Genomic DNA, 113674 nt, shown 5'->3' with positions numbered 1-113674 from the left:
CGGTGCCGTACCTGCCGATCGATCCCGCCGACGTGGGACGCGACTACGACGCGGTCATTCGGGTGAACAGCCAGTCCGGCAAGGGCGGCATCGCGTATCTGCTGTCGGTGGACCACGGCCTCGAGCTGCCACGAAGGTTGCAGATCGACTTCGCCCGAGTGGTCCAGCACGACACCGACTCGACGGGCACCGAGATCAGCTCGAAGGAGATCTGGACTCTGTTCGAGGACAGCTACATTCGCACCGGCCGTCGCACACTGCTGTCGTGGTCCATCGATGCCGACTCGACCCTGTCGGTCACCCTCGCCGACGACGACGGCGAGCATCGTCACAGCGCCACCGGGACCGGGCCGGTCGACGCATTGGCGCAGATTCTCGGAGTCGAGGTGCTCGGCCTGTCTCAGCACTCCACCACCCACGGCTCGAACAGCGGAGCGGCGACGTACATCGAGGCTCGTCGGGGCGGGAAATCGGCATGGGGAGTGGGAATGGACGGATCCGTCGTCGCCTCCTCGCTGAATGCACTGGTGTCGGCAGCGAACAATCTCGTTTGACGCTGCCACGCGCCCCGGGACAGAGTGGACGCATGCACGCGCCCGAGAACTTGCTGGCCGATTGCGGCAGTTGTTTCGGACTCTGTTGCGTCGCTCTGCCCTTCGCGAAGTCCTCGGACTTCGCCGTCGACAAGGCCGCCGGTGAGCCGTGCCGCAATCTTCGGCAGGACTCGCGGTGCGGCATTCATTCGACGCTGCGGGAGAAGGGCTTTCCCGGGTGCACGGTGTACGACTGCTTCGGTGCGGGCCAGAAGGTGTCGCAGTCCACGTTCGCCGGACGGGACTGGCGGCAGCAGCCGTCGAACTCGTCGGAGATGTTCGCGGTGTTCCCGATCATGCGTGATCTGCACGAGTTGCTCTGGTACCTGGCGGATGCGCGTGACCGGGATTCGGCCGCGACACTGCACGATCGGCTGTCCGGCGAATACGCAGAACTGGACGCGCTGACTGAGTCGACACCCGAAGTTCTGCTGTCGGTCGATGTCTCCGCTCTGCGTTCACGGATCAACGAGTTGCTGCTCGAGGCAAGCGATCTGGTTCGAGCCGAAGTGAGGGGCAAGAAGCAGAACTACCGCGGCCGCGACATGATCGGCGCGCAACTGGCCGGCGCGGATCTGCGCGGCGCGAGCCTGCGCGGCACGTACTTCATCGGTGCCACCCTGCGTGGCGCCGACCTGCGCCTGGCGGATCTGATCGGCGCAGACCTCCGCGGTGCCGACCTGCGAGGTGCGGATCTACGCGGCAGCATCTTCGCGACGCAGTTCCAGATCGATGCAGCGAAAGGTGACGGGTCGACGCGACTCCCGCAATCGGTGACGCGTCCGAATCATTGGGTCTAGTTTCGGGCCGAACGAGGCTTCTGCGCTGCTCATGGGCAAAGTCCAAAACAGACCGGTAGCCTGGCGGCGTGCCCGAAACCAAGCAGAGACGCGTTGTCATCACCGGTGCGAACACCGGTATCGGCTACTACACCGCCTTGGAGTTGGCGAAGCGAGGCGACCACGTGACGCTCGCGTGCCGCAACAAGGACAAGGCCGACGCCGCCGCGGCCAAAATATCGGCGGAGGCACCCCGCGGAACCGTCGACACCGCCACCTTGAACCTCGCCGACCTGGCCTCGGTGCGTGAGTACGCTGCGTCAGCACCCGATTCGATCGACGTGCTCATCAACAACGCCGGCGTCATGATGCCCGCAATGCGGACCGAGACGGCGGACGGGTTCGAGCTCCAGCTCGGCACCAATCACCTCGGCCACTTCGCCCTGACCGGCCTGCTGTTCCCCAAGCTCGCTGCGGACGCCAAGATCACCACCATCGCTTCCGTCGCGCACCGGCAGGGCCCCAAGCTCGATTTCGACAATCTTCAGCTCGAGCGTGGGTACAACCCCCAGCGCGGGTACGCGAACTCCAAGCTTGCGAACATCCTGTTCGCGTTGGAACTGCAGCGCCGGATCGACAAGGCCGGACTGAAGGTCACCAGCAACGCCGCCCACCCCGGAATCTCGGCCACCGAGCTGTACTCGAGCCCCGACGGTCTGGGCAGCAACAAGATCCTGTCCACTCTCGCTCCGATCGGACTGAAGATCTTTTCGCAATCGGCCAGTGCCGGAGCTCGTCCCACGCTCTACGCAGTCGACGTTGCGGGTGGCGGCACGTACAGCGGCCCCAAGTCCCTGTTCGAGACGCGCGGTAAGCCGGGCAAAGCGAGCATGACCAAGACCGCACAGGACCCGGCTCTGGCCGCGCAGTTGTGGGACGCCAGCGAGAAGTTGACCGGAGTCGGCTACCCGTTCTGACCGGGGACCGTCACCTGGCGGGCGCGGGCAGTGGAAGTCCGCGCTCGCTCATGACGGCACGCAACCGGTCTGGGTAGTCGGTGATCAGGCCGTCGACGCCCAGATCCATCAGTGCACGCATCGTGTCGGGATCGTCGACGGTCCACGGGATCACTCGAATTCCGCGCTCGTGGGCGGAGTCCACCATGTCCTGGGTGACGAAGAGCTCGAAGTCGGGGTCGCCGATCTTGCCGTTCTGCGGGGTCCCCTGCACCGGCGAGTACGCCGACGCCCCGAACGAATCGATCGCGGCGATCGCGTCCCCTCCGAAGTCGTCGATATCGATTCCACCCAGCCACTTCGATGGTCGTTCCGCAGGCTCCACTCCTGGCGGCGATGCACCGTCCTGGCCGACTTGCAGGAAGTCACCGTTGGTCAGTGCCACCACCGGCACCTCCGGCTCGGCCTCGCGGACCAGTGTGAGAGCACCCCAGTCGAAACTCTGCACGGTAACCCGGTCCAGCATGTCCGCGTCGCGGATTGTCCCCAGAACCGTGTCGACGAACTGCTCGCGCGGGGCCGTCTCGGTAGGGCTGCCCGCCTCGACCTTGGTCTCGACGTTGAGTTTCACTCCCGGGGCGTCGGCCGACTTCACCAGGTCCAGCACCTCGGCGAGGGTCGGCATTCGAGCGCCGGGGACGCGTCGTTGCTCCGGGTAGTCCTCGAGCGGCAGGGCTCCGCAGTCGAGAGTGCGAATCTGCGCGAGTGTCAGTGTGTTCACGAATTTCCCGACGTACGGAAACTCGGGGTCTCCCGGTGTGACCGCACCGGTGTCGACGCACTTGCTGTCCGAGACCTTGCGGTCGTGGGTGACGATCGCGATGCCGTCCTCGGTGATCTGCGTGTCCAGTTCGAGGGTGCTCACCCCGAGTTGCAGTGCATTGGTGAACGATTCGATGGTGCTCTCGGTGACCAGACCGAGGCCGCCGCGATGCGCCTGCAGATCGAACGACTCTTCCGGCAACGCTGGGTCTGCTGCCGAGTCCGTTCCGCACCCCATCGACACCGCGAGAGGAATGCACACCAGGGGCAAGTACTTACCGAATCGCATGCTCGACGAGGCTACGGAAGGTCGGTGTCCACCGAGTTCCCCAGCGATGAACTCCCAGCACCCGCGAGGTAGACGGAGATCGGAAACCGCAGCGCTGCAACATCCTTCGACGAGCGGCGCCCGAACACGACGTCGGCCACCAGACCCTCGCACAGCGAGACGAGTCCGTCTCCGTGCGCGGGTTCGGCGAACAACGCCTGCGCCCGTTCGACCGAGAAGAACGATCGAGCCAGGACGTCTCGAACATTTTGCGCAACAGCAGGATCCAGCATCAATGCGTAGCGGGCCCGAAGCTCGATCGTGCGATGAGTGAGCGCATCGTGGAGATACCGCGCGATGACCGTGGCGACGTCACTCTCGGCACCGGCGATATCGAGGAACGTCGCGCGCGAAAGCTCGACGAGACGGGCGGCAACCGCCGCCGACAGATCGGACTTGGTGCGGAAGTAGTAGGACGTCGACCCGGCCGGGTAGTCGAGCGCGGAATCGATCGCCCGATGCGTCAGCGCGCGCAGGCCGTCGCGCGCGATGACTTCGAGGGCCGCATCTGCGATGGCTGTTCGACGATCCATGATCGTGACCCTACACACCCACTCTACAAAAGTAGAGGGCGTCGGCGTACGGTTCGATTCATGAGGCCGATCGCACCGCGACACACGTTCGACGCCGACTTCACCCTCGACGACGCCCAAGCATCGGCCGCCGACGCGCTCTCGACCCCCGGCACCGGGGGCGTCTACCTGTGGGGTCCGGTCGGCCGCGGCAAGACCTGGCTGCTCGACGCCTACTTCGCCGGTGCCGCGGCCACCGCGAAGAAGCGCGTCCACTTCCACGCCTTCTTCCGCGACCTGCACGCTGCGTACTTTCGGCACCGCTTCTCGATCGATGCGGCCATCGACGACATCCTCTCGACCGACGACACCGGACTGCAGGCTGAACTGCTGTGCTTCGACGAATTCCACGTCCACGACATCGGCGACGCCCGGCTCATCACGCGCATGCTCGACGCCCTCTTCGCCCGCGGGGTCGCTCTGGTCGTCACCTCCAATTACGCCCCCGACAATCTGCTGCCCAATCCGCTGTTCCACCCGACCTTCGTTCCGACGATCGAGAAGCTGAAGAAGAATCTCGAGGTGATCTGCGTCGACGGTCCCGTCGATTACCGTGCCGCCGGCACCAGCGGTTCGCAATTCGCGTCGGGGAGTTGGAGTCTCGAGCGCGCGTCGGATGGTCACTCGTTTGCCGATCTGTGCTGCGCCGCTCGTTCGACGGGCGACTACCTCCGGATGTTCGAGGAAGCAACGAGCCTGACCGTCAACGAGATCCCCGCACTCGCGAGTGTCGACGAGTTCGCCGCTCAGCGGTTCGCCAATCTCGTGGACGTCGCCTACGACCGCGATGTGCGGGTCGACTTCCACGCCCTCGTGCCGTTGGATGAATTCGCCGTCGGATGTGCGGGTCTCGACACCGATCGATTGGTCAGCAGGCTCAGCGAATTGGGCCCGTCTACATCGTCTCGAGCACCGTTCGATTTCCACCGTCCGACTTCGCTCGGTACATGAGGGAATCCGCCGCGCGCGTCGCGTCGTTGACCACATCCACCCCTGATGTCCATGCGTCCGAATCCGGAGCGATCACGACTGCGCCTGCGCTCACTGTGACCGGTATCGGATCCGAGCAATTCGTCAGAGTGCCGCTCACCTCGAGCACCAGTTCACACAACTGTTCCGTCTCGCCGACGAGGACGGCCACGAACTCCTCACCCCCGGTTCTCGCCACCACCCCCGACTTTCCGAGGTGGTCGCGGAGACGGTCGGCAACGAGGACGATGACGGCATCGCCCTGGTCGTGTCCGTAGCGGTCGTTGACGCTCTTGAACCGATCGATGTCGACCAGAACCAGAACGAATGCCAACTGCTCGCGGTGGGCGACCATCCGCAGATCTTCGATGGCATTCTGCAGTCCGCGTCTGTTCTTCATTCGGGTCAGCGGATCGATCTCGGACTGCCGTGCGTCCTCGCACACCAAGGACCAGGCGATCTGAGCGAAGATCGGGACACCCGACGTCGCGCCTCCGGCCACCAACACCGCGGCGATCGCATCCCACGGACCCCACAGACCCTGCACATATGCGGCCGCCCCGATGTAGACGATCACCAGATTGGCGAACACCAGGTGGGCGACAAGCAGTTTCGGTCCGAGGAAGAAGGTGCACATCGCACCGGTGAGTGCGAAGAGGAACGTGCCGATCAGTGCCGACGTGGGGACATCGAGAAGAATCACCGACGCAAGACCGACGTCGCCGAACGCCAGGAATGTGACCACCTGCCACTTACGGTCCGGCAGCGGTCCGAACAGCAGATAGACGATCGCGGCGAACTGCAGAACCAGGACGAAGAGGACGTAGGCAACAGGGCCCGTTCCGGTCGGACCGTTCGGCGACCCCAACATCAGAATCGACACCGCGGCGTACAGAGCTGTACAGCTCGCGAACACCACTCGGATCAATCGGTGCAGCGGACGAGTCGACTTGTGCACGAAAATCCAGTCGAAATCGTGCGGCGCATTGAACCAGTGGCGTAGTACCTGAGCCGCACTGGGCTCGGGTCCGAGCGGCGGAACGGTGATACTCGAGACCGACCTCGGCGGCGAGAGCGTGGTCGACCGTTTGCGGTGGCGACTGCGTGCCTCGCCGTGAGCCCGCGTCGACCGTGGTTGTGAGGACGCATTCGATCGCTCGCCGTGCCGCGACGCGGGCGATCGAAAGTCTTCGTGCATGAGGGCTCCCTTGTGAAACGAACTGCCCAGGTCCGAAAGCGTACCGATCACCGTTTCGGCTCGCCCGAAATCTCCTGATCCGGTCTCGAACGGCTGCCGGGCGGAGGAATCGGGAGTCGCGCCCCGGAGGCATCGGTCGCGATCGTGGACGCCCTCCCCGCACATACAAAGGGAGACACCCACTACTGACGGCGGTCGGGGGCGACAGCAGTAGCGGGTGTCTCATTGTGCATTCGCAGCCTCTCTCGAGGTGGATGGGTATCGGATGAGAAATTTTTCCCAGGTTTTTCTTCGACCCGAGGAATAGCCTGTGACCATGCCTTTCACAGCAGCGAATCACTACGACTTCACCGGCGACGACATCACCGGGACCGTCGATGCCCATCGATCCGCCGGCGTCTGGGCGGCGCAGCTCGTTCTGAGCGGACAGACGCTGGAGTCCACCGACGTCACCCGATCGGACCTGGGTTTCGAGGTTCGTACCGTCGTCGAGAATCTCTCGGACGGTAACCGGACCCACCTGCTGGTCGTGTTGCCACGCGTCACCATCGACTCCGACGACAGCCAGGTCTCGGGTCGTTCCGCAGGCTCCACTCCGCAGGTCTCGGGTCGTTCCGCAGGCTCCACTCCGGCTGTCACCTTCACCTCGTACGCGGTGCTGTACACGGTCCACGGTGGATCGACCGCGGTGCACGGCGCGGCCGAGTCCTACGACGTGCGGCAGCTCAGCGGAACCGCGTCACACGTATGACCATCGAAATACTCACCCCACGCGAGGTTCCCCTCGGCGGCCCCCGAGCACTGAAGGTTCGGCGCACGCTCCCGCAGCGGCAGCGGTCACTGATCGGCGCGTGGTGCTTCGCCGACCACTACGGGCCCGACACCTCGTCGATGGACGTGCCACCCCATCCGCACACCGGACTCCAGACCGTCAGCTGGCTGTTCTCCGGCGAGATCGAACACCGCGACAGCGTCGGATCACATGCCATGGTGCGGCCGGGCGAACTGAATCTGATGACGGCCGGCCACGGCATCAGTCATTCCGAGACCTCCACTCCGCAGACCGAGATTCTGCATGGCATGCAACTGTGGGTTGCCCTTCCGGCTCGATCTCGCTTCACGGCACCGACGTTCGAGCACCACGTGCCACAGACCCACACGAGCCAGGGGCTGACCGCACGAGTGTTCCTCGGCTCACTGCTCGGCGAGACCTCGCCGGTGTCCACGTTCACCCCTCTTCTCGGAGCCGAGATCGTGCTCGACGCCGGAGCCCGCGTCACCCTCGACGTCGACCCGACGTTCGAGCACGGCGTCATCGTCGATCAGGGTGCCGTGACGATGGACGAGACCGCCCTTTCCGCAGCCGATCTCGGCTACCGCGAACCGGGCGGTTCGACGCTCGATCTGCACAATCCGACCCGAGAGCCGGTGCGGATGCTCCTGCTCGGCGGACCGCCGTTCGGAGAGCAGATCGTCATGTGGTGGAACTTCGTCGGCCGCAGCCACGAGGACGTCGTCGAGTACCGGGCCGCCTACGAGCGGGGCAGCGAGCAGTTCGGCACCGTCGAGGGCTATCCGGGATCTCGACTGCACGCACCTCCGCTACCCAACAGCCGGATGCAACCGCGCGGCTGACTCCTTCTGCTATGCAGCAGGAGCCGTGGGCAGCACCCGCTTGATGACGTCGGTGAGCGTGACGATGCCCAGGAACCGTCCATCGGTCTCGACGACCGCGAGCTGAACGCTGCGGTTGCGCATCTGCCGTAGCAACTCGTACACCGGTGTCGAACCGTCGACCGTGTAGGCCTCCCGTGCGTAGTCGGCAGCCGGTTCACCGACGTCGGCCAGCAACGTGTCCCGCACGTGGACGACGCCGGGCGTCGCGCCGGAGCTGTCGGTGAGCAGTACCCGAAGGTGACCGGAGCGCAACGCCGCCGCCTGCACATCGGAGACAGTGGAACCGTGCGGCACCGACGTCGCCTTGGAGTCGGGCACCGTGATCTTCTCGACGGTCAGTGTCTCGAGTTCGATCACCCGGGTGATCTGGGTCTGCAGTTCCGGTTCCAGTACACCGACCTGCGACGAGTACTCGACGAGATTGCGGATGGTCTCGGCGTCGCGTCCGCCGACCGCAGCGCTCTCCACCGGCTCCACACCCGACCGTTCGACGAGCTTGTTGGCGATCTTGTTGACCCACACCAGGAACAGCCGGAAGGGGCGGATGAACGCCCGAGACGGCAGGCCGATGATGGTGGCGGCCAGTTCCGGATGCGCGATTGCCCAGGACTTCGGGGCCATCTCCCCGACCACCAGGTGCAGGAACGTCACGAGCAACAGCGACAGAGCGAACGCGGCGGTTCCGGCCAACCAGCCCGGCACACCCCAGGAGGTGAACACCGGACCCAGCCACGAATCGACGGCGGGCTTGGTGACGGCACCGAGCGCGAAGGTGCAGGCAGTGATGCCCAGCTGCGCGCCCGCCAGCATGATCGTCAACTCGTTCATTCCGCGCAGCGCCGCCCGCACGGATCGGCTCGTGCCTGCCTTCTCCTCCAGTCGATGCCTGCGGGCACCGAGCAGAGCGAACTCGATGACGACGAAGAACGCACTCAGCGCGATGAGCAATACCGTGACCGCGACGACGACCCACGCGTTCATCGGTCCGTCTCCTCGTCCGACTCCGGCGAATCCTCGCTGCCGTCCGGCGAATCCTCGTGAAGTCTGATTCTCAGCTCACTCGGCACGTGCCGGTCCACCTCGAGTACCTCGACTTCCAGCGACGGACGCGGCGGTACCTCTTCCATCAGGTCGGCCCCGAACACCGCGAGGTCGATACGCACCGTGTCTCCGACCTCGGGCAGATTCCCGCCCTCGGCGATGAGCAGGCCGGCGAGCGTCTCGTAATCGCCTCTCGGCAACAGCATGTCGCGACCGATGGTGCGTTCGACCTCGTCGACGTGGACGTCGCCGTCCATGAGCCACACTCCGTCTTCCTGATCCTCCACCCCGGCGATGTCCTCGTCGTGCTCGTCGGTGATCTCGCCGACCAGTTCCTCGGCGAGATCCTCGATGGTGAGTACGCCGGCGAATCCGCCGTATTCATCGATCACGCATGCCAATTCGTTCTTGGTACTCGACAACAACTCCAGGGCATCCTCGAGGGGCATCAACTCCGGCACGATCAGCGGCTCTCGCATGATCTCGGTGACCGAACGGCTGTCGTCGGGGGCAGCGGCCAATACCTCGGCCAGCTGCACCACACCGATCGGCTCCTCACGGTCGCCGATCACCGGGTAGCGAGTGTGCGCACGCACCATCCGCGCCCGCATCTCGCCGATGGCGGTGGCGGGGGTGACTGCGTCCACCCGACCACGCGGGATCATGGCGTGCTCGACGTCGCGTTCCGGAAAGTCCAATATGCGGTCGAGCAGCAACGACAGATCCTCGGTGAGATCCCCGCTGGCCCGGGAATCTTCGATGATGCTCTCGAGATCCTTGGCGGTGGCACTGCTGTCCACGTCGTGCACCGGTTCGACGCGCAGCAGACGCAGCATCGCGTTGGAGGACTTGTCGAAGAAAGTGATCAACCAACCGAACGCGGCCAGGTAGATCAGCGTCGACCGGGCGAGGCGTCGGGACAGCGGATCGGGGTTCGCGATGGCGAGATTCTTCGGATAGAGCTCGCCGAAGATCATCTGCACGACGGTCGCGAGCACGAGAGCGCCCACCGTGCCGATCGAAATACCCACCGCGATGGGAACTCCGGCACTGCTCAGCAGCTCGCCCAGCGATTCGCCGATGAACGGCTCGGCCACGTAGCCGACCATCAGACCGGTGACCGTGATGCCCAGCTGCGCGCCCGACAGCATGAACGAGGTGCGCTTGGTGACCTTCAGTGCCCGCTCGGCCGACGCGTCGCCCTTCTCGGCCCCGGTACGGAGCGTCGCCCGGTCGACGGACATGTAGGCGAATTCCTGGGCCACGAAGTATCCGTTGGCCGCGATGATCGCGGCGGTGAGTACGAAGCCGAGGAGCAAAGACAGTAGCGCGGTGATCACCATGCGATCACTCGAAAACGGACGGCCGGAGCAGCGCCCTCGGATGAAGCAGTGCCCTCGGATGAAGCAGCGGCCATGGGCGGCCGAGGGGGATCTATGGAGTGCACAGTGCGCTCGACGCCTCCGTTGTCAGAAAATCCGAATTGAGTGGAATGTCGTGATTCTAGCGACTGCGGATGCGCGATTCCCACGTCCAGACGGATGAGCGATCAGAACAGCGTCGGAACCGCGTCGTCGGACGTCGACGCCTCGCGCGCCTTCGTGGCCGGAGACGAAGGAGCGACATCCGCCGGGGCCGGTGTCGACTTTTCGGGTGCGGTCTTGGCCGGAGCTGTCAGACCGCCGGCGGCCATGGCGCGTGCGGCCTCCCCGGCCAAGGCGTCGGCCGCTTCGTTGAAGTGATTGCCGACGTGTCCGCGGACCCACCGGAACCGGACCGGACCTTCGCGTTCGGTGATGGCTCGCTCGATGCTCTGCACCAGCTCCAGGTTGCGCACCGGGGTACCGCCCGCCGTTTTCCAGCCCTTGCGCTTCCACCCTGCGAGCCACTCGGACGCGCACTTGATGGCGTACTGCGAATCGGATTCGATCAACAGCGGCTCGGGGCCGGGGTGCGCCAGCACCGCCTCCAGCAGGGCCCTGAGCTCGGCGACCTGGTTGGTGCCCGAGGGCTCACCGCCGGAGTTGCTCGGACCCGTGTGGTTGACCCACGCCCACCCGATTGCTCCGCCGGGGTTACGCAGACACGAGCCGTCCGTACTCACGATGATCACGGTCTCAGACCCTACTTCGGGGCACCGACAAACTCCGGGTGACTCGCGCACGAACTCCGAGGTACTTGGCAATCGACTGCGCGGCACCGCGAATCGACTCCATCGCACCGCCGACCGGGTCAGGCGTAGTGGGACGCCCTGGCCCTCCTGCCGTCGAGGGTGAGCAGCACGAACGCAACCGTCGCAAGCACTGCGATGAGCGCGGAGAACACCAGTCCCGCCGTCACCAATCCCCATGCGTTCGCCGCAGCCCCGGCCCCGATGACCGGCACCGAGATGGCGACGTACAGCACCACGAAGAATGTCGAGGTCACTTCGGCTCGACGTTCCGGCGGAAGCCCTGCGGCGATGGCCGCCATTCCGTTGCTGAACGTCACGCCCTGCCCGATTCCGCACAGCAGCGCCGCGATCAACAGGACCGGCAGCGACGTCAGTAGCAGCGACAGCGCCAGGACCACCAGCCCGACCGTCAGAACGACGCAACCCCAGCGCTGCGCGGACGTAGGATCGGTTCGGCGTAGAACGATCTGCGCGGTCGCGGATGCCGCGAAGACGACGAACACCACGGCCCCGGTGACCGCATGATTGTCGATCTGCAGCACCCCGGCGATGAAGCCCGGTGACACCGCGGTGAAGAGTCCGAGTACCGCGAACCCGGCGAAGCCACCGATCGAGGCGCGCAGAAACGTGCCGCGGACATCCGCGGGGACAGACAATCGCTGCATGTGCGGCCGGGCACCGCGCGCGACCCTGACGGTTTCGGGCGCGAGAAACACCGCCACGGCGGCCACCGCGAGCAGGGCGATGTCGACGAAGAAGGTCAGGCGTAGCGGGTGCGGGAAGTATTCGGCCAGCAACCCGGCCACCAACGGGCCCAGGCCGAGTCCGCCGATGTTGGCCGCCGTGGCGATTGCCGGAGCTCGATCCCGCCACGCGTCCGGTACCAGTTCGATCAGGGTCACCGTCGCGGTTCCGACGAAGATTCCCGCCGACAACCCGGACAGCACCCGCCCGATCACCAAGGCCGTGAGCGAATCCGCAGTCACGAACACCACGGCGCTGACCAGCCCGAAAACGATGGCGGCCAACAGCATCGGCCGACGCCCGAGTGAATCGGACCAGCGACCGAAGGCCAGCAGGGCACCGAGCACACCGACCGCGTACGCCGCGAACACCAAGGTGATGACGAAGACGGAGAAGCCGAACTCGATCTCGTACAGCGCATAGAGCGGCGTCGGCATGGTCGTTCCCATCATCGCCACGACGAACGCGTAGGCAACTCCGACAAACGCGGCTGCGCGCGATCGAGTCACGAAGATCCTCCTGATGGTGCCGACGGGACCGGCCGCCGCGAGGGAGGCTGTGCGGTAATCCTGCGCTGGGCGGGGCACTATGTATCTTGCCGTCGGTACTGCAATCGTGTCGATCGACGCCCTGCCGAGGACTCACTCGGTCCGCCTGGCCACGACCCTTCGGAGGTGACCGACCGATGCCCGACGATTCCGGTTCCGAAGGAGTGGTCCGACTCGTCACCTCCGAGCAGCGAATCGACGTTCGGATGTCGGTGGCTCCACTGCGCCGGGGCCGCGGCGATCCCACCTACGAGTCGACGCCGGACGGCGGGATCTGGCGCACGTCGCGGATGAGCTCTGGCCCGGTGACATACCGACTGACGCAGGTGTCGCCGACGAGCGCGCAGGTTCGAGTCTGGGGCCCCGGCGCACCCGAACTGCTGGACGCGGCACCCGACCTGCTGGGCCGCGGTGACGATGCCTCCTCGTTCGCTCCCGAGCACCCGATTCTCCAGGAGGCCCATCGGCAGCTGCCGCACCTGCGGCTGGGTAGAACCGGGCTGGTGCTCGAGGCCCTGATCCCGGCGATCATCGAGCAACGCGTACACGGAATTTCGGCCTTCGGATCGTGGCGCTACCTGGTGAGCAAGTTCGGCGAGAAGGCGCCGGGTCCGACGCCGAAGCCGATGTTCGTCTTCCCGACACCCGACGTGTGGCGGCGCATCCCGTCGTGGGAGTACCACCGCGCCAACGTCGATCCGGCCCGGTCCAAGACCATCGTCCGCGCCGCCTGCGCGGCCGGGCGCCTGGAGGAGGCGTCGGGAATGACACCCGAGGACGCGCAGCGCAGGCTGCGGGCAATACCGGGCGTCGGCATCTGGACGGCGGCCGAGACCGCGCAACGCGCCCTCGGGGATCCCGACGCATTGTCGGTGGGCGACTACCACCTGGCGTCGGTCGTGGGCTGGTCGCTGCTGGGTAGGTCGATCGACGACGCCGAGATGGTCGAGTATCTGCAGCCCCTGGCCCCGCATCGGCATCGCGCGATTCGGCTGCTGTACCTGAGTGGCAAGGCCACCAAGCCCAAGTTCGGTCCTCGTACCGCTTTGGTCGATCACACGTGGCACTGAGTTCGACCGTGCTGTCCGACGCCGTGGCGTAGAACACGAAAGTTGTAGTCAGCAACCGGGAACAGAACGAGTGCCCCGGTTGCTGAACTTCGGGTGGCCCAAGCACCGAACACGTCAGCAGCCGAGACAGCCGTACCCCAAGCACCGACAACGAGCGCGTCCCCCGAGCCGACATCGAAGGAACGCCTGCGGGTGATCCTGGTGCTCGGCGCACTCATCGCGCTCGGCCCCCTGACCATCGACATGTATCTGCCTGCTCTTCCGGCCATCGCCGACGACCTGAACACCCCGTCGTCGGCGGTGCAGCTCACCCTCGCAGGCACGTTGATCGGACTCGCCCTCGGCCAACTCGTCATCGGGCCGCTCTCGGACATCGTCGGCCGGCGACTACCGCTCATCGTCGGCACCGGAGTGCACATCCTGGCGTCCGTCGCGTGCATCGTGGCTCCCAACATTGCCGTTCTCGGTGGCCTACGCGTCGTGCAGGGTCTCGGCGCTGCCGCTGCTGCCGTGGTCGCGATGGCCATCGTGCGAGACCTGTTCAGCGGACGCGCGGCCGCAACCGTGCTGTCCCGGCTGATGCTCGTCATGGGCGTCGCACCGGTACTGGCTCCCTCGCTCGGCGGCGCCGTGCTGCTGGTCGGATCGTGGCGTCTCGTCTTCGCCGCGCTGGCGATCATGGGTGTCGCCCTGATGACACTGGCGATCGTGTCGCTACGCGAGACGCTGCCGCCGGAGCGTCGTCGTGCGAGCGGGGTCATGCCGGTGCTGCGCACCTACCGCTCTCTGCTGCGCGACGCCCAGTTCGTGGTGCTCGTTCTCGTCGCCGCACTCGCAATGTCCTCGTTGTTCGCGTACATCGCCGGGTCGTCGTTCGTGCTGCAGGAGGAGTTCGGCCTCGACGAGCAGCAGTTCGCGATCGTCTTCGCTGCCGGCGCGATCTCGCTCATCGGGGCTTCCCAGCTCAACGTCCTCCTGCTCGGACGCTTCGCTCCGGTGCAGATCGTGTTGGCTGCACTGTCGTTCGCCGTGTTCGCGGGTGGCGTCATGGCCGTGCTGGCGATCGCCGAGATCGGCGGGATGGCCGGCTTCGTGGTTCCGCTGTGGTTCGTGCTCGGTGCCGTCGGATTCGTGATGCCCAACGCGCCTGCTCTCGCGCTGTCCAGACACGGTGAGGCCGCAGGAGGTGCCGCTGCCCTCCTCGGAGCAGCTCAGTTCGGCCTCGGTGCCATCGTCGCGCCGATCGTCGGCGCACTCGGAAACGACGCGGTTGCCGTGTCCACCACGATGGTCGTGACCTCTGCCGCCGCACTGGCAGCGCTGGGTGTCATCACCGCGCGCTCGTCTTCGAAGGCTGTGAGCTCGGTGCGGTCCACCACACACTAGGGTTTCGGCCATGGCCGAACGCGAACGTGATGCGCACGGTAAACCCCTCAACGCCAGGCCTCGTGACGGTCTCGGGCGGCCCCTCGCGCGCGGCGGCGACGGAACACCACGGGTGCCCGACGACCTTCGGCTTCCGCCCACCGCTGCCCTCGTCGAAGCGCAGAGATTCCTCGACGCGAACATGCCCTTCCATGCGCACGAGGTACTGGAAGGCACGTGGAAGAGCTGCTCGCCCGACGAGCGTCCGTTGTGGCAGGGCCTCGCCCAACTCGCCGTCGGGTTGACCCATCTGATGCGCGGCAACCGCGTCGGTGCCGGTTCGCTGCTCCGGCAAGGACACGATCGGCTCATCGGCTTCGAGTGCAACCCGCCGCATCATCTCGACGTCACCGGCCTGCTGACCTGGTCGGAGGGCCTGCTCGGCGAGCTCGAGACCGGGACGTTGCCGGTCGCTCCCGGAATTCCGGCGCTGCGCACCACCGACTGAACCGATCCCGACGGGGGCGTCCTGGCATCCGATTCCGGCTCGAGCTAACCTGGGCAAGGTTAGGTAAGGCTAGGACAATCCGCATCGGAAGTGGGGTTCGTCGGCGTGACCGTGTTCGCACCGCTGAGACTCGTGCACCGCGAGACGATCAGCCCGGCCCAGCTCGGACGCACTCTCTGCACCGAGGTAGCCGAACAGGTTCCGTACTGGGTCGCCGTCCTGACCCCGGCGGAGCGACCGTTGCTCACCGAACAGTCCACCAAATTCGAGCAGACGTCGATGACGTTCGCGTTGCCCGACGGCCGACACCGCCGCCGCGTTCTGCTGCTCGCGGCCCTGGGCTCGGCCGTGTCCACGTGGCAGAGAAACAACCGTCGCGGCTCCTCGGCCGGCGTGCTGGTTGACCTCGATCTCGAGAACACCGGTGCAGTTCACCCGGTCCGGCTCCCTGCGCTCCACACCGACACTCTCACCGTCCCCTCGCACCGCGAGCACCTCGTCGCCGAGGTCTCGAGGCGACTGGGCTCGGTACCGAACGGCGGCCGCGATTATGCACTGACCCGCAACTATCCCGCGCTGGCCTCGCGCGCCGGAGCACAGATCATCGTGCGTGAGGATGGACGGGCGGAGACAAGCCGCGATCACGCCATCGACATCGGGATCACCACGACGGGTGCAGGTACCACGCAGGCGCGCATCACCTGGGCTGCGAATCTGCACGGCATCGACGAACTGATCCGACTGTGGTCGGCGGCCGTGCACGACCTCGCTCTCACCACTACAGGCTCTTCAGCAGCCTGACGTCGTCTTCGATCCCCTCGGGCGGAGTCTCGAGGATCACCGGCGCGTCGGCCGCCAGTGCGACGGCCGTCAGAATCTCGGCGTCGATCGTTCCGGTGCCGAGATTTGCGTGCCGGTCTCGCGCCGAGTCGAACTCGTCGCGCGAATTGTTCAGATGCACCAGATCGATTCGCCCGGTGATCGCCTTGATTCGGTCGACCACGTCGACCAGATCCTCGCCCCCGGCCCAAGCATGACAGGTGTCCAGGCAGAATCCGGCACCGAATTCACCGATCGCGTCCCACAACCGGGCGATGTCGTCGAAGTGGCGCGCCATCGCGGAGTCTCCGCCCGCGGTGTTCTCGACGAAAATCGGCACGGCGAAGCCGCCCTGCTCCGCTTGGCGCTCGAACAGCTTGCGCCAGTTGTCGATTCCCTTGGCAGTGTCCTCACCCTCACGGACGTGACCGCCGTGGACGACCAGCCCGATGGCCCCGATCTCGGCCGCAGCAGCAGCCTGCTCGACGACGGCCTTGCGCGAAGGAATGCGGATCCGATTGTTCAAGCTCGCGACGTTGAGGACGTAGGACGAGTGCACCACCACGTCGACATCGCCGGTCAGCAACGCCTCGCCCTGAGGGTGCGGGGTGAGCTTGTTCCACTTCTGCGGATCGGTGAGGAACATCTGGACGAGGTCGACGCCGAGCGCCTCGGCCGTACCGAGAGGGTCGCTGCTGTCGCGGACGTGGGCTCCGATGCGCATGACGCCCATCATAGGGGTGGTGTTCAGGGTCTCCCCTGATAGCGACCGGCGCGGAACGCTGCAACACTGGCACCCATGAGCGACATCGCCGCACGTGCGGTCAACGTATCGAAGGTCTACGGATCAGGGGACACCCAGGTCCACGCACTGTCCGGGGTGAGCGTCGAATTCGCTCGCGGAGAATTCACCGCCATCATGGGCCCGTCGGGTTCGGGCAAGTCCACGCTCATGCACTGCCTGGCCGGCCTGGACAATGCCTCCTCGGGAACGGTGACCATCGGCGACACCGAGTTGACGGCACTATCCGACAAGGAGATGACCGGATTACGCAGGGACCGAATCGGATTCGTGTTCCAGGCCTTCAATCTGGTGCCGACGCTCACCGCGCTGGAGAACATCACACTGCCTCTCGACATAGCCGGCCGCACACCGGACCAGGGATGGCTCGACACCGTGGTCGATCGACTCGGCCTGCGTGACCGCCTCGATCACCGCCCCAGCGAGCTCTCGGGCGGACAGCAGCAGCGAGTGGCGTGCGCCCGCGCACTGGCAGGCAGGCCGGACATCGTGTTCGGCGACGAGCCCACCGGCAACCTGGACTCCCGCTCGTCCGGCGAGGTGCTGTCGATTCTGCGCACTGCCGCAGACGAATTCGATCAGACCGTCGTCATCGTCACGCACGATCCACGCGCGGCCAGCTACGCCGACCGCGTCGTGTTCCTCGCCGACGGTGCCGTCATCGACCAGCTGAACTCTCCCACGGCCGACGCCGTACTCGAGCGGATGAAGAAGCTGGAGACGGTCCGATAATGGCGCACTCCGTTTCCAGCAAACCTCCTCGACAAAAGCCGTCGGGCAATCCCATGCGCAAGGTGTCGTTGAGAAACCTTGCTGCACACAAGGTTCGGCTGGCACTGACCGTGCTTTCCGTCGTACTCGGCACGGCATTCGTCGCGGGTTCGTTCGTGTTCACCGACACCCTCCAGCGCACCTTCTCCTCGCTGTTCGCCGATACCGCGCAGGGCGCGGACGTTCGGGTGAGCCCCGAGGACGCGCGTTCCTCCGGCGTGCCGAACGAGGACATCGCGGCGATCTCGGCGTTACCGAACGTGCGCGCCGTGTCGCCCTACGTCGGCGGGCAGTTGGTGCTGCTGGGGTCGGACGGTGCCGCCGTACAGTCCGGCGGCGCACCGACCATCGGTGAGTCGTACCTCCCCGACGACCAACGACTCGGCGATCCGACCACCTTCGTCGACGGTTCGGCTCCCACCGCTCCCGGTCAGGTCACGATCAACGCCGGTGGCGCCGAGCGCGCCGGACTGAAGGTGGGCGACGCCACCCAGGTCCTCGTGCCGTCCAAGGGCATCACCGACGTCACGATCAGCGGAATCTATTCCACAGCAACCGAATCCGGTGGCTACATCGGAATCCAGTTCGTCCAGAGCCAGGCGAACGAGCTGTTCACCGACGGTGCCCACGTGCAGTACATCGACGTCGCGGGCAACGATCTCGCCGCGCAAGGGTTGACTCAGAGCGATCTTCGCGACGAGATCGCCGCGGCGTTCCCCGATCTGAAGGTCCAGACCGCCGCGGACGTACAGGCCGAGACTCAGGCGGAGGTCGAGTCGGCACTGTCGTTCATCAACTACTTCCTGCTCGCCTTCGGTGGGATCGCTCTGCTGGTCGGCACCTTCATCATCTACAACACGTTCTCGATGATCGTCGCGCAACGCGTCCGCGAACTGGCACTGCTGCGCGCCATCGGAGCCAGCCGCGGGCAGGTCAGCCGATCGGTCGTCCTCGAAGCTCTCGTCGTAGGCGTCATCGGCAGCGTGCTCGGCTTCGTCGGCGGAGTAGGGCTTGCCTACGGGCTACGGGCACTGCTCAACGCGTTCGACCTGGGCCTACCGTCGGGACCGCTGGCGCTCGAGCCGCGCACGGTTGCCGTCGCCTTCGCCGTCGGCATCGTCGTCACCGTGCTGAGCGCGTACGCACCGGCCCGGCGAGCGGCCAAGATTCCGCCCGTCGCCGCGATGCGCGAGGAGTTCGCCTCTGCGGGCGACACCCTGCGCACCCGGACGTTCGTGGGCGTCGGCCTGGGAGTCGCAGGCGCGGCCGCACTGATCATCGGCGCGCAGTCGACCGGCGGGGCGGCCGCTGCCACGGTCGGCGCGGGAGCTGTCGCGCTGATCGTCGCCACCGCACTGGCCGCACCGTCGCTGTCACGGCCGGTGGTCGGCGCGCTGGGTGCAGTCATCACCCGCCCGTTCGGAGCGATCGGACGCTTGGCCAGGACCAACTCGGTTCGCAACCCGCGACGCACCGCGGCCACCGCCTTCGCCCTGATGCTCGGCCTCATGCTCGTCACCGTCATCGGCGTGCTCGGATCCACCGCCAAGGCCAGCGTCGACTCACTCGTCGACACCGGTGTCGAGGCCGACTACATCCTCTCCGGTCCGCAGTCGATCGGCGTTCCGACCGGAGCCACGACGGCTGCACAGCAGGTGACCGGCGTGGACCGCACAGCGGTGCTGCACCCGGTGTTCGTCACCATCGCCGGTCAGGAGGAGTACGGCGCCGCCATCGACGGCTCGCCCGAGGGACTGCTCGAGCTGTCGATGGTCCAGGGCACTGCAGACCTGGACAGCGACGGATTCTCGGTGTCGGAAACCGAAGCGGCCGCACGCGGATGGACGGTCGGAACCGAGGTCACCTTCGACACCGTGGACGGGGCGTCGGTCCCCGTGACCGTCACCGGCGTGTTCACCGACAATCCGCTCATCGGGAATTGGATCGTCTCGGGCGACATCTACCAGGAGGTGACGCCGTCCATCACCCGGTCCGACATCCTGGTTCTGGTCAAGGCCACGCCCGGTACCGACCTGGACACGCTGCGAACCGACCTCGAAGCCGCGACCAAGCCCTTCGTCGTCGTCCAGGTTCAGGACGTGGAGGAGTTCAAGGGTAGCCAGGGTCAACAGATCGACACCCTGCTCGCCGTGCTGTACGGATTGCTGGCATTGGCCGTCGTCATCGCCGTGCTCGGCATCGTCAACACGCTGGCCCTGTCGGTGGTGGAGAGGCGTCGGGAGATCGGCATGCTGCGCGCGATAGGCATGCAGCGGCCACAGGTCCGTCGCATCATCTATCTCGAGTCGCTGCTCATCGCACTGTTCGGCGCGATCGTGGGCGTCGTCCTCGGCATCGCGTTCGGGTGGGGCTTCGTGCAGACTCTGCGCGACGAGGGCCTGGGCACCATGACCGTGCCGTGGGGCCAGGTGGTGTCGATGCTGCTCGGATCGGCCGTCGTCGGTGTGTTGGCGGCGCTGTGGCCCGCGGTGCGAGCCGCGCGCACGAAGCCGCTGGAGGCCATCGCGGACCTGTAAGGACAAGCCCGAAAACCGACCGGACATTCCGCAACGTCACCCGATTGTTGCGGAATGTCCGGTTTTCCGCTTGCGTAAAAAGGTCATGCGCGTCTACCTTTGAGTCGGTAAAACAGTCTTCGAGCCGGTTTGTGGGTTGCAAACCGACTCCGTCATCACGGGTCGGGCTCGTGCAAGGAGAATCATGTCGATTCAGGACATCGATGCGCCGACCCGTCTTCCACTGGCCCCGCTGTGCCGGCCCGAACGTCGCGACACCCTGATGGCCCGCTACCGCGAGGTGGCTCACGCCCTGCCCCACGCCGTCGCGCTCGACGTCGACGGCACCTCGCTGACCTTCGACGAACTCCTCCACCGCGCCTATTCTCTGGCCCGCAAGATCGCCACCCTCTTTCCCGCCGATTCTCGGCCGCTCGCCGTGGACACCGACGCGACGACGAATTCGATCGTGCTGATGCTGGCCGTCGTCGCCGCAGGCCATCCCCTGGTGCCGCTCGACCCCATGCTTCCCGCCGAGCGCCGCGCCACGATCATCGACCAAGCAGCTGCGACGGCGATCGACTCCGCCACCGTCGCCGCCGCCGTGGACTCCTGTGTTCCGCTGCCGACGCTGTCGGGCGATCACACCGCGGTGATCAACTACACCTCGGGATCCACCGGCACGGCCAAGGGCGTGATCCTCAGCCACCGCATGTGTCTGACGAAGGCATACGAGGTTGCCAACGCGTTGGCACTGAGCCCTCACGACCGCGTCGGAAATTCGCTACCGGTCAGCTTCGGTGCCGGCTTGAACACGTTGTTCGCGGGATTGCTCAGCGGTGCCGCCGTGCACTGCCGCGACCCCAGGTCGGGTGTCCCCAGCAGCACCGTCGAGTGGGCAGCCGCGCATTCCCTGACCACGCTGCACTGCTCGTCGTCGCTGCTGCGCGCAGTCTCCGCGGCCGATCACGGGCCTACAGGTCGCAGCGGCGTACCTACGCTGCGGGTCGTCATCACATACGGGGAAGCCCTGCACTCCGACGATGCGGACGGCTTTCGGCGTCGATTCGACAGCCGCGCCACGGTGGTCAACTGGTACGCGACCACCGAAGCCGGTGCCGTCGCCTACGGCGAATATCCGCTCGAACGAGCGCTGCCCTCGGGCTTTCTCCCCGCAGGAAGACCCATTGCAGGCAAGCTCGTCGAAGTGGTCACCTCCGACGGGTCGCCGTGCGCACCCGACGTGATCGGCGAGGTACGGGTGACGTCGAACTGCTTGGCCGACGGCTACCTCGGCGGTGCCGGTCTGGACTCCCAGCGATTCGCCGCGCTCGGCGACGGTCTGTTCCGCTACCGCACCGGCGATCTGGGCCGACTCGACGAACACGGGACGCTGCACCTGGCCGGACGCATCGACGACGCCGTCAAGGTGCGCGGATACCTGGTGGAGCCGGCCGAGGTCGAGGCGGCGCTGCGCGCCATGCCGGAGATCGGCGACGCAGCGGTGATCGGCAGAACCTCCGGCACCGATACCGACCTGGTCGCTTACGTGTGTTCGGCCCGTTCCGGGCGACGACCGTCGGTGGCCGAGATCAGAGCGTCGCTGCGCCGGACGCTGCCGGAATGGATGGTGCCCACCCACATCGTCGCGCTCGACGCGATGCCACGGAACGAGCGCGGCAAGCTCGACCGAAGTGCATTGCCCGAGCCCGCTGATCGACGCGTCGAGCGCACTGCGGTCGGCCCGACCGAGTACATCGTGGCCGAGGCCGCACGCACCGCGATCGGGCTGGACACCATCGGCCGGGACGAGGACTTCCTGGCGCTGGGCGGCAATTCGCTGACCACAACGGCAATGCTGGCTCACCTTCGCGAGAGCCTGAAGATCGATCTGACGCCGGAGGACGTGTTCGCGGCGACCACTGTTCGAGCACTGGCCGTGACTGTCGATGCTCGCCTCGAGGACGCGGCAACTGCACGTCGGCGCACAACCGGCGAACACGATGTGCTCGTGCCGCTGCGCACCGAGGGCAGCAAGGCACCGATCTTCCTGATCGGCGGTGCAGGCGTCGGAGCGATGGCATTCCTCAATCTGGTCAAACACATCGACGAGGACCGCCCGGTGTATGCGCTGCAGGCACACGGCCGCGGCAAGCGCGGACGCCCGGACCGCACGATTCGGCGGACCGCGAAGCGCTACGTCGACGCTGTTCGCACGGTCCAGCCCGAGGGCCCGTTCCATCTGGTCGGCCACTCGCTCGGCGGCTGGATTGCCATCGCGATGGCGGAAGAGATCCGAGACTCCGGCCTCGGCTCCCCGCACCTGCTCCTTCTCGACACACGGCTGTTCCGGCATCTGCTGGACAAGTTGCCCGGCGGTACCGAGGTTCCGGCTGCTCCCCCTGCTCGGACGCGAGAAGAAGCGGGCTTCCACCTCGGCCGCATCGGCACCGCCGCCCTCTGGGTACGAATGCAGTTCGCCGGGTTGCTGCGCTACCCGACGACGATGGAATGGTTGGTCTTCGCGAGCATCGGGTACGTGGCGTTGAACAAGCACGTGCCGACACCGTGGTCGGGTTCGATGACCGTGGTTCGCACAGCAGAGAACGTGAAAGATCTCAGGTCGTGGCAGACGGTCGGCCGTGGTGAGCTGAGTTTCGTCGACATCTCGGGAGATCACATCGACATGTTGCGCGAACCGATGGCCGAGCACTTGGCCGAGACGATCGCGACCACCTTCGACGATGCGGGGCTCGCGCGCTGACCGAGGGTCTGTCGCAGTGTCGGCTCAGCTTGTACGTTTGTGCCAGCGGCTCGCCGAGCCACGCGACGATCCGGGAATCACACGACGAGGAGGTCGACCATGAGTTCATCGTACGAATTGCAGTCGGTAGAACTACACAAGGACGTCCTGCGATACGTGGACATGGGCGACGGCCCGCCCGTGATTCTGGTGCACGGCCTGCTCGGATCGCATCAGTCCTGGGGCACGCAGATAGAACGTCTGTCGCACAAGTATCGGGTCATCGCACCCGACCTGTTCGGCCACGGTGAATCCGACAAGCCGACCGGCGACTACTCGCTGAGTTCGCACTCGGCCACCATTCGCGATCTCATGGATCACCTGAACATCGACTCCGCCCCGATGGTCGGTCACTCGCTCGGCGGCGGCATCGTCATGCAGCTGACGTATCTCTTCCCCGAGCGGGTAGATCGCCTGGCGCTGGTCAGCAGCGGCGGCCTCGGCCCCGAAGTGAGCCTGCTCCTCAAGGCCGCGACGCTGCCCGGCAGCGAGCTGGTGCTCCCACTGCTCGCATCGGACTGGTTCCGCAGGAACACCGAGAGTGCGCTGGCGCAGTTGGGCAAATGGGGTCTGCCGGTGAAGCCGGGCCCCAGCATGGCCGAGACCTGGCGGTCGTTCCGGTCGGTGGCAGACCGCTCCACCCGCGGCGCGTTTCTGGCGTCGACGCGGGCAGTGGTGGGCCCGCGTGGTCAGACCGTCAGCGCGAAGCAACATTTCGAGAAGTTCGAGTCGATTCCGTCGCTGCTCGTCTGGGGCGGCAAGGACCGGATGATTCCCGCCAAGCACGCCGACAACATTCGACGCGAGGTTCCGAACAGTCGCGTCGAGATCTTTCCCGACGCCGGGCACTTTCCCCAGCTCGACGAGCCGGACTTCTTCTTCCGACTGCTCGACGAATTCCTGGACTCCAACCGGACCGAGAAGAGCGCGCCTGCGGCGATCACCCCGGCGGCTGTTCCGTTGCAGCACCCGTGAGCGTGACTCCGATGTTCCCGCTCGGCAGCGTGCTGCTTCCCGGCGAACGCCTTCCACTGCACATCTTCGAGCCGAGGTACCAAGCTCTGGTGCACGACTGCCTGAAGCAGGACGATCCGAGCTTCGGCGTGGTACTCATCGCGCGTGGGCACGAGGCCGGCGGCGGCGACGTTCGCCACGATGTGGCCACCACCGCACACATCATCGGCCACGAGTCCATCGGTGACGGCCGATATCTACTCGAATGCGTCGGCGGCGAACGGATCAGGATCGACGCCTGGCTGCCGGACGATCCGTACCCGCTGGCCGACGTTCGAGCGTGGCCGGACGAAGACACCGACTCGGTGATCGCCGACACCGAATTCGACGCCACCTGGGCGCGGGTCGAGGATCTCTACGAGCTGATCGGTCGACTCGAATCGACGGAAACCGTTGCCACACCGGGCGTTCCGGACTTCCTGGGCCTGCCGATCTCGGCCGCCGAGAAGATCTGGTCGCTGACAGCTCTGATTCCGATGGGTCAGTCCGATCGACTCGACATCCTGGCTGCGCCGGACGCCAGAGCACGCATGACCGCTCTGAACGACGCCATCGAGAATGTCACCGCCGTCGTGCAATTCAGACTGCAGCCCTGATAACCGAACACATCTGCAACACAGACGAGTCAGGCCCGACATCATCGATGTCGGGCCTGACTCGTGTAGTAGCGGGGACAGGATTTGAACCTGCGACCTCTGGGTTATGAGCCCAGCGAGCTACCGAGCTGCTCCACCCCGCGTCGGGTATTCACCACGCTACATGCCAGTTCGGCAGTCTCCCAATCGCCAGGTCAGCCGCACGCTCTACGGTTCCGAAGTATGCCCACCGCACTTTCTCCCGTCCTGACCTTTCCGCACGACGCCGTCGCGCAGATCACGCTGAGCAACCCGCCGGTCAATGCGCTGACCCGTCCGGCGACGCGGCGACTGCGCGCCGTCCTTCTCGAGCTGGCCGAAAGTGCCGCGGTTCGGGCGATCGTTCTCACCGGCGACCGGGTGTTCAGTGCCGGCTCGGACATATCCGAGATGCCCGAGATGCAGGACGGCGGTGACGTGCTCGCCCGCAAGAGCAATCTCGAGAACGCCACCCTCGAGTTGCTCGACGATCTGCCGCTGCCCACGGTGGCGGCAATCGACGGATTCGCGTTGGGCGGCGGCCTCGAGCTGGCGCTGTGCTGCGACCTCGTCGTCGCCGACGAAGGGGCTCGACTCGGACTCCCGGAAATCGACCTCGGGGTTATCCCCAGCAGTGGCGGGTCCATGCGTGCGTTGCGGCGGGTGGGTCAGGCACGCGCCGCCGAACTGGTGCTGCTCGGCGAGCCCGTCTCGGCCGAGACTGCTCTTCAGTGGGGCCTGATCAATCGGGTCGCTCCGCGCGGACAGTCGTTGTCGGTGGCACTGGGCTTGGCGCACGCGCTGGCTCGCAAGTCCCGCACGGCCGTGCATGCGAACAAGCGTGCCCTCGCGCTCACGTTCGGCGAGTCCCCCGGCCTACCGGCACGACGGGCATTGCCGGTGTTCGAGGAGGCGTTCGAGTCGGCGGACGGCCGGGAAGGCGTGCGCGCCTTTCTGGCCAAGGAGTCACCGGAGTTCGGCTGAGCGACGCTTCGCGAGAATCGTTGCACCGGTGACGATCTCCCATCCGATGATGGTGTAGACCGAGATGCGTTCGAATGTTCCGCCGCCGAGGATTCCGGTGTCGGCGAGAAACAGGGCCAGCCCCACCAGGCCGGCCACTCCTGCAGTCGCACTGCCCACGGTGTACCAACGCGGCGCGCCGACGCGGCCGCCGTATCGGCCTGCGGCCAGCAGCACCAGATTGCCGCCGACGATCGCCATACCCGCACCCACCGCATGAGGCGTCGAGGCTCCGTCGACCGAGGCGTGAGCGAGCCCGACGACGATGCTGCCGACACCGTGAACGACGGAGGTACCGGCCACGATCCACCGCGCGCGGCCGTCGAAGAGCACCGACAGTCCCAGCCCCGCCAGGACGAACAACGTGCCGTCGACGATGAAGCCGGTGTTCATCACCGCGTGCAGCGGTGAGATGTCCGGGATTCCGAGGTCGCTGATGTTGTTGCGGGCGTAGCTGTACGGCCGGTCCGTCCACCCGAGCGCGGCGACGGCCTCGGCGGCCAGATAGGTCACCCCGCCGACGAGAAAGGCTCCAGCTGCCAGGACGGTAGTTCTCTTCACAGCTGCATGACCCATCTCGGCTCGACCCCGATACACCCGGCGTGTACCGATTGGTACAGTACCGGCTCATGAGCGATCGCCACGACGTGGTGCCGGTACTCGCAGGGGTGTTCCGCGACCACGGATTCGACGGGTCGACCCTCGCGGTCATCAGCAAACAGACCGGCCTGGGGAAAGGCAGCCTCTACCACTACTTTCCGCGGGGCAAGCAGGAGATGGCCGAGGCCGTCCTCGACGACGTCGAGCAGTGGTTCCACCACAATGTGTTCGAGCCGTTGCGACACGGCACCGATGCCGCGTCGACCACCCACGAGATGTTCGAGCAGACCGCTCGATACTTCCGGTCCAACCGTCTGGTGTGCCTGTTCGGAGCCTTCACGCTCGGTCTCGAACGTGCGGCCTTCTCGGGCCGCGTCGCAGCGCATTTCACCCACTGGATCGACGCACTCACTCCGGTACTGCGCCGTCTGGGTCACGGCGAATCCGCAGCCGAACTGGCCGAGGAGATCGTGGCCGGAATTCAGGGCGCGTTGGTGCTCTCACGTGCCTCCGGCGATGCAACGCGGTTCGATCGACTGTTGGCGCGCCTGGAAGCCTCGGCTGCGCGCGTGCCTGCGGGGGTGCACGCATGACACCGAAGCCCCTGACGCCCAAGCCGGCACCCGAGCTGAAGACTTTCGGGGTACGAGAACTGCTGCGGCTCATCGTCATCGGGTCGGTGTTGGCGTACTTCCAATTCGTCGCAATCGGCCGTTGGGTTCGCGCGCCACGACGCGGGTGGCCGCTGCACGCCTCGGAGGCCGTCGTCGACGCCTTCTTCGTTCTCGGTCCCACCTTCGTCAAGGTCGGCCAGTTGATGGGGTCCTCACCAGGGCTGTTTCCCAAGGTCCTCGCCGACACCTGCCTGCGCTGCCTCGACGAGGTGCCACCGTTCCCCGGGTCGCAGGCGCGAGCGGTGATCGAGGCCGATCTGGGCCGCGGAATCGACGACCTGTTCTCCTCGTTCGACGACGTGCCGCTCTCGTCCGCCTCGGTCGCTCAGGTGCATCTGTGCGTGCGCCGCGACAACGGCCGTGAAGTGGTCATGAAGGTGCAGCGGCGAGGCATCTACCACCGCATGAAGATCGACCTGCGTATCGCGTACCTCATCGCTCGCGGACTCGAGAAGTTCATTCCGTTCTTCGCCACGGCCAACGCGTCGGCGATCATCGTCGACCTGCACGCTGCCACCTTCGCCGAACTCGACAGCGCCGTGGAAGCCAAGCGTCAGGACAGCTTTCGCGCGGCCATCGGCACGTTCGGCGACAACGCCCACGTCACCGCGCCCGAGGTGTTTCTCGACTACTGCGGCGGGCGCGTCATCTGTATGGAGCGCATGCACGGCTCCCCACTCGACCGCTACGAGCCGGGTGAGCAGTCCGAGCTGATCGTCCGCCGCGCCGCCAAGGTCTGGATGGAAGCGCTTGTGCTGCACGGCCTCTTCCACGGCGACGTGCATGCGGGCAACGTGTGGGTCCTCGACGACGGCAGGGTCGCGTTCCTCGACTTCGGAGTGATGGGCGAGGTGGACGAGCAGTGGCGCGCGCTGCTGCTCGATCTGTTCCACGCCACCGTGATCGACGGCGACTTCACCCGACTCGCTGGCACGGTCAAGCGTCTGGGAATCGTTGCCCCGCAGATGGGCTCGGACGCCGAGGTCGGCGCGATCCTACAGTCGGTGTTCGCTCCGATGCTCTCGGCAACCCTCGCGCACTTCAGCCTGGCGGACTTCATTCGAGCGCTGGTGGGCATGGGCAAGCAGTACAAGACGTCGAGCCCGGAGGAATTGATCCTGGTGGCCAAGCAGCTCGGCTACTTCGAGCGATACGCCATCGAGCTCGCACCGAACTGGGCGCTCGGGACCGATCCGTTCGTGTTCAAGAACGTCTTCCCAGCCGAGATCGCAGCCCTGGCCGAGGCGAGAGGCGTCGAGCTGCCGGAGTGAACCGGCAGCTCGACCGCAACTCAGCGCGTGAAGTCGAGCACCACTTTGCCTGCGGCAGTACGGTTCTCCAGTGAGGCAATGGCGGTGGCAGCGTCGGCGGCCGGGAACACCGACGGCTCCGGTGCGCTGAGCGATCCGTCGGCGAGGAGCGGTTCGATCTCGGCCCACTGGGTGGCGAGGTAGCCCGGGCGCGTCATCCACCACGCACCCCAGCCGACGCCGACGACGTCGACGTTGTTGAGCAGCAATCGGTTGACCTTGACCGTCGGAATCTCGCCACCGGTGAAGCCCAGCACCAGGATTCGGCCCGACGGCGCGAGCGAGCGGATGCTGTCGGTGAACCGGTCACCGCCCACCGGATCGACGACGACGTCGACGCCACGGCCGCCGGTCAGTTCCTTCACCGCGTCCTTCCACCCGTCGACGAGCACCACGTCGGTGGCTCCGGCGGAACGGGCGATGTCGGCCTTGGCCTCCGAGCTCACCACGGCGATGACGCGAGATGCGCCGAGTACCGGAGCCATTCGCAGCGCGGAGGTTCCGATACCCCCTGCTGCGCCGTGCACCAGGACAGTCTCGCCCGGTGCCAGACGACCGCGTTCCCGGAGGGCGAAGTGCACCGTCAGGTCGTTGAACAACAACCCTGCCCCTGCGGAGAGGGACACCGACTCGGGCAACGCGAACACCGTGTCCGGGGATACGACGGCGACCTCGGCCATTCCGTCGCTCAGTCCGGTGAGAGCGGCTACTCGATCACCTGCGGAGAAGCCGGACTCCGGCGGTGCCGACCGAACGATGCCGGCGATCTCGCTACCGGGGACGAACGGTAACTCGGGCTTGTACTGGTAGAGCCCGCGGGTGAGCAATGCGTCGGGAAAGGCGACGCCCGCGGCATGGACCTCGATGACCACCGACCCGTCGCGGGCAGCAGGCTCGTCGACGTCCACGACGGTCACCGAATCGGGTCCGTCGAGGGTGGAGATCTGTACCGCGCGCATGAGTTGTCCTCTCGGTCGGGATCGTTCCCTGCACGCCACCGTACAAAACTGCGGAACTCACCGTGGTTACCGGCATCCGGTACTGGTGATGTGCTCCAATCGAAGGATGGACACCACTCCCCTCACCGTCGTCCGTCCCGACGGTGACGCCCGCGGCGGCGTCATCGTCATCCAGGAGGCCTTCGGGGTCACCGATCACATCGTCGACGTCTGCAATCGCCTCGCAGCCGCAGGGTGGGTTGCGGTCGCACCGCACCTGTTCCACCGGCAGGACGGCGTCACCGTGCTCGACTACTCGGACATGGATTCGGCCATGGCGGCCATCGGGAAACTCGCTGCGGACGAGGTGGACTCCGACGTGGACGCCGCGGCAAGCGCACTCGCCGAGCTGGGATTCGAGCCCTCGTCCATCGCGATCGTCGGCTTCTGCATGGGCGGCACTGTCGCGTTCCAGACCGCTGTTCGACGCCCCCTCGGAGCGGCTGCGACGTTCTACGGTGGCGGAATCACAAAGAGCCGCTTCGGTTATCCCGCGATGGCCTCGATTGGCGACGCCCTCCGGACGCCATGGCACGGCTTCTTCGGAGACCTGGACGAGGGAATCCCGTTCCAGGACGTCGAGACGCTGCGCGAGATCACCGCGACGGCGCCGGTCGACTCCGAGATCACGCGCTACGAGAACGGCAAGCACGGATTCCACTGCGACGACCGGCCTGCCGTGTTCGACGCCGACGCGGCCGCTGATGCCTGGGGCAAGACACTCGAGTGGTTCGACGCCCATGTCGCACTCTGAGCAACCGCGCACCGACGACGAACTCGTCGAGGAGACGGAACGAATCGTCGCCTTCTGGACCGAGCTGTCGCTGCCCGGCCTGTTCGACGTCCACACGCACTTCATGCCGAAGAACGTGATGGACAAGGTATGGAGCTACTTCGACAGTGCAGGTCCGCTGACCGGCAGCGTCTGGCCCATCTCCTATCGGTTCGCCGAAGACGAACGGCTGCAGGTCATTCGGGGATTCGGAGTACGACAGTTCACGTCGATGATCTACCCGCACAAACCGTCGATGGCGGCCTGGCTCAACTCGTGGGGTGCCGACTTCGCGGCGCGAACCCCCGACTGCCTGCAGACCGCCACCTTCTACCCCGAGGACGGGGCCACCGAGTACGTCGAGCAGGCCTTGGCGAACGGTGCCCGAATCTTCAAGTCGCACATCCAGGTCGGCAACTATTCACCGAACGACCCCCTGCTCGACGGCGTCTGGAGCGCGATCTCGGACGCCGAGGTACCCGTGGTGATTCACTGCGGTTCCGGCCCGGCACCCGGCACTCACACCGGACCGGGGCCGATTGCCGAGCTGCTGCAACGGTTCCCGAAGCTTCCACTGATCATCGCGCACATGGGCATGCCCGAGTATGTCGAGTTCCTCGAACTGGCCGATCGCTACGAGAACGTTCGACTGGACACCACGATGGCGTTCACCGACTTCTCCGAGGCCGGTGCACCGTTCCCGAAGCACGAGCGACCGCGACTGCTCGACCTGCAGGATCGCATTCTGTTCGGCAGCGACTTCCCCAACATCCCGTACCCGTATCTGCACGCCCTGCAGGCAGTGAGCCGACTCGATCTGGGCGATCACTGGGTTCGCGCCGTCTGTTGGGGGAACGGCGCTGCACTGTTCGGCTAGGGGGTTCTCTGGACCCAGAACTCGGCGATGCGTTCCGCGATGGCATTGCCCTGTGCTCGTCCGGCCACGGCTGCAGCCGATCGGACCGCGATGTCGGTGGCATCGGGGCCGATGGCGGCCGCCGAATCGGCATCGGGGACAATCACTTCCACCTTGGATCCACCGGCGAGCAGCCGCTCTCGTTCGATCTCGAAGGGATCGTCCTCGAGATCGAGCGCGCCGACCTTGAGCACCAGTACCTTCTCGAAACCGACTGCCAGATCGGCATTTTCGCTTGCACGGATACCGCCGTCGACGTACCGATGATCACCGATCGTCACCGGTGGCCACATGCCGGGGATGGCGCAGCTCGCGGCCACCGCGTCGACCAGTTGAACGCCCGAGCCACGGTCGAGAACCCGATGACGGCCGGTCACCGCGTCGACGGTGACGATCCTCAGATCGCGGTTGGGCCACGAGTGCGTCGGCAACCGTCGTCCGACGATGGCGCGACGCTCGCGTTCGGTGATCGTCGATGCCGCCAGCGCCGCGGTGCCGATGCGTCGGCGGGTGTCCAGTGCACTGCCGTCGGAGTTCTGCGCCGCCCGAGCCAACATGGTGACCAGTTCGTCGATGGTCGCCTCGGCGTGCGGCTCGTCGTCCTGCTTCGCCTCGTCCGCTTGGCGGTCGAAGAACTCGGCCAGCGGAACTCCGCTGGAGATCTGAGCTGCCACAGAGGAGCCGGCCGACGTTCCCAGCAGCATCTCGGCGTCGGTGACGTCGGCTCCGGATTCTGCCAATCCCAGTAGGACACCCGTCTGCCACGCAATACCTGCGACTCCGCCGCCGCCCAATACGAGTGCTCGCCTGGTCATGGTCGTACCCCCTTCTTCGAAAAGATCCGTCAGGAACTTACAGCGCCGGTGTGTACACGTGGGCGCAGCCAGTCGACGAGGTCGTCGAGTACGCGCTCCTTCTCCGGTTCGTTGAACACCTCGTGGAACAGCCCGTCGTACGTTTTCAGGGTCAGGTCGTCCGATCCGGCGAGTTCGGCGATGAGTTCGCTGCCCGAGACATCGGCCAATCCGTCCGCAGTCCCGTGCTGGAGCAGCACCGGAATCTTCAGCGACGGCAACCGTGCCGGGAAGGTTTCACCCACGCCGAGCATGGCTGCGGCCAGGCCCGCCGGGACCGTGCCGTGGTAACCCAGCGGATCGGCGACGTAGGCGTCGACCACATCTCGATCGCGCGAGACGAGATCGGGGTCGAGCTTCAGCACGGGAATTGCCGGTAGGAAACGTCCGAGGACCTTGCCCACCGCCACCAGGGCTTTCGGCTGTCCCACGCTCGGTGCCACTGCGGGCCCGGACAGCATCAGACCGTCGAGGTCGCTCTGATGGTCGAGTGCGTACGACAGTGCGATGGCACCGCCCATGCTGTGGCCGAGCAGGAAGGTGCGCTGATTCGGATGCTCGGCGGCTGCGATGCCGAACAGCGTGTGCAGGTCGTCGGTGAAGTCGGACCACTTCTCCAGCGACACTCGTTTGCCACCGGATCGCCCGTGTCCGCGGTGGTCCGGCGCGTAGACGACAAGGCCGAGGGAGCCCAGCCGTTCGATGACGTGCCGGTACCGGCCTGCGTGCTCGGCCAGGCCGTGAGCCAGCACCACGATCCCGGTCGACGTGGTCTCGGGGGTCCAGACGTCGTAGACGATTCGGGTTCCGTGAACTCCGACGAACGCCGACTCGACATGCTTCATCCGGTCACCGTACAAGGGCAGCGGGGCGTCCGACGGCCCATCGGCGAACCCGCACATATTTGCTTGGGTAACTATCCTGGTGGGACCGGCGATGTAGTTGTGACACGCCACTACCGATTTGTCCTCGCACCTCGGGGCACGGCACCGACCAGGAGTGAAGTATCCAGAATGCGTGATGAGTCCGCCACGAGTACGTCGCCGCGGTGGCGCGACCCCAAACGCTACCTCTGGCCGCTGGGATTGATCATTCCCCTGAGCCCGTTCCTGGCCTGGGGGCTGGTATCGCTTCTCGGGCCCGGGGCGTTCTGGACCCTCGGCCTGATGATCATGGGCGTCGCCCTGCCGCTGGTGGACAAATTCGCCGGAGTGGACCGCAGCAATCCCCCGGACGAGGCGATCGCCGCGCTGGAGAACGACAAGTACTACCGCTGGTGCGTCTACCTGTTCCTGCCGCTGCAGTATGCGGGGCTCGTCGCCGCCTGTTATCTGTGGGCGCACGGGCCGTTGGGAGTCCCCGAGCGAATCGGCCTCGCGATCACCGTGGGCATCGTCGGTGGCGTCGGCATCAATGCCGCCCACGAACTCGGCCACAAGCGCGAACTCCGCGAGCGTTGGCTCTCCAAGGTGACGCTGGCGCAGACGCTCTACGGCCACTTCTACGTCGAGCACAATCACGGCCATCACCTGCGCGTGGCGACCCCGGAGGACCCGGCGTCGGCCAAATTCGGCGAGTCGTTCTGGAAGTTTCTGCCGCGCACGATCGTGCACGGTCTGCGCTCGGCCTGGGAGCTGGAGTCCCGACGCCTCGCGCGGCAGGGCATGTCGAGGTGGACCCACAAGAATCACCTGTTCAATGCCGGTGCCATGAGCGTGTTGCTGTTCGGGGCACTGATCGCCGTCTTCGGCACGGTGATCGTGCCGTATCTGTTGATTCAGGCAGCCATCGCCATCGTCCTGTACGAGGCGGCCAACTACCTCGAGCACTACGGACTGCTGCGGCAGAAGCGGTCGAGCGGTCGATACGGCAAGCCGACCCACCGAGACAGTTGGAACAGCGATCACCTCTGGAGCAACCTGTTCCTCTACCACCTGCAACGTCACAGTGATCATCATGCGAATCCGGTGCGGCGCTATCAGGCACTGCGCACCGTCGACGAGTCCCCGCAGCTACCGGCCGGCTACGCGGTGATGATCTTCTGCGCGCTGGTTCCGCCGCTGTGGCGCAAGGTGATGGATCAGCGTCTGATCGACTTCTACGACGGTGACCCGGATCTCGTCAACGTCGATCGCTCCGACCGACGGGCAGTGCGGAAACTCGAGCAGCTGTGCGCCGAGCGAGCCGAGGCACACTAGGCGGCCGTCAGACCGCCGCAGGTTCGTCGGTCTGTGCCCGCAGGTAGCGGCCGAAGTGCGGCACCGTGAAGGCGATGGTGCCGCGCTCGGCCGAGTAGATCAGCCCCTTCTTGATCAGGCCGTCCCGCGCCGGAGACAGTGACGCCGGCTTGCGCCCCAGCTCGGTCGCCACGGCAGAGGTCGGCACCGAGCCGTCGTCCACCGACAGTTCGGCCATCGCGCGCATGTATTCGCGCTCGGCAGGCGTCGCGCGTTCGTAGCGAGAACCGAAGAATCCGACGGCCAATTCCTCTTCTGCCGTCGGCGCGGCGACGCGCACGTCCTCGACAGTGATCGGGGTGTCGGCAGCGAGATCCCAGGTGGCCTTGCCGTACGCCTGCACAAAGTACGGGTAACCGTCGGCGGCCGCGTACAGCGCGTCGAGCGCGTCGGGGGTGAACTCGACGTCCTCGCGATCGGCCGGGGCGATCAGGGCCAGGTCGGCTGCGGCTCGTTCGAGTCGGCCGATCCGGTGATAGCTGAAGAGGCGCTCGGAATAGCTCTTGGACGCCGACAGCACGGCGGGCAGGTGCGGCAGCCCGGCCCCGACGATGATCAGCGGCGCAGTGTCCTGACTGAGCTCGTGACAGGCCGCACACAACGCGGAGATGTCGGCTGGGCCCAGATCCTGCATCTCGTCGATGAAGATGGCGATGCCCACGCCCACGTCGCCTGCCAGTGCGGAGGCGTCGAGCAGTAGTTCCACGAGGTCGATCTCGATGTCACCGGAGTCGGCGCGGCCGGTCTTCGCCGGGACGTCGATGCCGGGTTGCCACCGTTCCCGCATGCCCTTGTCGGCCGTGGAGCGCAGCGCGAAGGCCTTGAGTACGCCGAGGAACTCGTCGACGCGTTCGGGATCTCGATGCGAGGCCGCGATTCCACGGACCGCCATGTGCAGCGCCGACGACAGCGGTCGACGCAGTTCCTGGTCCGGCCGAGCCTCGATCTTGCCGGTGCCCCATCCGCGGGCGATGGCCGCAGATCGGAGTTGGTTGAGCAATACCGTCTTCCCGACGCCTCGCAGCCCGGTGAGAACGACGCTGCGTTCCGGTCGGCCGCGGGTGATGCGTTCGAGCACGACGTCGAAGGCGTCGAGCTGTTTCTTTCGGCCTGCGAGCTCGGGTGGGCGCTGGCCGGCGCCGGGAGCGTAAGGGTTACGCACGGGGTCCATGGGGCCAAAGTTACAACCAATCGTGCGATATCTGCGGACATCTAGCTCGTGTCCTAGATATCTATATTCATTCAATACTTGCGCCGCAGCCCACGTCGCCGCTAGGTTCGAGAGCGTGAAGCGCATTCTCGTAGTACGCCGCCGTAGCGGGGTCTGATTCGGACCGACCCCTCGCTGCGGGTCGTCGTGCTATCTCGGTCCTCCCTCACATTCGGAAGACCGCTGAAATGAATGCACTTGCTTCTTCTTTCGCCACAGATCCCTTCCACGGCCGTTTCGGTTGCGCGCTGCCGCGCACGATGCGCGACGAGATCACCGAGTCCACCTGGCGCACCATGACGTGGACGGCCTTCACCGACCGCTTCTCGCCCACCACCGGCCCTCTTCGGCTCGGATCGTGGACCGGAACGAAGGCGAGCGGCGGAAAGATCGAATTCGACGCCACCTTCGGCATCGGCGATACGATCATCGCCTGTGCCGCAACGACTTACGGGCCGATCGAGGCGTTGACGTCGATGCTCCACGACGCCGGATTCCGCATCGAGATCCTCTCGTTCCACCAGCAGATCATCGGCGACGAGACCGCCACCTTCGTCCTGACCGAGCACGACGGTCGCCGCGAATGGTCGATGTCCATCGAGCCCGACGCAACCCTGTCGGCCGTCCGGGCCATCATCGCCGGAGCGAACATTCTGCATCGGTAGCCCCGACAAACGTCGAGATCGCAGTTATGCAGGTCATAACGCCCTAATTGCCTGCACAACTGCGAATTCGACGTCACCTTCCGAATCGGTAGCGCTTTCTTCGCCTGTCTTGCATGTAGACAAGACAGGCGAAGACTTTGCTAGGGCATCTCGATCGTCTCGGCTCGGTGAATATCGGCCAGCGCGAGGCGCAGGTAGGTCTCGGCGCGACCGCGGCGCACCGCGAGCAGGTCCGCCACCACCAACAGGGCATGGGCGGGCCGCGGTCTCGACCGCGGCTGCTCATCGACGTCCGTAACACCCAGCGCCCCGGTGAGCACCTCGACGAACCCGGCGATGTCCAGATTCGGCAGCCAGTCCGCGCCTCGCACGGTTCGGCCGAGCACCTCCTGGACGTTCTCGCCGGTCAAGCCATCGCTATGTACCTCTTCGAGCAACGTGCGTACCATTTCGGCATGCACGTGACCGGCCTGCGCCGAGTCCGAGCGGCCCAGTAGTTCGACGGCATCGTCGAACGCGATCGGATCCCGCGCTGCCACGGCGGCGAGGGCATCGTTCGTGGCATCGGCGATCTTTCGCACCTCGGCGGGCCATTCGGCAGGCCAGGCGATGGGGACGCGACTCGGGGGAGTCGACGCCGGGGCAGGGGGAATCGACACGGGGGAGGAGTCGGTCATCTTCGCAGTCTCTCATTCACGACCGACACGGTTCCTTTTATATGTAACTGATGTTTATACTTAAGCGCGCACTGTGGCATCGGCCACACATGCGGATGTTGAGGAGGTGGGCTCGATGAACGAACGGAACACCGTCGCGTCGGATCCCGGCGAAGTGATGCTGCAGGCCAGGAACGTCAAGTTCGACTGGAGCGACCTGCCGATGCACTGGGTGCCGGGCGATCCGTACACCACGCACGTGCTCAACGTGCTGCACCTGCTGCTGCCCGCCGGTGAGCACTGGTTCGTCGACACGTTCAAGGAAGCCCTGCCGTACATCGACGACGAGAAGCTCCGCGACGACGTCATCGGCTTCATCGGCCAGGAGGCCGTCCACGCCGAGGCCCACACCGGCGTACTCGTACACCTGAAAGCCAACGGACTCGACCCCAAACCCTTCACCGACCAGATGGAATGGGCCTTCGGCAAGGTCCTCGGATCCGATTCGGTGACCAGTCTGCGATCGAAGAACAACCTGGTCGAGCGACTGGCTCTGATCGCAGCAATCGAGCACGTGACGGCATTTCTCGGCGACTGGGTGCTCAACGCCGACGGTCTCGATCGCGCGGGCATCCACCCCACCATGCTCGATCTGCTGCGCTGGCACGGTGCCGAAGAAGTCGAGCATCGCTCGGTCGCTTACGACACGCTCCGCTACTTCGACAAGCGCGAGGTCCGTCGCCTTCGTACCTTCGTGGTGGTCGTGCCGTTGATGGCGTACATCTGGATGCGCGGGATCATCTTCCTGATGAAGAACGACCCGGAGCTGGCGACCGCGCCCAAGTCCGTGCGCAAGCCTCGGTCGGCTCTGTGGCGGAAGTCGGTCAAACGCGGCACCCTTCCCGCGCTGACGCACGTCGGTCGCAGTATGTCCCGGTACCTGAAGAAGTCGTACCACCCCAGCCAGGAAGGCTCCACCGCACAGGCAGTCCGGTACCTCGCGTCCTCGCCTGCCGCGCAGGCTGCGGCACGGTGAAGCTCAACTCACGACGCGTCCCGCGGCTGCTTCCCAAGGATGCGCCGCCGGACCTGCGCGGACGAGCACGTCCCGATCGCTCGATGCAGCTGCTCGGTACGTTCCTCAACGGGTACATGCAGGCGGCGGCCGGTGCGGAGTACAACGATGCCGTCGCCGGCCACAATCCCGATTCCGCGCTGAAGTTGGTCGTCACCGAACGCGAGATCGTCGCCGAGGACAACGATGTCGCCGCCCTCACCCTCGCGTCGCCGACGGGGGATCGGCTGCCGGTCTGGCATCCGGGCTGCCATCTCGATCTGCACCTGCCCTCGGGCCGTCGTCGACAGTATTCGTTGTGCGGCAACCCGTCCGATCGCAGCTCGTACCGGATCGCGGTGCGTCGAATCCCCACCGGCGCAGGTGGATCCATCGAGATGCACGGGCTCGAGCCAGGTACCGAGGTGACCGTCCGTGGTCCCCGCAACGGATTCCCGTTCGTCGGCGAGGGCAGCGCCCTGTTCATCGCGGGTGGCATCGGCATCACTCCCATCATCGCGATGGTCCGCGCCGCAAGAATTCTCGGCATGGACTGGCAGTTCGTGTACTGCGGTCGATCCCGCGAGACGATGCCCTTCCTCGAGGAGATCGAGAGCTGGGAGTCGGACCGCGTGTTCGTCCGCACCGACGACGTGTACGGCTACCCGACCGAGGGTGAACTGCTCGAGCGCGCGCCGGCCGGCGGTGCCGTCTATTGCTGTGGTCCCACCCCCATGCTCGACGCCGTCCGCCGCGACTTTCGCGAGTGCCCTTCCACCGCATTGCATTTCGAGCGCTTCGGTCCGCCGCCGATTCTCGACGGCACGCCCTTCGAGGTGCAGCTGATCAGCACGGGCGCTGTGCTCGACGTCGCCGCCGACGCCTCCGTGTTGACGGCGGTCAAGCAGCAGAAGCCCAATATCGCATACTCGTGCCAGCAGGGCTTCTGTGGCACCTGCAAGGTGCGCGTGCTGTCGGGCGAGCCCGAGCACCTCGAAACACGGTTGACGCCGGAGGAGCAACGCGATCACATGCTCATCTGCGTCTCCCGCGCACGCAGCGCACGCCTCGTACTCGATCTATAGAACGGAAAACCTGTTGAGCAGCAACGCGGTTCGTACGACGGTCGTCAACGAGGGAATCCGCCTCGCGGTGTTCGAGAGCGGCAACCCCGACGGTGACCCCATCGTCCTCGTACATGGGTGGCCCGATACCCACGAGCTGTGGAGCCACATCGTGCCCCAGCTCGAGGACCGCTTTCGGGTGATCAGCTACGACTCCCGCGGTGCAGGCGAGAGCTCGGTTCCCACCGAGCAGTCCGCGTACAAGTTGGCGCGTCTGGCCTCGGATTTCTACGCTGTCGCCGACGCCGTCAGCCCCGACGCTCCGGTGCACGTGCTCGCCCACGACTGGGGCGCTGTGGAGGTATGGGAAGCCGCCGCCCAGCCGCGCGCGAAGGACCGAATCCGCTCGTACACATCGATTTCCGGGCCGAATCTCGATCATCTCGGCAAGTGGTCGCAGTCGCGGCTGCGCAAACCCACCCTCACCGGCATCAAGCAGGTGCTCGCTCAGGTACGCGCGTCGTGGTACACCGTCACCTTCCACATCCCCGGGCTGTCGACGCTGCGGATCAAGCGGCAGTTCGCCAAGGGCTGGCCTGCATTCCTCGAAGAGTTCTCGGGAGTCGACCCGAAGCTCGTCACCCAGAACCCGACGCTGTGGTCGGACGCGACCAACGGAACCAATCTCTACCGCGCGAACATCATTCCGCACCTGGGCAATCCACGCGACCGGTACATCGACATTCCGGTGCACCTCATCGTCAACACCGAGGACGTCGCGGTGCGTCCGTATCACTACGACGACACCGGCAAGTGGGTGAAAGACCTGACCCGCAACGACATTCCGGCGGGGCATTGGTCACCGATCTCCCATGCCGACGACATCGCTCGATTGACAAGAGAATTCATCGACTCGCTGGCCACTCGACCAATTCAAGGCAGTAGCACCAGCTTGTGACGGGTATGTGGGGCTCGCTTCCATGCACTCGCCACCTCGGCCAGCGGAACGTTCTCGAACGCAACCGTGATCTGGCCGGCCGCGGCCCAGTCGGTCAGGGCGCGATACGAATGTTGCACTGCGTCGGGCCCGTAGTGGATGGGCATGAACCCGTGCACACTGGCTCCGAGCGATCGCATCAACTGGGCCGGTAGGGTGATGTCGGCTCCGGCTCGATCACCGATCTGCACCAGTCGTACCAGCCGGTTGCCCGCACGCAGCGCCGCCAGAGCCACTGTGCCCCAGGTGTAGTCGAGTATCAGGTCGGCTCCTGACGATGCGTCTCGGATAGCCGCGCTCACTTCGTCGACGCTCTTGTCGCCGACGGCCACCGTCGCCGTGGCACCGAGTTCGCGGGTGGCTTCGAGTGCAGCCTCGTCGCGCCCGACGACGGTGATCGATCCGGCGCCGAGCAGCTTCGCGGCCTGCACTGCCAGGCGTCCGACGACCCCGGTGCCACCGAGGATCACGACATTCTCACCGGCCTCCATCCGCCCGCCGTGAGTGAGGGGCATCAGCGCTGCCAGTCCCGCGTTCCCGAGAGTGGCGGCGGTAGAGAAGTCCAGTCCATCGGGCAGTTCGATGAGCGAGCTCGTCGAGACCAGCGCCTGCTGAGCCATCGAACCGTAGGGCGAAACGGGCAGGGAGAAGTAGACGCGTCGGCCGTCCGACGTCGTACCTGCGCCTTCGATGCCGCTCACCGTCGGCAGCGACATCGGGCTCAAATAGTGCCTACCCGAGGCGATGGCGATGTCGACGGCATTGAGCGTCGCCGCCGCCACGTCGATCACTTCCAGCCCTTGGGCGGGTGCCGGATTCCCGTGGTCGGCGTACGTGGGTACACCGAACTCGGTCAAAACTGCTGCTTTCATGACGACCCCTTCGACGAATGAACATTCACTGAATCATGATTCAGTGTGTATCGTGACGGCAGAGGTGTCAACAGGCAGGGAGCAGACATGGCCGCCACAACACGGGCGCAACAGGCCGAACAGACCCGCATCGAACTGGAGAACGCCGCCCGCGTCGTGTTCGCTCGTTCCGGATACCTGAACACCAAGATCGTCGACATCACCCGCGAAGCCGGACGAGCGGCAGGGTCGTTCTACAACCACTACTCCAGCAAGGACGAGCTGTTGCTGGCCCTCGCCGAGCAGATCGGTGACGACGCCGACGTCATCGTCGCCACTCAGGATCCGGCGGCGCGCGAGCACCCGACGATGCGCCCCCACGTGGAAGTGTTCTGGCAGTTGCTCACTCGGCACCGGGTGGTGATCGATGCCCTCCGTGATGCCGCGCTGGTCAATGCCGACTTCGCGCGGCAAGTGCAACGATTCATGCAGGTTCAGTTCGAGCCCTGGGTCGCTCGACTGACTGCATTCGAGTCCGCAGGAGTCGACCTACCGGCATCCCCTGCGACCACCGCGATACTGATCGGCGGTGCGGCGGAAAACTTCGCCCGGCTGTGGCAGGGCTCGCCCGACGACGGTCTCGACGCTCTCGTCGCGTTCGTCGATCGGGGAGTCTTCGGGCCGACCGTTCGGTGAATCGGCTCAGTGAGCCAGGTGCCCCCGCAGCGTCGACTCGGTGTAGTCCGTCCGAAAGATACCGCGCTGCTGCAGGATCGGGACCACGTGGTCAACGAAGTCCTTCAGAGAATCCGGATATCGCGGACACATCAGATTGAATCCGTCGGCACCACGGCCGATCCACGACTGCATCTCGTCGGCTATGGACTCCGGTGTGCCGATCATCGTGGCGTGCCCGCCGCCGGCCGCGAGGGTGCCGAGCAGTTCCCGCACGGTGGGAGCATCCTTCTCGACGATGCGCAGGATCGTTTCGTAGCGACCCAGCGGTCCGGTGAACTCGGCCGCCGGGGGCAGGGGCGGTACCGGAGCATCGAGTTCCCAAGCAGCACAGTCCTGCCCGGTGAACGTGGACAACATCGCCAGCGACTGCTCGGTGGGTAGCAGCCGATCCAGCTCGGCCTTCTTCCGGCGGGCTTCTTCCATGGTCGAGCCCACGTACGTCACCAGACCCGGCATGATCCCCACCGCCGCGCTGTCGCGACCGGAGCGGTCGATGCGTAGCTTGACGTCGTCGTAATAGCTCTGCGCCGCAACGAGATCGTAGGCGACGGCGTAGATCGCCTCGGCGTACTTCGCAGCGAGATCACGCCCCGGGCCCGACGCGCCGGCCTGGAACAGGACCGGCCTGCCCTGCGGCGACCGCGGCACCGTCAACGGGCCGTCGACCCGAAAGTGTTTGCCGTCGTGGTCGATCGAGTGCACCTTGGCCGGATCCGCATAGTCTCCGCTTCGATCGAGCGTCAACGCGTCGGCCTCCCACGAATCCCACAGCGCGAGAGCAGTATCGACGAACTCCTCGGCGCGCGCATAGCGCTCCTCACGAGCGGGGATGACGTCCATTCCGTGATTGCGTGCTTCGGCGTCGAACATGGAGGTGACGACGTTCCAGCCGGCACGGCCGCCGCTGATGTGATCGAGCGACGCCAACATGCGTGCAGCATGGAACGGGGTGTAGAACGTGGACGACACCGTGGTGACGAGACCGATGTGCGTCGTGGCCCTGGCCATGGCCGACAGCGCGGTGATCGGCTCGAGGAACCAGGTGCCGGCCCCGGCCGGGTCGCGCACCGAATGTCCGTCGGCGAAGAACACCGCATCGAACTTTCCCCGTTCGGCGAGCTGCGCGAGTTCCTCGTAGTACGAGATGTCGCCGAGATCCTCCACCCGCGACTCGGGATGACGCCACGCGGCGCTGTGGTGGCCGCAACCGTAGAGAAACGCGTTGAGGTGCATGTCAGTTCTTGACCAGGCCGCCGTCGACGACGAGATTCTGGCCGGTCACCGACCGCGCCCACGGCGAAGCGAAGAACAGCAGGGCATCGGCGAACTCCTCCGGCGTGGTGACGCGTTGCAAGGGGGTCGAGGCCGCGATGAAGTCGAACACCTCGGCCGGGGTCGCGGCACTGGCATCGGTGGTGCGCAGCAGTCCTCCCGAGACCATGTTGACTGTGATGTTGTCTGCACCCAGGTCCGCGGACAACGTTCGCGTCAGTGAGAGCAGTGCGGCCTTGGACGCGGTGTAGTCGTGATACGGCACCACCGGATTCTGGAACAAATTGGTGCCCACGTTGATGATTCGTCCGAACCCCGCCTCCCGCATACCTGGCAGTGCAGCCTGGGTGGTGAGCAAGGCCGCGCGGACGCTGCCACGCAGCTGTGCGTCGAAACGCTCCCAGGTGATGGTGTCGGCTTTGGGCCGGGCATCGCCGTCGAAGGAGAAATCGGCCAGCGCATTGTTGACGACGGTGGTGATCGGGGTGCCGAAGTGTTCGCGTGCAGTGTCGAACAGTGCGGCGACGGCCGACTCGTCGGTGACGTCACCCTGCACTGCGATCGCGTTCTCGCCGAGTCGGTCCGCCAGCGCTTCGGCAGCATCTCTGCTGTTGCGGTAATCGATCACCACGCGTGCACCCTGACCGGCAAATGCTGCCGCGATCGATGATCCCAGTCCGCGTCCACCGCCGGTGACCAAGACCGTCTGCTCGTCGAATTTCATGTGCCTCGCCTCTCGTTCGAGGTCGGGACCGTCGCGAGGGACAGGAAATACCGAAACGTCACGACATTCCCTTCGCTGGTCCTAACCAGATCAGGTTCGACGGGTGTGTTCTCAGCCCCTGGGGGCACCCCGTGTCGCGCTCGACTGTACCTGTAGCGGCCTCTACCGCTTTCTTGTGTTCGGCGTAGACAGCCGAACACAACCGTATGCAGCGATCAGCCGATGACAGCCCAGCCGTGCGGCGGAACGCTCACCCGCCCGTCGTTCACGTTCGCCTCACCTGCCAGTACTTCGCTGCCCTGGACCGGGTGGTCGATGGCATCGTCACCGAGATTGAGCGCCACCGTCAGCGAATTCTCGCCCGCCTGCGCACGATAGAGCAGCGCGGTGTTCGTGAGCTCGAGCGTTTCGGTGCGCGCGGAGTACAACCACGGGTTTCGACGCCGTACACCGATCAGCTCCTGATGAATGCGGAAGACCGGCCAGCCGTACGGGGCCAGATCATCGGACGTGTCGGGGTACTCCGGACGCACCTCGTCGTCGCCGCCGACACGGTCCTCCTTGATGCCTCGGAACGCCTGCTCGTCGCCGTAATAGATCATCGGCATACCGCCCACGGTGAACAGAACCACCAACGCGTGCACCAGATGTCGCTCGTCCTCGATCACGCTGGCGATGCGATTGACGTCGTGATTTCCGACGAACGTGGCGGGCACGAAGGCGTCGAGCCACCCGTTGTGGCGCTCCAGAGCGTGGGAGAGCTCGAAGAAGTTCCTCTCGCTCAGACCGCTCCAGATCGCCTTCCACAGCTCGTACTGGGTGACCGAATCCAACGTGGAGGCCGAGACGATTCGGTCGTAGTCGCCGTGAATGACCTCGCCGAGAAAGTATGCGTCCGGGTGCTTTTCCCGAACCTTCGGCAGCACCGCGGCCCAGAAGCGCGGCGACACCGCATATGCCGCGTCGAGCCGCCAGGCGTCGACGCCTCGCCCCAGCCAGTGCGAGAGCACGTCCACGACGTACTGCTGCACGTGCGGGCTCTCGTGGTTGAGCGCAACCAGTTCGTCGTGGCCCTCGAAGTTTCGATGCGTCGGCTCGTCCCCGGACCAATCGAGGTGGAACCACTGCGCGGCCTCGGAGTCCGCACCCTCGGCGAGGGCCTGGCGGAACTTCGGAAAGCTCTGCGCCACATGGTTGAACACGCCGTCGAACATGACCTTGAGGCCGCGGGAATGCGCTGCGGCGATCAGGGAGTCGATGTCCTCGTCGGTGCCCAATCTGCCGTCGACGTGGTAGTAGTCGACCGTGTCGTAGCCGTGCTTCTCGGACTCGAAGATCGGACCGAGGGCGATGCCCGACGCGCCGAGCTCGAGTGCGTAGTCGAGCCACTTCTCGATTCTGTTCAGCCGGTGCAGATCTGATTGGGACTCACCGTCCCAGCCGTGCACCGGTGCGCCGGTGAAGCCGAGCGGGTACAGGTGCCACCAGATCGCGTGCTTCGTCCACTCCATCAGGACTCCATGATCGAGTCGCGGCCGAGCTCGCCCGCACCGGCATGACCGGACAGGCTGGTCACCAAGTCGAATTCGGCCAGCAGACAGCGCAATACGTGCGCCACGCCCTCTTGCCCGCCGAGTGCGAGTCCGTAGAGGAACGGTCGGCCGAGCAGTACCGCGTCGGCCCCGAGCGCGAGGGCCTTGGCCATGTCGGCTCCGGTGCGTACGCCCGAGTCGAACAGGACTGTCAGCTGCTCGCCCACCGCGTCGACGATGGACGGCAACGCGTCGAGTGATGCTCTGGCCCCGTCGATCTGACGACCGCCGTGGTTGGAGACGACGATGCCGTCGACTCCGTGCGCTGCGGCCTCTCGCGCGTCGCCGACGGTGCAGATTCCCTTGAGCACGATCGGGCCGCTCCAGTGCTCCCGCAGGAACGCGAGGTTCTTCCACGACAGACCGGGGTTGGGGAACATCTGCGCCCAATGCATCGCGGCGGCAACGGGATTCTCTTCGACGGGCTGCCCCAGGCCTGCCTGGAACGCTGGATCCGTCAAGTAGTTCTCGATACCGAGGTTGGCGAGGAAGGGGAGGTAGCCACGGTCGAGATCGGCCGGCCGCCAGCCCAGCAAGGTGGTGTCGAGAGTCAGCACCAGCGCGCTGAACCCGGAATCCTTCGCACGCTGCAGGAAGCTCAGCAGCACCGACTCGTCCGTCGGCCAGTAGAGCTGATACCAGCGGGGAGCGTCGCCGCCCGCCTCGGCAATCTGCTCGAACGAATGCGAGGCCTGCGTCGAATGTATGTACGGCACACCGAGTTCCGCAGCTGCACGGACGGTGGCGAGCTCACCGTCGGGATGGGCGAGAGTCTGAATGCCCACGGGAGCGATCAGCAGCGGTGCGGGCATGTCGGTGCCGAGCACGGTGCACGCGTGGTCACGGGCAGCCGAGCTGCGCAGCATCCGCGGCGTGATTGCCCACCTGTCGAAGGCGGCCCGGTTCGCACGAGCCGTCGAGCCGCTACCCGCGCTGGCGACGATGTAGCCAAGAGCCTCCGGCGAGAGCTTCTCGGCAGCCTGGTCCTCCAGCCGCGCCAGGTTGGTGGTGATCGACGGTGTCTGCTGCGCGAACATCCCCGCGGCGTAGATGCCGAGTTGGTGATCGCTGAAGTTGCTGGGCCTGGCCTCGGTCATCGTTCGACCCTACCGGGGCAGCGCCGCCGATCGGGCGAGAAATGCGTCCAGCAGAGCCGAGCAACGCAACCGAGCTGCAGGTTCGGCGTCTGCAATGGCGCGGCGAATCTCCTGCACGTCCACCGCATGTTCGACGCCGTCGCGGTCCCACGCCGCGGCCCACGCGTCGTAGGTGTCGAGGTCGATTTCGGGGTGGAACTGCAGTCCGAGGTGCGGTCCGAGGACGAACGCCTGTTGTGCGGCCGCGTTGCGGGCGATCACCGTCGCCTCCGGGGGAGCGGTGAACGTATCGCCGTGGAACTCCATCCACGGGCCCGGTGCGATGAGCTCGGGATCGGAGGTCTCGACGTCGACGAAACCGTACTCGGGATGCTCGGACTTGCGAACGGTCCCGCCGAGCACCCGAGCGAGCAGCTGACCGCCGAAGCACACACCGAGGATGGGGACCTGCGCGTCGATCGCGTCCTGCACGTACGCGATTTCCGGCGCGAGCCAGGTCAGCGTGTCGTCGTACGCGGCGTCGGGTGAGCCCATGACCACCACCGCCTGCGCGCCGGACAGCGGCGGCGGCGCGAGATCGGGACTGTGGTCGAAGGAGTGCACGTCCAACTGGAAACCCCTGGCGCGCAATTCGGCGTCGAGGGTGCCGATGTCGCGTCGCGCGAGAGCCGGGTCCTGATCGTGGACGAGTACTACGGCGCGCGGGTCGTTCGTGTATGTCACAGGGCTCCTTTACGGTGTTCGTGCACACCGTACGACAGACTGGATCCGATGCCACCTCGTAGACGCACAGCCCGATCCACCACTGCCCGCACCGTCAAGGCCGGGCAGAGCAGCGCTGCGCGAAAGTTCGCGGCCGCCAAGAACGGTGAGCCTGCGGACAAGAAACCCGCGGCGAAGAAGGCCGCACCTCGCAAGCGAGCAGCCCCGCGCAAGACCTCACCGCGCAAGTCCGCTGCCCCCGATCTGCGGGTGCCCGATCCCGGTGAGCGCGTCTGGGTACTGGACGTGCCGTTCGAGGATCGGTCGGCGGCGGGCGCTGCTGGGGCGCGCTGGTATCCGGGTCCTCGGGTGTTCGCGTACTACGGCACGGAGCTGCCCGAGTATCTGCAACCGTACGAGTCGATGCCCTACAGCCTGCAGCGGTGGCTCGAGGACGATGCCAACGAAAACTGGCGTGACGAAGAGGTGCGGGAGCGGGCGATGCAGCCGCGTGACACGCAGCTCGAATCCGTTCGACGCCATCTCGCCGCGCTCGAGGCCGGGTTCCCGTACTTCGCGCAGATGGATTCGACGGGTCTGGGCAAGACGTTGGCGGTGTGCGAGGCAGTCCGGCAGATGTCGGCAGCCGAGATCGGCACGGTACTGGTGGTCGCACCCAAGGGTGCGTTGCCGGGGTGGCGTCGAACCATCGCAGACAGTGAGGCAGACATCGAGCCGGCCGACCGCAAGCGCTGGCTGCTGATCACGTACCAGTCGACGAAGAAGCTCCTGTCGGTTCCGCCCGAGACCGACCTGGGCAAACGTAAACGGACACAGAACAAGCGGACCATCTCACTCGGCGAGCTTCGGTTCGACATCGATGTGGTGATCGCCGACGAATCGCATGCGCTGATGAACATCGAATCGCAGCAGTCGCAGATCCTCTGGCGGTATCAGGAAGCGGCCCGCTCGGTGGTCTGGATGTCTGCCACGCCCGGCTATCAGCCGCTGCACTTCGCCTACATGGCGAGGGCCGTCGAGCGCAGCCGCGGGGTCGAGATCCTCGGTGACGACGAGTATCTCGGCTATGCGGTGACGATGAAGTGGGCGGAGTTCCTCATCGAATCCGGGTTCGCCGTCAAGGCAGGCAAGGCGACGACGGGGTTGACGACGTGGCGGTGGGAGCCCGAGGACGCGGCCCGACGCGCCCGCGATATCGCGTCGGTGCACGGGTGGTTGTCGGGAGGCGCTGTGCCGTGGTCGATTTCGCGGCCGTCCCCGCCGACTCCGCGTGAGCCACTGGGGCAGGAACTCACGGCCGCGCAGAAGCGGTTGTACAACTCGGCGTGGGTGGACTACCGCAAGGAAGTGGGTCTGCCGATCTGGAAGGCCGTCGGCGGCAAGCGGGTGCTGCAGAAGAATCCGAGCACCCGCGCCGCTACCCTGCGATTCCGTCAGAAGTGTTCGTACTTGCGCATTCCCGCGTCGGCCGATCAGGTGCGGACGTGGGTCAAGGCCGGCAATCAGGTGTTCGTCTCGATGTTCTACCGCGAGTCGGTCGCCGCGCTGGCGCAGACACTGCGCGACGAGGGTCTCGACGTCGCAGTGGTCGACGGCAGTATGAGCAGCCCGGAGCAGGAGGCGTCGATCAGACGTTTTCAGACCGGCGACGCGTCGGTCATCGTCTCGACCACCACCAGTGCGATCAATCTGCACACCAACGAGTTACTGCTCCCGGAAGGGACGGTCTCCACCCTCGCCCCGCGGGTCACGCTGATTCACGATCCCCGGTGGACCCCCATCGACATTCGTCAGATCGAGGGGCGCGCCAACCGAATAGACAAGGACCACAACCACACGACGTCGACCTGCTACTACGGCTACGCCGAGGGCACGGTCGAAGAAGAGATGGTGCTCACCGGCATCGAACGTATCGCTGACCTGGGATCGATCGTCGGGCAATCGGATCTGATCGACCCGGAGGCTTTCCTCGCAGCGAAAGTGGATGCCGGAAAATAGCGACAATTGTGACCATTCCTCCATCTGACGGGGGTACGTTCGGTCGTATCGGCTCTTCGCCGATATCGGGCTCGTCTCGACGCCAGGAGTAGTCATGATCGTTCTCGGAATCATCCTCGCCCTGATCGGCTATTTCGCCGGCATTTCAATTTTGACGACTATCGGCATCATTTTGGTGGTCGTCGGTCTGGTTCTGACGGTGCTCGGTTCGATGGGGCGCGCAGTCGGTGGCCGCAAAACGTGGTTTTGACGTACGAGTTAGAACACACGTTCGAGTTCTGCTAGCCTGAGCAGGCCCCCGGAGTTGGCGATGCAGCCAGCGGAGCCACTTCGGGCGGTCCATATCGGACGGCATGGATTCTCGAAGGCGGTCGCGCGCGATGGCACTCGAACCCGAGCCTGCGGCCGGCTCGCTGTACCGCGTCGGAGACAGGTGGGCCGAGAGAGCACCCACGCGGTGTGGCAACGGTCATCGGCTCGTCGCCGGTTCGGTTCTCGTCGGTTCGCGAGCGTGTTCGTGCGAGCTGGGGCATCACCGCACGCATCAGTGCCAGTCCTGTGGCGTCGTGAGATTCACACCGGAGCTGGGCCCGTCGTGCAGTGATGCAAGCTTCGATTCCCGCGCCGCGCGCGCTCGGCCTGCCGTCGTGGACAATCGTGATCATGAACGAGGTCATGAAGAACGGTGAGACTGCGGTCGACCTGGGTCGGCTGAGACACGATTTCACGCGATTCATGATGAGTTACAAGTTCGGGATCGACGAGCTGATCACGAAGATCAACATCCTGAAACAGGAATTCACTCACATTCATCGCTACAGCCCCATCGAGCACGTCTCGTCGAGGTTGAAGACGCCCGAGAGCATCGTCGACAAGGCCCAGCGCAAGAAGTGCGCACTCAATCTCGACGCGATCCGTGCGAACATCTTCGACGTCGCCGGGGTCCGCATCACCTGCAGCTTCATCTCCGACACCTACCGCATCGCGGACATGCTCAGCAGCCAGACCGACATTCGGGTCGTCGAGGTCAAGGACTACATCGCGAATCCGAAACCCAACGGCTACAAGAGTTTGCACCTGATCGTCGAGATTCCGGTGTTCATGTCCGACCGCGTCCAGCCGGTGCTCGTCGAGCTGCAGATCCGCACCATCGCGATGGACTTCTGGGCGAGCCTGGAACACAAGATCTTCTACAAGTACCGCGGGGAGATCCCGCCGACTCTGCTCGCGGAGTTGACCGATGCCGCCGAGAGCGCGAACAAGCTGGACGAGAAGATGGAGAGCCTGCACGACGAGGTGGTGGAACTGGGCGGCGACTCCGAGAATTCGATCGATCTGGGCGCGATGCCGCCGATGGCCCTGCCTCCCGAGTTGCTGCACATGCTGCTCACCGCGCAGTCCGATGCCATCGATCCGGACTGACGAGGCTTTTCGAAACGAAGAACCCCGCTGCTCGACGGTGAGCAGCGGGGTTCTCGTCTGTGCGGGAGTGGACCTATCCGATGTGGACCGGGGTGTCTCCGACGGGCAGGTCGTCCTTCTTCGCGCGGACGAGCCCGAGCACGACCGGGCACACGAGCGCGACCAGGATCGCGGCGGTGCCGAAGGCCCAGGCGTAACCCGATACCTCGGCTGCGAAGGCGTGATCGATGGTGGCGAGCACGAAGTCGCGGATCGGCTCCGGCAGCGCGGCCAGTACCTCGTCGCTCGGGATCTCCTGGCCCGCGAGGGCCTCGGCGGGGACTCCTGCGGGCGGAGTCGGTGCCGGGTTGTCGGCCAGGTACGACGTCTTGGACGAGGTGTACACCGTGGTGAACACCGCTGCGCCGAGTGCGCCGCCGACCTGCAGGGTGGCGTTGATCAGAGCGGAGGCGGCACCCGCGTCGTGATCCGGTACGCCGATGAGTGCAACGTTCTGCATCGGCACCATCAGCAGGCCGAGGCCGAGGCCGAGCAGCACGACTCCGGGAAGGACGTGCGTCCAATAGGAGGTGTCGACGCCGATCTGCGTCAGCAGGAGCAGGCCGATCGCCGAGACGACGGGGCCGACGGCCATCAGTGGCTTGGGCCCGATCTTCGGAACGAGAGCGGACGCGATCGCGGCGGTGATCAGGATGCCGCCGGTCATGGGCAGTGATGCGACGCCGGCGATCACCGGGCTCATCTCGAGCACGATCTGGAAGTAGAAGGTGAGGTACAACGTGCCACCGAGCAGTGCGGCACCGATCACGGCGGATCCGATGTAGGCGGCACCGCGGTCACGGTCCAGCAGCACACTCATCGGAAGCAGCGGGTTGTCGGACTTGGTCTCGACGACGACGAACGCGGCGAGCAGAGCGATGCCGAGCGCGATGAAGGAGATGGTGGGTACCGTCGCCCAGCCGTCTTCGGCTTCGGTGAAGCCGTAGACCAGCGATGCCAGCCCGAGTGCGACGAGGATCGCGCCCGGCAGATCGTAGCGAGTGTCTCCGTGCGCCTTGCTTTCCTTGACCAGCGGGACAGCGGCTGCGATGGCGACGATCGCGACGGGGATGTTGACGAGCAGGCACCAGCGCCAGTTCGCGTATTCGGTGAGCACTCCGCCGAGGAGCAGGCCGACGGCTGCGCCGCCACCGGCAATCGCTCCGAACACACCGAATGCCTTGGCGCGTTCCTTGGTGTCGGTGAACGTGACCGTCAGGATGGCCAGTGCTGCGGGTGCGAGCAGTGCCGCGAAGACGCCCTGACCTGCGCGGGCGACGAACAGCTGCCAGCCCTCCTGGGCGAGTCCGCCGACTGCGGAGGCAACGGCGAAGCCTGCCATGCCGACGATGAACGACCGCTTGCGTCCCCAGTAGTCCGCGATGCGGCCACCGAGCAGCAGCAGCGCGCCGAAGGCCAGCGCATAGGCGGTGATCACCCAGGTGCGGCTGGTGTCGCTGATGCCGAGGTCGATCTGCGCCTGCGGTAGGGCGATGTTGACGATGGTGCCGTCCAGCACGATCGTGAGCTGTGTGATGGCGACGATGCAGAGCACCAACCATCGGCGCTCGTAGTTCGGATTCGGATCCGACGCTTCGCGCTCGGAGACCTGCGACATGTTTCTACCCCACTCGTACTCGTTGATTCTCGGGCCCGAAAAATGTCCCGACGAAAACGTAGGCGATGCGGCACCGAGTGTCAAACGAACTAGTTGGTTGGCGGTAGGGTGGCCCACATGAAGCCAGACGCCAGCGCAACCCGCGCCCGCATCGTCGTCGCCGCACGCACAGAGTTCTCCGAGCACGGATTGGCCGGGGCACGGGTGGATCGCATCGCGGTCTCGGCGAAAGCGAGCAAGGAACGCCTGTACGCGTACTTCGGAGACAAGGAAGCACTGTTCCGGGCCGTGGTGGAAGACGGGTTCGCGCGCTTCCTGGAGTCGGTTCCCTTCACCGTCGACGATCTCGGGGGATACGCCGCACGCGAATATCTGCACCTCGCCGCGAACCCTCAGGAACACCGACTGCTGCTGTGGACGCAACTTCAAGGCGGCATGGCGGTCGCGGGTGCCGACGACATCCATGCGGTGATAGCCGAGCGACGACACGCCATGGCAGTCGCGCAGCAGGACGGCCTGATTTCCGACGCCTACACCGTCGACGACCTGTTCACCATGATCTTCGGCATCACCTCCGCGTGGATGACTGCCCCGGGCAGCGACTGCGGACCCGTCGACGACACCGAACACCAGCGCCGGGCGTCGATCATCGAGGGCGCGGTACGACGACTCTGCACTCCGTAGCGTTGTCTATCACTCTCTAGCATTCGAGCAAGAGTGACGAATAGTGGGTTAGCGGGCCGGTTTTCCCGCAAACGCGCGCGCGTTCGTGACACGCGCGCGAATTCGTCACCGATCCGTTGGCAATTCCGAACGCGTCTGACGATTCCGCGCGCGTCTGTCGAGTTCACCGACCCGCCAGAATTGCCGCCTCCCGCTCGGCCGGGAGTCCGACGGGCGGCCGATCACCCCTCATCGGCGTCCGCCCGTTCAGCGACTGCAGCCACACCCACGTGTCCGCGACGGTCTCCTGAACCGGACGAGTCCGAAGCCCCGCGTCGAATGCCTTCGAGACATCGGATGCGTGCAGCGAATCATGGTCGGCCCCCGGCGGAATCCAGATCGGGAGCTCCGTCCACGGCTCTACGCCCGCAGCGCTGAGGACATCCGGCTCCACCCAGCACAGCTGAGCATCGGACCGGGTGGCTTGGATGCATGCCTGCAGAACGTCGCCGATCGTGGCATGACCTGGCCGACTCACCACGTCGTACGGTCCGCCGAGACCCCGAGCGGCTGCAGCCAGACTCCAGGCAACGAGATCGCGAACATCGACATATTGCAGTGCCAAGCCAGCGGGACCGGGCGCAAGCACATCCCCGGCGCGGTCGATTCTGTTCAGCCACCACGGAAGTCGGCCGATGTTCTCGTACGGCCCGAGTATCAGCCCGGCGCGGACCAGCAGCGCTCGATCGCCGAAAGCCGCAACTGCCGCACGCTCACCGCCCAACTTCTGCCGCGCATAGTCCTCGGCAGGCACCTGCACCGTCGGCCAGGTCTCGGTCGATCCCGCTCGCGGCGCGTCGTACACCGACCGGCTCGAGACGTAGATGTAGCTGTCGACCCGTCCGGCGAGCATCGCCGCCGACTCCTCGACGACGCTCGGCTCCCACGACCACGTGTCGAACACCATGTCCCACTGCCCCTTCCGCAGTGCATCGAGTCCGCCTGCGACTCGCCTGTCCCCGCGGAGTGCGGTTGCCCGCGAATTCGGACGAGAGTGTCCGCGGTTGAGGACCGTGACATCCCACTGCAGATCGAGAGCATGTTCGACGGCAGTTCGCCCCACGAAGTCGCTGCCGCCGAGGACCAATAGCTTCATGCACCCAGTGTGCCGGTGATCCGGTCCTCGCCACCGTCGACCGGCCCGATCGGATCTCTGCTCACAGCAGAGCGGCTCCGTCACACAGGAAGCTTGCTGTGTCCCGTCTCCTTGATGGTCAGTACCGTCGCGACACCGATGACGCAGACACCCATCACCCAGTACGCCGGTGACATGGCGTTGCCGGTCGATTCGACCAATTGAGCGGCCACATACGGCGCAGTTCCACCTGCCGCGATCGTTCCGATGTTGAAGCCCAACGACACTCCGGTGTAGCGAACTGCCCGAGGAAAGAGTTCGGTGAACAGCGGGAACGCCGGGACCTGCACGACCCCGTTGAGCACCATGTAGACGAAGTAGACGACGCCGACGATCAGAATGCTCGACGTGGCACCGAGAATCATGAACACCGGCAGCGCGATGATCACGTACGCCACATAGCCGAACAGCAGTACCGGTTTGCGGCCGAACCTATCGGTGAGCATGCCGCTCAGCGGGAAAGTGGCGCAGGCCAAGGCAATTGCGATCGCCGACGTCCAGTACACCGAGTCCTTCGAGAACCCGAGGTCGTTGATCAGATACACGCTGAAGTAGGTCAGTCCGATATAGCCGGATCCGTTCATCGCGATTGCGATGCCGACGACGCGGAGCACCGACCACGGCTGCTTCTTCACCACGTCACTCAACGGGCTCTTGGCGACCTCGTTCTTGGCGGCCATCTCCTCGAACTCCGGGCTGTCCTCGAGCTTGAGCCGCACACGGAGACACACGAACGCCAGGGGCAGAGCGAGCAGGAACGGGATGCGCCATCCCCACGACGACATCTGTTCGTCGGTCGTGATCAGAGCAACGAGCCCGACGACGGCTGCGGCGACGGCGAAGCCGAGTGTCGATCCCACCGGCGTGAACGAACCGAAGAATCCCCGACGGTTCGGCGGTGCCGATTCCGCGATGTAGGTTGCGGCACCGCCGATCTCACCGCCCGCCGAGAATCCTTGAGCGAGCCGGATGATCACCAGAAGAACGGGGGCCAGCACGCCGACGCTCGAGTGCGTCGGCAGCAGTCCGAGAATGCCGCAGGCGACACCCATGCACACCACGGTGATGACGAGGGCGTGCCGACGACCCTTGCGGTCTCCGAGTCGGCCGAAGAAGATTCCGCCGAGCGGACGGGCGACATAGGCGACGCCGAACACGGCCAAGGTCGCGAGAATCGACACGCCGGGGCTGGTGGATGGGAAGAACAGCGGCGCGATGATGACGGCGAGGAAGCCGTAGACCGCGAAGTCGTAGTACTCGATGAGCGTGCCGACACCTCCGGCCAGCGCAGCTCGGCGCGCGGTCGTGGTGTCCGCCTTGGGCGGTGCGACTCCTGCGCGGGAGTGTTCGGTGTTCGTCATCGCGCTGATCCTTCTGTGAGTGGTTGCTTGCTTCGGTGTTCGGAGAGAAGAAGTTCGTACGAACCGCCTGCTTCGATGACTGCGACGGTTCGGGCATTCGGTGGATGGCCGGTGATCGTGGTGCCGTCCTGCTTCGACACCTCGGCCCGACGCCAGTCGAGTCTGACATCGTCACCGACGGCCACCGCGTCGGAGATTCCGGGAACGGTGATCAGGGGCATACCGTTGAAGGTCTCGCCACGCCAGAATCCGGGTGAGAACGATTCCGCCACAACCGCACTGATGCCCAGGTTGCGGAGCGCGACCATCGGCGGATAGTGCGGATGCCCGTAGCCGAAGTTCCGCCCACCGACGATGACGTCACCGGGGCGAACTCGATCGACGAAATCCGGGTCGTACGCCGCCATGCAGACCGACCTGAGGTGATCGGGGTCGTAGGACTTGATGTTCGCGACACCCACCACCAGATCGATGTCGAAGTCGTCGCCGAATATCCACGCGACCGCACCGTCGATGACGTCGGGCGGGGGCGGGTAAGCGCTCATGACCCCACCTGCGCGATCGTCCCGGCAAGGGCGCTGGCGGCGACGGTGAAGGGCGAACCCATGTAGATGTTGGCGTCAGAGCTACCCATGCGCCCGGAGATGTTGAGCACCCCGGTGGAAATGCAGTTCTCGCCGGCCGCGAGGGGCTTCTGATATCCGAAGCAGAAGTCGCAGCTCGACACCGCGATGTGCGCGCCCGCCGACCGCAGGATGTCCAGCAGCCCTTCGCTTTCGGCCTGATCGTGCACCTTCTGAGAGGTCGGAACAACGTTCAACTCGACGCCGGGAGCGACGGTCCGCCCGTCGAGCACCAGTGCCGCAGCGCGCAGGTCCTCGATGCGGCCGCTGGCACAGGAGCCGATGAACGCCTTGGTGATCGGGATTCCGGCCAGATCGGCAGCGGTATGTGTGTTGGCTGCACGGGCCGAACCTGGCTGCACCACCTGCGGAACGACGGTCGACAGGTCGATGGTGTGGCGGGCCGCGTAGGTGGCATCCCCGTCGGGGAACACGGGGGTGAACGCCTGCCGGGCAACGTCATGGGCATAAGCGAGCGACAGCTCGTCGGGTTCGAAGATCGCCGAGACCGCTCCGGTGAACATCGCCATTCCGCACAGACCCTGTCGGTGGTCGATCTTCATCGACCGCGCTCCTGGACCACCGAACTCCATGACCTGGTGGGCGCACCCGTCCGCACCGACCAGGTCGATGATCGTATGGACGAGATCGCGGCTGTCGACGCCGGGGCCGAACTCACCCACGAGGTCGAACCGGGTGGTGGCCGGAATGTCGACGTAGAGCTGTCCCGTCACCCAGGCCTCGATCAGATCGCGCCGGATGCCCCATCCGAGTGCGCCGAAGGCACCGATTCCGCTGATGTGCCCGTCGAAGTGGACGAGGAAGTCTCCGGGCGTCGCGAGTCCGAGTTCGGCGGTGAGCTGATGGCCGATGCCACGCCCCTCGTGCAGTTCGATGCCGTAGAACTCGCACCAATCTCGCGTGACCTGGTGCACTTCCTGTTCTTTGGCGTTCTTCTTGGTGAGCATGTGGTCGATGAAGACGACGTATCGGGACGGGTCGTCGAGTTCGGTGATGCCGAAGTCCTCGCGCATCTGCCGGAACATCACGTCGGTGTAGCCGGGGAAGTCGTAGGCGATCATGCGAGCAGGCCGGACAGCGTGATTCTCGCCGGCGTGCACCACGTCGGCTTGACAGGTTCGGCCGAGGATCTTCTCGACCATCGTCAGCGCGTCGGAACTCATACCGATCACACCTTCGCGTCGGCGGGAAGGTACTTGCGCTGCGCTGCTTCGACTTCCGGGAAGCCGATGAGATCGACGAACTCATGGTGCTGCAATGCGTCGGCGCTCACGTCGGCCGGGGCTTCGCCGCCGGCGAGTCGGCGCAGGGTCTCTCGTGCAGCGCCCGTCGCCGCCATCAGCACCTGGGTGGGCAGAAGGGCGAGTCGAACGCCGATCTGCTGCAGCACCTCCGGGGTGAACTCACGCTCGGTCCACGTCGACGCGGTCAGCGTCGCCATCAGCGGGACGCCAACGGCGTCGTGACAGCGAGCCCACTCGTCGGCGGTCTCGAAGGTCTTCGTGACCGGCATGATCATGTCGGCACCGGCGTCTACGTATGCGGTGGCGCGTCGGATCGCGTCGTCGCCACGCGCATCGGTGCGGGCGATCATCAGGACGTGCTCCGGCAGCGAATCCCGCACCGCCCTTACCTTGCCCGACGCTTCCGCGATGCTGATGAGGTCCACCGGCTCGCCCACGCAGATGGGGCACTTCTTGGGCGAGAGCTGATCTTCCATGAAGACGCCCTGAACGCCCGCGGCGGCGAATCGGCCTGCGGTCCGAGCTGCGTTGACGGCGTTGCCGTAGCCGGTATCGATGTCCGCCACGAGCGGGAGCGAGGACGATTCTCCGATGGTGCGCACAGCCTGGAGGTTCTCGGTCATCGTGTACAGCTCGGCGTCGGGGAGTCCGAGGGCTGCCGACACGGCGAAGCCGGAAGCGCACAGGGCCGAGAACCCGGCCTGTTCGGCCAGCTTTGCCGTCAGTCCGTCCCATACGCCCGGGGCGTACACCAGGCCCTGCTCGGTCAGATCTCTGAGTGTCGCGGTCATGAGCACCATCCATTTCGTAATGCGGAACGTATTCCGAATTTAGAGTGGCTCGGATCACAAGTCAATACCGGTCGGTGCACTCACCGGCGCCGATCGCTTCGTAGGATGGCGTCGACGCTTCACCCGACCGGAAGGAACAACACGTGGAAGTTCCCACCGAGTCCGATACCCACGCCGGCCGCGACATCGTCGGTGCCGTCGTCAAAGCCTGCACGCTTCTCGATCACTTCGATACGACGCATCCCGTGTGGACGCTCAACGACCTGACAACGGCAAGTCGAATGAACAAGACAACCGTGCACAGACTGATGACCACTCTGATCCATGCCGGTTGGGTGGATCGAACAGCCGAAGGCTCGTATCGAATCGCCATGCCCGTGTTCGAGATCGGGTCGTCGGCACTGACCCAACTCGACATCCGCGGTGCCGCGCAACCGTACCTGTCGGAGATTGCCGAGAAGTTCGGAGACACTGCGTATCTCATGGTCCCTGCAGACGAGGGAGCCGTCTGCATCGATCGCCACGAAGGAAGCAATCCCCTTGTGGTCGCGGGCATTTCGATCGGTTCGGTACTGCCGTATCACGCCACCGCAGGCCCGATGGCCATGCTGGCGTTTTCCGCTCGGATTCGCGACCGCTGGCTCACCGAAGACCTCCCCGCGTTCACGGATCGAACACCGACCGCGCCGGACGAGTTGCTGACACGTCTCGAACAGATCCGATCGCAGGGGTACGCACTGAGCAACTCGGACTACCTCACCGGCGTCGCGGCCGTCGGAGCACCGATCCTCGGACGAGACGGCGCGGTCGTTGCATCGATCAGCGTGGGCGGCCGAGCGGAGACCTTCGAGGGCGATGCCCTGAGAGAGAAGGTGGCGACGGTCCTGGCCTCCGCGAAGGGCCTGTCCCGTGTGGCAGAGGCGCTACCTGCGCCAGGACGAGAACATTGAACTATCCGTATATCTACCGAACCAGCTAGAAAGCCGAATACTCACCTACCGATTCGCTCGATCAGTTTCATGGCATCGAAGGGTGCGTAGCCCTTGATGTCGTTGTCGAAGTACACGTGGACGTCGCGGCCCGTGGCCGTCCAGTCGAAGATCTTCGCGGCCCATCGATCGAGCGCCTCATCCGTGTAGCCGCTGGCATACAGCTCCTCGTCGCCGTGCAGGCGGGCGTACATGAAATCGGCTGTCGGAGTGTCGACGTACGGGTACTTGCCTGCGGTGTCGGCGACAACGAACGCAATATCGTTCTCTCGCAACAAGTGCACGGCCTCGTCGGTGGCGAAGCTCTGATGCCGGGCCTCCACACAGTGCCGCAGGACCCGAGACGACACAGGAGGCAACAACACTCGATCCTCGGCCAACTTGTCGTCGCGAGACTCGGCCAAAGTGACTGCAGCAGAGACCGTCCGAGGCAACATGGCAAAGAAGTCCGACATCTTCTGCGCGTCGAACTCGAGGTTAGGGGGCAACTGCCACAGGAACGGTCCGAGCTTGTCGCCCAGCGTCAACACTCCGGTGGCGAAGAAGTTCGCGAGTGCCGCCTCGACGCCGACGAGCCGTTTGATGTGGGTGACGTAGCGACCACCTTTGATGGAGAACACGAAGTCGTCCGGCGTCTCGTCGTGCCACTTGGTGAAGCTCGACGGCTTCTGCATCGCATAGAACGTGCCGTTGATCTCGATCGACGTCAGATGTTCCGATGCGTACCCGAGTTCCTTACGATGCGCCAAGCCCGCCGGATAGAAATCACCTCGCCACGGCGCGTACGTCCAACCGGAGATGCCGATCAGGACTCTGGGTCGATGCGACGCGGACATGAGCAGACTGTAGACGGGCGGTACCGTCGTTTCCGTGCGATCCACCCCACGGCACGTCGATGCGTTGACGTATGTGTTCACGGCCGTATTCGCTTACGGCACGGTCGTTCATCTGGTGCAGCTCGTCGGCGGTGGATCAGATCCTTATCCGGGGGTACCGGTGGCCATCGCGTGGTTCTTCGTCGCGCTCGTCGTCCTCGATCCGCTCGCGGCAGTTCTCATCGCTCGACGCAGACGTATCGGATTGGTGTTCGGCGCAGCGATCTTGTTTCTCGATTCGGCGGCCAACGCCGTCGTGAACTACCCGCCCCACGATCCGACGGACGGAGTGACGGCAGGTCGCGTCGGACAGGCCGTGGTCACTGCCCTGGCGGTGCTGTTGGTCTGCACGACTCCGCGACTGTGGCGCTGGTATCGGTGAGCCCGGTGTCGACTACGAAGCCGTGCCCGACGGCTGACCGAGATACTGCAATACTGCCATCACTCGCCGGTGGTTGGTATCCGACGGCGGTAGCCCCAACTTGCCGAAGATGTTTCCCACGTGCTTCTCGATTGCTCTTTCCGAAACATGCAGGGATGCAGCAAGAGCCGCGTTGGTGAGTCCCTGCGCCATGAGGTCCAACACCTCGCGTTCGCGCGCGGTCAGCGCATCCAATGTGCTCCGCTTTGCGCTGGATCCCACCCATTGAGCCACCACTTCCGGATCCAGCGCTGTCCCGCCGGCTGCGACCCGAACCAGTGCGTCGACGAATTCACCGACGTCGGCGACGCGGTCCTTCAGCAGATAGCCCACCCCGGACGTACTGCCGGACAACAACTCTGCAGCGTATCGGGTTTCGACCCACTGGGAGAAGACCAGTACGCCCACGTCCGGGTGGCGGCGTCGCAGATGTACGGCCGCAACGAGTCCTTCGTCGGTGAAGCTCGGCGGCATTCGCACGTCGATGATCGCGACGTCGGGCGCATACTCGTCGACTGCGGCCACCAGCGCCTCGGCATCACCCACCATCGCCGGCACCTCGTATCCGCGATCGATCAGCAGCTGCGCCAACCCGTCTCGTAGGATCACACTGTCCTCGGCTATGACCACCTTCATGATCCGATTCCTCCAGACGTCAGGGGCAGATGCACTTTCACGACGGTGGGGCCACCTACCGGACTGTCCACATGCAGTGCTCCGTCGACGGATTCGACTCGAGCCTGCAGACCCTTCAGGCCGGTGCCCGCTCCGGGAGCCGCACCACCGATTCCGTTGTCACGCAGGCTGATCACCACACTCGCTATGTCCGCGTACGCATCGACCCACACCTGCGAAGCATGGGAGTGCTTGGCTGCGTTGGTCAACAGTTCGGCCACCGTGAAGTATGCGATGGTCTCGATGCTCGGAGCCGGACGGTGCGGCAACAGTACCGTCAGCTCGACCGGGATCGGGCTGCGTGAACACAATGTCTGAAGGGCCGCTTCGAGTCCGAGATCGAGTGCGGGCGGGTGTATTCCGCGCACCACCTCTCGAAGCTCGACGAGCGCTTCCTTTGCGGTGCCGTGGGCAGCCGACACCAGTTCCGACGCGTCTTCGCCGCGTGCCAACTTCTCCTCCGCTCTCCCGAGTGCCATGGCCATGGTGACAAGTCGAGCCTGTGTGCCGTCGTGTAGATCTCTCTCGACCCGGCGAAGAGTCGCAGTCGAATTGTCGACCACCTCCGCGCGGGACGTCTCCAGGTCCGACACTCGCCGATCCTCGTCGGAGGCAGCGAGCAGCAATCCGGTCAGCGTGCGCTCCACCGCTGCCATCGCTCGAATCGGCCATGGCGCAATGAACAGCCCACAGATTCCCAGCACGGCCACGGCCAACATCTGGGGCAGCGTGTCGAAATAGGTCTGATCGATCTGGATCAGGGATTGGCGGGCCACCCCGTCCGCGTCGTAGCTGACCGGCTTCACGACGGCCCACACCACAGGCGACACGACCAGAAAAGCCGAGATCACCGCGAACATGAGCACCACGAACACGTTGACCACCGACAGCAACGACTGGATGACGAGAAACAGCACCGCACGCCAGCCGACCCGATCGGTCAACCCGGCGGCGATGGACCCGGAGATTCCGCGAGCACGGAACGGGGGAGGAGCAGCCACCGGAGTCGAGAGCATCGTCGCCGACAGCGCCCGGTAGGCCACACCCCAACTCCGCGCACCGACGATGACGGCGGCGATCAAGGGAATGCCGATCAGGACTATCACCAGGCTCAGCCCGAATACCGCGCCCAGGAACAGGTACGTTGCTCCCAGAAATCCCAGCATCGAACCGACGAGCAGATAGCCGCCCTCTCGCCACGTTCGCCTCGCGAACGGTGCCCGCAGAATCGCAGCAGCCACTCTGTCCTCCGTGTGTTCGATTCGTTCGTTGTTGGTCATTCCTGAAGTCTGTCGATCGAAAGTCCCCGAATCGATGGTGGCAACCCGTGAATTCGTCGGTGTAGCTGGCACCACCATCGCCACCGGACCATAATCGGTTCCTATGCGGTCGGGTGGACGAGCGGTGGTACTGACGCTGGTCGCTGCCGGTGTGTGGCTATTCGCGACGCCGCAACTCGATCCCGGAACCGCAGACTTCGTCGCCACGCCGGCACCCGTCGCACCGGCAGCTCCCGTCGTCGAACCGCCACCGTTGACGCCCGAGGAGCTCGCGGCTCGCGTCGATCCCACCGTCGTCACCCTCTCGGCGTCCGCAGGATTCTCCGGGGTCGCCGGCACCGGCTTCGTCGTCGCCCCCGACGGAATCGTGCTCACCAACTTCCACGTCGTCGAGAACGCCACCGAGATCAGCGCAGTGCACATGGGCAACGGACTGATCTACGACGCCACCGTGTTGGGTTACGACAAGTCCCGTGACGTGGCAGTCGTGCAGTTGATCACCGCGGCCGACCTGCCGGTGGTCGAGCTTGCTCCGGACCCACTTCCCGAGGTGGGTGATGCGGTGACCGCCGTCGGGAATGCCTCGGGTGCAGGGGTATTGGTGCCTGCCCCGGGGGCGGTGACCGCCCTCGATCAGCAGGTGCGTACTCGCAGTTCGGTGGACGGCTCAGGAAATACGTTGGAGCGAATGATTCGCGTCGACGCCGATGTGCGATCGGGGGATTCGGGCGGGCCTCTCTTCGACGCCTGGGGCCGTGTGGTGGGTGTGAACACCGCGGGATTGTCCGACGAGGCGCGCAACGGAACCGAGTTCTCACCCCCACAGGCGCCCGAGGCGTATGCCGTCCCCATCTCAGAGGCGGTCGCGGTGCTCGATCAGGTGGTCGCCGGCCAGTCCGGTGGCACCGTACACGTGGGCCCCACACCGTATTTCGGGGTCTCGGTGCGTGATGTGTCGGTCTTCGAGAACAAGCCTGCGGTCGGGGCGGCCGTCGTGTCGGTGACCTTCGATTCCCCGGCGGAGGTCCTGGGATTGTCGGCGGGGGACGTGATCGTGACGTTCGACGGCAGGGAGATCGAATCCTCATCGGACCTGTCGGAAGCGTTGCTCGGACGTCGCCCTGGTGATTCCGCCGTCGTCGATTGGGTCGATGACACAGGCGTAACCAGCTCCGGCACAGTCACTCTCGCCCCGGGAATGCCGACTGCGTGAAGGTCAGTCCTGCGGAACGACCCTGTATGTCCGGATACTGCTCGAACACAACCCCTTTGGCGATCAAGGAGTCTACTGCGCTCTCGATCTCGGCAACCGGGAAGTTCAGGATGGTGTACTGCGCGGGCACATGTTCCGGACGCGGATAGATCAGCACGATCGCCCCTGTCCCCAGGTGCAGCTCGAGCATGCCCATCTCGTTTTCGGTGACCGTCAGACCGAGTGTCTCGGCGTAGAACGTGCGCGCCGTCTGCAGGTCGTCGACGCCGAATCCTGAGAACGGCTGCCTGGTCAGCTCCAAGATTGTCATCGTCGAATTATCGCGCTCTCGCACGTGCCGCGGGCCGATATCCGAGTAGCGTGGATCTCGTGACTATTCGCCTCGGTTACCAGATGCCCAACTTCAGCTACGACGGTTCAGTCGCGGAACTCTTCCCCCAGGTCATCGCGCAGGCGCGCGAGGCCGAAGCGGCCGGGTTCGACACCGCATTCGTGATGGATCACTTCTACCAACTCCCCGGTATCGGCAAGCCCGACGAGCCGATGCTCGAGGCCTACTCCGCGCTGTCCGCGCTCGCGACGGCCACCGACACCATCCAGCTCTCCGCGCTGGTCACCGGCAACACCTACCGCAATCCGGCGATCCTGGCCAAGACCGTCACCACGTTGGACGTCGTCAGCGGCGGGCGCGCGATCCTCGGTATCGGTGCCGGCTGGTACGAGCTCGAGCACCAGAGCTTCGGGCTCGAGTTCGGCACCTTCACCGACCGTTTCGAGCGACTCGACGAAGCCCTGCAGATCATCGAGCCGATGCTCCGCGGCCAGCGCCCCACGTTCGACGGCCTCTGGTACCAGGTGGACAACGCCATGAACGAGCCGCGCATCCGCGACGATCTGCCGATCATGCTCGGCGGCGGTGGCGAGAAGAAGACGTTCGGCCTTGCCGCTCAGTTCGCCGATCATCTCAACATCATCTGCGACGCAAACGAACTGCCGCGCAAAGTCGCTGCGGTCCAAGCCCGATGCGAGGAGGTCGACCGCGACCCGAAGGATCTGGAAACGAGTTTCCTCGCGTTCGTCATCGTCGACGAGGACGGTGACAAGGCCAAGGAGCTGCAGCGCGAGTTCGTACTCAAGCAGGGCCTCGATCTGACGAACCTGTCGGAGGAGGATGCAGCGAAGGCCACCGATCGGCACTTCTGCGGAACCCCCGACGACGTCGCCGAGCAGGTGCAGAAGCGCGTGCTCGATCAGGGTATCGACGGCATCATCATCAACCTGATCACCAACGGCCACCAGCCGGGAGCCGTCGAACTGGCGGGTAAAGCCCTGAAGCAGCTCGTCTAGATTTTCTCTCCAGCAGTAGCCGCGGGGGCGCGTGCAGTGGCATAGTTCCCCCGTGGCTCAGCTGAGGATGAACGGGCACCGTGTCTTGGTCGCCGACCTGACCGGCGACTCCCTGCGCGCAATGTCGGGCTCGATGGTGGCCTACGAGGGCGATGTCGCCTTCAAGAGCGCCGGCATGGGTGGTGGCGGAGGATTCCGCGCCGCACTCAAACAGAAGGTGACCGGCGAGTCGCTGTCGCTGATGGACGTGTCCGGCAAGGGCACCGTCTACTTCGCCGTCGACGCCCAGGACATCACGCTCGTCGAGGTCCAGGGCGACAACCTCCACGTCGAGTCCTCCCAATTGCTGGCTCTCACAGGGCAATTGAAGACGGATATCAAATTCTCCGGCTTGCGCGGCGCAAGTTCGGGCCAGGGACTGTTCACCACCGTCGTCAGCGGATCCGGCACCGTGGCATTGCTGTCCAAGGGTGGGCCGATCATCGCCCTCGCCGTCGATCCGCAGTACCCACTGGTCGTCGATCCCGACGCCTTCGTCGCCCATCGCGGCCAGCTGAATCAGAGCTTCGTCACCGACGTCACGTGGCGTTCTGCCATCGGCGGTGGCAGCGGCGAGGCCTTCTCTCTCCGCTTCGACGGCCAGGGCGTCGTCTACATCCAACCCGAGGAGCGCTGACGTGCCGCTCGAACCGGTCAACAGCAAAGTCGTGAAATCCGTTCTGGCACCGAATCAGAACGTGCTCGCGCGTCGTGGATCGATGCTCTACTACACCGGCGACGTCCGGTTCGTTCCGCATTCGATGGGCGGCTCGGCCGGTGCCATGCCGGGTATGGGCGGCGTGGCCGGAATGGCAGGCCGAATGATGGCAGGCGAGCACACGGCGATGATGGCCGCCGAGGGGCAGGGCGAGGTCTTCTACGGTCACGCCGGGCTGTACATCGAGGTGATCCACCTCGACGGTTCGTCGATGCTCACCGTCGAAGCCGATCGACTCCTGGTGCACGACGGCTACCTCCAGAGCTCCATCGTGGCCCTGACCTCGCAGGGCGGCGTCCGCGGAGCGGTGCGCGGTGCGATGACCGGGCAGGGTCTGTTCACGACACAACTGACCGGCCAGGGCAGCGTCGCGGTTCTCTCACACGGCGGGGCGATTCCGCTGCAGGTCGGGCCCGATCACCCCCAGGTCGTGGTGGATCCGCAGGCGTACGTCTGCCACATCGGCAACATCAACGTCGACATCTCCGCGAACGTCGGGTGGCGCGACGCCGTCGGCAAGGGCAGCGGCGAGGCGATCCAGTTAAAGATGACCGGCATGGGCACCGTATGGGTGCAGGCGTCCGAGCAGAAGTTCTAGGGAGCGACACACTATGGGTCTGGACATTCACACCCCCTACACCCTGCCGGTCAACGACAACGTCCCCGGCAACGACTACGCGTTCTGCGTCGAACTCGCAGGCCAGCCGTGGTTCACGTCCAAGGGCGCGATGATCGCGTACTACGGCAATGTTCGCTTCGAACCGCTCGGGCAGACGTCCATGCCCGCCATCGTCGCCGCGCGGTTCTCCTCTCCGCTGTACTCGAACGACTGGGTCCTCGCGCAGGGCCAGGGCAAGCTGATCCTCGGCGATCGCGGGTTCAACATCAACAGCTACGACCTCGACGACGGCAACCTCACCATCCGGGCCGCGAATCTCCTTGCGTTCGAGCCGACTCTGGATCTCAAGCAGTCCATCGTCCCGGGATTCCTGACTCTGCTCGGCACCGGCAAGTTCCTGGCGTCGTCCAACGGCCCCGTCATGTTCGCCGAGCCGCCGCTGCGCATCGACCCGGAAGCCCTTGTCGGATGGGCAGATTGCCCGTCGCCCTCGCATCACTTCGACGCCGACTGGATGCAGAACTTCCTCGGTGCAGCCCGCGGATTCCTCGGTGCCAACAGCGGCGAGGAGCGTCAGTTCGACTTCACCGGTACAGGCACAGTGTTGATCCAGTCCAGCGAGAAGGTTCTCGACGACACGCATCTGTTGCGCTACGTCGAATCGCAGACGGTCTCGCTGGGCCAGAACTCGTTGCGAGCGCTGCACAACACCATCGGTGCACGACTACAGCAGTAGCCCGGCTCGCAGCACCTCGACGGTATCCACGGCGCACGTTCGGAGAAAACGCGCATACTGGAGTATCACCTTCAGGAGGTACCGCCATGGCCAACCAAGGACCCTTCGGATTCGGATCCGACGACTTCGACAAGTTCGCGCGTGAGGCGACCGAGGGACTGCGTGAGGTGGTCGGCTCACTGTTCGCCTCGGGCTCCGGGGCACCCAAAGCTCCGCCGGAGCCTGAAACCACAGGTCAGAAGGGCGACGGAGTTTGGGCGATCTACAGCGTCGACGACGCCGGATCACCCCAGATCGATCAGCTCTACGCCACCGAACTCGATGCCCTTCGTGCACACAAGGACAACACCGACCCCCGTCGACGCGTCCGATTCCTGCCCTACGGCGTGAGCGTCAGCGTCCTCGAAGACTGAATCGGGTGCACGCCGCACCGATCGGCACTATGTGCCGTCGGTGAGAGTGGTCAGTAGCGCGCCGAGCTCCGGTACCGATGACGCGGTCCAGCGCGCACCGAGCTTCTCTGCCGGAAGCCCGTATCCCCATTCGACGAACACTGTGGGGATCCCCCACTGGGCTGCCCCCTCGACATCGTGAATCCGGTCCCCGACCATCGCCACGCCGGGTGTGCCGCCGGCGGCCTGCGCGATCGGCGTAGTCGAAGTCTCGGTGAGTGCGCGGGCGATGACGTCAGACTTCGACTGGCGCGAAACGTCGGATCCGGCAATGAAATCGAAGTATTTCGACAGACCGAAATGCTCGAGTATGCGGTGCGCAGTCAGCTCGGTCTTCGATGTCGCTACGGCCATGATCACGCCGGCGTCCTTCAGACAGGACAAGACTGCGTCCATTCCATCGAAGACCGAATTCTCGGCCCAGCCGCGTTCGCCGTACCTCTGCCGGTAGGAATCGACGGCTCGCGCAGCACGAGTCTCGTTCAGGCCGAGAGATAGGAACGACTCCAGCAGTGGGGGTCCAATGACTGTGCTCAGCATGTCGGCGGTCGGTTCAGGCTCTCCGATATGCGCCAATGCGTGCCGAAAGCCTGCCCGGATCCCCGGTGCCGAGTCGGTAAGAGTCCCATCGAGGTCGAACAGGACGGTCTCGGCTCGGAACGAATCAGGTGGGTCAACAGGTGTCACGGCGACATCGAATTTCTGATGACTGCAGAGACTGCGGGGTATCGAGTTCTGCTGCGTGGTCGGGTACATCCATCGCTCCCTAGGTGGACGTTGCGAATGCTGGTTCTTCCCGCGTGGGCGACTTCATCGTCGGGTAGTCGGTGTAGCCTTCGTCGCCGCCGCCGTACAACGTGGCTTCATCGAGCTCGTTGTACGGCCCGCCCGCCCGGATACGATCGACCAGATCGGGGTTGGCCAGGAACAGCGCACCCAAGCACACCGCGTCTGCTGCCTGTTCGTCGAGCACGGTGCCTGCGATCTCGGGCGTCACGGGACCCGAGTCGGCGTGTTCGTGGGGATTCAGCACGAGCGCGCCCGTCCATTGCTCCCGGACGGCAGCGGTGATGGATCGGTTGCCGGATTCCATGACGTGCAGGTACGCCAGGGCTGGTAACCGATCGACGAAGTGGCGGTAGAGCGCGGCAGTATCGGACTCGGTGATGTCGTTGTACGGGTTGGCCGGCGAAATGCGGACACCGACGCGGTCGGCACCGAGTGCGCGAGCCACGGCGGTGATCACCACTGCCGGGAATCGCACCCGACCCTCGATCGATCCACCGTACGAGTCGTCACGGACATTGGTGTTGTCCGAAAGGAACTGATGGAGAAGGAATCCGTTGCCCGCATGGATCTCGACACCGTCGAACCCTGCGTCGATCGCACCCGTCGAGGCCGTGACGAAGTCGGCGACGGTCTCCGCGATGTCGTCCTCGGACAACGCGGTTGGGGTGAGGTAATCCACCGGACCGGTGGGTGAGAAGCACGTGCCTGCAGCGGCGATCGCCGATGGGGCGACCGACGTGTGCGCGGACGGGTACAAGCTCGGATGTCCGATACGACCGGAGTGCATCAATTGGGCGACGATTCGCCCACCGGCGGCATGGACGGCGTCGGTGACCTGTCGCCAGGATCGAACCTGCTCCGCCGAATGCAGACCTGGGGTCGAGGCGAATCCCTGACCGATCACGCTCGGCTGGATCCCTTCGGAGACGATCAGTCCCGCACTCGCCCGCTGCGCGTAATACGTTGCCATGGAGGGGGTTGCACAGCCGTCGACGGTTGCTCGGTTCCGTGTCATCGGGGCCATGACGAGTCGGTTGCTCAGCGTCAGGGAACCGAGTTCTGTCGGATCGAAGATGGTGGTCATGCTGCTCCAGTCTCTCGCGTCGGGTGTGTCGTCTGTGCTGTGGTGCGTGCGTGGGCGGCGGCGAGTATGCCGCCGACTTCGGCGGTGCTGATCAGAACCGCTTTGTTTGCTTCGGAGGTTCTGCCGCCGGTCATCTCGTCGACGGCTCGCATCAGATATTTGGTGATCGCGTTTCCGCGGATGCCGTCCCGCTCGGCGGATCGCAGCGCCGTACCGATCGCGGCTTCCGCGAGTTCACGGTCCACCGCGTCCTCGGCGCGGGGCGGTGTGGTGATCAGGACTCCCCCTGATCCTCCTGCATCCCAGTGGTTTTCGATGATCCGAGCAATCATGTCCTCGTCGTCCACACGGTGTGGACTGCGGATGCCGCTCGATTCGCAGTAGAAGGCAGGAAAGTCGTCCGACCGGTACGACACGATCGGCACACAGTGCGTCTCGAGGAACTCCATCGTCAGCGGCAGATCGAGTATCGCTTTCGCTCCGGCGCACACCACCGCGACCTTGGACCTGGTGAACTGGATAAGGTCCGACGAGACGTCCATCGACTTCTCCGCACCTCGGTGCACACCGCCGATCCCCGCCGACGTGAAGAAGCGGATGCCCGCTAGTTCTGCAGCGACCAAGGACGATGCGACCGTCGTTGCACCGGTGATGCCTCGTGCTAGTGCGACCGGTAGATCACGGCTGCTCACCTTGGGGATGCCCGGCGTGGACGCGTACCGCTCGATGTCGGATTCGGTCATTCCGATCGAGAGTCGGCCTTCGTCGATTCCGATGGTCGCCGGGATCGCACCGCCTGTGCGCACCGCGTTCTCGACCTCGTACGCGGTCTGTGCATTGTCCGGGTACGGCAATCCATGGGTGATGACGTTGGACTCGAGTGCGACGACGGGTAAGCCGCTGTGCAAAGCCTCTGCGACCTCCTCGGTCATCCGCAAGGGAGTTTTCGACGTTCTCATGCGTGCTCCTGCGATGTCTCGAGTCGAGAACGAACTTCCGGCTCGGGTACCTCGTCGAGCGCACGATCGGACGGACCGGCGATGCCTCTGATCGCAGCTGCGAGTTCTCCGACGCCAGCCGACCGCAGCACCGAGTAATGGTCGCCCTTCAGCTCGACGATCCGGGGTGTCGACGTGGAGTATCCCGATTGATTTTCGACGAAGGAATAGTCGTCACCGTTTGCTTTGAAGATCGTCACCGGCGCGGTGAGTGTCCGACCGGCCATCTCCCGAAACGTGTACTCGAACTCGTACGTCTGTTCCACGACGCGCACGATGTTGGTGATCAGCACCTCCCCGAGCGCCGGAAGCAGACCGTGTACGTAGCTGACGAAGCTGCTCTCGTCGGCGACTCCGGCGGCCAGACACCCGTCCAGTTCCGGACCGGCGATCTTCCCGGTGAAGACCGACAGCAGGATGGTCAGATATCCGTGATCGTCGTAGCTCGCGCTCCGAGTGGTTCCTGCGCCCTCCACCACCGGGTTGCCCGGGCAGATCAGAAACAGCTCTTCGACGTCGTGGCCCGCCTGCTCGAGCTGCCAGGCGGTCTCGAAGGCGACCCGCGCTCCGAACGAGTATCCCCACAACCGATACGGTCCGTGGGGTTGGACTCGGACGATCTCGGCGACGTCGGCCGCGGCCATCTCGCCGATCGTGCGGTAGGCCGTCTCGCCCGGGTTGATGCCGTGAGCTGCGATCCCGTAGAACGGACGCGTCGGGCTCGCCTCGGCCCCGAGCAGTCGAAGATTCATCGGGTAGCCGCCGAGGCCGGGCCAGCAGAAGACCGGCGCGGACGTTCCCACGTTGTGCAGCAACGACAATCGCGATTCGGGACCGCCAGCGTCACCCTGGATTCTCGCGGCCAGGTCCCTCAACTTCGGACGCTCCAGAATCACCTGAATCGGAAGCTTCACCCCGTATTCCGCATTGATTCTGTTGACGAGCGCGACGGCAATGAGGGAATTGCCGCCGGCAGTGAAGAACTCGTCCTCGACGGACACCGAGTCGTAGTGCAGGGCCGCGCCCCACACCTCGGCCAACCAACGCTCGGTGTCTGTCGCCGGTGCGACGTACGGCGCGGACGAATCGGCAGCGAGCACCTCCTCGGATCGGCTCAGCACTGTGCAATCGACCTTTCCGTTTGCGGTCAACGGCAGCGCGTCCATGACGAGAATGCGATTCGGGATCATGTAGTCGGGAAGGAAGTTCGCGAGCTCGTCCTTGATGATCTCGGCGGGGCCCCGCATGTGCACGGCATCCTCGTTCATTCCCTCGCTCGCCAGCTGTTCGGCACCGATCGGTCCGCCGACGCAGTAATACGAAGCTCCCGTCGGAAGCCCACACGAGGTGAGGATGTCGTCGATGCGCCTGGCGGCAGGTAGCGGATTCCCTGTCTTGGAGCTGTAGCCGGAGGACATCAAACCGATCCCGACGTCGATTCCTCGACGCTGAAGACGGTGAAGAGCCAGACCGAGTTCGATGTAGTCCATCCAGGATTCGTCGACACGAGAGACCAGCGCGATCGAGAAGCTCGCACGGTCGTAGACCTGCTGATTGATCGCGATCACGTGCCGGGATTGCACCACCGAATCCGAGACGATCTCGAAGTCTGCGACTCCGTCGAATCGATAGAAGCACGATGCCATCCCGACGACATCTCCGTGTGCCTGGACGTATACGTCGACATCCAGGGTCCGCGGCACATCCTGTGCGGCAACGATGTCGAAGCTGCCCAGGTACTCGTCGCCGACGGGCAGTTCGAGTCGCTGCGACACCGTCGGATCCCACGACCCCGGTTCGACCGTCGAGCCGTAGCGAGCCAGCGCCGTCTCGAACACACCGATCAGATGTCCGGCCTCGAACTCGAGTACCTCGAGTACGTTGTTGCGGTATACCGGTTCGATGGCGCTTCGGCGCCCGACGATGTGAATGCGGCTGGAGCCTACGGTCGTGTTCGAGTGCATCGACACGAAGGCGTGATCGACCGGGTGGTAGTAGTACACACCAGGTTCGAGGGTGTCGTTGCCCGGCGTCTCGAGATAGATCTGATCGGCGTACAGGGCTCCAGGGGATGCATACGCGTACTTGGGAAGCAGGCGCTCGTCGCTACGGAACTGCCCGAACCACCGCATGATCTCTCCGAGTTCGTCCCCGGTGAGATCGTCGAACGGACGCGGCGTCGCCGAGGACCGGTGCGTCCGCGGCGTCGCCAGCAAGTCGAACAATCGGTCGCGCGACATCCGCCCATCACCGTCGAAGAAGCGATAGGTTTTGCGCGCGAACACCTCCGATCGCTGCAGCGCCGTCTCTGCTCGGCCGGGCAGTTCGATCACGGCCCGGTCTGCAAGCTCCTCGGGCCGCCGAACTCCCGGATCGGCGAGCTGCGCCTTGAGCTGCACCTTGCTCGACTTCGACTGATGATGGCTGCCATGGTTGCCCTGGTCCATCAGGGCGGCTTCCTTCGGATTGAGTTCGACGCACGCGACGAGTGTGCGGCTCCCGGTTCGGCTGTCGTCGGTCACGATCGCCGCAGCCCGACGCACCCAGGTGTGTTCCTCGATCGACAGAGCGATCTCCTCGAGCTCCACCCGGTAGCCTCTGAGCTTGATCTGATTGTCGACCCGCCCCGAGAACTGAATCGAACCGTCGGGGTTCCAGTATGCGAGATCACCTGTCCTGTAGAGCTTTTCCGTGGGAACGAACGGCGACACGATGAACCGGTCACGCGTCTGGTCCTGGCGTCCGAGGTACCCCCTGGCGAGCTGCACTCCCCCGATATAGAGCTCACCGACCTCACCGATGTCGGCCGGAGCCAGGTTCTCGTCGAGAATGAAGCACTGCGTGTTGTCGACGGGCACCCCGATGGGAACCGATCCTGCTCCGTCGCGGATCGTGTCCGGGTCTACCAGGAACGCAGTGGCGTTGATGGTGCACTCCGTCGGTCCGTACAGGTTGACGAGCGACGACCACGGCAGCTCGTCGGAGAACGCTCTGGCGAGCGACAGCGACAGCGCCTCGCCCCCGGAGAACACCCGCGACAGGCTGACGCAGCTTCGGAAACGGTCCGAATCGAGCAGCGCAAGCAGGAGCGTCGGCACACACTGGAACGTCGTCACGCCGTGCGCGTTGATGGCATCGACGAGAGCCTCTGTGTCGCGGTAGATACCCGGCGACCCCATCACCACTCGACTGCCTACGGCCGGTGCCAGGATCTCCCACTGGGCGGCATCGAAACTCATCGGCGTCTTCTGCAGTACGACTGCACCGTCGCCGAGGTGGCCGCACGATGCCATCCAGTTGATCTGAGACACGATGCTGCGGTGCTCGATCATCACTCCCTTCGGCCTACCGGTGCTACCCGAGGTGTAGATGACGTAGGCCAGATCGCCCGGGTTCGGACGAGCCGACGGTGCAGACGGTGTTCGCGGCGTGATGGTTTCCAGCGATACGACGCGTGTGCCCGCGGGAACCATGTCGGTGAGGTGCACCACGAGGTGCTCCTGAGTGACGATGACCGTGGTGGCACTGTCCTCGATCATGTATCGCAGTCGATCGTCCGGGTACTCCGGCGACAACGGTAGGTATGCGGCGCCGGCGAACAGAATGCCCCAGGCACCGACCATCGTCTGTGCGGACGGTTCGACGTAGAGGCCAACGCAGTCGTCTGCGCCGACGCTCATGTCACGCAGGTGCGCTGCGACTTGTTCGGCGCGCTCGTGCAGGGCGGAGAAGGTCAGGTCGCCGTCGGAAGCGACGACGGCGACCTGATCCGGCCGGCTCTCGGATTGGCGTCGCAGCAGGTCCGGCAGGCTGGCGACGAGATGGGCGGCTTGAATGCGTGCATCGAACTGTCTTGTATCCAACGGGATTCCCCTGTGAGTCGGAACGGCAGTAGGTGTCGAACGCAGAGCTGACGAGAATCAAACGGGTTGAGTCGGTTTCACGGTGGAACGGGCCGCGGCGCGGCGAGTTCGGATCGGTTGCGCGATGATCACTGCTGCAACGACGGTCGCAGCACCGACCAATTGCAGTGGTGAGAGTGACTGGCCCAGAACGAGATACCCCAGCACAGTCGCGGCGAGTGGGCTGGCGAACGACAGGAACGACACCGCAAGCGCGGGAAGTTTGCCGATACCGCGGAACCACACCGCGTAGGCGAGAAGCGCACCGATCACACTGAGGTAGAGGAACCCGGATACGTTCTCTGTCGTTATGGAGTCAGGAAGACCTTCTCCGAACAACATGAACGGCAACAGAACTGAGCCTCCCACCGTCAGCTGCCACCCGGTGAACGTCAGCACCCCGACGCCCTCGGGTCTGCCCCATCTCTTGGTCAGCACCAGACCGGAGGCCATGCTGGCGGCACCCGCGAGTCCTGCGAGTACTCCGATCAGATCCAGGCCGGCGTTCGGCTGGAGGACCAGAAGTCCTACGCCCACCGCACCCATGACACAGGCAACGATGTGAATACTCTTGATCCTCGCCCCCAGCAGTCCCACACCGAGAACGAGCACGATCATCGGCTGAACACTCATGACGAGTGCCGCGACACCGCCGGGCAGGTGATACGCCGCAACGAACAGGAAGTAGAAGAACGCGCCGATATTGAGCACACCGAGCACGATCGCGCGCCACCACCAGATACCCTGCGGTAGAGCACGTCCCAATGCAACAAGGATCAGACCGGCGGGGAGTGCACGCACGACCGATGCAAGAAGAGGACGGTCGGGCGGAAGGAGTTCGGTCGTCACGAGGTACGTGCTTCCCCAGACCGCGGGCGCAAGCACGGTCAGCAACGAATCGCGCACCGTGCTTCCGGATTTCATCGCACCGGTCCGGCGTGCACGGTTCCGAAGAACCTGTCCCCGAAATCCCCGATGCCGGGGATCATGAACGCCTCGTCGTTGAGGCGCTCCTCGATCGACGACGTGACGATCTGCACCTGCGGCCTCGCACGGCAGACTGCCTCCAGCCCCTGGGGTGATGCGAGGAAGTTGACGAAGACGATTCTGTCCTCGCGCACGCCCGCCTCGACGAGAACGTCGATCGCGGCGAGTGCAGACCCGCCGGTCGCCAACATCGGCTCCAGCAGAAGAACGTGGCGGGACGCGATGTCATCGGGGAGATGCGAGTAATAAAGTCGTGGCAGCTTCGTGTTCTTGTCCCGCTGCACGAGAATCTTTCCGATACTCACTCCTGGATACAGCTCCCGAAACGCCGATTCCATGCTCTCACCCGCCCGGATCACCGGGACCGCACAGACCCTCGACGCGAACCGAAGACCACGGTAGGTTTCACCGACGGGAGTGGTCACCTCGTGATAATCGAACGGCAGAAGATCGACAGCCGCCTCGAGCAGAAGCCGGTTGATTCTGCCCGCGTAGTTCACGAAGGCTTCCTGCGTTGCGTGCCGATCTCGGATGATCGTATGCATAGCGCGCAACTGCTTGGTCTGGACGAGAAGGTGGACGCCTGGACGATCACGGGTGGTTGTCGTCAACGCGGTCGAGTTCTCGCGCAGTTCTGTCGAAGTCATGGCCCGTTGTCCCTCAGTTGATTTTGGCGAACGCATCACGAGCACGCGTCACGAAGTCACGAACCTTGACGGCATCCTTGCGTCCGTCGGCACCTTCGAGCAGAGAGTGAGCGTCGACTGCCGCCGGGCGCACCTGCCTGATCGCGTCGGCAACGTTGTCCGGGCTCAGGCCGCCGGCCATCATGAGGGGCTTGGGCGAGCGCGCGACGAGTTCGGCGCTCACCGACCAGTCGTGCAGCAGACCGGTCGCACCCTTGGCTCCCGTGCGCGGATCGAAGGTGTCCGTGATGAACATGTCGACGACATCGGCGGTTCGATCCACCTGCGCAAGTAGTTCTTTCGCATTATCGGTCCGCACGACGAGGCTCTTGAGAACATAGAGTTCGGGCGCGATGTCCTTCAGGATTCGCAACTGCTCGTCCTCGACGTCACCGTGCAATTGCACCGCGCGAACCCCGAGTTCGCGACAGAATCCGGCAACCTCGGCGGCGTCCGTCAGATAGGAGATCAGCACACCCTGGTGAGGTGCCGGCAGCCCCGCGATCGCTTTCGCGGCGTCGGACTCGGTGATGTCGTCCTTGCCCGACGGGAGTCGAAGCGGGAACCCGAGCCAATCGACACCGGCTTCGCACAGCATCTGTGCCTCTGCCTCGTCGATGATGCCTGCGACCTGTACGAGTGCGCTCATGAAATTCTCCCAGAAGTGTCGGTGAGTGTCGTTCGGTAGTGCTGGTAGTGCACCGAGGACGAGACCGGCCGTCGGCCGGGGTGGCGTCGTTCCTCGGCTGCGAACCCGAGCGGAAGTAGCAGCGCGACTGCGATATCGGTGCGATCGTCGACGCCGACCACTTTCTTGACTTGCGCTTCGTCCCAGCCGTTCATGGGCGAGCATGCGAGGCCCTGCTCGGTGGCAGCGAGCATCGCGAAGCTGGCCGCGATCACGGCGTCCTTGACTGCGTACTCTCGCTCGAGGCCGCGTTCGAGAAGGTCCTGCTGAAATGTCCGGCTGGATTCAGCCGACCCCGCGATGAACTGCTCCGACCACGCACCCGATCGGCGCGCAGAGTGGAACACGTCGTGGTTGTCCCGTCGCCATGCGTCCATCTCGGCGAGAAAGACCAACACGACCGGGGCTTCCCTGGGGTGTGGTTGACCACCGGTTGCGGCCTCGAGTCCGGCGCGGACATCGGGGTCGCTCACCACGACGATGGATCGACCCTGGTAGTTCCATGCGGACGGCGCTTCGAGCGTGAGTTCGAGCACCCGGTCGAGCGTGTGTGTCGGTATCGGATCGGGCAGATAGTGCCGATGACTTCGACGTGACCTGATCGCGTCCGATACGGAAATTCCTTCTGAAGGCCTCATGTCTCGTTCCCGAATATTTCGATGTCGAATCATTTGACAACGAAAAGCTACTTCAAGTGCTACCGTCTGTCAAACAGTTCGATGTCGAAATATTGAATTGCACCCGCAGTGCACAAGGAGAGTTCGTTGACCGACGCAGTGGATTCGTTTCTGGAGCAATGGAAACGAGAGCGGCCCGAGATGGAGGCATCACCCATGGGCATAGTCGGACGACTGTCGCGGACCTCGCGATTGGTCGAGCACGAGATCCGCGGCTACTTCGCCGAGGAGAACATGGAGCCCTGGGAGTTCGACGTGTTGGCGACTCTGCGCAGGTCGGGGCCGCCCTACACTTTGACGCCGAAAGACCTGGTTGCGCGGACGATGGTCGGCTCGGCCGCGATGACCAACCGGGTCGACCGACTCGTGAACAAATCCCTCGTGACTCGCGAAACCGACCCCGCGAACCGACGCAGCATCCTGATCACGCTGACCCCCGAGGGACACGACGTGGTCGAACGCGTCGTGGACGGCCATGTGGCGAATGCAGCCCGCCTGGTGTCGGACCTCGAACCGAGCGAACGACGCGAGCTGGAGCGGCTTCTACGAAAGTTGTTGATCTCCCTCGGCGACACCGGCGCTGCCTGACCGCGCTAGGCGCGGCTGGCTGCACCCGATTCACGCAGGCTCGACTCCAGCGAAGCCAACGACTCTGCGAGGAAGGACTCGGGGACCGACGGCAGTCCACCGATTTCTGCCCGAGTGGCTTCCGGGGTATCCGTCCAGTCGTAGGTGAGGGTCACTGTCGTGCCTTCGTCCGCCGTCGCCAGGTCGTAGCGCCACCACCAGCCGCCGTAGCCGATGGGGCCATCGTCCGTCCGTGCTCCCGGCAGCCACGCGATCGTTCGATCCTGCACGTAGGCGATCACCAGATTGTGCATCACGTAGTGCCCACCCGCGGCGTCGAGGAACATGTCGACCGCGAACACCTGCCCCATCGCGGTAATGGGATTCGCATCGACCGCCGCGCGTACCCAATTGCCCGGTTCGGTGTCCTGATGCCGGTTGGGGTCGGTCAGAACAGCGAAGATCTCGGCCGGGCTCGCGGCCATCGTTCGGCTCACGACAAGGCACTCTCGGACGGCGTTCATGCGCCGCGGACAGCGTAGGCAATGGTTGCACCGGCAGAAGTCATGATGATTGTGCTCATGCAGGGACAGACTCCTCCGGACACCGAATCTCACCGGCACCGAGTTCCCGGGTCGGTTTCGAGGGTCCGCTCAGCCAGGAAACCCCGGCAGACCATCGATACTGGCGGCATTTCGTTCGGCGCGGTACTTCACCATGCCGTCGACGCCCTTCTTTTCGGCGTGCCGTTGGATCAAGTCGCGTTCGCCGGCCAGATCCATGATCGGTACACCCCAGCCGCAGGAATCGCTGATTCGCGTCACATCGACCGAAATCACTGCGCGAGTGCTCGGATTCGATGGGTGGCGGGCAACCACGTCGTCGAACATAGAGTCCCCCGGCAGCCAGACCGATCCCGTTCCGTGCAGACGGACTATTCGCGGTCGAGTGTCGAACGCGGCGAACATCAAACACACTCGACCGTTCTCTCGAATGTGCGCGATTGTCTCCACTCCGCTGCCCGTGTAGTCGACCCACGCGACGTCACGATCCCCCAGCACGGAGAGCGAATCATGCCCTCTCGGTGAGACATTGACGTGCCCGTCACCCTGCAGTGGCGCGGTCCCGACGAACCACATCGGCTGCGCCAGGATCCATGCCTTCAGCGAGTCGTCGATGCGCTCGAATATTTTCCCCACATTCGGACCTTAGCGTTGCCGACGCCCATTGTCGTTCGGCGAATCGATGTCGCTTCGTCTCGCGTCGGTATCGTGGTCCCGTCACCCGAGAACGCAAGGATGCGACACCGAATGCCCTCGATACCAGAGTCCATCTCGATCCCCCTGGGACAGCCCGTGTTCGTGCAGGCACTTCGCTACACGGCGTTGTTCGATCAGAAGCCGTTTGCCGAGGCCCTTCTGATCTACACCGACAACGGCGCGTACAAGATCATGTCGCCGGGCGAGGATCATTACGGCAGCTACGTCTCGTACACCGACGTCGCGGCAAACCCGCAGCACGTGATCTTTTTGTCGTGGCCGTCGGAGGATTGGGACCGCAACGTCGCCTCCCACACTCTGACGTTCAATCCCGATTCCGCGGCGTTCACTCAGGTACTGGTCCTGCCCGGCAATCCTGTGCCTCGCTCGCAGTACGGTTACGCGCTGCCGACTCCCGATCCGCAGAGCGTCGACATGGCGGCATCCTGGGGCCAGGTCCGCGACACCTACGCCGATATCTTCGGGCAGCTGGAGATCCTGACCACAGCTCGATAGCCGTGACGTCGGTCAGCGCCGGAATGCTTCCACCGCGTCCGCCGCCTGTTCGACGCCTCCGTGTGCCCGCACCTCGGCACTCATCGCCGCTGCACGCGATGCCAATCGGCGAGCCTGGGCAACAGCGTCGGCCAGGCTCGCAGCCGTCACCTGCTCGAATTCGAGGTGCACGCCGACCCCGAGTTCGGCGAGCATCGCCGCGTTGCCGAATTGATCGACCGCCTGGGGAATGGCCACGGTCGGGACGCCGAACCACAGCGCCTCGGTGCAGCCACCCATCCCGGCGTGGGTGATGAACACCGAGGCCGCATCGAGCACCGCGAGCTGCGGAACATGTTCGTGTACTTCGATATTCGCAGGTAGTGGACCGAGAACGGCCGGATCGACGCGTCGGCCGATCGAGATCACCACGTGCCAGTCGGTGTTCGCGAAAGTCTCGATACACAGTCGGTAGAACTCGGGTCGCTCGTTGTAGCCGGTGCCGAAGGAGATGTACAGGATCGGCCCATCGGGTGCGGTCCAACTGCGGTCGCTGCGGCGTACCGGGTCGAGGCACGGTCCGACGAAGCGAACGTTGTCGGCCACCCGATCCGCGTTGGGTTGCATCACCCGCGGAATCAGCGACAGGCAGTGCGCCGGATACGTGATCCACTCCCAGGGATCGGCGTCGATGTCGTTGTCTCGCAACCAAGCCCTGTACGAAGCGTGGTACTTCAGGCCACCGGAAGACTCACGCATCGGCGTCAGTACATCGGAAAGATCCTCGGCATATCCGTCCCACGCCACGTACGTCGGCGAGAGTTGCACGGCCGTCACCCCGTATCGCACACCGAGGACGGGTGCTGTCATTCCGCCGATGTCGTACAGGAACAGATCCGGCTGATCGTCGTCGTAGAACGCGGTGAGCACGGGATACGACGCGATTGCCTCGTCGAGGAAGACCTGCATCGCCGCTGCCGGATCGTCCGGCCACGACGCCTCTCCGTCGGGAAGTATCGAGGAAAACGGCACCACCTCGACGCCCGCGGGCTCGACAACGTGTCGCAGAGAATCACCGACGGCATAGGTGACGCGGTGCCCTCGCCGGACCAGCTCGGCAATCACTGCCAGCGATGGATAGATATGGCTGGGGGCCGTCGTGCCGATCATGGCGATGTGCATGGTGCCCACCGTAGGGCGCATCGCACACGGAGAGCTAGTGGATTTCGTTGGCGATCAGATCCAGCAAGCCGGGAAATCGATCGTTCAGCTCCACTCGACGCAGCGTCACTTTACGACTGTTTCCGCGATCGACCTGGAACACCAGTCCTGCTTCCCTCAGCACTCGAAAGTGATGCGTCAGAGTCGATTTGGTGACACCCAGATCGAAGGACATACAGGTTCGCTCGGCTCCGTCCTCGTCGCCGACGAGTTCGGTGACCACCTTGCGGCGCAGTGGATCCGCCAGTGCCGACATCACTGCACCGAGTTGCATTTCCTCGGGCTCCGGATGCCCGTTCTCGTCCGCCATCGGCTCCTCCTGACAATAGGTACGACTTGCGCCGTACCTTCAAACCTGTTCTAGTACGAAAGTCATCGTACCTAATTCAGTGCAGGGGGATCCATGAGAGCAGTTCTGCCGGTCGTACTCGCAGCACAGTTCGTCGTACCGATGTCCATCTCGGGCACCGCCATCGCGCTCCCGGTGATCGCCGCAGATCTCGGCTCCGATCCGACGCCGCTCCAGTGGGTCGTCAACGGATTCAACGTCGCGTTCGCACTGTTCACCGTCGTCTGGGGTGCGGTCTCGGATCGCATCGGTCACCGCACGTCGTTTCGCATCGGCGTCGTACTCACGGCCGTCGCCAGCCTGGTCAGCGCCCTGGCATCCTCACTGCTCCTGCTCGACGCCGCGCGGGTGTTCGCCGGCATCGGTGCCGCGGCGGTCTTGGTGGGCTCGACGTCCATTCTCTCGCTGCATTTCCAGGGGACCGAACGAGCGACGGCCTTCGCCCTGTTCGGCACCGTGAACGGACTGGGATTGGCACTCGGGCCGACCATTTCCGGGCTGCTGATCGCCGTGCTCGATTGGCGTGGAGTGTTCGCCGCTCAGGCCCTCGTCCTGCTCGTCGCGGCCGTCGGGACTCTGGCTCTTCCTACCCTACGAAGCGCGTCCACACCATCGAAATTGCTGGATTTCGGCCTGCTGCGCAACCGTCGCTTCCTCGCTCTGTGCCTGGTCCCGGTCGCCGGAGCCATCGGATTCGTCACCCTGCTCACCTATCTGCCCGCCGCGCTCAGCGCCGTGGCATCCCTTACACCCGGACGAGCCGGACTGTTCATGCTGGCGATGACGATCCCGGTCTTGATCGCCCCACTGACCGTCGCCAAGCTGACCGAGATGTTCGACGCAATCACCCCCGACCGCGTCGTTCTCGCGAGCCTCGGCTTCCTGGTTCTCGGCAATCTCGGCATGCTGGCCCTGCAACCCGGCCTCCCGCTCGCCGCCGTCGTGGTCCCGATGATCCTGTTGGGGCTGGGATTCGGACTCCCGATCGGTCTGGTCGACGGTGAAGCACTCGCGGCAGTTCCACCGCACAGCAGCGGCACCGCAGCAGGAGTACTCAATCTCTTCCGCATCGGTAGCGAGGCCGTGATGGTCGCCGGCTACGCCTGGCTGCTGACGATCCTCGTCCGCGGCCGGGTGCCCGACCGTGCCGACGCAGATGCCGCCGCGGCCGGGCAACCGGGATTCGCCGATGCCTACGCCCACGCCTTCACCGAAGTGATCGTCCTCGTCGTGGTGGCCGTTGCCGTCACGGCAGCGCTGATCGTCGCGCTTTCCCGGACGGGCAGATCCGACGTATCGTCGGCGAATGTCCTTTCTGCAACCGGTGACCCTCACTGACGATCTGGTGACCCTGGAGCCGCTGAGCCACGATCACCTCGAAGGTCTGTGCGATGCCGCGCGCGACGGCGAGCTGTGGAATCTCTGGTACACCAGCGTGCCGAAGCCGGAGGAGATGGCGGCCGAGATCGACCGTCGACTCGGACTGCTCGACGCAGGCACGATGCTTCCGTTCACGCTGCGCCGCAACGACACCGGACAGATCATCGGAGCGACTACATTCTGCAACGCCGACGCCACCAACCGTCGCGTCGAAATCGGATACACCTGGAATGCCCGCTCCGCGCACGGAACCGGCACCAATCCCGCGAGCAAACTTCTGCTGTTGACGCATGCATTCGAGGAACTGGGATGCATCGCAGTCGAATTTCGCACCCACTGGATGAACCTGCAGTCGCGGACGGCGATCGCGAAACTGGGTGCGAAGCAGGACGGGATTCTGCGCAATCATCAACGCATGCCCGACGGTTCGTTGCGCGACACCATCGTGTTCTCGATCATCGAATCCGAATGGCCGACCGTCCGCAACGAACTCCGCAGGCGTACCGCACGGTAGGTTGACCCCATGCGTGTGGATGGGCGGGACATTCCCGTAGCGGGAAACCTGCTTCAGCCGCTGGTGCGGAGAACCAGCGACATCATTCGGGTCGTATCGGCCGCAGCACTGCTGGGCGTGGTGATCGCCGGTTCGCTGATCACCAGAAATCAGTGGGACGCGCTCGAGCAATCGGTATCGAACATCGTCGGCGTGCTCAGCCCCGACCAATCCAATGCCGTCTACATCGTCTACGGCGTCGCCATTCTCGCGCTCCCGTTCGGCGTCCTGATCGGCCTGATAGCAGGCCGAAAATGGAAACTTCTCGCCGGATACGCCGCCGCGGCGCTGCTGGCCGCGCTGGCGCTGTCGATCACCGGAACCGGGATCTCCACTCCCACCTGGGACCTCGACGTTCCCGAGCGACTCGACACGTTCCTCGCGCAATTCCTCGACGATTCTCGCTGGATCGCGATGTTGGCTGCGGCGCTGACGGTTTCCGGCCCTGGCCTACCCGCGAAGTGGCGTCGGGCATGGTGGACGCTGTTGCTCGCGTTCGTGCCGATGCACCTGGTCGTCTCCACCGTTGTCCCCGCTCGATCGATGCTCGGACTGGCGGTCGGCTGGCTCGTCGGAGCCGTCATCGTGTTGCTCGTCGGCACACCGGCGCTGGAGGTTCCGCTCGACGCGGCGGTTCGGCTGTTCCACAGTCGCGGTGTCACCGTTCGCAGCTTCACCGTCGTCCGTCCGGCCGGCCCCGGCCCGTTGGTGTTGAACGCACACACTCCCGACGCCGATGTGGTGGTCGAGTTGTACGGGCAGAACCAGCGCAGCGGCGGTGCCCTGCGCCAGTCCTGGCGGTGGATCACGATGCGTGGCAGCGAAACTGCGCCACTGCACGCGTCGATGCGCCGGGCAGTCGAGCATCGCGCCCTGATGGGCCTTGCCATCAAGGGGTTGGGTGCGGCGGGCAGCCACCCGCTCGCAGTGGCAGCACTCGACAGAGGATGGACCCTGTACGCGCACAGTCTGCCCATCGGCGATCCGGTCGAGGCGGAGCACGACGACGCCACCCTCAATGCCTTGTGGTCGGCCCTGAACACCCTGCACGAGAACCAGATATCCCACGGCGACCTGCACCGCGGCGAGCTGAGGATCCACGACGGCAATGCCCTCTTCTGCGGCTTCGGCCATGCCGAACTGGGTGCGTCGGATTCCCAGATGCAATCCGACGTCGCGCAGTTGTTGCTCACCACGGCAGACCTGTTCGGCCCCCAGCGCGCCGTTGCGACCGCCATCGACGTACTCGGCTTCGAGACCGTGGTCGCGGCCTCGGGTCGATTGACCAAGTCCGCCATCCCGCCTCGTATTCGGCAATCGGTGCTCGACGCCGACAAGACGATGAAGGCAGTCCGGCTCGAGGTTCTCGAGCAGACCGGCACCGCCAAGATCGAGGCCGAACAGGTCACCCGATTCAGCCGCAACCAGATCATCTCGCTCGTGCTGTTGATCGGATTGGTCTACGTCGCATACCCGTTCATCAGTGCGGTGCCCGCGTTCGTCACCGAACTCGGTTCGGCCAACTGGTGGTGGGCTCTGCTCGGTCTCGCGGTGTCCGCACTGACGTACATCGGTGCCGGGGCGGCGTTGTGGGCGTGTGCGCTGGGCAAGGTCGGCTTCTGGAATCTGACGGTGATGCAGGTCGCCAACACCTTCGCGGCAACGACGACACCCGCGGGCGTCGGCGGACTGGCCCTGAGCGTGCGATTCCTGCAGAAGGGTGGGCTGGGAACGGTTCGCGCGACGGCAGCTGTGGCGCTGCAACAATCCGTCCAGGTGATCACGCACGTGAGCCTGCTGATCTTCTTCAGCGTCGTCGCAGGCACCTCGTCCGGGCTGTCGAACATGGTGCCGGGCAACACGGTGCTGTATCTCATCGCAGGTGCCGCATTCGGCGTCGTCGGGACGTTCATGTTCGTGCCCAAGCTGCGCCGCTGGCTGCGAGTCGCCGTCCGGCCACAGATCAAGGAAGTCCTCGGCGAACTGGGCGAACTCGCCCGCGACCCCAAACGCTTCTCGATCATCATCCTCGGCTGCGCGGCGACGACGTTGGGCGCCGCGCTCGCCTTGTGGGCGAGCATCGAGGCATTCGGCGGCGGCACCACGTTCGTCACCGTGACTGTCGTGACGATGATCGGCGGAACTCTGGCTTCCGCCGCGCCGACGCCGGGCGGTGTGGGTGCCGTGGAGGCCGCGCTCATCGGCGGTCTCGCGGCCTTCGGAGTGCCCGCCTCCATCGCCGTCCCGTCGGTGTTGCTCTATCGCGTCCTGACCTGCTGGTTGCCGGTGTTTCTGGGGTGGCCCACACTGCGGTGGCTCACCAAGCGAGACATGGTCTGATTCGTCCGATTCAGGGTGCGTGTATACCGTGAGTGCTAGCGTTCATGCAGGTTGGGGGCCTTACTCGACGGAGGGCGTTGCTATTTCCGATCAGGGAGATTTCATCCCCACCGCGAAGGAACGATGGGTTCGGCTGTTCATCAGCGGAATGACACTGACGTTCGGACTTGCCGGCGTACTGATGATCCCGGCGGGGCAGTTCTCCGAGCCGATGTCGATCGTGGTCCTCATCGCGTCGGCTACCACGGTGCCCGTGGCCATCGCCTGGTATGTCAGACCATGGACGTCGCCGCATCTGGCGACGGCCTACGTCCTGTACGCAGATCTCGGCATCATCTCGGTGCTGCTCTCGTTCCAGACCCATTTCGACGCGATGCCGGGTTGCGCGATGTTCGCGATCGTCGCCGCATTCATCGTCGTCGGAAGTTCGTATCGGGTGATGGTGCTGCACCTCGGCGTCGCTACGCTCACGCTGCTCACGCTCGGTGTTCTTGCCGTCGCCGATGGTGCCGATCCGTGGTCGACCGCCTCGCGCATCGTGACCATCGGCTCGCTGTACGTAACTCCGTTCATGATCAAGGCCTACATCGGGCAACTACGCCTCAAGGCCGCCCGGGCGCTGCGCGACCCGTTGACCGGCCTGTGGAATCGCCGCGGTCTCCTGGACACCGTGGACACCCTCGGCATCTCGCCTTCCGGAGCCGGCGACGCGGTGGGGGTGACGGTCCTCGATATCGACCGTTTCAAGCAGATCAACGACAGATTCGGGCACCCCTCGGGCGATGCCGTTCTCATCGAAGTCGCCCGACGACTGTCCGAGGCTGTGGGCGATCGGTCGGCGGTCGCACGACTGGGCGGCGACGAGTTCGTGGTTGTCAGGTCCGGAACTCGCGAGGAGATCACTCAGTCGGACAACAGGATTCGGGCCGCCCTGGAGGAGACGTTCGACGGGCCTCAGTTCACCACCAGCCTCGGATCTGCGGTCGAAGCACTCGATTCCGAGACCAGCATTCACGTCCTGGTTCGACGGTTGATCGCGCTGGCCGACATCGAGATGTACCGATTCAAGGCACGAACCTCCGGCAACGCGGTGTCCGATCGTCTTCCCGAAACGAACTCGCACGAGCAGACGCGGAGCCGGATCGACGAACTCATCGCATCCGGCGGCCCCGACATCTTCTTCCAGCCCATCTGCGACACCGTCACCGGATCCGTCGTGGGTTTCGAGGCGCTCTCGCGCTTTCCCTTCGGTGCCGGATCGCCGCTGTCGTGGTACCGCGACGCCACCGAGGCCGGCATCGGTCCCCGCCTCGAACGTGCGGCACTCGACCGGGCGCTCGACGCGATGCGCGCGCTGCCACCGGGATCATTTGTCTCGCTCAACGCGTCCGCCGACACCATCCGTACGACGAACCTGCTCGATCGACTACGCCCGCACCTGGCGTCCCGGACGTTCTACCTCGAGATCACCGAGCACGAGCGCGTCGACGATTACCTCGCGGTCACCCGCGCCATCGACAGTCTGCGTGCTGCGGGAGTGCAGATTTCCATCGACGACGTCGGTGCCGGATTCGCCGGTCTACGCCACGTCATCGAACTGCGGCCGGACATCCTCAAAGTGGACTATGCGCTGGTCCACGGGATCGACCACGATCCCCTGCGGCGAGCAGCCGCGACCGCGATCATCGACTTCGCCCGGCAGATCGACGCCACCGTCATCATGGAAGGCGTCGAAACCGAAGCCGAACTGCAGGTGGCGAACGAACTCGGAGCCCAGATGGTCCAGGGCTTCCTCACCGGCCGACCGGAACCGGCGTCCGCACACTCCCACCAGCAGGTGACGAGGTAGTCGAACCTCCAGACCGATCAGAACGACGAGTCGGCCGTGAACTTCGTCAGTGTCGGCGGTGCGGCGAGCAGCGGCGGCAATTCGGCGATCTTGCCGGGTCCGGCGCGGAACTCGCGGTACTTCGCATCGGCCTCGGCCGATTCCCACGTCTCGTGGGCAATCATGTGTGCCTCGTTCTCCTCGTCGACCCACACCTCGACACCGAGGCAACCCTCGAATGCGCGGGTATCGGCGAGCACCGTCCGCAACAACGCACGGGCATCGGCGACGGACTCGGGCTTGAACGTCAGATCCAACAAAGCGATGAGAGCCATGGCTTCACACTAGTCATCTGAGCCGAAGTGCCAAGTAGAACTCGATTCTGTCCTCCAGTCGCGACAGATCGCGGCCGGTGAGTTCCTCGATGCGCTGGATGCGGTATCGGACGGAATTGACGTGCATGTGCAGTTGTTCGGCACAACGCGTCCAGGCACCGTTGGTGTCGAGGTACACCGACAGTGTCTCGACGAGATCGCTGTTGTGCAGGTTGTCGTACTCGACCAGGGGAGTCAGCAGCCGGGAGGTGAACATACGTCGCACGTCATCGGGGACGTTGGCGAGAAGTATTGTCAGCGTCGCCAATTCATCGTGCCCGACGACGCTGCAGTCCGAGCCGCGGCGCTCGGCGAGCCGGCGGGCGTAGCGCGCTTCCTCGATCGCGCTTCGGATGTCGGCGGGCGCGGTCGGGGCGCTGACACCGATCGAGGTGCCGCTCCCGATCAGTCCCGGTGCCAGTGAGTGGACCGCTTGCCGAACGGAATCGGTGCGATCGGTTCTCGCCTCCACCAACGCGATGGCCTCGTCGTCGACGACCCCGACCGTGATCTCCAGCGGTGCCAGCACTTCTCGCAGCAGCGGACGTAGCTCACCGAGCCGCAACGTCTCGCCGGATGTGGCCACAGCCACTGCAGCGTAACGTGTTTCGATATCGAGTCCGATGACGTGCATCTGGGCGAGAATGTCGGCGGCCGTCGCACCACCGACGATCGTGCGCACGAATTCCTGCGCCAGAATTCCCGACCCGGACAGGCGATCGTCGACGCGACTGCGCTCGACGGCCACGATCGACGCCAGCTGCCCGGCCAGGGACAGCCTCGGGGCATCCCATGCCTGCCAATCGCTTTCGAATGCCACGAACCAATCCACGACCCGCGGCGCGGACTCTCCATCGACGGCGAACACCGAGACTCGCTGCTCTCGGCAGTACCGCGGCAACCGCACCGCCGTCATGAATTCCTGAGCCACGGCTGCGGTGTCCGGTGGATTGTCGGATCCAGCGAGTACCCGCCCCGAAGACGTGACGACCCAGCAGTTCATACCCAGATCCGAGCTGACCATCTCCAGCAGCGGACCCAGCCCACCGCCCGGGCCTGCGCTCGCCACGAGGCGTCGATGCCGGTCGAGCACGAGACTCAGGTCCGACGCTCGCGCCGTGGACAGTTGCCGGACGACGCTCTCGGTGACCGTGGCGAAAGCGATGTCGGCGGGTACCCGAAAGAGCGGCAGCCCGTGCTCGAGGCAGGCGTCCACCAGATCGTCGGGCACCACGCCGTCGTCGGATGCCGCCAGCGCTGCGATGCCGGCCTTGGACACCGCCCGTACGAACGTCCTCGAGTCCTCCGGGCCCGTCCGCCACATCAGGCCGGTCAACACCAGCTCTCCCCCACTGAGGTAGCGGCTCGGATCGAGCATGTCGGTGGTCACGACCCATCTGATGGTCGGATCGAAGTGCTCGGGAGTGACGATCGGCTGCAGTTTCAGATCGGGGAGATCAGCCAGATCACGCAGCCTCACGGTGAATCGACCTCCTCTTCGTAGGATCCTCCAAAACCTACACTGTGATCGCCGTCATACTTCGTCGTTCCTGTCTCTCGTTCGCGGTGCGCCCGGCGGCTGTACTGGGTGAACACGACCGGAAGACACGTGAGCGGAGAGCAGCACGATGGAATTTCTACGACCACAGACCTGGGGCGACGCGTTGGCCGCAAAGGCCGACGATGTCGACGTGGTGCCCATCCAGGGTGGCACCGACGTCATGGTCGAGATGAACTTCGACCTGCACCGGCCGGGCGCATTGCTGGATCTGAACCCGATCACCGAACTGACCGAATGGGAACGGCTCCCCGATGGCACGCTGCGGGTGGGGGCGGGCGTGCCCTACGTCCGCATCATCGCCGAGATCGGAGACAAACTTCCCGGCATCGCCCAGGCGTCCCGCACGGTCGGCTCACCGCAGATCCGTAATCGCGGCACCGTCGGCGGCAACCTCGGCGGCGCGTCACCCGCAGGCGATCTGCACGCGCCCCTGCTTGCGGCGGGCGCGACCGTGGAGGTCGAGTCGGCCGAGGGCGGTGTGCGCATGATTCCCGCGACCGAGTTCTACCTCGGCGTCAAACGCAATTCCTGCCGGCCCGACGAACTCATCCGCGCCTTCCATGTGGCACCGGCGGCAGGACCGCAGTACTTCTCGAAGATCGGCACCCGCAACGCCATGGTCATCGCCGTCTGCTCGTTCTCGATCGCACTGTTTCCGCAGGAGGGTCGCGTCGGTACCGGTCTCGGCTCCGCTGCGCCGACGCCGCGCCGGGCTTACGATGCCGAGAACTACCTCGCGGCCGAACTCGAGTGGGACGGTGCCCTCGATCCTCGGGTGTCGGAGGAGTTCGGCCGATTGGTCAGTGCGGCAGCAAGTCCCATCGACGACGTACGTGGCACTGCCGATTACCGCAAGCACGCCCTGTCCGTGATGGCCCGGCGAACACTGGGTTGGGCATGGCGGGACCTCACAGCCGCACGGAAGGTGGCCTGAACATGCGAGTCAATTGCACCATCAACGGAAAAGACATGGAAGCCGACGACGTCTGGGAGGGCGAGAGTCTGCTGTACCTGTTGCGCGAACGCATGGGACTACCCGGATCCAAGAACGCCTGTGAGCAAGGCGAATGCGGTTCGTGCACCGTCTATCTCGACGGCATCCCGGCGTGCGCCTGCCTGGTGGCAGCCGGACAGGTCGAGGGCCGCGAGATCCGTACCGTCGAGGGCCTCGCCGACGGCGACAAGCTGGACCCGATGCAAGAAGCGTTCGTCGAGTGCGGGGCCGTCCAATGCGGCTTCTGTACACCGGGACTCGTGGTCCAGGCTCACGATCTGATCGAACGCGTTCCCGAGCCGTCCGACGCCGAGATCCGTGAATCTCTCGCCGGAAACCTCTGCCGCTGCACCGGATACGAGAAGATCCTGGACGCCGTACGGCTCGCAGCAACCCGAAAGGCCGAAACCAAATGACCACGGTGATCACCAACGCCTACATCGCCCCCATCGTCGGTGACGAGATCCCCTCCGGCTACCTCGTTGTCGAGGGCACCACGATCAGCGCCATCGGTTCGGGCCCGGCACCGATCATCCCCGGGGCCGAGACGATCGACGCCTCCGGCTGTCTCGTCACCCCCGGCCTGGTGAACACGCACCATCACCTGTACCAGTGGGCGTCCCAGGGCCTGGCCAAGGACAACACACTCTTCGAATGGCTTGTCGCACTCTACAAGCCGTGGTCCAAGATGGACGCCGAGGTGGTCGGGGGAGCCGCCGCCGCCGGCCTCGGTTGGCTCGCGAAATCGGGCTGCACCACCAGCACCGATCATCACTACATCTTCCCCAAGGGCCGAGGCGATCTGTTCGCCGCCGAGATCGATGCCGCACAACGCATCGGCGTCCGATTCCAGCCGTGCCGCGGCTCGATGGACCGGGGTGTGTCCGACGGCGGATTGCCGCCGGACGAGGTGGTCGAATCGCTCGACGACATCCTCACCGCGACGGCCGAGGCCATCGACACCTATCACGACGCTTCCTTCGGTTCGATGCTCCGCATCGCGGTCGCACCGTGTTCACCGTTCTCCATCAGTAAAGAGCTGCTCGTGGAGTCCGCAGGGCTTGCTCGCGCCAAAGGTGTTCGGCTGCATACGCATCTGGCCGAGACCCTCGACGAGGAAGAGCACTGCCTCGCTCAGATGAACTGCACCCCGGTCGAATACATGGAGCAGGTCGGCTGGCTGGGCGACGACGTGTGGTTCGCCCACGCGGTACACCTGCACGATTCCGATATCGCGAAGATGGCGACCACCGGTACCGGTACCGCCCATTGCCCGAGCTCGAACGCACGACTCGGCGCGGGTATCGCCAGGATCTCGGACCTGCTCGCCGCCGGCGCGCCCGTCGGCCTCGGAGTCGACGGCTCGGCCTCGGCCGAAATGGTGCCGCTGGCCGGCGAAGTCCGTCAGGCGATGTACATGCAGCGGGCAAAGTACGGACCAACAGCACTGACGGCGCGTCAGGCACTCGAGATCGGAACACTGGGCGGAGCAACGGTACTGGGACGTCAGAGCGAGATCGGTTCGCTCGAGGTCGGCAAGCTGGCCGACATCGCGATCTGGCGCACCGACGGCTTCTACTCGGCCGTCGACGACCCCGTCGTTGCGTTCGCGTACGGGCAGACACCACCGCTCGCGCGGTTGATGGTGGGCGGTCGAACGATCGTCGAGAACGACATCCTCGTCAGCGCACCGCAGGACGAAATAGGCCGTGCCGGTGCGGATGCACACCGTCGTCTGATGAAACTCGCGGAGGACGTACTGTGAGCGCCCCGACCACAACACCCCGGCAAGTTCCCGCCGACATCCCCGCACCGGGACGCGGCCGCGTCGGCGACAGCCCCCTGCGACCCGACGGCACACTGAAGGTCAAGGGCGAGTTCGCGTATTCGTCGGACCTGTTCATCGACGGCATGCTCTGGGGCGCAACGCTCCGCAGTCCGCATCCGCGGGCCAAGATCGTCTCGGTCGACATCTCACAGGCACTCGCGACACCCGGCGTCGAGGCAGTACTCACCCATGACGACGTGCCGGGGCGCAAGTGCTTCGGGCTCGACCACACGTGGGATCAGCCGGTGCTGGCCTTCGACGAGGTGCGGCACGAGGGCGAACCGATCGCGTTGATCGCGGCCGATCATCCCGAAACAGCGCGGCGCGCAATGGAAAAGATCGTCGTGATCTACGACGTTCTCGAGCCCCTGACCGATGCCCGACGCGCAGCACTCGACCCGGACTACCCGAAGGTGCAGGAACGCGGCGGGGTGGCGCGCCATCAGCCGGTGCGCGTCGGCAACGTCGCCGCCGCCAGGGCGACCGCGGACGTGATCGTCAGCAGCGACTTCGCTGTCGGGATTCAGGATCAGGCATTCCTGGGACCCGAATCGGGCCTGGCTGTTCCGGCCGAGGACGGCGGCGTCGACCTCTACGTCGCGACCCAGTGGATGCACAACGACCTCGCGCAGATCGGGCCGTGCCTCGGACTGCCCGAGGAGAAGATCAGGATGACGCTCGCCGGCGTCGGTGGGGCATTCGGTGGCCGCGAGGACCTCTCGATGCAGATCCACGCGGCGCTGCTGGCGATGCACACCGGCAAGCCCGTCAAGATCGTCTACAACCGCTACGAGTCGTTCTTCGGGCACGTGCACCGCCACCCCGCGCAGATGCATTACGAGTACGGCGCGACCCGCGACGGCAAGCTCGTGTTCGCCGATGTCGAGATCATCCTCGACGGTGGCGCGTACACCTCGGCCACTCTCAACGTCGTGGGCAACGCTGCCTCGCTCGGCGTCGGTCCGTACGTCATTCCCAACATCGAGATCGACGCGTACGGGGTGTACACGAACAATCCACCCTGCGGCGCAATGCGCGGATTCGGCGCGGTGCAAGCATGTTTCGCGTACGAGTCGATGATGGACAAGCTCGGTGAGGCCTGCGGAATCGGTCCCGTCGCCATTCGGCAGATCAACGCCGTCAGCCAAGGTTCGATCCTCGCGACCGGCCAGGTGATCGAAGCACCTGCCCCACTGGCCGAGATGCTCGCCCGAGCCGAGGCGATGGAACTGCCTGCCCCCGTCGACGCGTCGGACATCCGCAATCTGCCGGGTGGTGCCTCGCAGACCACCCATGGCGAAGGCGTCGTACGCGGGATCGGCTACGGAGTCGGCATCAAGAACATCTGCTTCTCCGAGAACTACGACGACTACTCCACCGCGCGTGTTCGACTGGAGGTGATCGGCGGTGAGGCAACAGCATTGGTACACACGGCCGCTGCCGAGGTCGGACAGGGCCTGGTGACGTTGGAGGCGCAGATCGCGCGCACCGAGCTGGGCGTCACCAAGGTCGTCATCCATCCCGCCGACACCAAGGTCGGCAATGCCGGCTCCTCGTCCGCGTCGCGTCAGTCGTACATGACCGGCGGCGCAGTCAAGACAGCGTGCGAGGCCGTTCGCGAGGCGGTGTTCGTCCTGGCCGGCCTGTACCTGGGCCGCGCGGTGGCGGACCTGAGCCTCGACGGCGGCAAGATCGTCTCGGCCACCGACGGTGCGCTGGCGACGATCGAGGATGTGCTCGGCGAACGGGTCATCGAGCAGACGCGTGAATTCCACCATCGGCCCACCAGCGGAATGGATCCGGTCACCGGGCAAGGAGCGAGCCACACTCAGCTCGCACTGTGTGTCCATCGCGCCGTGGTGGACGTCGACGTCGAGCTCGGTCTGGTCAAGGTCGTCGAGATGGCGGCCGTGCAGGACGTCGGCAAGATCCTCAACCGGCTTTCACTCGAAGGCCAGATCCACGGCGGCACAGCGCAGGGCCTCGGTCTCGCGGTGATGGAGGAAATAGTCGTCGTGGACGGTCTGGTGAAGAACCCGTCGTTCACCGACTACCTGATTCCGACCATTCTCGACATGCCGCCCATGAAGTTGGACATCCTCGAGAACCCGGATCCCCTAGCACCGTACGGTCTCCGCGGAGCCGGTGAGCCACCTACCCTCTCGTCGACACCCGCAGTGGTCGCAGCCATCCGCAATGCCACCGGGCTCGCGTTGACCCGCGTGCCCGTTCGACCCGAACACATCATCAACAGCTGATCCGAGTTCCAACCCCATTCGACGAAACCTTCTCCGGCACAACCGCTCCGACGCCAACTCCCCCGGCACGTCGGCCCGGCCCCACGCTCGACGAGGTTGATCACGCCCTGGGAGGGCCGATCATGACCGACGTACGCACATCCAGCACTCGCCAAAGTGGACGAGGTCGATCCCAGATCGACAAGTTCTTCGACATCACCGGCCGCGGTTCGACGCTCTCACGCGAAATCCGCGGTGGCATAACCACATTCGTGGCCATGGCCTACCTGATCGTTCTCATCCCTCTGATCATCGGTGATGCCCGCGATGTCACCGGCGCCACGCTCGATCCAGCTCAGCTGTCGACCATGGTGGCACTGTCCGCCGGTCTGACGACCATCCTGATGGGCGTCGTCGGAAACGCGCCCCTCGCCATGGCGGCCGGCCTCGGCGTGACGCCGATCGTGGTGTTCCAGGCGGCCCCGTACATGACCTGGCCGCAGGCGATGGGCCTGGTGGTTCTCGAGGGCGTCGTCATCGTCATCTTCGCTCTCACCGGCATTCGGCAACTCATCATGGATGCCATACCTCTGGTACTCAAGCAGGCGATCGGCGTCGGGATCGGTGCATTCATCGCGCTCATCGGCCTGGTCGACGCCGGGTTCGTCGGGCACCACGAGGCAGCATCCACCGCGGTAACCCTCGGCACGTTCGGCAAGCTCGCCGGCTGGCCCGTGTTCGTCTTCTGCGTCGGCCTGATCCTGATGATCATGCTGTTCGTTCGGAGAGTGCCGGGCGCGATGCTGATCGGCATCTTCGTGGCGACCAATCTCGCGATCATCTTGAACTCGGTGTTCGACATCGAACCCGAGGCGTGGGGTCCCGTGGTACCGAAGGTGCCCGATTCCATCGTCGCCACACCACAATTCGATCTACTGTTCAACGTCGACCTGTTCGGCGGGTTCGCTCGGGCCGGAATCGTCACTGCGTCGGTAGTCCTGTTCACTCTCGTTCTCTCGGGCTTCTTCGACGCCATGGGCACCATCCTCGGAGTCGGCGAGGAAGCCGGACTCGTCGACAAGCAAGGCAGGATGCCCGGCCTGAGCCGCATCCTCACCGTCGACGGCATCGGTGCCATCGTCGGTGGCGCGATCAACGGTTCCGCCAACACCGCCGTCGTGGAATCTGCGGCCGGCGTCACCGAGGGTGCCCGAACGGGTCTCGCCAGCGTCGTCACCGGCGGATTGTTGACCAGCCTGATCTTCTTCACTCCGTTGGCCGGAGTGGTCCCCGTCGGTGCAGCGGCGCCGGCGCTGGTTCTGGTCGGTGCGCTGATGATGACGCACGTACGCAAGATCGACTGGGAGAACACAGAAATCGCGATCCCGGCCTTCCTGACGATCGTGCTGATGCCGTTCACGTACTCGATCACCGTCGGAGTCGCGGCAGGCGTCATCTCGTACACCCTCGTTCGCCTCGCCAAAGGCAAGGCACGCCAGACGCATTGGCTGCTGTACCTGATGTCGGGCATCTTCCTGGTCTACTTCGCCCTGCACCCCATCGAAGAAGCGTTGGGAATCTCGTAACGTGAAAGAGATCGTCGACCGGTTGACCGCCTGGGACCACGCAGGCGTTCCCTACGCGGTAGCGACAGTCATCGCGGTATCCGGAAGTGCTCCACGGCTTCCGGGTGCCGCGATGGCGGTCTGCGCCGACGGTGAGGCCGTCGGCAGCGTCTCCGGCGGCTGCGTCGAAGGAGCCGTGTACGAGCTGTGCCAGCAGGTTCTCGAGACCGGCGAGTCCAAGCGAGAGTCGTTCGGCTACAGCGACGTCGATGCTTTTGCAGTCGGTCTGACCTGCGGTGGAGTGATCGAGGTTTTCGTACGCCTCGGTCCTCCGCGGTCCGTGCTCGCGGCCATCGCGTCGGATGCTGCGGTGGCCACGGTGACGTTGCTCTCCGGGTCCGGGGAGTCGCTCGCAGTCTCGTCCTCGGCAACAATGGGTACGACCGGTTTTTCGGACGTCGACACCGTGGTTGTCGGCGAGGCGTTGGCGATGTTGGACTCCGGCGGTACCGGCATCCGGTCGGTGCGGTGCAGGCCGGACCTCGACGTGTTCGTACAGTCCTACGCCACTGCGCCACGGCTACTGATCTTCGGAGCCATCGACTACGCCGGAGCACTCGCCCGCGTGGGCAAGTTCCTCGGCTACCACGTGACGGTGTGCGACGCGCGGCCGGTATTTGCAACGGCTGCACGGTTTCCCGACGCCGATGACGTGGTGACCGAATGGCCGCACAGCTACCTGGCGCGGACTACGGTCGATTCGCGGACGGTAATCTGTGTACTCACCCACGACGCCAAGTTCGATGTGCCCCTGCTGGAAGTGGCTTTGCGACTGCCGGTGGCATTCGTCGGGGCTATGGGATCACGCAGGACTCATGACGATCGCGCGGCCCGGTTGCGCGAAGTGGGACTGACGGAGCAGGAGCTGGCGCGTTTGAAGTCTCCCATCGGCCTCGACCTGGGTGCGAGAACACCCGAGGAAACTGCGCTGGCCATCGCGGCCGAATTCGTGGCCGCTCGACGTGGAGGTAGTGCACTGCCACTGACACGTACGGCCGGTCCGATTCACCACGACGGGGCGGCGGCGGATGCGAAGTACGCCTGATATCGGCCCCGTGGATCGCGCGGTCAGTAACATCGGTCCCATCTGCGAGCTACTGCTCGCGGCGTGAACGCCACTGACCACGCGCGATGATGGCAATGACGATCACGACCGCCGAGGCAACGGTCACACCGAACGCCCCTCCAAGAGGAAGTACGTTCGTCAGGACCGGAACCGGTGCGAGTACCGCCAGCACGACGGCCACAGCCACAACCGGGAAGATGACTACAGCCAAAAATTTGTCTTTCTGCCGATCCCAGTCGGGTCCGGCTTGCAGTGTCTTCTCCTTACGTATTACCCACGCGTAGAACGGAATCAGCGGCATCAGCAGCAGTAGTACCGACAGCGGGTATCCGGTTTCACCAAGGAGCGCGTAGATCAGCGTTGCTGTCACCGCCGAAGCCCACGTCATGATCACAGCCATGCCGAGGGCCAACAAGAATGGCGACTCTCGTGGCGGTTGATCAGATCCAGACGGAATCGTCCGATCGTCCACTGTCAAGACCTCCCAACTAGAGGCATGCCGCGATGATGCCACCAACGCCCGACAAAGAGACGATGAGTTCCGCCGCTTCCGCAGACGCGTTCGCAGGGAACGTACCACTACGTGGTCTGTACAGCCTGCGAGCGCTGCCCTCGCAATCGCGGCGGAGTTCGTATCGCTTCGACGCGGGTAGTGCTCTGTCACTGACACGAACTGCGGGTCCGATTCACCACGACGCCGACCCGGCTGGAGCACGCCAGGTACGCATAGGTCTACAAGCGATTGGCCTCACCCAAATACCCACCACATGTGGACAACTGGCGGCTGTTGACGTCTTTCGCATGCCGTGGTTTGCTTCGGGTGTCGATGAACGACGCCGTAGCACTCCTGCTCGTCCGGGGGTGTAGGCACCTGATTCCGACAGGGCGACCGCGAGGCCGCCGTGTGGTTTTTCTCTGGTATCCGCCGCTCGTCGGCGGCGCTATGGGTCGTGTTCTTCGTGAACGGTGCTGTTCTGGCAAGCTGGGCACCGCGAATTCCACAGGTCACGTCCGAACTTCACCTCTCCGATGGCCAGGTCGGCTATGCATTGCTCGGCGTCGCCGTTGGTTCCGTTCCGGCGTTGTTAGGTACCGCGCGCCTGCTTCGGACCGTGTCGGCACGGTCGGTGTGCACCATTACGTCCATCGCCTTCAGCGGTGCGCTGCCGTTGATCGCGTGTGCACCCAACGTATGGGCACTCGGCGGTGCGTTGGCTGTGCTGGGGGCCGTCAGCGGGTGCTTGGACGTTGCGATGAATACGGCTGCGATCGACTATCAGGACCGCATCGGAGCGAGCATTCTCTCGCGCCTGCACGGCGGCTACAGCTTGGGAGTCCTCGCGGGTGCAGCGTCGGGCGCTCTGGCCTCGATACTCGAGGTCACCGTGCTCGAACACTTCGTGGCGGTCAGCGCCTGTCTATTGGTCCTGGCTTTTGCCGCGTCATGTTTTCTGCCAACGTCGGCGAGACATCGTGCGCCCATCGACCACGACGCTGTGACGCGTGACAGTCCAATAGTTTCCAGCCACAGTCGATTTGGCCGTGTGCTGGCGATCCCTGCAACGATCGGAGTGATGGCCGTTGCCGCGCTGCTGATCGAAGGCATGATCACCGATTGGTCTGCCCTGTTGGTCTCGCGGGATTTCGGCGGCGGTACCGCCGTCGGAGCCGCTGCAGTGGTGGTGTTCAGCACCGCCATGTTCTTCTCGCGTTCCTTCGGCGATCTGATCGTCGATCGGCTCGGTGCTGCCGTCACTCTCCGATGCGCGGCAGCGGTGGTGTCAGCGGCCGTACTTCTGGGACTGTTGCTGCAGCCAGAACCATGGGGTGCCGTTGCGGTGATGGGATGCGCCGGCATCGCCCTCGGGCCGTTGTTCCCGTTACTCATCACCGAAGCAAGCCGCCGAAGTCGCGTTGGTGCGGCAGTATCCACCGCGCGCGTGAGCGCGATCGGATACGGCGCGTATCTCGGCGGACCCCCGCTCGTGGGCTTCCTCGCCGAACGCATCGGCCTTGTGGGTGCTTTCGTTCTCATCGCGGGCATCTGCTCCATTGCCTTGGTTGCCGCGTCGATATCGTTGCGCGACAGATCACGATCAGCGACGCCGTGAAGCTTCTACTCGCTTCGCCAATCCCGGCGCAGTGCCTCATGGTCAACCAGACGGTTCGGTGAGGAGTGAATTTGTCTGGTCAGCAGCCGCCGATCTGCGCGCGACCGTTCTTGTCGGTGGCCCGGGTTAGTCTTCTTTAAGTTCGAACAGGCGTTCTTGTTTCGGGTCACCGGGGGGTGAAAGATGGGTGCACTGCCAGCTGTGTCACTGGAGGCGTTGACCGCGGCCGCGCGTGAGGAGAATCGGCAGGCGGCCCGCAAGATCTCCGCCTGCTACGACGTGCATCGGAGTTGGATCACCCTCGACACCAAGCACAAGCATTACAGCCGATACGGACGCACCGAAATGGCAGTCGCATTGGGATGTTCGGCGACGGTCGCCGAATCGTGGGTTTCCGTCGGTGTCGCTTTGCACACCCGGCTCCCGCTACTCAAGGCCGCGTTCGAGACCGGTGAGGTCGACCTCCCACGGGTACGGACGGTATGCCGGATCCTCGACAACCTGAGCGACGACATCGTGAAGAAGGTCGAGGACGAGATCGTCGAAGCGGCCCGGCGCTCATCGCCGGGTCCGCTCGAGAAGGAGATCTGGGACATCCTGGTGCGCGTCGCACCCGAGGAAGCAGCCGCATTGCGGGAGTTCGCGAAGAAGTTCCGCACCGTCACCTACAGTCCTGCCGGGGAACTCGCCCGCATCCGGGCGGAGTTGACCGCACCCGAAGCCGCCGCCGCATGGCAACTCCTCGAAGAAATGGCCGACACCCTCTGCCCGAAGGATCCGCGCGGGAAGAAGGAACGCTTGTGCGATGCGTTCATGGCCCGCATGCACGGCGAACCCCGACTCGCGTGCCTGTGCCAACGGGAGGATTGCTCGAAGAAGGATGCGGTGTTGCCGGATCGGCGGGTGCCGTTGACGATGATCACCGTCGACATCGCCACCCTCATCGGCCTCCTCGCCAACCCTGCGTATCTGGCCGGTCATGGTTCCATCGACCCGGACCTCGCGCGGGAATTGGCACGCAACAGTCAGTGGCAGGTCCTGCTCACCGAAGCAGTGACCCTCGCCGAGAAACTCGGACTGGCCGTGCAGAACCCGGAAACCGGGGAATGGGAACGAATCCCCAACAGTGAAAAGACCGAGCCTGCAACAGAAAACGACACGGCAACGGCAGCGGGTACGGACACCGACACGTCAGCGGGCACCGTTCCGGGCACGGCGGCAGGGGCGGTACCGGATTCGGATGCGGATGCCTCTGCGAGCACCGACACGACTGCTGAGACACCCACGGACGCGAACGCAGGTGCAGGTGCAGGTGCAGGTGCACAGAATGCATCGACGGCTGATTCGAGTGCGGAGACAGCTTCGGCGTCGGAACCAACCGGGCCCAGTTCTCCTGCACCCGAACAGAGCTCGCCGGCAGAAGATAACGTCGATCAGGTCGACAATCCCGCGCCTACCACCGGGCCCGCGACCGACCCGGCAGCAGCTACCACCCCAGGCTCAGACCCAGCCCCCAAGCACGCAGCAACAACCGCTTCGGCGGCTATCACCAAGCCGCTACCGGAGCCGCCGCAGGCGAACGGCCCAGAGCCAGTTGCGTCACCAGCACCCGCACCGACTTCGTCGAAAGATGCCCAACAGACGCCGACCGCTGATCCAGCGCAAGATTCGAGCGAAACCCATACTCCCACTGCACCATCCGATACCACCAGCAACCACGACATCGGCAGTGACGAGGAAACTATCAGTGGATCCGAGCCGACATCGATCGGTAGTCCGGCATCGAGTACACACCCCGGTGCGGGTGCCGAAACCGAGGATCGACCTCCGCGCCGCCTGCAATCGTTGACCTCCGCCGCCGCGTTGTTCTGCACCCACACTCCCGTCGGCAAAGGCACACGGCACAGCTCTGCCCTCGACCTGGACGCCATCAGACATCCCGCCCACAACATGAGGGCACTGGACCTACGCTCGACAATCCGGCCCGACAACCGCACCGGCTGTACAGCCAATGGCCTCTACATCGGCACCGCCTCCCTCGCCGCCGCACTCGAAGCCGCCATCGCCGCCGACCCCACCCTCGGAAAATCCGTCGCCCGCGACCCACTCACCGACCGCGCCCTGATCTACCGCCCCGACGCCCTCACCACCGCAGCCGTCCGCCACCGCGACAAACACTGCCGCTTCCCCGGCTGCCACCGCCCCGCCGCACGCTGCCAACTCGACCACGTGATCCCCTTCGACCACACCAACCCCCTCGGCGGCGGCTGGACCACAGTCAACAACCTCCAATGCCTCTGCGAATACCACCACTCCGTCAAAACCGCCGGCTACTGGAAAGCCGTCATGCTCCCCGGCGGAGCGATCCTGTGGACATCGACATCGAAGACCACACGAATCACCCTGCCCGCCAACGGCACGGCAGTACCCATCGCCGCCAACGACCTCAGACCACACATCCCCACCAAACCGAAACGATCCGGCATCATCGCCTACCCCAACCCACCCGACAACCAGGAGCAGGAGACAGACGACACGGCAGCACCGCCGTTCTAGGCGCGCGCCAACAAGCGCCCGGTCGAGGATTCCGACCCCGCGATCCACGACCGTCGCACCACACCCGACAAGCCCAGCCGGTCGTACGCAGTCACCGGGTTACGGTGGTACAGCTGCGTCACGTCCACGGTGAACATGTCCTCCGGCGCAAACGCCACCAAGTCTGCCGCGCAGCCGATCTCGATACGGCCTCGGTCTGCCATACCTACTTGGTCGGCAGTATTGGTGGCCATCCACCGGACGATGTCGGTCAGTGCGAACCCACGGGCACGCGCCTCCGTCCACACCGCAGCCAGCGACACCTGCAGCGACGCGATACCGCCCCACGCATCACCGAAGTCTCCAGTGTCGAACCTCTTCAGATCCGGCGTACAAGGGGAGTGGTCGGTGACGATGGTGTCGATCGTGCCGTCGAGCAGTCCCTGCCACAACAACTCTCGGTTTCCGGCCTCGCGGATCGGCGGGCAACATTTGAACTGCGTCGCCCCCGCCGGTACTGCTTCCGCATCGAAACACAGGTAATGCGGGCAGGTCTCGACAGTCACCCGCACCCCGTCCCGCTTCGCCGCCGCAATCATCGGCAACGCATCAGCACTCGACAGATGCAGAATGTGCACCCGACACCCCGTCTGTCGAGACAACTCGATCACCTGCTCGATGGCCCGGTTCTCTGCCGCACGCGGACGCGACTCGAGGAACCCCGAGTACTCACGGCCCGCCGCCGTCGGAGCCTCAGCAATGACCTCGGCGTTCTCCGCATGCACGATCATCAACCCGTCGAACGACGCGATCTCGATCAGAGCCTTCTCGAGTTCCGGGATAGTCAGCGGCGGAAACTCGTCCACACCGGACGCGAGCAGGAAGCACTTGAACCCGAACACTCCCGCATCGTGCAGTGGTCGCAGCTGATCCACGTTTCCTGGCACCGCCCCGCCCCAGAACCCGACATTGACGACCGACTGATCCGCAGCCACCCGCCGCTTGGTCTCCAACGCCGCGACGTCCACTGTCGGGGGAATGCTGTTGAGCGGCATATCGACAATGGTCGTGATCCCACCTGCAGCGGCGGCTCGGGTGGCGCTGGCAAAACCCTCCCACTCGGTGCGCCCCGGCTCGTTGACGTGCACGTGGGTGTCCACCAAACCCGGCAGCAGCACCTCATCCGGCCCGAGCTCGACCATCACGGCCCCAGACACGTGCGCGTCCAGAGAGTCGATCGCAATAATGCGGCCGTCCAGCACCGAGATCGATGCCGCCACCTCCCGGCCACCGATCACCGCCCGCGACGCGCGAACAACCAGATCAGACTGCACTGGAGACACTTTGAAGCTCCGAGGACTTCCACGCGATGTCGGCCGCATCGAGGGCTTCGGCGTCGAGTTCACCGAACAGCCGCAATCGGGACAGTCCGCCATCGGGGTACACGTCCAGCCGCAGGTGCGTGTACGCGTCGGCCTCGTTCAACAGGAAGCGATGGCGGGTGTCCGGCTGGACGGCGGTGCGGGGCAGAATCTCGGTCCACGCCGTGGGATCCGTGACGTGTCGGCGACGAGAATCGATGGCGCTGAGCCGAATCCACCCCGGTGCGTTACCCACGTAATAGCTGGTATCGACCTCCACGTGTCGCGGGGCACCGGGCGATGCGAGAGCAAATACTGCGAAGTCGTTGCCGCCGTTGCGTCGTCGAGAGTTCTCCCAGCCTTCGCCCATGTTGCGGGCCCGCCCGGGCAGGATGATGTTGGCCGGCGAGGAGTAGAACGCGTCGGAGCAGTCGGTGAGCCGAGCGCCGTTCTCCGCGGCCAGCAGGTCGACGGTGCCTGCGAGGAACCGCGGATCCTGCACCACCTGACCATGCACACGGAACCGGGCAACGCCACCGTCGGGGTAGATCGACAGACGCACATGCGTCCACCGGTGCCGATCGGCCACCTCGTACCTGTTCGCGGTGTCTCCGACTGCAGGAGACTTGTCGACAATGGTGTGCCAATCTGCCTTCAGCACATCCTCCATGGACGGATAGCCCTCGATCGACGCCGCCTCGACGGATACGAACGGCGGGTAGTTGCCGGTGAAGTGAGCGGTGTCGACGACAACGCCGTGCACGATGCCCGGTGCCCCCAGTCGCACGATTGCCCAGTCGTGACCGCCTTCGTCGCGGCGACGACGAGTCTCCCACCCGTCGTACACCTTTCCCTTGTGGCCGAAGTCCTCGGGATCGAACAGCGGAGCATCGGGCTTGATCAGGTTCTCGCGCTGGGCGAACAACTCGTCGTTCGCTGCGGACACGCTGCCGCCGAGCGCCCGAGAAGCCAGATCGGTCAGCGTGGTGAAATCGGTTCCGGTCATGAAGTTCCTTCCAAAATGTGTGTGGTGGCCAAGGTTCGGCCCACCTCGTGCAACAACCTGGCCGCATCACGCATCGAAATTCGAGGGTCCGGCTCCAGGTCGGCGAGTGCATATGAGGCGGTGATTCCGTAGGGGCGCAGTCGATCCAAGCCGACGACGCTGCGTCCAGCCACGGTGATCACCGGAACACCGGCTGCACGTGCAGCGTGCGCGACACCGATCGGTGCCTTGCCGTGCAAGCTCTGCTCGTCGAGCGAGCCCTCACCGGTGACGACCAGATCGGCCGAGGCCAGAGCGCTACCGAAGTCGATCAGTTCGAGCACCGTCTCGATACCCGGCTTGGCCGCAGCACCGAGTACGGCGATGGCCCCGAACGCAGTGCCACCTGCCGCTCCGGTTCCGGCCAGCCCGCTCACATCACGTCCGATTGCGTTGCGCACGAGATGCGCCCACTGCCGCATCCCGTGTTCCAGATACAGCAGCTCCTGCGGCCCTGCACCCTTCTGCGGTCCGTAAACCGCTGCGGCTCCGGTGGCACCGAGCAACGGATTGTCGACGTCGCACGCCAGCTCGAACACCGCGTTGCGAGCCGACGGCAAGATCCCGGACAGATCCAGGTGCACCGCGCCGCGCAACGCACCGCCGCCGAGCGCGACGTCGTTGCCGTCGGCATCGAGGATCCGTGCACCCAGTGCCGACAGCATTCCGGCCCCGCCGTCGGTGGATGCACTGCCTCCGAGGCCGACGACGATACGTTCGGCACCCGCCTCCAGGGCGTCTGCGATGACGGTACCGAGGCCGAACGTGCTGGCTCCCAGCGCATCCGGCCGTCCATCGGGCAGAAGCTCGAGCCCGACGGCCGATGCCAGTTCGACGACGGCGGTATCGCCCCGGCGAGCGTAGGACGTGTTCACCTTTTCACCGGTCGGCCCCGAGCAGGTCACTGCCATTCGGTCCCACCCGGCGGTGACGGCAGCATCGACGGTGCCGTCACCGCCATCGGCGACGGGCAGGCACACCGTCTCGAGCGACGAATCGACCGAGAGCATTCCCGATGCCAGTGCCCGGGCGACATCCGCCGCCGACAGCGAGCCCTTGAACTTGTCCGGAGCGAGCAGAATTCGCGTCATCTCTAGTCCAGCAGAAGCAACGCGGTGGGTGCGTCCGCCGAGGTGTTGGCCAGTTCCTCGAATTCACCGACGTTGTCGATCTCGGTGCCCATCGAGATGTTGGTGACCCGCTCGAGGATGATCTCCACGACGACGGGAACCTTGTGCTCGTTGGCCAGAGTTCGAGCCCGCACCAGCGTCTCGCCGATCAGGTCGGGCTCGGTGACGCGAAGCGCTTTGCAGCCCAGCCCTTCTGCCACCTGCACGTGGTCGACGCCATAGCCCTTGGGGATGCCGGGCTGAGCGTCCAAGACGTCCTGGTGGTTGATGTTGTCGAATCCCAGTTGCACGCAGAAGTCCATGTCGAAGGCACGCTGCGCCTGTCGGATCAGCCCGAGGTACGAGTTGTTCACCACCACGTGCACGTACGGCAGATTGAACTGGGCACCGACGGCCAGTTCTTCGATCATGAACTGGAAGTCGTAATCTCCGGACAGTGCAACGACATTCGCCTTGGGATCGGCGGCCACCGCCCCGAGCGCCGCGGGAATGGTCCAGCCGAGCGGGCCGGCCTGCCCGCAGTTGATCCAATTGCGAGGGGAGTAGACGTGGAGGAACTGACCGCCTGCGATCTGCGAGAGCCCGATCGTGCTGATGTACCGGGTGTCGCGGTCGAAGACCTTGTTCATCTCCTCGTACACGCGCTGCGGCTTGATCGGCACGTTGTCGAAGTGAGTGCGGCGGTGCATCGTGCGCTTTCGGGTCGCACAGTCCTCGACCCAGCCCGAGAGATCACGCAGCGTGCCTGCTGCACGGCGCTCCTCGGCGACGGCCACGAACTGCTCGAGTGCGGCCTTGGCGTCGGAGATGATGCCGTAGTCCGGTGCGAAGACGCGTCCGATCTGGGTCGGCTCGATGTCGACGTGGACGAACTTGCGGCCCTTGCGGTAGGTCTCCAGGCCGCCGGTATGCCGGTTGGCCCAACGGTTTCCGATGCCGAGCACGAAGTCCGAGGCCAACATGGTCGCGTTGCCGTACCGGTGCGCGGTCTGCAAACCGACCATGCCTGCAGCGAGACGGTGATCGTCGGGGATGGTGCCCCAGCCCATCAGTGTCGGGATCACCGGGACGTCGAGAATCTCGGCGAGCTGGACGAGCAGGTCCGAGGCATCGGCGTTGATGATGCCGCCGCCGGCCACGATCAACGGGCGCTCGGCAGCCAGGAGCATGTCGATGGCCTTCTCGGCCTGAGCACGTGAGGCGACGGGCTTGTGTACGGGCAACGACTGGTACGTCTCTGGATCGAAGTCGATCTCGGCGAGCTGCACGTCGATGGGCAGGTCGATCAGCACCGGTCCGGGACGGCCGGAACGCATCAGGTGGAATGCCTGCGCGAACGCACCGGGAACCTGCGCCGGTTCGAGCACGGTCATCGCCATCTTGGTCACCGGTGCGGCGATCGATGCGATGTCGACGGCCTGGAAGTCCTCCTTGTGCAGCCGCGCGACCGGGGCCTGGCCGGTGATGGCGAGGATCGGAATCGAGTCTGCCATGGCCGAATACAGCCCGGTGATCATGTCGGTTCCGGCTGGGCCGGAGGTACCGATGCAGATTCCGATGTTGCCCGGTGCCGCCCGGGTGAACCCCTCCGCCATGTGTGAGGCACCCTCGACGTGGCGGGCCAGCACGTGGCGGATCCCACCGTGATCGCGCATCGCCGCATAGAAGGGATTGATGGCTGCACCGGGGAGACCGAATGCGGTTGTCGCACCTTCGAGTTCGAGGATCTTCACTGCGGCATCGGCCGCGCGCATCCTGGCCATGTCAGTTGTCCTTACCGGAGAGCCGAGCGACGCCGCGGTACAGTGCCGAATGATCCAGGCCGCCATCACCGTTGGCTCGGGCGGAGGCCATCAGCTGCGCCAGCACTGCGCCCATCGGGATCACGACCCCCGCCTCGCGCGCTGCCGAGGTGACGATGCCGAGGTCCTTGTGGTGCAGGTCGATGCGGAACCCGGGCTCGAACGACCGGTCGAGCATCTTCTGGGCCTTCTGGTTCAGCACCGCCGAACCGGCGAGGCCACCGCCGAGCACCTCAACCGACGCAGCCAGATCGACGCCGTAGGCCTCGAGGAATGCGATCGCCTCGGCGAGCACCTGAATGTTGCCGGCCACGATCAACTGGTTGGCCGCCTTGACGGTCTGGCCGGATCCGCTTGGACCCACATGGACGACGGTTTTGCCGACGACGTCGAGAATCGGCTTGGCCGTGGCGAAGTCGTCCGCGCTGCCACCGACCATGATCGACAACGTCGCGTTCTCGGCACCGGCCTGGCCACCGGAGACCGGGGCATCGAGGATGCGGAAGCCGCGCGCAGTTGCGTCGGCAGCCAACGTGGCGGTGACGTCGGGACGGATGCTCGAGAAGTCGATGATCAGCGCGTCGCGTCGAGCATTGTCGAACACACCGCCCTCACCGGACAGGACGTCCTGCACATCGGGGGAGTCGGGGACCATGATCGCGATGACGTCGGCGTCGTGGACGGCCTTGGCGATCGAATCGGCAGCAGTGCCGCCTGCCTCGAGCAGAGGACCCGTGCGATCGGGGGTCAGGTTGTAGCCGACCACCTGGTGGCCCGCCTTGGCGAGATGAACGGACATGGGACTGCCCATGATTCCGAGGCCGATGAATGCAATGGTGCTCATATCAATCCCTACTTGGTAGTGGTGCCGGTGGAAAGAGCCAGCTCTAGCCAGTCGAACGTGTCCTGGCGAGTGGCCTTGTATTCGAGTCCGACGTAGCCGTCGTAACCCCGTTCGGCGAGGCCGGCGAGCTGTCCGCCGAGGTCGAGCGATCCGGTGCCCGGTTCTCCGCGGCCGGGGGAATCGGCGATCTGCACGTGCCCGATGAGGTCGTGGTGGGCCTCGAGCGCTGCGGGAACGTCGTCTCCGTTGACGGCGAGGTGGTACAGGTCGGCCAGCAGGCGCAAATTGTGTACGTCCTGCTCACGGGCCACGCGTCGGATGGTGGCGACGGCTCCGGCAGCGGACTTCAACGGGTAGGCGGGCGCGCCGCTCACGGGTTCGATCAGCACGACCGCACCGATTCTCGCCGCGGCCTTCCCGGCGGCGGCCAGGTTCTCGATCGCGACCTCGTCCTGGTCGAGCGGATCGACGCCGTCGATGCGGTTTCCGTACAGGGCGTTGAACGCTCTGGTGCCGAGTTGTTCGCCGATTCCGACGGTGGCGTCGATGTTGTCTCGGAAGGCCTGCACCTGCGCTGGATCGGACAGAATCCCACGATCGCCTGCGGGCATGTCGCCGGCAGCGAAGTTCAGTCCGGTCAGCTGCACCCCGGCGTCGCGAATGGAGGACACGAACGCGGAGACGTCGCCGTCCGACGGCACCGGGCCCGAGAACGGCCACCAGAATTCGACGGCGTCGAAGCCGGCGTCTCGCGCGCGCTGCGGTCGATCGAGCAGAGGGACGTCGGTGAAGAGAATGGAACAGTTGACGGTGTACTGGAGTCGAGAATCAGTGAAGGTGTTCATGCACAGTGCCTTTCAGTTCTGAGGTTGCGGCAGGCCGCGGTACCTGCGCCAGCTGCCTGCGTAGGTGATGTCGGTCAGTTCGTCCGGCTGCGCGTCGAGCACCCCGGGCCGGAGGCCGACGCCCAGGACCGAGCGCCCGTCCTCGAGCGCGACCACGGTGAGTTCGAGCTCCGGCGGTTCGTCCGGCAGGAAGGACTTGCGGATGTCGTCGAGCGGAATGTCGTACAGCTCGCCTTCGATGGCCGCGCCGGCGGTGTGATCGAGCAGCAGCGCCGGGAATTCGTCCCGTACCGAGAAGAAGCGGTAGTTCGGGGTGGTGCGCACTGTCCCCACGAACGGGTGGGACGAGACGTTGTGGTGCAGGCTGCCGCCGCGCATAGCACCACCGTTGCAGAAAAGCTCCGTCATGAAGTCGTTCCTCTCGGGCTCGAACGGTCCGGACACAAAGTCCGTATTGCGGAATAACGATTCCGTTTTGTGATTCGAGTGTGGCGTGCGCCACGTGGATCTGTCAAGACCCGTACGCCCGGACCGTCCGCGTGAAGCGCCGAATGCCGCAGTGCAGCAACGCTCGACGGCTCGAATCGAATAGGTCCAGATCCACCCTTGACACTGGATGTGATCGGTGTCACGCTCGTTTGGTGGAATCATCATTTCGTATTGCGGAATCCGACACAGACGAAGCCGTCGTCGAGCTGAACGCGGCCTCCGACGCCGACGCGGCACGCACGCTCTCGCTCTGCCTCGACGTGCCTCGCTGGGTCGAGGGAGTTCTGAGCGCCCGGCCGTTCACCGACACCCGGGCCCTACGCAGAGTCATTGCCCATGCCGCCGCGCCGCTGACCGCCGACGAAGTGCACCGCGCACTCGCGGTACATCCCCGCATCGGCGAACGACCGGAGGGCGACGACGCCAGCGCTCGGCACGCGAGTACCGAACAATCCGGCGTCGACATCTCCGACGCTAGTGTGGAACAGCGGCTACGAGCGGGGAATCTGGCCTACGAGAACCGATTCGGGCGGGTCTTTCTGATCAGGGCCGCCGGCCGGGATGCCCGAGCGGTTCTCGACGCTCTGCAGAGCAGGCTCGGCAACGACCCCGAGACCGAGGCCACCGTCGTCGAACACGAACTGCGGGAGATCGCCGAGATCAGAGCGACAGGAAGTCTCGGCGATGCCTGACCCGAGGAGCCATGTGACCGCTCACGTACTCGATGCGGCGAGAGGCGTTCCTGCGCAGGGTGTCTCGATCGTGCTCGCCGATCACCACGGCACCCCGGTTGCCGACGCCGTCACCGACGAGCAGGGCCGGGTCGGAGCGCTCGGGCCGACAGAACTCGAACCGGGCATCTACCGCCTCACCTTCGCAACCGGCGCGTACTTCGCGGCCCAGCACACCGAATGTTTCCACCCCGAGGTCGTCGTCACCTTCGAGATCACCGCACCCGACCAGCACTACCACATACCACTTCTGTTGAGCCCGTTCGCTTTCACCACCTATCGAGGGAGCTAGAACCCATGTCCATCGTGCTCGGAGCAAACCAGTACGGCAAAGCCGAATGCAGACTCGTCCGCATCGACCGCGAGACTCCTCGCCACCGCATCACCGACGTCAGCGTCACCTCGCAGCTGCGCGGCGACCTCGAGGCCGTCCACACCGAGGGCGACAACGCCCACGTCGTCGCGACCGACACCCAGAAGAACACCGTGTACGCCTTCGCGCGGGACGGCATCGGGGCAATCGAGAACTTCGCCCTCCGTCTCGGTGCGCACTTCACCGACAGCTTCGACTGGATCACCGGTGGCCGATGGGAGGTCGAGCAGTACCAGTGGTCGCGGATCGCGAACGGTGAGGACGGCTACGATCACTCTTTCGTCAAGGCCGGCGACGAGAAGCGGAACACGATCGTCACGGTCGACGGCGAGAACATCTCCATCGTCTCCGGAATCAGCGACCTCGTGGTGCTCAATTCGACGGCCTCCGAGTTCTGGGGCTACCCGAAGGACCGGTACACCACACTGAAGGAGACCACGGACCGGATACTGGCGACGTCGGTCAGCGCCCGCTGGCGATACCTCACCACCGAGCTGGACTTCGACAAGACCTTCGACGACGTCCGCTCCATCATGCTCGACGCTTTCGCCTCCACTCACTCTCTTGCATTGCAGCAGAGCCTGTTCCAGATGGGTAAGCAGGTTCTCGAAGCGCACCCGGAGATCGGCGAGATCAAGTTCTCGATGCCCAACATCCATCACTTCCTCGTCGACCTCGAGCCGTTCGGACTGGACAACCCCGGTGAGGTCTTCTACGTCGCGGATCGTCCCTACGGTCTGATCGAGGCCACGGTGGAGCGCGACGACGCCCCGGACGCGGGCCGCGCCTGGGATACCGTTCCCGGATTCTGCTAGGAGCGCCGCCGTGAAACTGACGACCCCGAAACTGACGAAACGCACCCATGCGCCGCACGATCCCGCCCGTCCCGAGGACGAACGGTTGTCGATCGGCAGGTCGTATCTCTATGGATTGCAGCACATCCTGACGATGTACGGCGGAGTCATCGCACCACCACTGATCGTCGGTGGTGCAGCGGGGCTGAGCGGCACCGAGATCGCTCTGCTGGTCTCGGCCGCGTTGTTCGTCAGTGGCGCGGCCACCCTGCTGCAGACCCTGGGGGTGCCGTACTTCGGTGCAAAACTTCCTCTGGTGCAGGGCATTTCGTTCGCGTCGGTGTCGACGATGGTGGCCATCGCGAGCGGGCCGGGTGGATTGAACTCGGTGTTCGGCGCCATCATCGCCGCCGGTGCCATCGGCATCCTCATCACCCCGTTCTTCAGCAAGATCGTGCGCTTCTTCCCACCGGTGGTGACCGGAACGATCATCACCGTCATCGGCATCTCGCTGCTGCCCGTTGCGGTTCGGTGGGCGATGGGCGGTGACGAGCAAGCCACCGATTGGGGCTCGACGTCCAACATCGGACTCGCCGCCTTCAGTCTTCTGGTCGTGCTGCTCGTCAGCAGACTGGTGCAGGGCACGCTTTCGCGACTGTCGATTCTGATCGGCATCATCGCAGGCACAGTGTTCGCCGTCCTCGTCGGCAAGGCCGACTTCTCCGGTGTGGGTGACGGTGCCATCTTCAGCTTCCCCGAGCCGTTCGCGTTCGGAGCACCGACCTTCCAGATCGCGGCGATCCTGTCGATGGTGGTGGTCATTCTCGTCATCATGACCGAGACCACCGCGGACATCCTGGCCGTAGGCGAGATCGTCGGCACCGACGTCGATGCCCGACGCGTCGGCGACGGGCTGCGCGCGGACATGGTGGCCACCACCATCGCTCCCGTGTTCGGCACCTTCCCGGCCAGTGCGTTCGCGCAGAACGTCGGTCTGGTGGCGGTCACCGGAATCAAGAGTCGCTACGTCGTCGCGGCAGGCGGCTCGGTACTGCTGTTCCTCGGACTCTTTCCCATCCTCGGACTGGTCGTCGCATCGGTTCCGTTGCCCGTGCTCGGCGGCGCGGGCATCGTGCTGTTCGGGTCGGTGGCCGCCAGCGGCATCAGGACTCTGTCCAAGGTGGAGTTCGACGGCAACCTCAACCTCGTCATCGTGGCCGTCGCCATCGGCTTCGGCGTCATCCCCATCGCGGTGCCGGGCTTCTACGCAGCGTTCCCCGACTGGGTCCACGTGGTACTCGACTCGGGCATCAGCGCCGCGAGCATCGTCGCCGTCCTGCTGAACATCGCGTTCAACGTCGTCACGATCGGCCAGAAACCCTCGCCCTCGGTGGTGACCGCTGCACCACCGGTGGCGACGCGGCATCACCAGTAGTGTTCTATCGAGATCGGTAGAAGCTACGAGCATGCGAGGTGGGACTGTGGCGGCAGGTGGCGGGGTGCAGTCCGTGGAGCGTGCGTTCGAGTTGCTCGACATCATGGCCGCCTCGGGCGGATCCATCGGGATCAGCGAACTCGCCGAGGGTACCGATCTGCCGATGCCGACCGTGCACCGACTGATCGGGACCCTCGTCTCGCTCGGCTACGTCAGGCGGCTGCCGTCCCGTCGATATGCGTTGGGTACCAAACTCATTCGCCTGGGTGACAGCGCGAGCAAACTGATCGGCGGATGGGCGAAGCCGTACCTGGCCGAGCTGGTCCGGATCACACACGAGACGTCCAACATGGCATTCCTCGAGGACGACATGGCGGTCTACGTCGCGCAGGTGCCGTCCGAACACGCCATGCGGATGTTCAACGAGGTGGGGCAGCGAGTGCTGCCGCATTCCACCGGCGTCGGCAAGGCGCTGCTCGCGCAATTGGACGACGACGCCGTCCGCGCGATCGTCGGCCGACTCGGTATGGCACCCCGCACCGTCAACACCCTCACCACCCTCGACGCGTTGCTCACCGACCTCGCTGCGATCCGCGAACGCGGGTACGCCATCGACGACGGTGAGCAGGAGGTGGGAGTGCGCTGCTTCGCCGTACCCGTGATCGGCGCACCGACTCTGACGGCGATGTCCATCGCCGGGCCCACCGCCCGAGTCACGCTCGAGTCTGCCGAGCAGTTCGTCCCCCTGCTGATCTCGGCCGCGGAGCGACTGGCGAAAGACCTCGCGAGCAACAACCCAGCTTCCTAGTCCTTCAACACCCGCGCGTCGCGGGCAAACGACTGCACTTCCTCGGTCAACCACACATGAGCCGGCACCGCACCGCCGAGTAGTTCGCGAGCCAACGACGGGGAATCCCCGATCGGCACATCGCTGCCCGCAATGATGATGTTGCCGTAGCGCCTGCCCTTGAGCATCGCCGGATCGGCGACGATCGCCAGGTGCGGAAAGACACTGCGAAGAGTCGACGCCTCCTGCTTCGCGAGCGAGAGATCGCGTCGGTCACCGCAGTTGACGACGTACATGCCGCCGGGGGCGAGGACGCGCCGAACGTGCTCGATGAACTCGGCGGTCAGTAGCGGTGCCGGAGTTACCGCTCCTGCGAACACATCTCGCACGATCAGGTCGCGGCTGTTCCCGGTCAGTGTCTCGGTGACCGCCCGTGCCTCACCGACGCGGATACGCAGCAACGGTGCTCGCGGCAGGTCGAACCACTCGCGTACCAGTTCCGAGAGCTTGCCGTCGAGTTCCACGACCACCTGACGCGCCCCCGGATATTCCGCGGTGAACGAGCGCGCCAGCGTGCACGCCCCGCCGCCGAGGTGCAGCGCCCGCAGCGGAAAGCTCGAATCCCATTGCGCCCGAACCAGCCCCGAGATCCAGCGCATGTACTCGAACTCGAGCACCGTCGGATCGTTCATGTCGATGTGCGAGCTGGGGACGTCGTTGACGTTGACGACCCAGCCATCGTCGGAGAACGTGTCGCGGACCAATTCACAGGTGCCCGAATCGATTTCGAACACCCCGGGCTGCAGGGAGCCTGATGACTCCGATCCGCGCTTTCTACCCATGCTCGGGCCCCTCG

At 65.0% G+C, this 113674-nt stretch carries 111 protein-coding genes, 1 tRNA gene and 1 riboswitch (2 of these 113 only partly in view); of the genes, 57 read left to right on the top strand and 55 right to left on the bottom strand.

Annotation, left to right across the window (positions count from 1 at the left end; all coding sequences use genetic code 11):
• The 3 genes from AB0366_RS15630 to AB0366_RS15620 all read left to right on the top strand — a co-directional run.
• A protein-coding gene (locus AB0366_RS15630) for a 2-isopropylmalate synthase (protein WP_366244949.1) crosses the window boundary here: on the top strand, positions 1 to 554 show its 3' end. 1084 nt of this gene lie to the left of the window's left edge; only the last 554 of its 1638 coding nucleotides appear in the window; its start codon lies beyond the left edge, outside the window; it ends in the stop codon at positions 552 to 554.
• A gap of 32 nt (positions 555 to 586) precedes the next feature.
• The gene (locus tag AB0366_RS15625; protein WP_366244717.1) at positions 587 to 1393 is read left to right on the top strand and encodes a pentapeptide repeat-containing protein; all 807 of its coding nucleotides are present in this window, start codon (positions 587 to 589) and stop codon (positions 1391 to 1393) included.
• Positions 1394 to 1461: 68 nt separating this feature from the next.
• The gene (locus AB0366_RS15620) at positions 1462 to 2349 is read left to right on the top strand and encodes an oxidoreductase (protein WP_366244715.1); all 888 of its coding nucleotides are present in this window, start codon (positions 1462 to 1464) and stop codon (positions 2347 to 2349) included.
• Between the two features lie 10 nt (positions 2350 to 2359).
• On the opposite strand, the gene AB0366_RS15615 is transcribed toward AB0366_RS15620, so the two are convergent.
• Positions 2360 to 3388: a glycerophosphodiester phosphodiesterase family protein gene (locus AB0366_RS15615; protein ID WP_366244948.1), complete on the bottom strand. Its 1029-nt coding sequence runs from the start codon at positions 3386 to 3388 to the stop codon at positions 2360 to 2362.
• A 62-nt stretch (positions 3389 to 3450) separates the two neighbouring features.
• Positions 3451 to 4011 (bottom strand): TetR family transcriptional regulator, encoded by a 561-nt coding sequence (locus tag AB0366_RS15610; protein WP_366244714.1) that lies wholly within the window; start codon positions 4009 to 4011, stop codon positions 3451 to 3453.
• Between the two features lie 60 nt (positions 4012 to 4071).
• Here AB0366_RS15610 and zapE point away from each other — a divergent pair, with 60 nt between their 5' ends.
• Positions 4072 to 5001 (top strand): cell division protein ZapE, encoded by a 930-nt coding sequence (gene zapE, locus AB0366_RS15605; protein ID WP_366244713.1) that lies wholly within the window; start codon positions 4072 to 4074, stop codon positions 4999 to 5001.
• Here zapE and AB0366_RS15600 read toward each other — a convergent pair.
• Entirely contained in the window at positions 4946 to 6217 is a 1272-nt protein-coding gene (locus tag AB0366_RS15600; protein ID WP_366244712.1) for a GGDEF domain-containing protein, read from the bottom strand. The two genes, zapE and AB0366_RS15600, sit on opposite strands and share 56 nt — an antisense overlap.
• A gap of 316 nt (positions 6218 to 6533) precedes the next feature.
• Between AB0366_RS15600 and AB0366_RS15595 the strand changes: the two genes are divergently transcribed.
• Entirely contained in the window at positions 6534 to 6968 is a 435-nt protein-coding gene (locus tag AB0366_RS15595; RefSeq protein WP_366244711.1) for a hypothetical protein, read from the top strand.
• Positions 6965 to 7852: a pirin family protein gene (locus AB0366_RS15590; RefSeq protein ID WP_366244710.1), complete on the top strand. Its 888-nt coding sequence runs from the start codon at positions 6965 to 6967 to the stop codon at positions 7850 to 7852. The genes AB0366_RS15595 and AB0366_RS15590 overlap by 4 nt, the downstream gene beginning before the upstream one ends.
• 9 nt (positions 7853 to 7861) lie before the next feature.
• On the opposite strand, the gene AB0366_RS15585 is transcribed toward AB0366_RS15590, so the two are convergent.
• The 4 genes from AB0366_RS15585 to AB0366_RS15570 all read right to left on the bottom strand — a co-directional run bounded on the left by AB0366_RS15585 (position 7862) and on the right by AB0366_RS15570 (position 12361).
• Positions 7862 to 8875: a hemolysin family protein gene (locus AB0366_RS15585; protein WP_366244709.1), complete on the bottom strand. Its 1014-nt coding sequence runs from the start codon at positions 8873 to 8875 to the stop codon at positions 7862 to 7864.
• The gene (locus AB0366_RS15580) at positions 8872 to 10278 is read right to left on the bottom strand and encodes a hemolysin family protein (protein WP_366244708.1); all 1407 of its coding nucleotides are present in this window, start codon (positions 10276 to 10278) and stop codon (positions 8872 to 8874) included. The genes AB0366_RS15585 and AB0366_RS15580 overlap by 4 nt, the downstream gene beginning before the upstream one ends.
• Before the next feature lie 206 nt (positions 10279 to 10484).
• Positions 10485 to 11048 (bottom strand): ribonuclease H, encoded by a 564-nt coding sequence (locus AB0366_RS15575; protein ID WP_366244707.1) that lies wholly within the window; start codon positions 11046 to 11048, stop codon positions 10485 to 10487.
• A gap of 119 nt (positions 11049 to 11167) precedes the next feature.
• Positions 11168 to 12361: an MFS transporter gene (locus AB0366_RS15570; RefSeq protein ID WP_366244706.1), complete on the bottom strand. Its 1194-nt coding sequence runs from the start codon at positions 12359 to 12361 to the stop codon at positions 11168 to 11170.
• A gap of 176 nt (positions 12362 to 12537) precedes the next feature.
• On the opposite strand from AB0366_RS15570, the gene AB0366_RS15565 reads away from it, so the two are divergent.
• The 4 genes from AB0366_RS15565 to AB0366_RS15550 all read left to right on the top strand — a co-directional run bounded on the left by AB0366_RS15565 (position 12538) and on the right by AB0366_RS15550 (position 16144).
• Positions 12538 to 13470 (top strand): DNA-3-methyladenine glycosylase 2 family protein, encoded by a 933-nt coding sequence (locus AB0366_RS15565; RefSeq protein WP_366244705.1) that lies wholly within the window; start codon positions 12538 to 12540, stop codon positions 13468 to 13470.
• 186 nt (positions 13471 to 13656) lie between these two features.
• Positions 13657 to 14856 carry a multidrug effflux MFS transporter gene (locus AB0366_RS15560; protein WP_366244947.1) on the top strand — a complete coding sequence of 400 codons (1200 nt, stop codon included), beginning with the start codon at positions 13657 to 13659 and terminating at the stop codon, positions 14854 to 14856.
• 10 nt (positions 14857 to 14866) lie between these two features.
• Positions 14867 to 15343 carry a DUF309 domain-containing protein gene (locus AB0366_RS15555; protein WP_366244704.1) on the top strand — a complete coding sequence of 159 codons (477 nt, stop codon included), beginning with the start codon at positions 14867 to 14869 and terminating at the stop codon, positions 15341 to 15343.
• A gap of 105 nt (positions 15344 to 15448) precedes the next feature.
• Positions 15449 to 16144, top strand: a complete 696-nt coding sequence (locus tag AB0366_RS15550; protein ID WP_366244703.1) for a hypothetical protein — start codon at positions 15449 to 15451, stop codon at positions 16142 to 16144.
• Here the strand turns inward: AB0366_RS15550 and AB0366_RS15545 are convergent.
• Positions 16122 to 16886, bottom strand: coding sequence for a deoxyribonuclease IV (locus AB0366_RS15545; protein ID WP_094677403.1), 765 nt, complete (start codon positions 16884 to 16886; stop codon positions 16122 to 16124). The genes AB0366_RS15550 and AB0366_RS15545 overlap by 23 nt on opposite strands.
• Positions 16887 to 16961: 75 nt before the next feature.
• On the opposite strand from AB0366_RS15545, the gene AB0366_RS15540 reads away from it, so the two are divergent.
• The 5 genes from AB0366_RS15540 (at position 16962) to AB0366_RS15520 (ending at position 24664) form a co-directional block, all read left to right on the top strand.
• A complete protein-coding gene (locus AB0366_RS15540) occupies positions 16962 to 17696 on the top strand; it encodes an ABC transporter ATP-binding protein (protein WP_121871417.1) in 735 nt (244 codons plus the stop codon).
• Between the two features lie 53 nt (positions 17697 to 17749).
• Entirely contained in the window at positions 17750 to 20272 is a 2523-nt protein-coding gene (locus AB0366_RS15535; RefSeq protein ID WP_366244946.1) for an FtsX-like permease family protein, read from the top strand.
• Positions 20273 to 20456: 184 nt separating this feature from the next.
• Positions 20457 to 23015, top strand: coding sequence for an alpha/beta fold hydrolase (locus tag AB0366_RS15530; RefSeq protein ID WP_366244702.1), 2559 nt, complete (start codon positions 20457 to 20459; stop codon positions 23013 to 23015).
• Positions 23016 to 23114: 99 nt separating this feature from the next.
• Positions 23115 to 24029, top strand: a complete 915-nt coding sequence (locus tag AB0366_RS15525; RefSeq protein ID WP_121871420.1) for an alpha/beta fold hydrolase — start codon at positions 23115 to 23117, stop codon at positions 24027 to 24029.
• Positions 24026 to 24664 (top strand): LON peptidase substrate-binding domain-containing protein, encoded by a 639-nt coding sequence (locus AB0366_RS15520; RefSeq protein WP_128645735.1) that lies wholly within the window; start codon positions 24026 to 24028, stop codon positions 24662 to 24664. Before AB0366_RS15525 ends, AB0366_RS15520 begins: the two co-directional genes overlap by 4 nt.
• Before the next feature lie 69 nt (positions 24665 to 24733).
• Here AB0366_RS15520 and AB0366_RS15515 read toward each other — a convergent pair.
• Positions 24734 to 24807, bottom strand: a tRNA-Met gene (locus tag AB0366_RS15515).
• Positions 24808 to 24886: 79 nt separating this feature from the next.
• Here AB0366_RS15515 and AB0366_RS15510 point away from each other — a divergent pair.
• Positions 24887 to 25666 carry an enoyl-CoA hydratase-related protein gene (locus AB0366_RS15510; protein ID WP_366244701.1) on the top strand — a complete coding sequence of 260 codons (780 nt, stop codon included), beginning with the start codon at positions 24887 to 24889 and terminating at the stop codon, positions 25664 to 25666.
• On the opposite strand, the gene AB0366_RS15505 is transcribed toward AB0366_RS15510, so the two are convergent.
• A complete protein-coding gene (locus AB0366_RS15505; RefSeq protein ID WP_366244700.1) occupies positions 25649 to 26266 on the bottom strand; it encodes a DUF998 domain-containing protein in 618 nt (205 codons plus the stop codon). The genes AB0366_RS15510 and AB0366_RS15505 overlap by 18 nt on opposite strands.
• Positions 26267 to 26334: 68 nt before the next feature.
• Between AB0366_RS15505 and AB0366_RS15500 the strand changes: the two genes are divergently transcribed.
• Positions 26335 to 26898 carry a TetR/AcrR family transcriptional regulator gene (locus tag AB0366_RS15500; protein ID WP_366244699.1) on the top strand — a complete coding sequence of 188 codons (564 nt, stop codon included), beginning with the start codon at positions 26335 to 26337 and terminating at the stop codon, positions 26896 to 26898.
• Entirely contained in the window at positions 26895 to 28250 is a 1356-nt protein-coding gene (locus AB0366_RS15495; protein ID WP_366244698.1) for an AarF/UbiB family protein, read from the top strand. The genes AB0366_RS15500 and AB0366_RS15495 overlap by 4 nt, the downstream gene beginning before the upstream one ends.
• A 20-nt stretch (positions 28251 to 28270) precedes the next feature.
• On the opposite strand, the gene AB0366_RS15490 is transcribed toward AB0366_RS15495, so the two are convergent.
• Positions 28271 to 29248, bottom strand: coding sequence for an NADPH:quinone oxidoreductase family protein (locus AB0366_RS15490; protein WP_366244697.1), 978 nt, complete (start codon positions 29246 to 29248; stop codon positions 28271 to 28273).
• Positions 29249 to 29354: 106 nt separating this feature from the next.
• On the opposite strand from AB0366_RS15490, the gene AB0366_RS15485 reads away from it, so the two are divergent.
• Positions 29355 to 30041 (top strand): dienelactone hydrolase family protein, encoded by a 687-nt coding sequence (locus AB0366_RS15485; protein WP_366244696.1) that lies wholly within the window; start codon positions 29355 to 29357, stop codon positions 30039 to 30041.
• On the top strand, positions 30028 to 30936 hold the full coding sequence (locus AB0366_RS15480; RefSeq protein WP_366244695.1) for an amidohydrolase family protein: 909 nt from the start codon (positions 30028 to 30030) through the stop codon (positions 30934 to 30936). The genes AB0366_RS15485 and AB0366_RS15480 overlap by 14 nt, the downstream gene beginning before the upstream one ends.
• Here AB0366_RS15480 and AB0366_RS15475 read toward each other — a convergent pair.
• On the bottom strand, positions 30933 to 31790 hold the full coding sequence (locus AB0366_RS15475) for a patatin-like phospholipase family protein (protein ID WP_121871444.1): 858 nt from the start codon (positions 31788 to 31790) through the stop codon (positions 30933 to 30935). The genes AB0366_RS15480 and AB0366_RS15475 overlap by 4 nt on opposite strands.
• A gap of 29 nt (positions 31791 to 31819) precedes the next feature.
• On the bottom strand, positions 31820 to 32674 hold the full coding sequence (locus AB0366_RS15470) for a lysophospholipase (RefSeq protein ID WP_366244694.1): 855 nt from the start codon (positions 32672 to 32674) through the stop codon (positions 31820 to 31822).
• A 168-nt stretch (positions 32675 to 32842) separates the two neighbouring features.
• On the opposite strand from AB0366_RS15470, the gene AB0366_RS15465 reads away from it, so the two are divergent.
• Positions 32843 to 34027: an alkane 1-monooxygenase gene (locus AB0366_RS15465; protein ID WP_366244693.1), complete on the top strand. Its 1185-nt coding sequence runs from the start codon at positions 32843 to 32845 to the stop codon at positions 34025 to 34027.
• A 7-nt stretch (positions 34028 to 34034) separates the two neighbouring features.
• On the opposite strand, the gene AB0366_RS15460 is transcribed toward AB0366_RS15465, so the two are convergent.
• On the bottom strand, positions 34035 to 35237 hold the full coding sequence (locus tag AB0366_RS15460; RefSeq protein ID WP_366244692.1) for an ATP-binding protein: 1203 nt from the start codon (positions 35235 to 35237) through the stop codon (positions 34035 to 34037).
• A gap of 227 nt (positions 35238 to 35464) precedes the next feature.
• Between AB0366_RS15460 and AB0366_RS15455 the strand changes: the two genes are divergently transcribed.
• Complete coding sequence (locus AB0366_RS15455; protein ID WP_366244691.1) at positions 35465 to 35941, top strand: 2-isopropylmalate synthase; 477 nt, start codon at positions 35465 to 35467, stop codon at positions 35939 to 35941.
• Between the two features lie 140 nt (positions 35942 to 36081).
• On the opposite strand, the gene AB0366_RS15450 is transcribed toward AB0366_RS15455, so the two are convergent.
• Complete coding sequence (locus AB0366_RS15450; protein ID WP_366244689.1) at positions 36082 to 36618, bottom strand: hypothetical protein; 537 nt, start codon at positions 36616 to 36618, stop codon at positions 36082 to 36084.
• A 115-nt stretch (positions 36619 to 36733) separates the two neighbouring features.
• Here AB0366_RS15450 and AB0366_RS15445 point away from each other — a divergent pair, with 115 nt between their 5' ends.
• From AB0366_RS15445 to AB0366_RS15435, 3 genes are all read left to right on the top strand, one after another.
• Positions 36734 to 37633, top strand: a complete 900-nt coding sequence (locus AB0366_RS15445; RefSeq protein ID WP_366244688.1) for a metal-dependent hydrolase — start codon at positions 36734 to 36736, stop codon at positions 37631 to 37633.
• An 83-nt stretch (positions 37634 to 37716) separates the two neighbouring features.
• Entirely contained in the window at positions 37717 to 38736 is a 1020-nt protein-coding gene (locus tag AB0366_RS15440) for a PDR/VanB family oxidoreductase (RefSeq protein WP_366244945.1), read from the top strand.
• 13 nt (positions 38737 to 38749) lie between these two features.
• Positions 38750 to 39673, top strand: a complete 924-nt coding sequence (locus AB0366_RS15435; protein ID WP_366244687.1) for an alpha/beta fold hydrolase — start codon at positions 38750 to 38752, stop codon at positions 39671 to 39673.
• On the opposite strand, the gene AB0366_RS15430 is transcribed toward AB0366_RS15435, so the two are convergent.
• Positions 39649 to 40584: a zinc-binding dehydrogenase gene (locus tag AB0366_RS15430; RefSeq protein WP_366244686.1), complete on the bottom strand. Its 936-nt coding sequence runs from the start codon at positions 40582 to 40584 to the stop codon at positions 39649 to 39651. The two genes, AB0366_RS15435 and AB0366_RS15430, sit on opposite strands and share 25 nt — an antisense overlap.
• An 87-nt stretch (positions 40585 to 40671) precedes the next feature.
• Here AB0366_RS15430 and AB0366_RS15425 point away from each other — a divergent pair, with 87 nt between their 5' ends.
• Positions 40672 to 41259, top strand: a complete 588-nt coding sequence (locus AB0366_RS15425) for a TetR/AcrR family transcriptional regulator (RefSeq protein ID WP_366244685.1) — start codon at positions 40672 to 40674, stop codon at positions 41257 to 41259.
• A gap of 6 nt (positions 41260 to 41265) precedes the next feature.
• Here AB0366_RS15425 and AB0366_RS15420 read toward each other — a convergent pair whose 3' ends face one another.
• The 5 genes from AB0366_RS15420 to AB0366_RS15400 all read right to left on the bottom strand — a co-directional run bounded on the left by AB0366_RS15420 (position 41266) and on the right by AB0366_RS15400 (position 46709).
• Positions 41266 to 42534: an LLM class flavin-dependent oxidoreductase gene (locus AB0366_RS15420; RefSeq protein WP_366244684.1), complete on the bottom strand. Its 1269-nt coding sequence runs from the start codon at positions 42532 to 42534 to the stop codon at positions 41266 to 41268.
• A 1-nt stretch (position 42535) separates the two neighbouring features.
• A complete protein-coding gene (locus tag AB0366_RS15415) occupies positions 42536 to 43297 on the bottom strand; it encodes a 3-oxoacyl-ACP reductase (protein ID WP_366244682.1) in 762 nt (253 codons plus the stop codon).
• A 49-nt stretch (positions 43298 to 43346) separates the two neighbouring features.
• Positions 43347 to 43439, bottom strand: a riboswitch (TPP riboswitch).
• Positions 43440 to 43512: 73 nt separating this feature from the next.
• Positions 43513 to 44808 carry an alpha-amylase family protein gene (locus AB0366_RS15410; protein ID WP_366244681.1) on the bottom strand — a complete coding sequence of 432 codons (1296 nt, stop codon included), beginning with the start codon at positions 44806 to 44808 and terminating at the stop codon, positions 43513 to 43515.
• The gene (locus AB0366_RS15405) at positions 44808 to 45986 is read right to left on the bottom strand and encodes an alpha-hydroxy-acid oxidizing protein (protein WP_366244680.1); all 1179 of its coding nucleotides are present in this window, start codon (positions 45984 to 45986) and stop codon (positions 44808 to 44810) included. The genes AB0366_RS15410 and AB0366_RS15405 overlap by 1 nt, the downstream gene beginning before the upstream one ends.
• Positions 45987 to 45995: 9 nt before the next feature.
• Positions 45996 to 46709 carry a type 1 glutamine amidotransferase gene (locus AB0366_RS15400; protein ID WP_366244679.1) on the bottom strand — a complete coding sequence of 238 codons (714 nt, stop codon included), beginning with the start codon at positions 46707 to 46709 and terminating at the stop codon, positions 45996 to 45998.
• 48 nt (positions 46710 to 46757) lie between these two features.
• On the opposite strand from AB0366_RS15400, the gene AB0366_RS15395 reads away from it, so the two are divergent.
• The 3 genes from AB0366_RS15395 to AB0366_RS15385 all read left to right on the top strand — a co-directional run bounded on the left by AB0366_RS15395 (position 46758) and on the right by AB0366_RS15385 (position 50129).
• Positions 46758 to 48707 (top strand): helicase-related protein, encoded by a 1950-nt coding sequence (locus AB0366_RS15395; protein ID WP_366244678.1) that lies wholly within the window; start codon positions 46758 to 46760, stop codon positions 48705 to 48707.
• A gap of 94 nt (positions 48708 to 48801) precedes the next feature.
• Complete coding sequence (locus tag AB0366_RS15390) at positions 48802 to 48957, top strand: DUF6131 family protein (protein WP_314143604.1); 156 nt, start codon at positions 48802 to 48804, stop codon at positions 48955 to 48957.
• 425 nt (positions 48958 to 49382) lie between these two features.
• Positions 49383 to 50129 carry a GTP pyrophosphokinase family protein gene (locus AB0366_RS15385; RefSeq protein WP_366244944.1) on the top strand — a complete coding sequence of 249 codons (747 nt, stop codon included), beginning with the start codon at positions 49383 to 49385 and terminating at the stop codon, positions 50127 to 50129.
• A gap of 73 nt (positions 50130 to 50202) precedes the next feature.
• On the opposite strand, the gene AB0366_RS15380 is transcribed toward AB0366_RS15385, so the two are convergent.
• Complete coding sequence (locus AB0366_RS15380) at positions 50203 to 51786, bottom strand: MFS transporter (RefSeq protein WP_366244677.1); 1584 nt, start codon at positions 51784 to 51786, stop codon at positions 50203 to 50205.
• 117 nt (positions 51787 to 51903) lie between these two features.
• On the opposite strand from AB0366_RS15380, the gene AB0366_RS15375 reads away from it, so the two are divergent.
• Positions 51904 to 52470: a TetR family transcriptional regulator gene (locus tag AB0366_RS15375; protein ID WP_128644668.1), complete on the top strand. Its 567-nt coding sequence runs from the start codon at positions 51904 to 51906 to the stop codon at positions 52468 to 52470.
• Between the two features lie 163 nt (positions 52471 to 52633).
• Here AB0366_RS15375 and AB0366_RS15370 read toward each other — a convergent pair whose 3' ends face one another.
• The 5 genes from AB0366_RS15370 to AB0366_RS15350 form a co-directional block, all read right to left on the bottom strand.
• On the bottom strand, positions 52634 to 53605 hold the full coding sequence (locus AB0366_RS15370) for an NAD-dependent epimerase/dehydratase family protein (protein WP_366244676.1): 972 nt from the start codon (positions 53603 to 53605) through the stop codon (positions 52634 to 52636).
• A gap of 80 nt (positions 53606 to 53685) precedes the next feature.
• Positions 53686 to 55005, bottom strand: coding sequence for an MFS transporter (locus tag AB0366_RS15365; protein WP_366244675.1), 1320 nt, complete (start codon positions 55003 to 55005; stop codon positions 53686 to 53688).
• Positions 55002 to 55550 (bottom strand): 3-isopropylmalate dehydratase, encoded by a 549-nt coding sequence (locus tag AB0366_RS15360; RefSeq protein WP_366244674.1) that lies wholly within the window; start codon positions 55548 to 55550, stop codon positions 55002 to 55004. Before AB0366_RS15360 ends, AB0366_RS15365 begins: the two co-directional genes overlap by 4 nt.
• Positions 55547 to 56791, bottom strand: a complete 1245-nt coding sequence (locus AB0366_RS15355; RefSeq protein WP_366244943.1) for an aconitase family protein — start codon at positions 56789 to 56791, stop codon at positions 55547 to 55549. Before AB0366_RS15355 ends, AB0366_RS15360 begins: the two co-directional genes overlap by 4 nt.
• 26 nt (positions 56792 to 56817) lie before the next feature.
• Entirely contained in the window at positions 56818 to 57684 is an 867-nt protein-coding gene (locus AB0366_RS15350; RefSeq protein ID WP_366244673.1) for an isocitrate lyase/PEP mutase family protein, read from the bottom strand.
• Between the two features lie 143 nt (positions 57685 to 57827).
• Between AB0366_RS15350 and AB0366_RS15345 the strand changes: the two genes are divergently transcribed.
• Complete coding sequence (locus AB0366_RS15345; RefSeq protein ID WP_366244672.1) at positions 57828 to 58634, top strand: IclR family transcriptional regulator; 807 nt, start codon at positions 57828 to 57830, stop codon at positions 58632 to 58634.
• Between the two features lie 41 nt (positions 58635 to 58675).
• On the opposite strand, the gene AB0366_RS15340 is transcribed toward AB0366_RS15345, so the two are convergent.
• Positions 58676 to 59509 (bottom strand): DUF72 domain-containing protein, encoded by an 834-nt coding sequence (locus tag AB0366_RS15340; RefSeq protein WP_366244671.1) that lies wholly within the window; start codon positions 59507 to 59509, stop codon positions 58676 to 58678.
• A gap of 34 nt (positions 59510 to 59543) precedes the next feature.
• On the opposite strand from AB0366_RS15340, the gene AB0366_RS15335 reads away from it, so the two are divergent.
• A complete protein-coding gene (locus tag AB0366_RS15335) occupies positions 59544 to 59930 on the top strand; it encodes a hypothetical protein (protein WP_366244670.1) in 387 nt (128 codons plus the stop codon).
• Between the two features lie 12 nt (positions 59931 to 59942).
• On the opposite strand, the gene AB0366_RS15330 is transcribed toward AB0366_RS15335, so the two are convergent.
• Both AB0366_RS15330 and AB0366_RS15325 read right to left on the bottom strand, forming a co-directional pair.
• Positions 59943 to 60605, bottom strand: a complete 663-nt coding sequence (locus AB0366_RS15330) for a response regulator transcription factor (protein ID WP_314143610.1) — start codon at positions 60603 to 60605, stop codon at positions 59943 to 59945.
• The gene (locus tag AB0366_RS15325) at positions 60602 to 61924 is read right to left on the bottom strand and encodes a sensor domain-containing protein (protein ID WP_366244669.1); all 1323 of its coding nucleotides are present in this window, start codon (positions 61922 to 61924) and stop codon (positions 60602 to 60604) included. The genes AB0366_RS15330 and AB0366_RS15325 overlap by 4 nt, the downstream gene beginning before the upstream one ends.
• Before the next feature lie 103 nt (positions 61925 to 62027).
• Here AB0366_RS15325 and AB0366_RS15320 point away from each other — a divergent pair, with 103 nt between their 5' ends.
• Positions 62028 to 63137: a trypsin-like peptidase domain-containing protein gene (locus AB0366_RS15320; RefSeq protein ID WP_366244668.1), complete on the top strand. Its 1110-nt coding sequence runs from the start codon at positions 62028 to 62030 to the stop codon at positions 63135 to 63137.
• Here AB0366_RS15320 and AB0366_RS15315 read toward each other — a convergent pair.
• On the bottom strand, positions 63106 to 63447 hold the full coding sequence (locus AB0366_RS15315; protein ID WP_366244667.1) for a VOC family protein: 342 nt from the start codon (positions 63445 to 63447) through the stop codon (positions 63106 to 63108). The two genes, AB0366_RS15320 and AB0366_RS15315, sit on opposite strands and share 32 nt — an antisense overlap.
• A gap of 59 nt (positions 63448 to 63506) precedes the next feature.
• Here AB0366_RS15315 and AB0366_RS15310 point away from each other — a divergent pair, with 59 nt between their 5' ends.
• The 5 genes from AB0366_RS15310 (at position 63507) to AB0366_RS15290 (ending at position 67009) form a co-directional block, all read left to right on the top strand.
• A complete protein-coding gene (locus AB0366_RS15310; RefSeq protein ID WP_366244665.1) occupies positions 63507 to 64484 on the top strand; it encodes an LLM class F420-dependent oxidoreductase in 978 nt (325 codons plus the stop codon).
• A gap of 67 nt (positions 64485 to 64551) precedes the next feature.
• Positions 64552 to 65160, top strand: a complete 609-nt coding sequence (locus AB0366_RS15305; protein ID WP_068048507.1) for an AIM24 family protein — start codon at positions 64552 to 64554, stop codon at positions 65158 to 65160.
• A 1-nt stretch (position 65161) separates the two neighbouring features.
• A complete protein-coding gene (locus AB0366_RS15300; protein ID WP_366244664.1) occupies positions 65162 to 65839 on the top strand; it encodes an AIM24 family protein in 678 nt (225 codons plus the stop codon).
• Between the two features lie 13 nt (positions 65840 to 65852).
• Positions 65853 to 66596 carry an AIM24 family protein gene (locus AB0366_RS15295; RefSeq protein WP_121871467.1) on the top strand — a complete coding sequence of 248 codons (744 nt, stop codon included), beginning with the start codon at positions 65853 to 65855 and terminating at the stop codon, positions 66594 to 66596.
• A gap of 86 nt (positions 66597 to 66682) precedes the next feature.
• Positions 66683 to 67009: a hypothetical protein gene (locus tag AB0366_RS15290; protein ID WP_094611537.1), complete on the top strand. Its 327-nt coding sequence runs from the start codon at positions 66683 to 66685 to the stop codon at positions 67007 to 67009.
• A gap of 27 nt (positions 67010 to 67036) precedes the next feature.
• Here the strand turns inward: AB0366_RS15290 and AB0366_RS15285 are convergent, their stop codons facing one another.
• The 8 genes from AB0366_RS15285 to AB0366_RS15250 form a co-directional block, all read right to left on the bottom strand.
• A complete protein-coding gene (locus AB0366_RS15285) occupies positions 67037 to 67735 on the bottom strand; it encodes an HAD hydrolase-like protein (protein WP_366244663.1) in 699 nt (232 codons plus the stop codon).
• A gap of 79 nt (positions 67736 to 67814) precedes the next feature.
• Positions 67815 to 68921, bottom strand: a complete 1107-nt coding sequence (locus AB0366_RS15280; RefSeq protein WP_366244662.1) for an alkene reductase — start codon at positions 68919 to 68921, stop codon at positions 67815 to 67817.
• Positions 68918 to 69880 (bottom strand): pseudouridine-5'-phosphate glycosidase, encoded by a 963-nt coding sequence (locus tag AB0366_RS15275; protein WP_366244661.1) that lies wholly within the window; start codon positions 69878 to 69880, stop codon positions 68918 to 68920. Before AB0366_RS15275 ends, AB0366_RS15280 begins: the two co-directional genes overlap by 4 nt.
• Positions 69877 to 73782, bottom strand: coding sequence for an amino acid adenylation domain-containing protein (locus AB0366_RS15270; protein ID WP_366244660.1), 3906 nt, complete (start codon positions 73780 to 73782; stop codon positions 69877 to 69879). The genes AB0366_RS15275 and AB0366_RS15270 overlap by 4 nt, the downstream gene beginning before the upstream one ends.
• 57 nt (positions 73783 to 73839) lie before the next feature.
• Positions 73840 to 74745, bottom strand: a complete 906-nt coding sequence (locus tag AB0366_RS15265) for an EamA family transporter (protein WP_128644678.1) — start codon at positions 74743 to 74745, stop codon at positions 73840 to 73842.
• On the bottom strand, positions 74742 to 75455 hold the full coding sequence (upp, locus tag AB0366_RS15260) for a uracil phosphoribosyltransferase (RefSeq protein WP_366244659.1): 714 nt from the start codon (positions 75453 to 75455) through the stop codon (positions 74742 to 74744). The genes AB0366_RS15265 and upp overlap by 4 nt, the downstream gene beginning before the upstream one ends.
• A gap of 13 nt (positions 75456 to 75468) precedes the next feature.
• Entirely contained in the window at positions 75469 to 76143 is a 675-nt protein-coding gene (locus AB0366_RS15255; protein ID WP_366244658.1) for a phosphoribosylanthranilate isomerase, read from the bottom strand.
• The gene (locus tag AB0366_RS15250) at positions 76140 to 76820 is read right to left on the bottom strand and encodes a nitroreductase family protein (protein ID WP_121871474.1); all 681 of its coding nucleotides are present in this window, start codon (positions 76818 to 76820) and stop codon (positions 76140 to 76142) included. The genes AB0366_RS15255 and AB0366_RS15250 overlap by 4 nt, the downstream gene beginning before the upstream one ends.
• A 126-nt stretch (positions 76821 to 76946) precedes the next feature.
• On the opposite strand from AB0366_RS15250, the gene AB0366_RS15245 reads away from it, so the two are divergent.
• The gene (locus AB0366_RS15245) at positions 76947 to 77447 is read left to right on the top strand and encodes a MarR family transcriptional regulator (protein ID WP_366244657.1); all 501 of its coding nucleotides are present in this window, start codon (positions 76947 to 76949) and stop codon (positions 77445 to 77447) included.
• Between the two features lie 5 nt (positions 77448 to 77452).
• Here the strand turns inward: AB0366_RS15245 and AB0366_RS15240 are convergent, their stop codons facing one another.
• Positions 77453 to 77950, bottom strand: coding sequence for an ATPase (locus AB0366_RS15240; RefSeq protein ID WP_366244656.1), 498 nt, complete (start codon positions 77948 to 77950; stop codon positions 77453 to 77455).
• 129 nt (positions 77951 to 78079) lie between these two features.
• On the bottom strand, positions 78080 to 78625 hold the full coding sequence (locus AB0366_RS15235) for a pyridoxamine 5'-phosphate oxidase family protein (protein ID WP_366244655.1): 546 nt from the start codon (positions 78623 to 78625) through the stop codon (positions 78080 to 78082).
• A gap of 111 nt (positions 78626 to 78736) precedes the next feature.
• Here AB0366_RS15235 and AB0366_RS15230 point away from each other — a divergent pair, with 111 nt between their 5' ends.
• Positions 78737 to 79201 carry a hypothetical protein gene (locus AB0366_RS15230; RefSeq protein ID WP_366244654.1) on the top strand — a complete coding sequence of 155 codons (465 nt, stop codon included), beginning with the start codon at positions 78737 to 78739 and terminating at the stop codon, positions 79199 to 79201.
• 12 nt (positions 79202 to 79213) lie between these two features.
• On the opposite strand, the gene AB0366_RS15225 is transcribed toward AB0366_RS15230, so the two are convergent.
• Together AB0366_RS15225 and AB0366_RS15220 are read right to left on the bottom strand one after the other, a co-directional pair.
• Positions 79214 to 80362 (bottom strand): macrolide family glycosyltransferase, encoded by a 1149-nt coding sequence (locus AB0366_RS15225; protein WP_366244652.1) that lies wholly within the window; start codon positions 80360 to 80362, stop codon positions 79214 to 79216.
• 34 nt (positions 80363 to 80396) lie between these two features.
• Positions 80397 to 80711, bottom strand: a complete 315-nt coding sequence (locus tag AB0366_RS15220; RefSeq protein ID WP_121871477.1) for a winged helix-turn-helix domain-containing protein — start codon at positions 80709 to 80711, stop codon at positions 80397 to 80399.
• A gap of 93 nt (positions 80712 to 80804) precedes the next feature.
• Between AB0366_RS15220 and AB0366_RS15215 the strand changes: the two genes are divergently transcribed.
• The 4 genes from AB0366_RS15215 to AB0366_RS15200 are packed head-to-tail and all read left to right on the top strand — an operon-like array spanning position 80805 to position 86872.
• Complete coding sequence (locus tag AB0366_RS15215) at positions 80805 to 82088, top strand: MFS transporter (protein WP_366244651.1); 1284 nt, start codon at positions 80805 to 80807, stop codon at positions 82086 to 82088.
• Positions 82057 to 82644 carry a GNAT family protein gene (locus AB0366_RS15210; protein ID WP_366244650.1) on the top strand — a complete coding sequence of 196 codons (588 nt, stop codon included), beginning with the start codon at positions 82057 to 82059 and terminating at the stop codon, positions 82642 to 82644. The genes AB0366_RS15215 and AB0366_RS15210 overlap by 32 nt, the downstream gene beginning before the upstream one ends.
• A 9-nt stretch (positions 82645 to 82653) precedes the next feature.
• Complete coding sequence (locus AB0366_RS15205; RefSeq protein WP_366244649.1) at positions 82654 to 85023, top strand: lysylphosphatidylglycerol synthase transmembrane domain-containing protein; 2370 nt, start codon at positions 82654 to 82656, stop codon at positions 85021 to 85023.
• Positions 85024 to 85051: 28 nt separating this feature from the next.
• Positions 85052 to 86872, top strand: coding sequence for a bifunctional diguanylate cyclase/phosphodiesterase (locus AB0366_RS15200; RefSeq protein ID WP_366244648.1), 1821 nt, complete (start codon positions 85052 to 85054; stop codon positions 86870 to 86872).
• 17 nt (positions 86873 to 86889) lie between these two features.
• On the opposite strand, the gene AB0366_RS15195 is transcribed toward AB0366_RS15200, so the two are convergent.
• Entirely contained in the window at positions 86890 to 87186 is a 297-nt protein-coding gene (locus tag AB0366_RS15195; RefSeq protein WP_366244647.1) for an antibiotic biosynthesis monooxygenase, read from the bottom strand.
• A gap of 13 nt (positions 87187 to 87199) precedes the next feature.
• Positions 87200 to 88705 (bottom strand): helix-turn-helix domain-containing protein, encoded by a 1506-nt coding sequence (locus AB0366_RS15190; RefSeq protein WP_366244646.1) that lies wholly within the window; start codon positions 88703 to 88705, stop codon positions 87200 to 87202.
• Positions 88706 to 88853: 148 nt separating this feature from the next.
• Between AB0366_RS15190 and AB0366_RS15185 the strand changes: the two genes are divergently transcribed.
• The 6 genes from AB0366_RS15185 (at position 88854) to AB0366_RS15160 (ending at position 96515) form a co-directional block, all read left to right on the top strand.
• Positions 88854 to 89720, top strand: coding sequence for an FAD binding domain-containing protein (locus AB0366_RS15185; protein WP_366244645.1), 867 nt, complete (start codon positions 88854 to 88856; stop codon positions 89718 to 89720).
• Positions 89721 to 89722: 2 nt separating this feature from the next.
• Positions 89723 to 90196, top strand: coding sequence for a (2Fe-2S)-binding protein (locus AB0366_RS15180; protein ID WP_366244644.1), 474 nt, complete (start codon positions 89723 to 89725; stop codon positions 90194 to 90196).
• Positions 90193 to 91545 carry an 8-oxoguanine deaminase gene (locus AB0366_RS15175; protein ID WP_366244643.1) on the top strand — a complete coding sequence of 451 codons (1353 nt, stop codon included), beginning with the start codon at positions 90193 to 90195 and terminating at the stop codon, positions 91543 to 91545. Before AB0366_RS15180 ends, AB0366_RS15175 begins: the two co-directional genes overlap by 4 nt.
• Complete coding sequence (locus AB0366_RS15170; protein ID WP_366244641.1) at positions 91542 to 93866, top strand: molybdopterin cofactor-binding domain-containing protein; 2325 nt, start codon at positions 91542 to 91544, stop codon at positions 93864 to 93866. The genes AB0366_RS15175 and AB0366_RS15170 overlap by 4 nt, the downstream gene beginning before the upstream one ends.
• A 122-nt stretch (positions 93867 to 93988) precedes the next feature.
• Positions 93989 to 95431, top strand: a complete 1443-nt coding sequence (locus tag AB0366_RS15165; RefSeq protein ID WP_366244640.1) for an NCS2 family permease — start codon at positions 93989 to 93991, stop codon at positions 95429 to 95431.
• A 1-nt stretch (position 95432) separates the two neighbouring features.
• The gene (locus tag AB0366_RS15160; protein WP_366244639.1) at positions 95433 to 96515 is read left to right on the top strand and encodes an XdhC family protein; all 1083 of its coding nucleotides are present in this window, start codon (positions 95433 to 95435) and stop codon (positions 96513 to 96515) included.
• 49 nt (positions 96516 to 96564) lie between these two features.
• Here AB0366_RS15160 and AB0366_RS15155 read toward each other — a convergent pair whose 3' ends face one another.
• The gene (locus AB0366_RS15155) at positions 96565 to 96924 is read right to left on the bottom strand and encodes a hypothetical protein (protein WP_366244638.1); all 360 of its coding nucleotides are present in this window, start codon (positions 96922 to 96924) and stop codon (positions 96565 to 96567) included.
• Positions 96925 to 97438: 514 nt separating this feature from the next.
• Here AB0366_RS15155 and AB0366_RS15150 point away from each other — a divergent pair.
• Positions 97439 to 98647 carry an MFS transporter gene (locus tag AB0366_RS15150; protein ID WP_366244637.1) on the top strand — a complete coding sequence of 403 codons (1209 nt, stop codon included), beginning with the start codon at positions 97439 to 97441 and terminating at the stop codon, positions 98645 to 98647.
• A 183-nt stretch (positions 98648 to 98830) separates the two neighbouring features.
• Positions 98831 to 101203, top strand: coding sequence for a DUF222 domain-containing protein (locus tag AB0366_RS15145; RefSeq protein ID WP_366244636.1), 2373 nt, complete (start codon positions 98831 to 98833; stop codon positions 101201 to 101203).
• Here the strand turns inward: AB0366_RS15145 and allB are convergent.
• Genes allB through AB0366_RS15110 form a run of 7 tightly spaced genes read right to left on the bottom strand, consistent with a single transcriptional unit; the run spans position 101200 to position 108617 of the window.
• Positions 101200 to 102564 (bottom strand): allantoinase AllB, encoded by a 1365-nt coding sequence (allB, locus tag AB0366_RS15140; protein ID WP_366244635.1) that lies wholly within the window; start codon positions 102562 to 102564, stop codon positions 101200 to 101202. The genes AB0366_RS15145 and allB overlap by 4 nt on opposite strands.
• Complete coding sequence (alc, locus tag AB0366_RS15135) at positions 102506 to 103549, bottom strand: allantoicase (protein WP_366244634.1); 1044 nt, start codon at positions 103547 to 103549, stop codon at positions 102506 to 102508. The genes allB and alc overlap by 59 nt, the downstream gene beginning before the upstream one ends.
• The gene (locus AB0366_RS15130) at positions 103546 to 104679 is read right to left on the bottom strand and encodes a glycerate kinase (RefSeq protein WP_366244632.1); all 1134 of its coding nucleotides are present in this window, start codon (positions 104677 to 104679) and stop codon (positions 103546 to 103548) included. The genes alc and AB0366_RS15130 overlap by 4 nt, the downstream gene beginning before the upstream one ends.
• A 2-nt stretch (positions 104680 to 104681) precedes the next feature.
• Positions 104682 to 106481, bottom strand: a complete 1800-nt coding sequence (gcl, locus tag AB0366_RS15125; protein WP_366244631.1) for a glyoxylate carboligase — start codon at positions 106479 to 106481, stop codon at positions 104682 to 104684.
• A 1-nt stretch (position 106482) separates the two neighbouring features.
• Positions 106483 to 107364: a 2-hydroxy-3-oxopropionate reductase gene (locus AB0366_RS15120; protein WP_366244630.1), complete on the bottom strand. Its 882-nt coding sequence runs from the start codon at positions 107362 to 107364 to the stop codon at positions 106483 to 106485.
• 8 nt (positions 107365 to 107372) lie between these two features.
• Positions 107373 to 108209, bottom strand: coding sequence for a TIM barrel protein (locus AB0366_RS15115; protein WP_366244628.1), 837 nt, complete (start codon positions 108207 to 108209; stop codon positions 107373 to 107375).
• 12 nt (positions 108210 to 108221) lie between these two features.
• A complete protein-coding gene (locus AB0366_RS15110) occupies positions 108222 to 108617 on the bottom strand; it encodes a gamma-glutamylcyclotransferase (RefSeq protein ID WP_121872794.1) in 396 nt (131 codons plus the stop codon).
• A 233-nt stretch (positions 108618 to 108850) separates the two neighbouring features.
• Between AB0366_RS15110 and uraD the strand changes: the two genes are divergently transcribed.
• From uraD to AB0366_RS15085, 5 genes are read left to right on the top strand one after another with little or no spacing between them, the layout of a single operon-like run.
• Positions 108851 to 109390 (top strand): 2-oxo-4-hydroxy-4-carboxy-5-ureidoimidazoline decarboxylase, encoded by a 540-nt coding sequence (gene uraD / locus AB0366_RS15105; RefSeq protein WP_366244626.1) that lies wholly within the window; start codon positions 108851 to 108853, stop codon positions 109388 to 109390.
• Entirely contained in the window at positions 109383 to 109721 is a 339-nt protein-coding gene (gene uraH / locus AB0366_RS15100; protein WP_366244625.1) for a hydroxyisourate hydrolase, read from the top strand. Before uraD ends, uraH begins: the two co-directional genes overlap by 8 nt.
• A gap of 5 nt (positions 109722 to 109726) precedes the next feature.
• Positions 109727 to 110617: a factor-independent urate hydroxylase gene (pucL, locus tag AB0366_RS15095; protein ID WP_121871500.1), complete on the top strand. Its 891-nt coding sequence runs from the start codon at positions 109727 to 109729 to the stop codon at positions 110615 to 110617.
• Between the two features lie 10 nt (positions 110618 to 110627).
• Complete coding sequence (locus tag AB0366_RS15090) at positions 110628 to 112031, top strand: nucleobase:cation symporter-2 family protein (RefSeq protein ID WP_366244624.1); 1404 nt, start codon at positions 110628 to 110630, stop codon at positions 112029 to 112031.
• A gap of 31 nt (positions 112032 to 112062) precedes the next feature.
• The gene (locus AB0366_RS15085; RefSeq protein ID WP_183130303.1) at positions 112063 to 112839 is read left to right on the top strand and encodes an IclR family transcriptional regulator; all 777 of its coding nucleotides are present in this window, start codon (positions 112063 to 112065) and stop codon (positions 112837 to 112839) included.
• On the opposite strand, the gene AB0366_RS15080 is transcribed toward AB0366_RS15085, so the two are convergent.
• Both AB0366_RS15080 and AB0366_RS15075 read right to left on the bottom strand, forming a co-directional pair.
• Positions 112836 to 113660, bottom strand: a complete 825-nt coding sequence (locus AB0366_RS15080; RefSeq protein WP_366244622.1) for a fused MFS/spermidine synthase — start codon at positions 113658 to 113660, stop codon at positions 112836 to 112838. The genes AB0366_RS15085 and AB0366_RS15080 overlap by 4 nt on opposite strands.
• Positions 113653 to 113674: the final stretch of a cupin domain-containing protein gene (locus AB0366_RS15075; RefSeq protein ID WP_366244621.1), read on the bottom strand. The gene runs 422 nt beyond the window's last position; the window shows 22 of its 444 coding nt (coding positions 423–444); the start codon falls outside the window, past its right edge; its stop codon occupies positions 113653 to 113655. Before AB0366_RS15075 ends, AB0366_RS15080 begins: the two co-directional genes overlap by 8 nt.

Origin of the sequence: Rhodococcus sp. NPDC076796, from assembly GCF_040702765.1 — a bacterium.
GTDB lineage: Bacteria > Actinomycetota > Actinomycetes > Mycobacteriales > Mycobacteriaceae > Rhodococcoides.
Note: the sequence above shows the minus strand (reverse complement) of the source record. Positions and strands in the feature narration are given on the sequence as shown.

Excerpts from the sequence above, each read along its gene's own strand:
- AB0366_RS15425 (WP_366244685.1), top strand. The coding sequence starts at position 40,672 with ATGGCCGCCACAACACGGGCGCAACAGGCCGAACAGACCCGCATCGAA.
- AB0366_RS15535 (WP_366244946.1), top strand. The coding sequence starts at position 17,750 with ATGCGCAAGGTGTCGTTGAGAAACCTTGCTGCACACAAGGTTCGGCTG.
- AB0366_RS15440 (WP_366244945.1), top strand. The coding sequence starts at position 37,717 with ATGCAGCTGCTCGGTACGTTCCTCAACGGGTACATGCAGGCGGCGGCC.
- AB0366_RS15205 (WP_366244649.1), top strand. The coding sequence starts at position 82,654 with ATGCGTGTGGATGGGCGGGACATTCCCGTAGCGGGAAACCTGCTTCAG.
- AB0366_RS15410 (WP_366244681.1), bottom strand. The coding sequence starts at position 44,808 with ATGGAGTGGACGAAGCACGCGATCTGGTGGCACCTGTACCCGCTCGGC.
- AB0366_RS15365 (WP_366244675.1), bottom strand. The coding sequence starts at position 55,005 with ATGACGAACACCGAACACTCCCGCGCAGGAGTCGCACCGCCCAAGGCG.
- AB0366_RS15395 (WP_366244678.1), top strand. The coding sequence starts at position 46,758 with ATGCCACCTCGTAGACGCACAGCCCGATCCACCACTGCCCGCACCGTC.
- AB0366_RS15230 (WP_366244654.1), top strand. The coding sequence starts at position 78,737 with ATGCCCTCGATACCAGAGTCCATCTCGATCCCCCTGGGACAGCCCGTG.
- AB0366_RS15280 (WP_366244662.1), bottom strand. The coding sequence starts at position 68,921 with ATGACCACCATCTTCGATCCGACAGAACTCGGTTCCCTGACGCTGAGC.
- allB (WP_366244635.1), bottom strand. The coding sequence starts at position 102,564 with ATGCGGCCGACATCGCGTGGAAGTCCTCGGAGCTTCAAAGTGTCTCCA.
- AB0366_RS15405 (WP_366244680.1), bottom strand. The coding sequence starts at position 45,986 with ATGACCGAGGCCAGGCCCAGCAACTTCAGCGATCACCAACTCGGCATC.
- AB0366_RS15565 (WP_366244705.1), top strand. The coding sequence starts at position 12,538 with ATGCCCGACGATTCCGGTTCCGAAGGAGTGGTCCGACTCGTCACCTCC.
- AB0366_RS15540 (WP_121871417.1), top strand. The coding sequence starts at position 16,962 with ATGAGCGACATCGCCGCACGTGCGGTCAACGTATCGAAGGTCTACGGA.
- AB0366_RS15195 (WP_366244647.1), bottom strand. The coding sequence starts at position 87,186 with ATGGCTCTCATCGCTTTGTTGGATCTGACGTTCAAGCCCGAGTCCGTC.
- AB0366_RS15415 (WP_366244682.1), bottom strand. The coding sequence starts at position 43,297 with ATGAAATTCGACGAGCAGACGGTCTTGGTCACCGGCGGTGGACGCGGA.
- AB0366_RS15215 (WP_366244651.1), top strand. The coding sequence starts at position 80,805 with ATGAGAGCAGTTCTGCCGGTCGTACTCGCAGCACAGTTCGTCGTACCG.
- AB0366_RS15485 (WP_366244696.1), top strand. The coding sequence starts at position 29,355 with ATGGACACCACTCCCCTCACCGTCGTCCGTCCCGACGGTGACGCCCGC.
- AB0366_RS15340 (WP_366244671.1), bottom strand. The coding sequence starts at position 59,509 with ATGTCCGCGTCGCATCGACCCAGAGTCCTGATCGGCATCTCCGGTTGG.
- gcl (WP_366244631.1), bottom strand. The coding sequence starts at position 106,481 with ATGGCCAGGATGCGCGCGGCCGATGCCGCAGTGAAGATCCTCGAACTC.
- AB0366_RS15370 (WP_366244676.1), bottom strand. The coding sequence starts at position 53,605 with ATGAAGCTATTGGTCCTCGGCGGCAGCGACTTCGTGGGGCGAACTGCC.
- AB0366_RS15320 (WP_366244668.1), top strand. The coding sequence starts at position 62,028 with ATGCGGTCGGGTGGACGAGCGGTGGTACTGACGCTGGTCGCTGCCGGT.
- AB0366_RS15110 (WP_121872794.1), bottom strand. The coding sequence starts at position 108,617 with ATGACGGAGCTTTTCTGCAACGGTGGTGCTATGCGCGGCGGCAGCCTG.
- AB0366_RS15595 (WP_366244711.1), top strand. The coding sequence starts at position 6,534 with ATGCCTTTCACAGCAGCGAATCACTACGACTTCACCGGCGACGACATC.
- pucL (WP_121871500.1), top strand. The coding sequence starts at position 109,727 with ATGTCCATCGTGCTCGGAGCAAACCAGTACGGCAAAGCCGAATGCAGA.
- AB0366_RS15330 (WP_314143610.1), bottom strand. The coding sequence starts at position 60,605 with ATGAAGGTGGTCATAGCCGAGGACAGTGTGATCCTACGAGACGGGTTG.
- AB0366_RS15470 (WP_366244694.1), bottom strand. The coding sequence starts at position 32,674 with ATGAAGCATGTCGAGTCGGCGTTCGTCGGAGTTCACGGAACCCGAATC.
- AB0366_RS15185 (WP_366244645.1), top strand. The coding sequence starts at position 88,854 with ATGGAATTTCTACGACCACAGACCTGGGGCGACGCGTTGGCCGCAAAG.
- AB0366_RS15295 (WP_121871467.1), top strand. The coding sequence starts at position 65,853 with ATGGGTCTGGACATTCACACCCCCTACACCCTGCCGGTCAACGACAAC.
- AB0366_RS15610 (WP_366244714.1), bottom strand. The coding sequence starts at position 4,011 with ATGGATCGTCGAACAGCCATCGCAGATGCGGCCCTCGAAGTCATCGCG.
- AB0366_RS15480 (WP_366244695.1), top strand. The coding sequence starts at position 30,028 with ATGTCGCACTCTGAGCAACCGCGCACCGACGACGAACTCGTCGAGGAG.
- AB0366_RS15290 (WP_094611537.1), top strand. The coding sequence starts at position 66,683 with ATGGCCAACCAAGGACCCTTCGGATTCGGATCCGACGACTTCGACAAG.
- AB0366_RS15275 (WP_366244661.1), bottom strand. The coding sequence starts at position 69,880 with ATGAGAACGTCGAAAACTCCCTTGCGGATGACCGAGGAGGTCGCAGAG.
- AB0366_RS15445 (WP_366244688.1), top strand. The coding sequence starts at position 36,734 with ATGAACGAACGGAACACCGTCGCGTCGGATCCCGGCGAAGTGATGCTG.
- AB0366_RS15500 (WP_366244699.1), top strand. The coding sequence starts at position 26,335 with ATGAGCGATCGCCACGACGTGGTGCCGGTACTCGCAGGGGTGTTCCGC.
- AB0366_RS15355 (WP_366244943.1), bottom strand. The coding sequence starts at position 56,791 with ATGGTCGAGAAGATCCTCGGCCGAACCTGTCAAGCCGACGTGGTGCAC.
- AB0366_RS15145 (WP_366244636.1), top strand. The coding sequence starts at position 98,831 with ATGGGTGCACTGCCAGCTGTGTCACTGGAGGCGTTGACCGCGGCCGCG.
- AB0366_RS15625 (WP_366244717.1), top strand. The coding sequence starts at position 587 with ATGCACGCGCCCGAGAACTTGCTGGCCGATTGCGGCAGTTGTTTCGGA.
- AB0366_RS15180 (WP_366244644.1), top strand. The coding sequence starts at position 89,723 with ATGCGAGTCAATTGCACCATCAACGGAAAAGACATGGAAGCCGACGAC.
- AB0366_RS15175 (WP_366244643.1), top strand. The coding sequence starts at position 90,193 with ATGACCACGGTGATCACCAACGCCTACATCGCCCCCATCGTCGGTGAC.
- AB0366_RS15455 (WP_366244691.1), top strand. The coding sequence starts at position 35,465 with ATGAATGCACTTGCTTCTTCTTTCGCCACAGATCCCTTCCACGGCCGT.
- AB0366_RS15590 (WP_366244710.1), top strand. The coding sequence starts at position 6,965 with ATGACCATCGAAATACTCACCCCACGCGAGGTTCCCCTCGGCGGCCCC.
- AB0366_RS15490 (WP_366244697.1), bottom strand. The coding sequence starts at position 29,248 with ATGCGCGCGGTACAGATCTCCACCCTCGACGGACCCGATTCGGTGACC.
- AB0366_RS15510 (WP_366244701.1), top strand. The coding sequence starts at position 24,887 with ATGCCCACCGCACTTTCTCCCGTCCTGACCTTTCCGCACGACGCCGTC.
- AB0366_RS15585 (WP_366244709.1), bottom strand. The coding sequence starts at position 8,875 with ATGAACGCGTGGGTCGTCGTCGCGGTCACGGTATTGCTCATCGCGCTG.
- AB0366_RS15130 (WP_366244632.1), bottom strand. The coding sequence starts at position 104,679 with ATGACGCGAATTCTGCTCGCTCCGGACAAGTTCAAGGGCTCGCTGTCG.
- AB0366_RS15465 (WP_366244693.1), top strand. The coding sequence starts at position 32,843 with ATGCGTGATGAGTCCGCCACGAGTACGTCGCCGCGGTGGCGCGACCCC.
- AB0366_RS15305 (WP_068048507.1), top strand. The coding sequence starts at position 64,552 with ATGAACGGGCACCGTGTCTTGGTCGCCGACCTGACCGGCGACTCCCTG.
- AB0366_RS15525 (WP_121871420.1), top strand. The coding sequence starts at position 23,115 with ATGAGTTCATCGTACGAATTGCAGTCGGTAGAACTACACAAGGACGTC.
- AB0366_RS15225 (WP_366244652.1), bottom strand. The coding sequence starts at position 80,362 with ATGCACATCGCCATGATCGGCACGACGGCCCCCAGCCATATCTATCCA.
- AB0366_RS15495 (WP_366244698.1), top strand. The coding sequence starts at position 26,895 with ATGACACCGAAGCCCCTGACGCCCAAGCCGGCACCCGAGCTGAAGACT.
- AB0366_RS15450 (WP_366244689.1), bottom strand. The coding sequence starts at position 36,618 with ATGACCGACTCCTCCCCCGTGTCGATTCCCCCTGCCCCGGCGTCGACT.
- AB0366_RS15545 (WP_094677403.1), bottom strand. The coding sequence starts at position 16,886 with ATGCGCATCGGAGCCCACGTCCGCGACAGCAGCGACCCTCTCGGTACG.
- AB0366_RS15420 (WP_366244684.1), bottom strand. The coding sequence starts at position 42,534 with ATGCACCTCAACGCGTTTCTCTACGGTTGCGGCCACCACAGCGCCGCG.
- AB0366_RS15325 (WP_366244669.1), bottom strand. The coding sequence starts at position 61,924 with ATGACCAACAACGAACGAATCGAACACACGGAGGACAGAGTGGCTGCT.
- AB0366_RS15555 (WP_366244704.1), top strand. The coding sequence starts at position 14,867 with ATGGCCGAACGCGAACGTGATGCGCACGGTAAACCCCTCAACGCCAGG.
- alc (WP_366244634.1), bottom strand. The coding sequence starts at position 103,549 with ATGACCGGAACCGATTTCACCACGCTGACCGATCTGGCTTCTCGGGCG.
- AB0366_RS15265 (WP_128644678.1), bottom strand. The coding sequence starts at position 74,745 with ATGAAATCCGGAAGCACGGTGCGCGATTCGTTGCTGACCGTGCTTGCG.
- AB0366_RS15475 (WP_121871444.1), bottom strand. The coding sequence starts at position 31,790 with ATGACCAGGCGAGCACTCGTATTGGGCGGCGGCGGAGTCGCAGGTATT.
- upp (WP_366244659.1), bottom strand. The coding sequence starts at position 75,455 with ATGACTTCGACAGAACTGCGCGAGAACTCGACCGCGTTGACGACAACC.
- AB0366_RS15580 (WP_366244708.1), bottom strand. The coding sequence starts at position 10,278 with ATGGTGATCACCGCGCTACTGTCTTTGCTCCTCGGCTTCGTACTCACC.
- AB0366_RS15385 (WP_366244944.1), top strand. The coding sequence starts at position 49,383 with ATGAAGAACGGTGAGACTGCGGTCGACCTGGGTCGGCTGAGACACGAT.
- AB0366_RS15255 (WP_366244658.1), bottom strand. The coding sequence starts at position 76,143 with ATGAGCGCACTCGTACAGGTCGCAGGCATCATCGACGAGGCAGAGGCA.
- AB0366_RS15240 (WP_366244656.1), bottom strand. The coding sequence starts at position 77,950 with ATGAACGCCGTCCGAGAGTGCCTTGTCGTGAGCCGAACGATGGCCGCG.
- AB0366_RS15120 (WP_366244630.1), bottom strand. The coding sequence starts at position 107,364 with ATGAGCACCATTGCATTCATCGGCCTCGGAATCATGGGCAGTCCCATG.
- AB0366_RS15380 (WP_366244677.1), bottom strand. The coding sequence starts at position 51,786 with ATGTCGCAGGTCTCCGAGCGCGAAGCGTCGGATCCGAATCCGAACTAC.
- AB0366_RS15360 (WP_366244674.1), bottom strand. The coding sequence starts at position 55,550 with ATGAGCGCTTACCCGCCCCCGCCCGACGTCATCGACGGTGCGGTCGCG.
- AB0366_RS15085 (WP_183130303.1), top strand. The coding sequence starts at position 112,063 with ATGCGAGGTGGGACTGTGGCGGCAGGTGGCGGGGTGCAGTCCGTGGAG.
- AB0366_RS15600 (WP_366244712.1), bottom strand. The coding sequence starts at position 6,217 with ATGCACGAAGACTTTCGATCGCCCGCGTCGCGGCACGGCGAGCGATCG.
- AB0366_RS15315 (WP_366244667.1), bottom strand. The coding sequence starts at position 63,447 with ATGACAATCTTGGAGCTGACCAGGCAGCCGTTCTCAGGATTCGGCGTC.
- AB0366_RS15390 (WP_314143604.1), top strand. The coding sequence starts at position 48,802 with ATGATCGTTCTCGGAATCATCCTCGCCCTGATCGGCTATTTCGCCGGC.
- AB0366_RS15220 (WP_121871477.1), bottom strand. The coding sequence starts at position 80,711 with ATGGCGGACGAGAACGGGCATCCGGAGCCCGAGGAAATGCAACTCGGT.
- AB0366_RS15210 (WP_366244650.1), top strand. The coding sequence starts at position 82,057 with ATGTCCTTTCTGCAACCGGTGACCCTCACTGACGATCTGGTGACCCTG.
- AB0366_RS15615 (WP_366244948.1), bottom strand. The coding sequence starts at position 3,388 with ATGGGGTGCGGAACGGACTCGGCAGCAGACCCAGCGTTGCCGGAAGAG.
- zapE (WP_366244713.1), top strand. The coding sequence starts at position 4,072 with ATGAGGCCGATCGCACCGCGACACACGTTCGACGCCGACTTCACCCTC.
- AB0366_RS15375 (WP_128644668.1), top strand. The coding sequence starts at position 51,904 with ATGAAGCCAGACGCCAGCGCAACCCGCGCCCGCATCGTCGTCGCCGCA.
- AB0366_RS15460 (WP_366244692.1), bottom strand. The coding sequence starts at position 35,237 with ATGGACCCCGTGCGTAACCCTTACGCTCCCGGCGCCGGCCAGCGCCCA.
- AB0366_RS15250 (WP_121871474.1), bottom strand. The coding sequence starts at position 76,820 with ATGAGGCCTTCAGAAGGAATTTCCGTATCGGACGCGATCAGGTCACGT.
- AB0366_RS15165 (WP_366244640.1), top strand. The coding sequence starts at position 93,989 with ATGACCGACGTACGCACATCCAGCACTCGCCAAAGTGGACGAGGTCGA.
- AB0366_RS15430 (WP_366244686.1), bottom strand. The coding sequence starts at position 40,584 with ATGAAAGCAGCAGTTTTGACCGAGTTCGGTGTACCCACGTACGCCGAC.
- AB0366_RS15530 (WP_366244702.1), top strand. The coding sequence starts at position 20,457 with ATGTCGATTCAGGACATCGATGCGCCGACCCGTCTTCCACTGGCCCCG.
- AB0366_RS15155 (WP_366244638.1), bottom strand. The coding sequence starts at position 96,924 with ATGACGTGGGCTTCGGCGGTGACAGCAACGCTGATCTACGCGCTCCTT.
- AB0366_RS15115 (WP_366244628.1), bottom strand. The coding sequence starts at position 108,209 with ATGAACACCTTCACTGATTCTCGACTCCAGTACACCGTCAACTGTTCC.
- uraH (WP_366244625.1), top strand. The coding sequence starts at position 109,383 with ATGCCTGACCCGAGGAGCCATGTGACCGCTCACGTACTCGATGCGGCG.
- AB0366_RS15080 (WP_366244622.1), bottom strand. The coding sequence starts at position 113,660 with ATGGGTAGAAAGCGCGGATCGGAGTCATCAGGCTCCCTGCAGCCCGGG.
- AB0366_RS15350 (WP_366244673.1), bottom strand. The coding sequence starts at position 57,684 with ATGACCGCGACACTCAGAGATCTGACCGAGCAGGGCCTGGTGTACGCC.